The organism is Paenibacillus sp. FSL K6-2859 (assembly GCF_038008265.1).
GTDB lineage: Bacteria > Bacillota > Bacilli > Paenibacillales > Paenibacillaceae > Paenibacillus_AQ > Paenibacillus_AQ nitricinens.
Genome location: NZ_JBBOYU010000001.1, coordinates 3974718 through 4090060, shown reverse-complemented (window position 1 = coordinate 4090060; position 115343 = coordinate 3974718). Strand labels below are relative to the sequence as shown.

At 43.2% G+C, this 115343-nt stretch carries 88 protein-coding genes and 1 other annotated feature (2 of these 89 cut by a window edge); of the genes, 71 read left to right on the top strand and 17 right to left on the bottom strand.

The features are described 5' to 3' along the window. The 9 genes from MHB64_RS18215 to MHB64_RS18175 form a co-directional block, all read left to right on the top strand. A protein-coding gene (locus MHB64_RS18215) for a carbohydrate ABC transporter permease (RefSeq protein ID WP_445671615.1) crosses the window boundary here: on the top strand, positions 1-116 show its 3' portion. The gene continues 793 nt to the left of window position 1, outside the view; only the last 116 of its 909 coding nucleotides appear in the window; its start codon lies beyond the left edge, outside the window; its stop codon occupies positions 114-116. Positions 117-128: 12 nt separating this feature from the next. Further along, positions 129-1037 (top strand): carbohydrate ABC transporter permease, encoded by a 909-nt coding sequence (locus MHB64_RS18210; protein WP_280789031.1) that lies wholly within the window; start codon positions 129-131, stop codon positions 1035-1037. Between the two features lie 12 nt (positions 1038-1049). Beyond that, positions 1050-1910 carry a metallophosphoesterase family protein gene (locus tag MHB64_RS18205; protein ID WP_094874259.1) on the top strand — a complete coding sequence of 287 codons (861 nt, stop codon included), beginning with the start codon at positions 1050-1052 and terminating at the stop codon, positions 1908-1910. Beyond that, a complete protein-coding gene (locus MHB64_RS18200; protein WP_341135081.1) occupies positions 1907-3109 on the top strand; it encodes a Gfo/Idh/MocA family protein in 1203 nt (400 codons plus the stop codon). Before MHB64_RS18205 ends, MHB64_RS18200 begins: the two co-directional genes overlap by 4 nt. A gap of 2 nt (positions 3110-3111) precedes the next feature. Beyond that, positions 3112-3627, top strand: coding sequence for a GNAT family N-acetyltransferase (locus MHB64_RS18195; protein WP_341136095.1), 516 nt, complete (start codon positions 3112-3114; stop codon positions 3625-3627). 161 nt (positions 3628-3788) lie between these two features. After that, on the top strand, positions 3789-4817 hold the full coding sequence (locus MHB64_RS18190) for an ROK family transcriptional regulator (protein WP_341135080.1): 1029 nt from the start codon (positions 3789-3791) through the stop codon (positions 4815-4817). 20 nt (positions 4818-4837) lie between these two features. Further along, entirely contained in the window at positions 4838-6040 is a 1203-nt protein-coding gene (locus tag MHB64_RS18185) for an MFS transporter (protein ID WP_341135079.1), read from the top strand. Between the two features lie 65 nt (positions 6041-6105). Beyond that, complete coding sequence (locus MHB64_RS18180) at positions 6106-7197, top strand: glycosyltransferase family 2 protein (RefSeq protein WP_094868805.1); 1092 nt, start codon at positions 6106-6108, stop codon at positions 7195-7197. Continuing rightward, positions 7197-7817: a glycerol-3-phosphate acyltransferase gene (locus MHB64_RS18175; protein WP_341135078.1), complete on the top strand. Its 621-nt coding sequence runs from the start codon at positions 7197-7199 to the stop codon at positions 7815-7817. The genes MHB64_RS18180 and MHB64_RS18175 overlap by 1 nt, the downstream gene beginning before the upstream one ends. A 95-nt stretch (positions 7818-7912) precedes the next feature. On the opposite strand, the gene MHB64_RS18170 is transcribed toward MHB64_RS18175, so the two are convergent. Beyond that, positions 7913-9421 carry an MFS transporter gene (locus MHB64_RS18170; RefSeq protein ID WP_341135077.1) on the bottom strand — a complete coding sequence of 503 codons (1509 nt, stop codon included), beginning with the start codon at positions 9419-9421 and terminating at the stop codon, positions 7913-7915. 114 nt (positions 9422-9535) lie between these two features. Between MHB64_RS18170 and MHB64_RS18165 the strand changes: the two genes are divergently transcribed. The 20 genes from MHB64_RS18165 to MHB64_RS18070 all read left to right on the top strand — a co-directional run bounded on the left by MHB64_RS18165 (position 9536) and on the right by MHB64_RS18070 (position 29399). Next, entirely contained in the window at positions 9536-10351 is an 816-nt protein-coding gene (locus tag MHB64_RS18165; protein ID WP_341135076.1) for a MerR family transcriptional regulator, read from the top strand. 329 nt (positions 10352-10680) lie between these two features. Beyond that, entirely contained in the window at positions 10681-11508 is an 828-nt protein-coding gene (locus MHB64_RS18160; RefSeq protein ID WP_341135075.1) for a helix-turn-helix transcriptional regulator, read from the top strand. A gap of 86 nt (positions 11509-11594) precedes the next feature. Further along, positions 11595-12578 (top strand): ABC transporter substrate-binding protein, encoded by a 984-nt coding sequence (locus tag MHB64_RS18155; protein ID WP_094868810.1) that lies wholly within the window; start codon positions 11595-11597, stop codon positions 12576-12578. 29 nt (positions 12579-12607) lie between these two features. After that, complete coding sequence (locus tag MHB64_RS18150; protein WP_094868918.1) at positions 12608-12973, top strand: cupin domain-containing protein; 366 nt, start codon at positions 12608-12610, stop codon at positions 12971-12973. A gap of 161 nt (positions 12974-13134) precedes the next feature. Beyond that, on the top strand, positions 13135-13557 hold the full coding sequence (locus MHB64_RS18145) for an SRPBCC family protein (RefSeq protein ID WP_094868811.1): 423 nt from the start codon (positions 13135-13137) through the stop codon (positions 13555-13557). A gap of 1 nt (position 13558) precedes the next feature. Beyond that, a complete protein-coding gene (locus tag MHB64_RS18140) occupies positions 13559-13891 on the top strand; it encodes an ArsR/SmtB family transcription factor (protein WP_042128608.1) in 333 nt (110 codons plus the stop codon). Between the two features lie 172 nt (positions 13892-14063). Beyond that, complete coding sequence (locus tag MHB64_RS18135) at positions 14064-15095, top strand: ATP-binding cassette domain-containing protein (protein WP_094868812.1); 1032 nt, start codon at positions 14064-14066, stop codon at positions 15093-15095. Then, the gene (locus MHB64_RS18130) at positions 15092-15907 is read left to right on the top strand and encodes an ABC transporter permease (protein ID WP_094868813.1); all 816 of its coding nucleotides are present in this window, start codon (positions 15092-15094) and stop codon (positions 15905-15907) included. The genes MHB64_RS18135 and MHB64_RS18130 overlap by 4 nt, the downstream gene beginning before the upstream one ends. A gap of 267 nt (positions 15908-16174) precedes the next feature. Continuing rightward, positions 16175-16894 (top strand): SDR family NAD(P)-dependent oxidoreductase, encoded by a 720-nt coding sequence (locus MHB64_RS18125; RefSeq protein ID WP_094875279.1) that lies wholly within the window; start codon positions 16175-16177, stop codon positions 16892-16894. Positions 16895-17236: 342 nt separating this feature from the next. Continuing rightward, positions 17237-17995, top strand: a complete 759-nt coding sequence (locus MHB64_RS18120) for a YveK family protein (protein WP_341135074.1) — start codon at positions 17237-17239, stop codon at positions 17993-17995. Beyond that, entirely contained in the window at positions 17943-18650 is a 708-nt protein-coding gene (locus MHB64_RS18115) for a CpsD/CapB family tyrosine-protein kinase (RefSeq protein ID WP_094868815.1), read from the top strand. The genes MHB64_RS18120 and MHB64_RS18115 overlap by 53 nt, the downstream gene beginning before the upstream one ends. A 6-nt stretch (positions 18651-18656) precedes the next feature. After that, positions 18657-19892, top strand: a complete 1236-nt coding sequence (locus tag MHB64_RS18110; protein WP_094875260.1) for an oligosaccharide flippase family protein — start codon at positions 18657-18659, stop codon at positions 19890-19892. A 68-nt stretch (positions 19893-19960) separates the two neighbouring features. Further along, positions 19961-21187, top strand: coding sequence for an O-antigen ligase family protein (locus MHB64_RS18105; protein ID WP_341135073.1), 1227 nt, complete (start codon positions 19961-19963; stop codon positions 21185-21187). Further along, complete coding sequence (locus MHB64_RS18100) at positions 21120-22433, top strand: glycosyltransferase family 4 protein (protein WP_341136094.1); 1314 nt, start codon at positions 21120-21122, stop codon at positions 22431-22433. Before MHB64_RS18105 ends, MHB64_RS18100 begins: the two co-directional genes overlap by 68 nt. A gap of 62 nt (positions 22434-22495) precedes the next feature. Then, the gene (locus MHB64_RS18095; RefSeq protein WP_280789041.1) at positions 22496-24406 is read left to right on the top strand and encodes a polysaccharide biosynthesis protein; all 1911 of its coding nucleotides are present in this window, start codon (positions 22496-22498) and stop codon (positions 24404-24406) included. Positions 24407-24421: 15 nt separating this feature from the next. Beyond that, positions 24422-25528, top strand: a complete 1107-nt coding sequence (locus MHB64_RS18090) for an LCP family protein (protein ID WP_341135072.1) — start codon at positions 24422-24424, stop codon at positions 25526-25528. 24 nt (positions 25529-25552) lie between these two features. Next, on the top strand, positions 25553-26179 hold the full coding sequence (locus MHB64_RS18085) for a sugar transferase (RefSeq protein WP_143812086.1): 627 nt from the start codon (positions 25553-25555) through the stop codon (positions 26177-26179). After that, positions 26176-26985 (top strand): GNAT family N-acetyltransferase, encoded by an 810-nt coding sequence (locus MHB64_RS18080; protein WP_280789043.1) that lies wholly within the window; start codon positions 26176-26178, stop codon positions 26983-26985. Before MHB64_RS18085 ends, MHB64_RS18080 begins: the two co-directional genes overlap by 4 nt. A 78-nt stretch (positions 26986-27063) precedes the next feature. Continuing rightward, a complete protein-coding gene (locus tag MHB64_RS18075) occupies positions 27064-28173 on the top strand; it encodes a GNAT family N-acetyltransferase (protein ID WP_280789044.1) in 1110 nt (369 codons plus the stop codon). Between the two features lie 59 nt (positions 28174-28232). Further along, positions 28233-29399 carry an aminotransferase class I/II-fold pyridoxal phosphate-dependent enzyme gene (locus MHB64_RS18070; RefSeq protein WP_280789045.1) on the top strand — a complete coding sequence of 389 codons (1167 nt, stop codon included), beginning with the start codon at positions 28233-28235 and terminating at the stop codon, positions 29397-29399. Between the two features lie 4 nt (positions 29400-29403). Here MHB64_RS18070 and MHB64_RS18065 read toward each other — a convergent pair whose 3' ends face one another. Then, positions 29404-31050, bottom strand: a complete 1647-nt coding sequence (locus tag MHB64_RS18065; protein ID WP_143812375.1) for a glycosyl hydrolase family 28-related protein — start codon at positions 31048-31050, stop codon at positions 29404-29406. Positions 31051-31205: 155 nt separating this feature from the next. On the opposite strand from MHB64_RS18065, the gene MHB64_RS18060 reads away from it, so the two are divergent. From MHB64_RS18060 to MHB64_RS18035, 6 genes are all read left to right on the top strand, one after another. Beyond that, positions 31206-32150, top strand: a complete 945-nt coding sequence (locus tag MHB64_RS18060; protein ID WP_341135071.1) for an NAD-dependent epimerase/dehydratase family protein — start codon at positions 31206-31208, stop codon at positions 32148-32150. A 27-nt stretch (positions 32151-32177) separates the two neighbouring features. Further along, positions 32178-33299, top strand: a complete 1122-nt coding sequence (locus tag MHB64_RS18055) for an acyltransferase family protein (RefSeq protein ID WP_341135070.1) — start codon at positions 32178-32180, stop codon at positions 33297-33299. 696 nt (positions 33300-33995) lie between these two features. Next, entirely contained in the window at positions 33996-35051 is a 1056-nt protein-coding gene (locus MHB64_RS18050; protein WP_341135069.1) for an LLM class flavin-dependent oxidoreductase, read from the top strand. 81 nt (positions 35052-35132) lie between these two features. Next, positions 35133-35813, top strand: a complete 681-nt coding sequence (locus MHB64_RS18045; RefSeq protein ID WP_341135068.1) for a Crp/Fnr family transcriptional regulator — start codon at positions 35133-35135, stop codon at positions 35811-35813. A 112-nt stretch (positions 35814-35925) separates the two neighbouring features. Beyond that, positions 35926-36738 (top strand): DNA alkylation repair protein, encoded by an 813-nt coding sequence (locus MHB64_RS18040; protein ID WP_341135067.1) that lies wholly within the window; start codon positions 35926-35928, stop codon positions 36736-36738. 253 nt (positions 36739-36991) lie between these two features. Then, positions 36992-38542: an acetamidase/formamidase family protein gene (locus MHB64_RS18035; protein WP_094868829.1), complete on the top strand. Its 1551-nt coding sequence runs from the start codon at positions 36992-36994 to the stop codon at positions 38540-38542. 86 nt (positions 38543-38628) lie between these two features. Here the strand turns inward: MHB64_RS18035 and MHB64_RS18030 are convergent, their stop codons facing one another. Beyond that, a complete protein-coding gene (locus MHB64_RS18030) occupies positions 38629-39075 on the bottom strand; it encodes an Lrp/AsnC family transcriptional regulator (protein ID WP_094868830.1) in 447 nt (148 codons plus the stop codon). A 151-nt stretch (positions 39076-39226) separates the two neighbouring features. Next, positions 39227-39457, top strand: a binding site (T-box leader). A gap of 139 nt (positions 39458-39596) precedes the next feature. On the opposite strand from MHB64_RS18030, the gene tyrS reads away from it, so the two are divergent. After that, positions 39597-40856 (top strand): tyrosine--tRNA ligase, encoded by a 1260-nt coding sequence (gene tyrS, locus MHB64_RS18025; RefSeq protein WP_094868831.1) that lies wholly within the window; start codon positions 39597-39599, stop codon positions 40854-40856. 66 nt (positions 40857-40922) lie between these two features. Here the strand turns inward: tyrS and MHB64_RS18020 are convergent, their stop codons facing one another. Genes MHB64_RS18020 through MHB64_RS17995 form a run of 6 tightly spaced genes read right to left on the bottom strand, consistent with a single transcriptional unit; the run spans position 40923 to position 49929 of the window. Further along, a complete protein-coding gene (locus tag MHB64_RS18020) occupies positions 40923-42083 on the bottom strand; it encodes a glycoside hydrolase family 88 protein (protein WP_341135066.1) in 1161 nt (386 codons plus the stop codon). Between the two features lie 29 nt (positions 42084-42112). Further along, positions 42113-43570, bottom strand: coding sequence for a sulfatase-like hydrolase/transferase (locus MHB64_RS18015; RefSeq protein ID WP_341135065.1), 1458 nt, complete (start codon positions 43568-43570; stop codon positions 42113-42115). Between the two features lie 14 nt (positions 43571-43584). Further along, a complete protein-coding gene (locus tag MHB64_RS18010) occupies positions 43585-46383 on the bottom strand; it encodes a heparinase II/III family protein (protein ID WP_341135064.1) in 2799 nt (932 codons plus the stop codon). Positions 46384-46397: 14 nt separating this feature from the next. Next, positions 46398-47282 carry a carbohydrate ABC transporter permease gene (locus MHB64_RS18005; protein WP_445671614.1) on the bottom strand — a complete coding sequence of 295 codons (885 nt, stop codon included), beginning with the start codon at positions 47280-47282 and terminating at the stop codon, positions 46398-46400. 29 nt (positions 47283-47311) lie between these two features. After that, positions 47312-48292 (bottom strand): ABC transporter permease, encoded by a 981-nt coding sequence (locus MHB64_RS18000; RefSeq protein ID WP_445671613.1) that lies wholly within the window; start codon positions 48290-48292, stop codon positions 47312-47314. Between the two features lie 20 nt (positions 48293-48312). Then, positions 48313-49929 carry an extracellular solute-binding protein gene (locus MHB64_RS17995; protein ID WP_341135063.1) on the bottom strand — a complete coding sequence of 539 codons (1617 nt, stop codon included), beginning with the start codon at positions 49927-49929 and terminating at the stop codon, positions 48313-48315. A 332-nt stretch (positions 49930-50261) separates the two neighbouring features. Here MHB64_RS17995 and MHB64_RS17990 point away from each other — a divergent pair, with 332 nt between their 5' ends. The 5 genes from MHB64_RS17990 to MHB64_RS17970 all read left to right on the top strand — a co-directional run bounded on the left by MHB64_RS17990 (position 50262) and on the right by MHB64_RS17970 (position 61316). After that, complete coding sequence (locus MHB64_RS17990; RefSeq protein WP_341135062.1) at positions 50262-51890, top strand: extracellular solute-binding protein; 1629 nt, start codon at positions 50262-50264, stop codon at positions 51888-51890. Between the two features lie 96 nt (positions 51891-51986). Beyond that, positions 51987-54281, top strand: a complete 2295-nt coding sequence (locus MHB64_RS17985; RefSeq protein ID WP_341135061.1) for a helix-turn-helix domain-containing protein — start codon at positions 51987-51989, stop codon at positions 54279-54281. 212 nt (positions 54282-54493) lie between these two features. Then, entirely contained in the window at positions 54494-59173 is a 4680-nt protein-coding gene (locus tag MHB64_RS17980; protein WP_341135060.1) for a CBM96 family carbohydrate-binding protein, read from the top strand. Between the two features lie 288 nt (positions 59174-59461). Next, positions 59462-59752, top strand: coding sequence for a hypothetical protein (locus tag MHB64_RS17975; RefSeq protein WP_094868832.1), 291 nt, complete (start codon positions 59462-59464; stop codon positions 59750-59752). A 319-nt stretch (positions 59753-60071) separates the two neighbouring features. Continuing rightward, positions 60072-61316 (top strand): anaerobic sulfatase maturase, encoded by a 1245-nt coding sequence (locus MHB64_RS17970; RefSeq protein ID WP_341135059.1) that lies wholly within the window; start codon positions 60072-60074, stop codon positions 61314-61316. 67 nt (positions 61317-61383) lie between these two features. Here the strand turns inward: MHB64_RS17970 and MHB64_RS17965 are convergent, their stop codons facing one another. Continuing rightward, on the bottom strand, positions 61384-62583 hold the full coding sequence (locus MHB64_RS17965) for an ROK family protein (protein ID WP_341135058.1): 1200 nt from the start codon (positions 62581-62583) through the stop codon (positions 61384-61386). 186 nt (positions 62584-62769) lie between these two features. Between MHB64_RS17965 and MHB64_RS17960 the strand changes: the two genes are divergently transcribed. The 5 genes from MHB64_RS17960 (at position 62770) to MHB64_RS17940 (ending at position 67370) form a co-directional block, all read left to right on the top strand. Further along, positions 62770-63432, top strand: coding sequence for a chromate transporter (locus MHB64_RS17960; RefSeq protein WP_256989699.1), 663 nt, complete (start codon positions 62770-62772; stop codon positions 63430-63432). Between the two features lie 11 nt (positions 63433-63443). Beyond that, positions 63444-63977, top strand: coding sequence for a chromate transporter (locus MHB64_RS17955; protein WP_094868835.1), 534 nt, complete (start codon positions 63444-63446; stop codon positions 63975-63977). Positions 63978-64012: 35 nt separating this feature from the next. Further along, the gene (locus MHB64_RS17950; protein WP_094875243.1) at positions 64013-64993 is read left to right on the top strand and encodes a formylglycine-generating enzyme family protein; all 981 of its coding nucleotides are present in this window, start codon (positions 64013-64015) and stop codon (positions 64991-64993) included. A gap of 39 nt (positions 64994-65032) precedes the next feature. Then, positions 65033-65866, top strand: coding sequence for a helix-turn-helix domain-containing protein (locus MHB64_RS17945; protein WP_094868837.1), 834 nt, complete (start codon positions 65033-65035; stop codon positions 65864-65866). Positions 65867-65972: 106 nt separating this feature from the next. Further along, positions 65973-67370: a sulfatase gene (locus MHB64_RS17940; RefSeq protein ID WP_341135057.1), complete on the top strand. Its 1398-nt coding sequence runs from the start codon at positions 65973-65975 to the stop codon at positions 67368-67370. Between the two features lie 71 nt (positions 67371-67441). Here the strand turns inward: MHB64_RS17940 and MHB64_RS17935 are convergent, their stop codons facing one another. Further along, positions 67442-69220: a cache domain-containing sensor histidine kinase gene (locus tag MHB64_RS17935; protein WP_341135056.1), complete on the bottom strand. Its 1779-nt coding sequence runs from the start codon at positions 69218-69220 to the stop codon at positions 67442-67444. After that, positions 69207-70646, bottom strand: a complete 1440-nt coding sequence (locus tag MHB64_RS17930; protein WP_341135055.1) for a response regulator — start codon at positions 70644-70646, stop codon at positions 69207-69209. The genes MHB64_RS17935 and MHB64_RS17930 overlap by 14 nt, the downstream gene beginning before the upstream one ends. Positions 70647-70896: 250 nt before the next feature. On the opposite strand from MHB64_RS17930, the gene MHB64_RS17925 reads away from it, so the two are divergent. The 5 genes from MHB64_RS17925 to MHB64_RS17905 all read left to right on the top strand — a co-directional run bounded on the left by MHB64_RS17925 (position 70897) and on the right by MHB64_RS17905 (position 78013). Then, the gene (locus MHB64_RS17925; RefSeq protein WP_256989700.1) at positions 70897-71865 is read left to right on the top strand and encodes an ABC transporter permease; all 969 of its coding nucleotides are present in this window, start codon (positions 70897-70899) and stop codon (positions 71863-71865) included. Positions 71866-71889: 24 nt separating this feature from the next. Further along, positions 71890-72789 (top strand): carbohydrate ABC transporter permease, encoded by a 900-nt coding sequence (locus MHB64_RS17920; protein ID WP_094868840.1) that lies wholly within the window; start codon positions 71890-71892, stop codon positions 72787-72789. Between the two features lie 57 nt (positions 72790-72846). Then, positions 72847-74478, top strand: coding sequence for an extracellular solute-binding protein (locus MHB64_RS17915; RefSeq protein WP_094868841.1), 1632 nt, complete (start codon positions 72847-72849; stop codon positions 74476-74478). A 124-nt stretch (positions 74479-74602) separates the two neighbouring features. Continuing rightward, the gene (locus MHB64_RS17910; RefSeq protein WP_341135054.1) at positions 74603-76498 is read left to right on the top strand and encodes a family 20 glycosylhydrolase; all 1896 of its coding nucleotides are present in this window, start codon (positions 74603-74605) and stop codon (positions 76496-76498) included. Between the two features lie 15 nt (positions 76499-76513). Then, complete coding sequence (locus MHB64_RS17905; protein ID WP_341135053.1) at positions 76514-78013, top strand: arylsulfatase; 1500 nt, start codon at positions 76514-76516, stop codon at positions 78011-78013. Positions 78014-78094: 81 nt separating this feature from the next. Here MHB64_RS17905 and MHB64_RS17900 read toward each other — a convergent pair whose 3' ends face one another. Beyond that, the gene (locus tag MHB64_RS17900; RefSeq protein ID WP_341135052.1) at positions 78095-79549 is read right to left on the bottom strand and encodes a sulfatase-like hydrolase/transferase; all 1455 of its coding nucleotides are present in this window, start codon (positions 79547-79549) and stop codon (positions 78095-78097) included. A 155-nt stretch (positions 79550-79704) separates the two neighbouring features. Here MHB64_RS17900 and MHB64_RS17895 point away from each other — a divergent pair, with 155 nt between their 5' ends. Together MHB64_RS17895 and MHB64_RS17890 are read left to right on the top strand one after the other, a co-directional pair. Continuing rightward, complete coding sequence (locus MHB64_RS17895) at positions 79705-81450, top strand: glycoside hydrolase family 35 protein (protein ID WP_094868845.1); 1746 nt, start codon at positions 79705-79707, stop codon at positions 81448-81450. 183 nt (positions 81451-81633) lie between these two features. Then, on the top strand, positions 81634-82023 hold the full coding sequence (locus MHB64_RS17890; RefSeq protein WP_341135051.1) for a hypothetical protein: 390 nt from the start codon (positions 81634-81636) through the stop codon (positions 82021-82023). Between the two features lie 86 nt (positions 82024-82109). Here MHB64_RS17890 and MHB64_RS17885 read toward each other — a convergent pair whose 3' ends face one another. Together MHB64_RS17885 and MHB64_RS17880 are read right to left on the bottom strand one after the other, a co-directional pair. Beyond that, the gene (locus MHB64_RS17885; RefSeq protein WP_341135050.1) at positions 82110-83138 is read right to left on the bottom strand and encodes a serine hydrolase domain-containing protein; all 1029 of its coding nucleotides are present in this window, start codon (positions 83136-83138) and stop codon (positions 82110-82112) included. A 45-nt stretch (positions 83139-83183) separates the two neighbouring features. Further along, the gene (locus tag MHB64_RS17880; RefSeq protein WP_341136091.1) at positions 83184-84011 is read right to left on the bottom strand and encodes a MerR family transcriptional regulator; all 828 of its coding nucleotides are present in this window, start codon (positions 84009-84011) and stop codon (positions 83184-83186) included. Positions 84012-84565: 554 nt separating this feature from the next. On the opposite strand from MHB64_RS17880, the gene MHB64_RS17875 reads away from it, so the two are divergent. From MHB64_RS17875 to MHB64_RS17840, 8 genes are all read left to right on the top strand, one after another. Then, complete coding sequence (locus MHB64_RS17875; RefSeq protein ID WP_094868849.1) at positions 84566-86176, top strand: helix-turn-helix domain-containing protein; 1611 nt, start codon at positions 84566-84568, stop codon at positions 86174-86176. Positions 86177-86293: 117 nt separating this feature from the next. Then, positions 86294-87292, top strand: a complete 999-nt coding sequence (locus MHB64_RS17870; RefSeq protein ID WP_341135049.1) for an ABC transporter substrate-binding protein — start codon at positions 86294-86296, stop codon at positions 87290-87292. Positions 87293-87877: 585 nt separating this feature from the next. After that, positions 87878-90991, top strand: a complete 3114-nt coding sequence (locus MHB64_RS17865; protein WP_094875222.1) for a hybrid sensor histidine kinase/response regulator — start codon at positions 87878-87880, stop codon at positions 90989-90991. 3 nt (positions 90992-90994) lie between these two features. Further along, positions 90995-92086, top strand: a complete 1092-nt coding sequence (locus MHB64_RS17860) for a response regulator (RefSeq protein ID WP_341135048.1) — start codon at positions 90995-90997, stop codon at positions 92084-92086. A gap of 141 nt (positions 92087-92227) precedes the next feature. Further along, entirely contained in the window at positions 92228-96349 is a 4122-nt protein-coding gene (locus MHB64_RS17855; RefSeq protein ID WP_341135047.1) for an S-layer homology domain-containing protein, read from the top strand. Positions 96350-96503: 154 nt separating this feature from the next. Further along, complete coding sequence (locus MHB64_RS17850; protein ID WP_341135046.1) at positions 96504-97022, top strand: ankyrin repeat domain-containing protein; 519 nt, start codon at positions 96504-96506, stop codon at positions 97020-97022. After that, on the top strand, positions 97023-97385 hold the full coding sequence (locus MHB64_RS17845) for a DUF4180 domain-containing protein (protein ID WP_076283444.1): 363 nt from the start codon (positions 97023-97025) through the stop codon (positions 97383-97385). Positions 97386-97415: 30 nt separating this feature from the next. After that, entirely contained in the window at positions 97416-97793 is a 378-nt protein-coding gene (locus MHB64_RS17840; protein WP_094875218.1) for an iron chaperone, read from the top strand. A gap of 85 nt (positions 97794-97878) precedes the next feature. Here MHB64_RS17840 and MHB64_RS17835 read toward each other — a convergent pair whose 3' ends face one another. Further along, positions 97879-98817, bottom strand: coding sequence for an ArsR/SmtB family transcription factor (locus MHB64_RS17835; protein WP_341135045.1), 939 nt, complete (start codon positions 98815-98817; stop codon positions 97879-97881). A gap of 145 nt (positions 98818-98962) precedes the next feature. On the opposite strand from MHB64_RS17835, the gene MHB64_RS17830 reads away from it, so the two are divergent. Then, positions 98963-101716: a glycoside hydrolase family 2 protein gene (locus tag MHB64_RS17830; protein ID WP_094875215.1), complete on the top strand. Its 2754-nt coding sequence runs from the start codon at positions 98963-98965 to the stop codon at positions 101714-101716. Positions 101717-101812: 96 nt separating this feature from the next. On the opposite strand, the gene MHB64_RS17825 is transcribed toward MHB64_RS17830, so the two are convergent. Continuing rightward, entirely contained in the window at positions 101813-103507 is a 1695-nt protein-coding gene (locus tag MHB64_RS17825; RefSeq protein ID WP_094868858.1) for a M3 family oligoendopeptidase, read from the bottom strand. Positions 103508-104145: 638 nt separating this feature from the next. Between MHB64_RS17825 and MHB64_RS17820 the strand changes: the two genes are divergently transcribed. The 9 genes from MHB64_RS17820 to MHB64_RS17780 form a co-directional block, all read left to right on the top strand. Beyond that, positions 104146-105330: a GntR family transcriptional regulator gene (locus tag MHB64_RS17820; RefSeq protein ID WP_094875214.1), complete on the top strand. Its 1185-nt coding sequence runs from the start codon at positions 104146-104148 to the stop codon at positions 105328-105330. Between the two features lie 234 nt (positions 105331-105564). Continuing rightward, positions 105565-106830 carry a glycoside hydrolase family 125 protein gene (locus MHB64_RS17815; protein ID WP_341135044.1) on the top strand — a complete coding sequence of 422 codons (1266 nt, stop codon included), beginning with the start codon at positions 105565-105567 and terminating at the stop codon, positions 106828-106830. 44 nt (positions 106831-106874) lie between these two features. Next, positions 106875-108179, top strand: coding sequence for an ABC transporter substrate-binding protein (locus tag MHB64_RS17810; protein ID WP_341135043.1), 1305 nt, complete (start codon positions 106875-106877; stop codon positions 108177-108179). Positions 108180-108234: 55 nt separating this feature from the next. Further along, a complete protein-coding gene (locus tag MHB64_RS17805) occupies positions 108235-109122 on the top strand; it encodes a carbohydrate ABC transporter permease (protein WP_341135042.1) in 888 nt (295 codons plus the stop codon). A 33-nt stretch (positions 109123-109155) separates the two neighbouring features. Further along, complete coding sequence (locus MHB64_RS17800; protein ID WP_094868864.1) at positions 109156-110043, top strand: carbohydrate ABC transporter permease; 888 nt, start codon at positions 109156-109158, stop codon at positions 110041-110043. A gap of 32 nt (positions 110044-110075) precedes the next feature. Then, entirely contained in the window at positions 110076-111608 is a 1533-nt protein-coding gene (locus MHB64_RS17795) for a glycoside hydrolase family 76 protein (protein ID WP_341135041.1), read from the top strand. A gap of 24 nt (positions 111609-111632) precedes the next feature. Next, complete coding sequence (locus MHB64_RS17790; protein WP_341135040.1) at positions 111633-112688, top strand: glycoside hydrolase family 76 protein; 1056 nt, start codon at positions 111633-111635, stop codon at positions 112686-112688. Between the two features lie 12 nt (positions 112689-112700). Next, a complete protein-coding gene (locus tag MHB64_RS17785; RefSeq protein WP_341135039.1) occupies positions 112701-113762 on the top strand; it encodes a glycoside hydrolase family 76 protein in 1062 nt (353 codons plus the stop codon). Positions 113763-113942: 180 nt separating this feature from the next. Further along, a protein-coding gene (locus tag MHB64_RS17780; RefSeq protein ID WP_341135038.1) for a cadherin-like beta sandwich domain-containing protein crosses the window boundary here: on the top strand, positions 113943-115343 show its beginning. It continues 3255 nt past the right edge of the window; 1401 of the gene's 4656 nt are visible here — the first part of the coding sequence; it begins with the start codon at positions 113943-113945; its stop codon lies beyond the right edge, outside the window.

Genomic DNA, 115343 nt, shown 5'->3' with positions numbered 1-115343 from the left:
TTAATTTCTATGATCAAGGGATGGCCGCATCGATGACGGTGGTCATGATCGTCCTGCTGCTCCTGATTTCCTCTTTGCAGTTTTTTGGCTGGGATCGGAAAATTCATTATGAATAGGAGGTGGAATCCATGGAGGATAATCCACTGAAGCTGCCATTAGCTTTAAGGCAGAATACACATAAAGCTTTAGAAGAGGAGCGTACGCTGAGCTCCGAAAGGACGAAGCGCCGAATCGTGCAGACACTGTGGCATTTGATTGGATTTGCTTTTTCGGCGATATGGATCATTCCCTTCCTATGGGTGGTAAGAACGGCTTTTTTACCCAAAGATGTTGCTATTGATTCGGGATGGTCTTGGGGCTTCACGTTTGAGAATTTGATTCATGTATGGAATGGGGCGCCTTTTGGACGATTTTTAATGAATACATTGCTTGTGTGCGGTGTTGTGCTTGTGGTTCAGCTGGTTACGATGACAATGGCTGCATATGCGTTCGCACGGGTACGTTTCTTCGGAAAAGATCTGTTATTCATGTTATTTTTGGTGCAAATAATGGTGCCGCCGGATGTGCTTATCTTTTCCAATTATCAGGTATTGAATGAAATGGGCTTGCTGGATACAAAGCTGGGGATTATGCTACCTTACTTTGCCACCTCCTTTGGAGTGTTTCTATTAAGGCAATCCTTCAAGCAATTACCCTATGAGCTGGATGAAGCTGCCCGGGTAGAGGGCGCCTCACGCCTGCATATTCTTTCTAGAATCTATGTCCCACTGTCACGCCCGATTTATGTGTCCTTTGCGATCGTGTCGGTTAGCTTTCATTGGAATGATTTCTTGTGGCCTCTCATTGTAACCAATTCGGAGGAGAATCGCTTATTAACCGTAGGTTTGGCTATGTTCGCAAAAGCCACGGAATCTGGTGCACAGTGGTCCGACGTTTGTGCGGCTACATTGATTGTGTCGGCACCCTTAATGATTGGATTTTTATTGTTCCAGCGGCAGGTGATAGGTAGTTTTATGAGCTCTGGCATTAAAGGTTAGGAGGAGGCATTTATGAGGCTGGCAATTATTGGGGACTTACATTATCCGGACGAATTGTTAAACAACAAGGTTATGATTAAAGAGGCACGAGATGCTTTTTACGAGCAATTTATGAATCTATTCTTGTCCATCCCGGCCGATTATCATATTTCCGTGGGAGATATGGTGCATGCAGGAGAATTTAGCGAATTTAATTATATTATGGGTAAGATTAAGGACAGCAAGCATTCCAGGCGTTTTCTACATGTTCTTGGCAATCATGATACATACACTTATCCTAAGGAAGAAATCCTTTCAGTCACTCGGCAGCAGCGATACAGTGTTATCGAAGAGACGAATGCGATCATTATTTTGCTGGATACCGCACGGGAAAATCGTGACGATTGGAGCGGAACACTTGACGATGAACAGCTAGCATGGCTCGAAGCACAAATGAAGCGTAAATCGGAAAAGCCTTTATTCGTCTTTGGTCATCATCCCCTGTATAATACGACGGCTAGATCCACTGAGCCAATGATGTCACTGGATCCCAGCTTGGACATTTGGCCGATATTGAAGCAATGGCAAGGTGTGGGTTTCTATTTCAACGGCCATAATCATGTTCATTCTATCGTCAGAAAAGAAAACTGGAATTTCATTCAAACGGCCTCTATCCTGGATATCCCTGCTGCTCGAATCCTTACTGTGCTCGAAGATGAAATCAGGTTAGAGATGGTGAATCTGGCAAGCGAGCAATTGAGTAAATGGTCTTCCTTATTTACCTTCAGTATTTTTGATTATGAAAAATATCCCCAGGCTGAAGGGGAGACAAGAGATCAGGAGCTAATCATCAATCGACTTCAAATGGATAGAAAGCAGGTGGACCAGCAATGAATCGTCAGCCAGTAAGATTAGCGATCGTAGGTGGAAATCGCGGAGCCAGTTTTATGAATGCACTGTACTCTCTATCGGATCGGATACATCTAACCGCCACTTGTGACTTGAATGAGTGGGTGCTTAACCAATGGAAAGAGAAGTTCCCAGAAATCCGAACGTATCGGGATTATCATGAAATGTTAAAAGATTCGGCGATAGATGCGGTGTTTATCTTAAGCCCCATGCATCTGCATGCCAGACAATCTATTGATGCATTAAAAGCGGGTAAGCATGTCCTAAGCGAAGTGATTTCGATTCAATCTTTAGAGGAAGCTTGGGAGCTTATCGAAACTGTTGAACAAACTGGACTTAAATATATGATGTCTGAAAATTACTGCTTCTCGCGCTCAAATCTGACGATTAAACATATGGCGGATCAAGGCATGTTCGGTGAAATTACTTATCTTGAAGGCGGCTATATCCATGATTTACGTCATTTGACGCATCATCCGGATGGTTCTCTGACCTGGAGAGGGCAATTACATCAGCAGTATAACGGGATCAATTATCCGACACATTCTATTGGTCCAGTTGCGCAGTGGATTAACCTTAATAAGCCTGAGGGTGATCGATTAAAAAGCGTCTCGTCTTTTGTTTCCAAATCTAGATCCTTACAATATTATTTCGGAGAGCATTATGGAAAAGATCACCCGGCAGCGCGGGAGGGATTCTGGCGGCAAGGGGATAGTGCGGTTGCAGTCATTCAAACGGAAAAGGGTGTACTGATTGAACTGCGTGTAGACTGGTCCTCCGTTAGACCGCATAATAAAACTCATTATTTACTGCAGGGAACTGAGGGAGCGTATATTACGGGCCGCCATCAGTACGAAGAGGATTTGATCTGGTTCAAGAATCTCTCGCCCAAAAATATAGCAGATGGAGAAGAAATGTGGGAGCCTTTAAGCAGTTATCAACCGTTCTATGATCACCCAACATGGATGAAATGGGGCGAATATGCCGCTGGGACGAAACATGGCGGAGGCGATTTTATGGTGCTTGAGGAATTCATTTCAGCGATTCAGGAGGATCGAACCCCATCGGTGGATGTATATGACGCTGTGACTTGGAGCTCTGTGTTTACATTGTCTATGGAATCTGTAGAGACTGGTGGAAAAGCCATAGCCTTTCCTGATTTTAGAGCGAAGGTGAGGAATTGACGGTGGATCAGGCCCTTTCCAAACTTGTAATGAAAAAAGAAAGGCTGACAGACTTACCTGCTTTTCACTGTCCTTCAGGGTATCGAATCCGCCATTTCGAGCCAGATGATGAACGGAACTGGGAGGAGCTGATACGCCATTCTTTTACTAGGGAAGTTAAATTTGCTCATAAAATCAGTGATTATGTACCCTTGTATTCGGATCGCTTGTTGTTCATTTGCCGCGGGGATCAACCTGTAGCTACTGCTACGGCCTGGGAGTCGGGGAATGAGGATAATAAAAACTGGTACTTGCATATGGTTGGAGTGCTTCCAGAATATTCTGGTAAAGGTCTCGGTTATGCTGTGAGTCTAGCTGTCTTGCACAAAATAAGAGATGCAGGGGGAATGGCGGCATGTTTAGAAACCGATGATTTCAGACTTCCCGCCATCCGCATTTATTTGAAATTAGGATTTCAGCCGGTGTACTTGGATGAAAGCCATCCCGGAAGATGGGAACGAATCCTGCAAAGGCTTTGAATTTATTGATGAATAGGGGGGCTTATGCCCCCTTATTCTTGTTGGAGCTTCAGGAGGGAATCATCCGAAAATTATGTTGTCGTTAAGAAGCATTCCTGCTATAGTCATACTGACTTATTAAATGCATTTAATAAGTCAGTATGACTATAGGTGGGAGAGCCATGGCAAGTGATAAAAGACTTCCTTCACAGCAACTCAAATCCGAAATTATTCGAAGTATTCGAACAGCATTATTAGAATTAGGAAGGGCTACGAAGGCGGAGTTAAGTCAAAGATTACAATACAGTTTTCCAACGATCAGTAAATTTCTAATGCAGATGGAAGAGACTGGGGAAGTGACGATCATTGGCCTTGATGAGTCTAGTGGCGGAAGAAGGGCTATAAGATACGCCTATAATCCGAATTATCGATTAGGGATAGCTATTTTTTTGGAGAAAAATGAAACAAACTATACGATCTATAATTGCATTGGCGATGTTGTAAAAGAAGGGAATTTACCTAGTATTCTTGAGGAAGACGTTAGTACACTAGTCTCGCTTATCGAAGGTGAAAAAAAGGCTAATCCTAAGATTCAATCCGTCGCTATTGGTGTTCCAGGTGCGGTGAGTTATGGGAAGATTTTTCTAATTCCAGGCTATCCGAAATATCAAAGTCTAGATTTGAAAACATATATAGAAGACCATCTCGCTATCCCGACTATTGTGGAAAATGATATGAATGCCGCTGTAATCGGTTATATGATGCAGAGAAATTTGAAGGAGAAGATTTCTCTGATGTATCTGTATTTAGGGAAAAATGGACCAGGGGCAGGGATAGCCGTTAATGGTGAAATCGTTCGAGGAAAGACGTTCTTTTCAGGTGAAGTTCAATATTTGCCCCAGTATGATAATAGAAATTTTATAGAGGCATTAACTGGAGAAAAAGGTGGTTTAGCGATGCAGTCAGAGCATAGAGTAGATGCGATTAGTCGGTTAGTGGCTACCAGCACCTCTATTTTGAATCCCCATTATATTATTTTTTGTGAGGATGAAGTAGCTCCAGCTATGCTAAATCAAATCGCTGAGCGAAGTGCTACATACGTTCCCAAAGAACATCTTCCAGAGTTAGCGGTAAGCAACTTAAAACGTGATTATCTGAATGGATTACAAAGTCTTGGATTAGGTTTATTGGTTTCACAACAAATAGATTAGAACCATTAAGGAGATAAACGATGGCAACTTTTTTTCTTATTATTATTTATTTAGCTTTTATTAGTTTAGGCTTGCCGGACTCATTGCTAGGATCTGCATGGCCGGTAATGAGAATAGACCTAAATGCCTCATTAGGTACTGCTGGAATCCTTTCGATGGTTATTGCTGTAGGCACCATTGTCTCCAGTTTGATGAGTGGTACTATCCTTAAACGTTTTGGTACGGGAAAAGTGACCCTTGTAAGCTGTATTATGACGGCTGTAGCTTTATTTGGTTTTGCTTGGTCACCTTCGTTAGTATGGCTAATTGTTGCTGCGATTCCACTCGGTTTAGGTGCGGGATCTGTAGATGCCGGATTAAACAGTTATGTTGCTACACACTATAAAGCCCATCATATGAGTTGGTTACATTGTTTCTGGGGAGTTGGCGCGACGCTGGGTCCGATTATTATGGGTTCTTTTATCTCTGGTAAAGGTCTATGGCGTGAAGGTTATCTTACGGTTGCTTATATTCAATTGAGCTTAGTTGTTATACTATTCGTTACGTTGCCTTTGTGGAAAAGAGTGGCTGGGAACAATAGCAACTCGAATGCGGATAGTGATCACGAGTTCAATGATCCGGAGCTTGAGCATATCGCAGAGAACACAAAACCTTGGAAATTAAGAGGGGTAAAGCTTGCGATGTTAACCTTCTTATTTTATTCTGCCATAGAAACAAGTATGGGGTTATGGGGGAGTAGTTTTCTTGTGAATATCAAAGATATCCCTGCATCGACTGCAGCGACATGGGTATCGTTTTTTTACCTGGGAATTACTTTTGGTAGAATGGTTACGGGTTTCATTACTTTTAGAATGAGTAATAAAAAGTTAATTCGCTATGGTCAGCTTATTGCTTTAATCGGTACAGTACTGCTAGTACTACCGCTTCCAACTATAGTTTCGCTAGTAGGATTTATGATTATAGGTCTGGGATTAGCGCCTATCTTTCCATGTATGCTGCATGAAACTCCTGTACGATTCGGGAAGAAGCATGCCCAGTCGATTATGGGCTTTCAGATGGCAACGGCTTATACCGGTACCACGCTAGTGCCGCCATTTATCGGTTTACTGGCTTCTAATTTTACATTAGGTATCTTCCCTGTGATGATCGTTATTTTCGCTATCGTTATGCTCTTATGTACAGAAATGCTTAATCAATACTCCACTAAAGTTAATGTAGGTTAAATTTGAAATGAATATATTACGGACTAACCCTTCATATATATAGATGTAGAAGGGGGGGAACCGTAATGTGGTTGTTAATGGTTATAGGCATTGGATGTCTCTCCGGTTTTATTTTGTTCAGAAAAAATACCTTGACCACTTATTACGAGCCTATTCAAGGACCGGAGAAATTGTCCATCATCATTCCCGCAAGGAATGAAGAATATAATTTGCGTTATCTGCTCGATTCACTTCAGTCTCAGACCCTTACACCCTATGAAATTATTGTGGTAGATGACTTCTCAGAGGATCGGACGAAAGAAATTGCCGAAAGCTATGGAGTTAAGGTGATTGCGAACAGCAGTCTCCCTGAGGGGTGGACGGGTAAGAGCTGGGCCGTATGGAATGGATATTTACAGGCCTCGGGTGATATTTTTGCTTTTTTGGATGCGGATATCCGATTAAAGCCGAATGCCTTGGCTTCATTATTAAAAGCAAGGGAGCTATCGAAAGGTGTCATTTCGGTAGTTCCTTTTCATCATACAGAAAAGCTGTTTGAGAAGCTCGCCCTAATCATGAATATGCTGGGGATTTTCACGTTCACCTCGGTTTTTGAAAGGAATAACGCCAAAAAAGGGCTGTACGGCTCGTGTATTCTAGCATTAAGGAAGGATTATGAAAAAGTTAATGGTCATCAAAGCATAAGATCTGAAGTGCTGGATGATTTGTCTTTAGGAGAACAATTTATTGCGGCAGGTGTTCCAATCACCAATTATATCGGTTATGGCTTAGTATCGTTTCGCATGTATCCGAAAGGAATCAAAAGTGAAATTGAAGGGTTCAGTAAAGGGGCTGTCTTAAGCACTTCAACGATAAGTCTGCGGACAATTATTCCAATTGCGCTTTGGGTGATCGGACTCGTTATTTCAGAAACCGTGTTTATTTTTGCGAATACTTCATGGTTTATGCCGTTATTGATCGGATATCTCCTTTATATGTTCCAGCTCTTTTATTTTATAAAATATGTAGGGGTATTTGGCATTGTCATACCTGTATTTCACGTGGTGGCAACTGTTTTCTTTATCTTGATCATGCTTTATTCGATATATCAGGTCGTTTTCCTGAAGCATGTAAGCTGGAAAGGAAGGCATATCCAGGTGGGAGGCCGTAAGGACTAATGATCATATTGTGGGTCACGGGTTTATTTTTGGCGGGATCTCTTATGTTTTCCTATTGGCTTGGTCTAGCGCGTAAAAAGAACCTGAAAGACATTGGCGACGGTAATCCGGGGGCTTTGAATCTATGGAAGTCGTCAGGCTATAAATTCGGCATATTGGGGATTATATTGGATTTTTTAAAAGGGTATCTACCACTTCTATGGGTAATGGGAAGTCATTATAGTCAGGGGTATTTCATTATTCCGTTAGCCTTAGCTCCCATTGCGGGTCATGCCTTCTCTCCCTTTCTTAAAGGAAAAGGTGGGAAGGCAATTGCCGTAACCTTTGGGGTATGGAGTGCATTGACAGGATTCAAAGCTTCTTTAGCGCTAGCAGTCATTTTAGCAGTGCTGAAAATGCTCAGCAGTTGGATTAAAAGCAGAGGGAATTCACCTGTCTCGGACGGTGTGCAAGTGGTTAGCGGAATGCTGCTTCTCTCCGTTTTTTTGTACATTAGTAATTGGTCTGCTCCTATCTTATGGGTATGGTTTGGGAGCTTTGTGATCCTTGTGTATACGCACAGGTTAGAATTGGCAGTGTGGGTGAGGAAGTATTCATCAAGGAAACGAAAAGGAACATAATATAGGCTTGGTATAAACGAGGGTGTCCCGGCAGCTAGAGCATAGCTGTTGAGACACCCTTGTTTGGTGAAGCAGTAGCATCCTCTTTTCAAAAATCAGTGTTCTAGGATTGAGGATTTATGTTTTGACACAGCACGGATAATAAACGCAGAAGCTAAAAGAAGGATAGTGGCAGTGGCAAGGACAACAATAAACGACTTATCAAAAGCTGATTGTGCAGCTTCAACGAGCGCGGATCCAGCGGCAGTAGGCATATTTTCTGCGGCTAGAAGAGCTTCGTCAAGGCTGTCGCGAACGATCGGTGGGACTGTTAGTCCATCAGGGAGAACTAATGATGCTGTATAGATGAATGACGAAAGACTGCCCAGAAGTGTAATACTTAGGGCGCTGCCAAGTTCGAACGATACTTCCTCTATAGATGCGGCCATGCCAGCTTTTTCGACGGGGACATTTAGCATGGTTGAATTTGAGGCGGCAGTCATGGCTCCCCCAAGACCTGCACCCAGAATCATTAAGGATGCGAATTGTAACAACATATTCCCGTCATGGAAGAGCAGAAGGGTGCCCATTCCTATACCTGATACTAACAAACAGACCCACTGTACTTTTACTTTGTCCACACGATGTAACACTAATCCGATGAGTATCCCTGAGATGAAGGACGCTATCGAAGTGAATACAACGTACAATCCCGCTTCCAATGGTGTATATTCAAGAACAAGCTGGAGCCGCTGAGTCACGATCAATTCCATTCCAATAAGTGCAAAACAAGACAATAGAGCTGTAGCCACTCCTGTAGAAAAGTGGGAGTCTCTAAACAGTGCAAAATCTATTAATGGATTCTGGCTCTTACGTTGATGGCGCATAAATATGATCATAGCTACGAGACCAATCACGGCAGATAACACAGCGATGGCAATTGAACCTTCACGTCTGCTGATCTCCTTAGCTGCATAAACAAGGGCAACCAGACCAATCATAATTTGAACAGAACCAATGAAATCCCATTTTTTATTCTTATTTCCTTTAAGATTTGGGATTAGTAAGATGGCTAAGATCAGTGCAAGAATAACTATGGGAATATTGATGAGGAACACCGATCCCCACCAGAAATGTTCCAGTAAAAAACCACCAACGAGTGGACCCATTCCTGCTCCTACAGAGGAGACAGATGCCCAAATACCTACGGCTAGTGAACGCTCACGCTCGTCCGAAAAGGTAGTTCGAATAATGGAGAGTGTTGCGGGCATCATCATGGCTGCACCAATAGCAAGTAGGGTACGCGCAGCAATAAGTACGAGTGGTGTCGGCGCGTAGGCAGCGATTAATGAAGCCAACCCAAAGATAGTAAGTCCCATAACGAAGAGTTTTTTATGCCCAAGACGATCGCCTAGTGTGCCTAGACCAAGTAATAATCCTGCCATTACGAGTGGATAAATATTTACGATCCATAGTTTTTCCGATGCAGAAGCAGCAAGATCATGCGTAAGTCGTGGTAGAACCGAATAAAGTACGGTCATGTCGATGACGATCATAAAGAGTGCGCTGGACACAATCGCCAGCACGATCCAGCGTTGGAATTTAGATAGATTTGGTGAAAACATGGGTAATCCTCCTAAGATGATAGTAGCGAATAACGTTGCCTTGACAAGGTAATGGTGTTCCGTTATTGTACTTTGAGGTATAGGGTAACCCGATAGTCAAGAGGGGTGATTTGAATGTCTATTGATTATGATCAATACTTTACGACGAGCGAGTTCGCAAAGGTATGTGGGGTAACGAAGCATACGTTATTCCATTATGATGACATTGGTATATTAAAACCGGAGATCGTGAAGGAAAACGGATATCGTTATTATTCCTATAAGCAGTTTTATACCTTCGATATTATTGCCGTATTAAAAGGGACGGGAACGCCGTTAAATGAGATCAAAGAATATATAAAAGATCAAAACACATTGCATTTTTTATCCATGCTTCAGCAAAAACAGCTGAAGTTGGTTGATGAACAAAGAAAGTTAGAGCGCATGCAGAGGCTTTTGCAAGGAGCTATAGATAATACGAATCGTGCGCTCCATGTTAATTGTGGAGAACCTTGGGTTGAGGCATGTGATGAAGAGTATTTTATTGCGGTTAGACTCTCGAAGGAGAAGGGTGAGAAGGATCATGTTCGAAAAGTATATCGAATCTTCGATTATTGCGATGAAAATCATCTTGAATATGACTTTCCGATAGGTTCGATTATTGGTAAAAGCAGTTTGGAAGAGGGCGACTATGACCCGGATTATTATTGTAATAAAATCAATGATAAACATAACGGCGAGTTACTCTATATCAAGCCAAAGGGTAAATATTTGATCATGAATCACAAGGGATCTTACGAGAGCTTACCTGCCTCCTATGAGAAGCTAAAGTCTTATATTGCAGAAAATAATTTCACTCTAACTGGAGACGCTTATGAATATGAATTACTTAGTTATTTAGCGGTTGGGGATCCAGATAAGTATGTCATTCAAATTGCGGTACAAATATAAGTGAACTCTGCAAGGATCTTAATTTGATCACTCCCAGTTCAGAGCATTGGAGTGACTTTTAAATTGGTATTCAAACTGAAACGCTTGGCTTCCAAGCGTTTTTTTGTTTTTTTTTTGGTGATTAAAGGAAATTCAGAAGGAAGTGGCAGATGCGGCATTGTTATTGTCTATATTGGTTGACAATGATAATCATTATTATTACTGTGTAAACAGGCATGAATCCTTATGCTCACCTTACCGACGCCAATGCCTCTGAGGTGGTGCACTATGATTGAGTTTTGTTAGTGCCTCTACATAGAAGAAACTACTATTGAAATGAGGTATGCATTGTGAAGATAGACGTTAATCAGTTAGCAGAGCATTTTGCACACACTCCTTTCCAAGTAGAAGGAGTATATCGATATGCTGAAAATCCTGGTGTGCCTTACGCTGACTATACAGATTCTTTTCCTGGATTTGTGTTTCCACTTACAGGAAAGATTAAATTTAAATTTAATGGCACGCCATATATCTTTTCGCCAGGAAAAGTTGTGCATGGGGGTGCAAAAATGAAACTTGACCAAAAAATGTATAGCAGAACTAATTGGGAATATATTCTTGTTCAATATCGGATATTTAACTCAGAAGTAAAAGAGTCAAGCTTTTCTCATCAGCATTTTGAATTATTAACAGGTCAATCTCCTCGTCTTGTTGAATTAATTATGCGTCTTTGGCAGGTGTATAATCAGCGTGGAGGCATATCGATGTTTCAGACTGAAATGCTGTTTCGCGAAGTGCTGAATGAGACCTTATTATGTGTTATTAATAGGGAGGATAGCTGTGAATCACATACTTTATTCGAGCGGGTATCTAATTATATTCATGAAAACTATTATCAAAGTCTTACAATTGCCTCGCTTTCAGAACAAAATAACGTTAATCGAAATCGACTATCTTACGTTTTTAGAACGCATGCCGGTATGGGACCCGCAGAATATTTATTAAAATATCGTATAAATATAGCACGAAAAATGCTATTTACTAGTGATGCACCTGTACAACAAATTGCGCAAACGGTTGGAATGGCTGACCCCTTTTATTTTAGTAGAGTGTTCAAAAAACAATGTGGTATTTCTCCTACCGAATATCGAGAGAAGTTCATCAATAATCCATGGTAAATTCAACCTGCATCCATTCTAATCAAAAACCTACTTCACTATAATAATGGTTAAGCAAAGAAACCAATATGTTGGAGGAATTTCGTATGAAAAAGATTAGAGGACTGCTAGTCGCAATACTATTATTAGCAGGTATACTAGCGGGTTGTACTGAAACACCTGCTGAAAATAAAGAATCAACTAAAGAAGGCGTATCTTCAACAGCAGTTAATGTAGATGCAGCTGATTGGCCAAGAACATTTAAGGATGCCTTAGGTAAAGAAATCGTTATCGAGAAAAAACCGGAAAAAATAGCCTCTCTATGGTATTTTTATCCTGAAATTTTAGTTGCATTAGGTGAGCCACCTGCTGCAACTACTGAAAAAGAGTATCTATCTTCTTTATCTTATTTAAAAGGAAAGCTGGATTCAGCTGAAGAATTAGGAGATAAAGTGTCTCCTAGCATTGAGAAAATTCTATCTATTAATCCTGATTATATTTTAGCAACAGAGCATCATGAAGCAGTATATGATTCACTAAATAAAATTGCACCAGTCATTACATTAAAATACAAGGACATCTATGAAGATTGGCAATATGGACTCCGTACAGTAGCCAAGATTATTGGCAAAGAAGACGAAGCGGAAAAAGTAATTGATAACATGATGAAAGATATTACAACTGGGCGTGAAGCATTAAAGTCGATGGAAAGAGAGACGGTAGCGCTTATATTGTCTTGGGATGGAAAAACTTTTAATGTTCTAGGTGAAGGCAATCCGGTCTATAAACTTGCGTTTGATAAAGAAAAGGGACTGGGGCTTACACCGGATAATACATATACAGGTAATAATAATGAATTTACTTCGTTTGAAGGCATATCAACTGTTCAAGCAGACCATATTTTCCTTATAGGTGATATTACAAAAAAGGAGGAATTAATGAATAACTTAAAACAAAGTAATGTGTGGAATGCTATGAATGCCGTAAAGAAAGGCAATGTCTATTTAATGGATAATTCCGCTATTACCGGTGGCCCATTAGCTATTAAATACGCTTTACAAAATATATTATCCGCCTTGCTTAAGCTCTAATAAATTGAGGAAAATAAGGAGTGATTACTATCCACTATCAAGCTATTAATCTAAAAGATAAATTATCTAAATTTAACGACCTTTGGTCTCCGAAAGTCATTGGTGAAATGAATGACTATCAATTCAAACTTATTAAGATCACTGGGGACTTTGAATGGCATAGTCATCCAGATACCGATAAGGTATTTTTCACCCTTGAAGGGGAGATGATCATTGATTTCCGTGATGGTCAGGTTAAAATTTCCGAAGGTGAGATGTTTGTTCTTCCAAAGGGAGTCGAGATGAAGCCTTCCGCCGAAAAGGAATGCCATATCATGTTAGTGGAGCCTAGAAGCTTAGTAAACACTGGCGGTACTGAGTCCGAATTAACAGCAGCCAATGATACTTGGATCTAGTGTTTGTTACTAGTACTCTATTAACTTTAAACGTATTTATAATGAAAGGCTTTCCTCCGCTATTCCCTTAAGGTTTTTGCAAATTGACATAACACCAAATGGTGTTATAATAAAAATGAAACCAGAAGGTGTTACATTAAAATGAATCTTGGAGGAAATTTATGCCGACTCAAGGACCACTACAAGATATTCGTCAAACCATTACACTCAATGCGCCCATTGAAAAAGTATGGAAAGCTGTTTCCACTGCTGAAGGAATAGCTGCCTGGTGGATGCCAAGTACATTTCAACCAGTGGTAGGCCATGAGTTTATTCTACATGCTGGACAATTCGGGGATTCCCCTTGTAAAGTTACAGAGATTGATGAGCCGAACCGTGTCGGTTTTAATTGGGGGAAGGATTGGCATCTTGCTTTTGAATTGAAGGAAATTGATGGGAAGACGGAGTTCACCGTGATTCACTCTGGATGGGACCCAGAAAAGGTAACTGAATTTGGTCAACCGCATCCAATCGTTCGTGGCTTTATGAATGGCGGCTGGGAGAAAATCGTCCAAGAAAAACTTCCTGCTTATATCGAGGCTTAAGATGCCAGTCGCTGAATCTGGACATGATGTATTTCAAGCGATAGCAGATCCTACCCGCCGCAGTCTGCTAAAGCTGCTTGCTAATAAGGAAATGTCCATAGCATCCATCTCGGACTGCTACCCGATCAGCCGAACCGCTGTTAACAAGCATTTACAAGTATTGTCCGATGCACAGCTTGTTAGCAGTCAGAAAGTCGGTCGGGAGACTAGGTACAAGCTTCAGCCAGAGCCTCTACTGGAGCTTCAAGATTGGCTTACCTTTTTTGAACAATACTGGGCTAATAAACTGTTTGCGCTTAAAGAATATGTTGAAGCAGATCATAACAATGAATGATAAACCGAGAGGCGTGAGATCGCGCTTCTCGGTTTTTTTGATGCATAGAAGAATCAGATATAATGAAAATAAATAAAAGGATAAGTTTAACTCAGTTTAAACCTTCGTTTAAATTCAGTTTATAAATGGCGTTTATCATCACAATATAATCTGAAACGTTGGAGGAATTACAATGGTGCATGTACAGAACAAGATCATTTCACCAGACGATCATGAGTGGGCCGTCGAAGCGCGTGGACTGGTCAAAACCTTTGGTGACAATCGCGCGGTGGATGGCGTGAATTTGAACGTGAAAGCAGGTACGATCTATGGCGTACTTGGTCCGAATGGGGCGGGAAAGACTACCGTTATTCGGATGCTGGCAACCTTACTTCGTCCTGATGCAGGCACTGGGCGAATCTTCGGGCATGATGTGGTGAAGGAGTCGCAGATTGTTAGGCAATTAATTGGTGTGACAGGACAATACGCCTCAGTTGATGAGTCATTAAGTGCTACAGAGAATCTTATTATCTTCTCTCGGCTATTAGGGCTTGGACGCGCAGAGTCGCGAAAAAAAGCAACAGAATTACTGGAAGAGTTTGGTCTGACTGAGGCGGCTAAACGGCCTCTTCGAAATTTCTCTGGCGGTATGCGTCGCCGTCTGGATTTGGCAGCTAGCCTGATTGCACAACCACCTTTAATTTTCCTTGATGAACCAACTACAGGGCTTGATCCTCGCACTCGTTCACAGATGTGGGATACCATTCGTCGATTGGTGAATACGGGATCAACGGTTCTTCTGACTACACAGTACCTTGAAGAAGCAGATCAATTGGCTGATCGGATCGCAGTTATCGATCGTGGGCAAGTCGTTGCAGAGGGGACGGCGGATGATTTGAAAGCGTCTGTGGGTACCACATCACTACACCTGAAGGTTCAACATCTAAAAGATATTGAACTAGCTCGCCAGCGTGTGGAACATGTACTCCAAATTCAGTCCGTGGTATCGTACGAAACCGGGAAAATAACGGCACCGATGGCGGACGCTGATTTAGTTACAGACCTACTTATTGCACTTCGTGAGGAAGGTATTCACTTGGCTGAGATGAGTGTGCAGAAACCGACACTTGATGAAGTATTCCTAACAATTACTGGTCATGGTGCTACGGATGAAACGTCAACAGCGTCCCAAGAGTCAAATGTTAAGGAGGCAGCAAGAGTATGAGAACCACTACAATAAATTCGGGTGTTAACCGCCCATTGAAAAACCATACGAGTTTTCGGCAATCTGTACGCAACTCATTAACGATGGCTTATCGTGGGATACTGAAAATTCGACGTACCCCTGAGCAATTGTTCGACGTTACACTTCAGCCAATTATTTTCACGCTGATGTTTACCTATATCTTTGGAGGGGCTATATCTGGTGACGTGGTAAGTTATTTGCCTGTTATTATCCCTGGTATTCTTGTGCAGACCGTAATCACTACCTCCATCGTTACTGGCGTCCAATTACGTGAGGACATGGATAAAGGCGTGTTCGACCGATTCAAGTCACTGCCAATTGCTCGTATAGCTCCGTTAGCAGGAGCTTTGTTGGCGGACACGATTAGATACACGATTGCTACTGTGCTTACATTTACCATGGGCTACATTATGGGTTACCGTCCTGATGGTGGACTGGAACATGTCGCATTCGCTGCGCTTCTTGTTATTGTTTGTGCTTGGTCGATTAGCTGGATTTTCGCTTTCTTCGGTGTGATTGCACGGACTGCTTCTAGTGTGCAGGGGATATCAATGATTGTGTTGTTCCCACTTACGTTTCTATCTAATGCCTTCGTGCCTGTCGATACGCTGCCTAACTGGCTACAATGGTTTGTTAAAGTCAATCCAATCTCACACCTCGTTTCTGCAGTACGACAACTTACTAACTTTGGAACCGTAGGTTGGGATTTCGCGATCTCTTTGATTGGAGCAGCCGTCATCGTCGCAATATTTGCACCTATTACGGTACGTGCTTATATGCGCCGGACATAATATGAAATAAAAAAACGGCAGAAATGCCGTTTTTTTTAATTATGGCTTCTAAAGAACGTATGAATTAAATTGGATACTGATCTATCACAATGTTTTTGCAGTTTCTTCATTTTGAATATGTCCCCCAAAATGCAGATGAATGACGCCATCAATGACGCCCACACCAGGTTCACAACAAGGAGGATGGATTATTCCATGCTACTACTTCTTTATGTCTTTCGATGGTACTATGATATAAAAATAGATGTAAATAGAAAGGGCGACAGTATGAGAAGCTATCTAATTTTGGGGGCAAGTAAAGGTTTGGGAGATGCATTTGTGAAAGGTTTACCTGAGTATGGTGATCGAGTGTGGATCGTCTCCAGAAGCAGACCGGGCAGTCTGGATCTTAATGATGGTATACAGCGGATATGGATTGCAGCAGATCTATCGCAGCCAGATGCCGCACAAGTCTTATCAAAAGGCATCCAAGCGGAGAAGATTGATGTTATAGTTTATAACGTGGGCATTTGGGAGAAGGAAGGTTTTGAGGATCACTATACTTTTGACAAGGATGAAGCAACTGATATTGCTAACATTATTAATGTGAATATAACTTCAACAATTACCTGCATACAGGCTGTAATACCTAATCTTCGCCAATCGGAAGCAGGAAAAATTATTCTGATTGGCTCCACAGCAGGACTGGATCATACCAATAACGCCCAGGTTTCATTTGTTGCTTCGAAGTTCGGTCTGCGTGGCATTACACATGCATTGCGTGAGCATGTTCGTAAGGATGGCATTGCAGTAACTTGTGTGAATCCGGGTGAGCTGGCAGCAGAAATTCCTTATGAGGATGGCGCAGAAAAAGCGATTGCAGAATATAACGGCACAAGAATTCCTGTTCAGGACATAGTCTCCATTGTGAAATGTATCATTAACCTCTCTAGCGCTTCCTGCGTCAAGGAAATTCATATTCCAGCAATGGCGGATTTGAATGCATAATAAATCTCATATATCCGTTAAGATTTCATTAAGATTTAATACGAAGATAAACCATATAATTGGATTATAGAAAAGGTGATCAAAAATTTAACTTGCTAGTTTTTTAAAAGAATTCCAGAGAGCAAAGCAGTAAATAGATAAGGCTGTCTACCAGTAGAATCATACTAGTAAACGGCCTATTTCTGTTGGAATTTAATAGAGAGTCGGGTGGTTTTTTTGAAAAGAAGGCTTATAAATTCCCAACTTTTTTTGGACATATATTGGGCTAACGAGAATATAACTATACAATAAAACACTTGTTGAAAAAGAGGAAAATACATTAACGGTTAGGAGAAATGAACGATGGAATTCGAACTAGGCAGCATTTTGAAACTAGTGAAACGTAGGCTGCTGTTCATCATTGTATTATGTATTGTTGCGGTCGGAATTGCTAGCTTCGTTAGCTATTATGTCTTGAAACCGAAATACGAGGCGACGGCTTCTATTCTTATTCAAGGGGATAGGCAACAGAAAGCAATCAATGACATTATGGCTGGGCAAAAACTAGTAACCACTTACGGAGAAATTATCCGAAGCAGTAGAATCGCTGAAGAGGTCGTTAGAAGACTGCAATTAAACATGACCCCTGAAAAACTATTAGAAAAAGTGAAGACAAGAACAAGCAGCGAGTCACTCGTGACGACGGTAATTGTAGCGGATTCTAATGCTCAGCGGGCAACGAATATCGCGAATGGCTTTGGTGAGGCCTTTAATGAGAACATCCAAGCGATTATGGGGGTAGAGAATGTTGTGCTTCTTGACCGGGCCAAGGTTCCTTTCGAGGCGATCTCCCCCAAGCCAGTATTCAATATGGTCGTTGCTTTCGGACTTGCATTGATTGCTGGGATCGCAATTTCCATTCTACGGGAATTGGCGGAGAAACCTGTGAAAAGCGCTAAGAATATTCAGTTGGATTTGCAGCTTCCTCTTCTGGGAACCGTGGGAAAATTGAAGCCGCGGAAATGGCGGGAGAAGACGAAATCCATTTCAGTAGAAGGAGCCAGCAGACATGAAGAAGAAAACGCCAAGATTGTATTGCCTGGAACAACCGAAATCATCTAATGGTGACCAATTCCGAACGATACGATCTAATATTCGCTATACCCGGGTTGGTGGAGAAATTCGATCTTTATTAGTTACAAGCTCACTCCCGGATGAAGGTAAATCAACAGTGGCGATGAACTTGGCTATAGCGATGGCGGAAACGGGAAGAACTGTGCTGCTGATCGATGGGGATTTGCGCACACCAACGGTGCATAAAGCATTCGATCTACCCAATTGGATCGGATTAAGTAGTATCCTAGTAGATCAAACCCGTGTGGATGATTGTATTTTCCCTATTGAGGGATCAGAAGGACTTTCTGTATTGACATCGGGTCCGATCTCTCCAAATCCAGCTGATTTACTAGGATCAACAGGAATGAAAAGGTTATTCGCAGAGCTTAGTGAGAGATTTGATACGATTGTTATCGATTCTTCTTCGGTATTAATGCCTTTTTCAGATGCGCTTATCTTGGCAAAGATGACCGAGGGGGTACTGCTAGTCGTAAAATCCGGGAAAGTGCTCTTGAAGCATACCAACTCTGCAAAACAGATCCTTGAGCAGCAAGGAGCGCATATTTTGGGAGCGGTTTTGAATTATCGAAAAAGTAGCAAACGTTACAAGATTCGCGGTGAAGATTTTGCCGATTGGGCCTCAACTTCAGGGTTGGTCTAACGCTTTATGACATTTGCATCTCTTCGTTATTTATTTGGAAATATCACATATGCAGGCGCTCAATTCGTGATTGTAATTTTGCTTAATAAATTTGGCTCATCCGAAATCGTTGGGCAATATTCGTTAGGGCTTGCGGTGACTGCTCCCATCTTTATGCTGTCGCATCTGCATCTGCGTTCGGTCTTGATCGTTGATACATCTGGAAAATATCTTTTTGGAGATTTTTTTGGCCTTCGTCTCGTGACAACCGCAGTTGCATTCACGGTTACAGCAGGTTGTTGCATCCTCAGTGGTGCTGATTGGAATACAGCTTTAGTCATATTTTTCATAGGATTGTATAGAATTGTTGAGTCGGTCAGCGATATTTTATTGGGTATTGTTCAGAAGCAGGAAAGGCTAGATCAAATCTCTTTCTCGAGAGCTGCTAAAGGATTGTTCTCCATAGTTGTCTTCGCCCTCGTATTTATCCCTACTCAGAGTCTCATTCTAGCGTTATTAGTCATGATTATCGGATGGTTAGCAATAACCATTGGATATGATGCTCGCAAAGCGAGAGTGCATACGTCGCTCAGGCCACTTTTTAACAAAAGACGATTATGGGGCTTATTGCTCGTAAGCTCACCCCTTGGCGTGGTGCTGGCGTTGATGTCACTAAATACAAATATCCCACTATACGCGATTTCATATTTTAAAGGTGAACATGACTTAGGCATATACGCTACGCTCTCATACATGATCGTTGCCTGCAATGTTGTTGTTACTGCACTCGGTGAAGCGATAACACCACGTCTTGCCCGTTGGCATGCTAGCGGAAGACATAAGGAGTTCGTCTCTTTACTCAGTCGAATGATTGCAATGGGCATAGGAATTAGTGCGATCGCTTGTTTGATCGGGTGGATGTTTGGTCATCAGCTTCTAACTCTTCTATTCAGTCCAGATGTGGCTGCAGAGATAGGTTTATTTCATTGGTTGCTCATTTCTACCCTATTGGTATTTGTAACGTCTTATCTGTGGTATGCCATAACGGCTACCGGGAAGTACAAAGCGCAGATTCCCTTGTTTCTGTGTTCCGTGATCACTAATGGGCTATCTTGTCTAATATTCGTGCCTATTTTTGGGGTGATAGGTGCTGCTGTAGGGGCTAGTATGGCCTTATTCGTTCAGATGATAGGCAGTGTGATCGTACTTTTCTTGGTAATCCGTCAGGCAAGGAAACAGGTACAACGGGAATTGGCCGCATAGAGGTCATTTCCCATAGGAAAGTAGGGGCTTGTATGACATCTGTACTCGTTGTAGGGAAACCCTACACCATGCGTAATTTATTTCTGTTTGCGGTTATGGGTTACATCATCTGCCTTCCGGCTCAAATTGATTTCGGTGGCGCATTTCGAATCGCACCCTCTGACCTTTTCTTAATGCTTGGTTTGTTTGCAGCAGGTTTACACCTCAAATTGGACCGGAGACAGTTCAGTTCATGGCATTGGGGGATGTTGTTTATTTTCGTCCTCGCTTCATTTGTATCCATTTGGCGTAATGGATTCATTACGCAATACGCTCTATTGCAAAAAGATTTTGGGTTTATACTCCTACTGCTGACTTACATCATGTTAGTTCAGGCTGTAGACAGCTGGGATCGGTTATATAAAATGCTACGAGCTTTTTTGATCAGTGTACTGATCTTCAATGGCGTTGCTTTGTTCGATTTTTTTAGTGGAGTCAGGGTTCCGTTTATGGTGCAAGACGGTCGCCTCTCCGGGATGCTAATTGATCCGAATGCATACGGCGGATTACTAGTTACGGCTTTTGCCATTCATATCATGACGAGCGGAGACGGGGTGAAGCTGCTTAGGGGATGGGTGAGTACGCTAGCGACGATCACCTTAGCCGGGGGCATAATAATGACTTTTTCGCGTTCGTCATGGATAGGTCTGTTCCTTGTCTTGCTTACACTCCTGCTGATGAATCCTTCTCGGCTTCTCAAGATCGGCATGGGCTTTAGCGTCGCGTTTGGAGCATTGCTGTTGTATAAAGGTACAGCTTATCTGGATGTGCTTGGGAATATGGCCAGTAGACCCTCGCAGATTCAGTCGCGCCTTGACATCATTGGGAAGGCTGTGGAGTGGATCGCTCAAAGTCCATTATTAGGGATTGGACTCGGTAGCTATAACTATGAACTGCGGATTATTATCCATAATACTCCGATCTGGTTTATGACAGAATTTGGTTTATTGGGCTTGATTGTGTACGGCGGATTCATGATCTGGTTCTTCATCGTCGGGATCCGTTCTTATCGCGCGGCAGATAGGGTGAACAGACCGATCATTATGGCATTACTGCTGTCTCACGCAGCGATGATTGGACTTTCGATGGGTATTGAAGCCTTATTCCAGCGATATTGGTGGTTCATGATGGCTATGAACGCAGCTTGCATCCGATTAACGAATACGGGACGGAAAGGAGTGAAGCGATATCGAACCAAGGGCACTGAAACGTCAACGGGTCGTAACTTACGACAACAAACAGAACAAGCGCAATAACAAGAGGTCCGGGAGCATACCTGCTGAAGACTGTAGACCGGTAAGAGTTGCTTTTGTAGCCTCCATTTTTGGGCATTTTGAGAGTTTCCATCTACCTTACATGGCGTTATTGCAGCAAAAGGGTTGTGAAGTGCATGCTTACGCGCAGCCCGGGGAAGCGAGATTACGGTTAGAAGAGAAGGGGATCGTGTGTCATGATGTACCCATTCAGCGTAGCCCTTTACAGATGCAGAACTGGAAGGCGCTAGGGATATTAACGGAAAGCTTCAAGGAGGAGGGGTTCCAGTTCATCCATGTACATACGCCAGTCGCTTCGATTCTCGGACGGATTGCGGCCCATAAAGCAGGTGTACCTTGCACATTGTATACAGCGCATGGTTTTCATTTTTTCAAGGGAGCTCCTTTTCTGAACTGGATGCTTTATTATCCGCTCGAGAGGTTAATGGCCCGCTGGACAGATGTGTTAATCACCATAAATAGAGAAGATTATGAACGCGCCCAGAAATTTTCTATACGAAAAAAGGTGACTTATGTGAGTGGTGTAGGACTTGATCTCCAGGTTTACGGCAGTGAACAGGGTCATCCTGAAACTGCGACGGAGAAGGCAGATAGGCGACGCCAACTGTTTGATCTGCCGAAGAGTGAGCATGATGAACCTCCCTTCGTCATCCTATGCATTGCTGAATTAAACGCCAACAAGAACCAGAAGCAGTTGATCGAAGCGCTGGGGCAGCTGGGGTCTCAAGCAGGCAACATCCATCTGGCTTTTGCGGGTATAGGACCGTTCGAGCAGACTCTATTAGAACTTGCAAATCGGCTGGATGTCAGCGATCGGGTGCATATGCTTGGGTACCGTAGTGATATTCCGGATCTACTCAGAGCATGTGATGTTGCTGCACTTGTGTCCTATCGCGAGGGGCTACCTCGGGCGATTATGGAGGCGATGGCAGTAGGAAAACCCGTTATAGGTACGCATATTCGGGGGATTCATGATTTGATCGAACATGAGTCAACAGGCATGTTAGTTCCTGTTGGTGATATTACCGCTACCGCTAAGGCTTTTACTCATTTACGTGATGATCCAGCATTAACTACGGCTATGGGAGAAGCAAACAAAGAGAGGATCATTCGTTACGGGTTGCCTGCGGTGCTCCGTGAAATGGACTCGATCTATATAGAAGCGCTAAACAAGGAGGAAAGAAAGCGGGTTCCGTCTGAAATGCATGCGAGCCTATCGGGGGATTGAATATTCACTCTCACTTAAAAGGGGAGTACATGAATTTTTAGTTAATTAGGGAGAAAGAAGTGATGAAAATGCGGATCGTCCGTTTGGTCATGTTGGATGCAGGGATTATTGCGGCTTCAGTGTGGCTTGTGTTTTTACTTCGGTTTGATTTTCAAATCCCTGAGATGTACGTGTGGATGCTTCCGTGGGCAATATTGATTCACATTGCGGTATATGCGGCCTTCTCATTTGGATTCAAAGTGTATAACAATATCTGGCGATACACTGGAATGAGAGAATTACTGCAGCTTCTAAAAGTGAGTGTATTAACCCTCGTTGGAGTGATTGTTGTCAACGTATCCACCCATGCAGTATTTCCTTCCTATCGACTACCAATTTCCATTTATTTTGCAGCCGGTTATGTATTTCTGGGCATTGTTGGGTTACGAATGGTTAAACGTCTTCTAAACGACGGGTTTGAGACAACGGGTGTGAAGGATGTCTTCGAAGGTAATCTTCTAATCGTTGGGGCGGGTAAAGCAGGAATCCTCGTTACGAAAGATATCAAGCATTCAAGGTTCAAATTTATGCATCCGGTCGCCTTCATTGATGATGATGCATCCAAACGAAAGCTGGAAGTAATGGGGCTGCCGATTGTGGGTAACCGGAATTTCATTCCCGAGGCCGTGAAACAGCTGGACATTGCGTTCATTATTATTGCCCTTCCGACAGCGCCACATAATGACTTAATGGAGATTATTGAGATCTGCAAATCAACAAAAGCACAGATTAAGCTAATGCCTAGTATGACAGAAATTTTGGACGGGAAAATGGCAGTCCATCGAATCCGTGAAGTGTCCGTAAACGATTTGCTGGGTAGAACTCCTGTTGAGATTAATACTGAAGAGATTCGTGAGAATTTAGGAAGTGAGTGTATTCTCATCACGGGTGCAGGAGGCTCCATTGGCTCAGAACTGTGCCGTCAGCTAGCTGCGTATCGCCCGAAGGAAATGTTGCTGCTTGGTCATGGTGAGAACAGCATTTACCTGATTGAACAAGAGCTACGCCAGTTATATCCCGATCAGAAGATTCAACCCATCATCGCTGATATTCAGGATGTGTCGCGGATCGATAGTGTTTTTCAGAATTTTCGACCTACGATTGTATATCACGCCGCCGCGCATAAACATGTCCCACTTATGGAGATGAATCCGGTGGAGGCGGTAAAGAACAACGTTATTGGAACAAGGAATGTAGCGGAAGCGAGTGCCAAATATGGTGCTAAGCGGTTCATTCTGATCTCTTCGGACAAAGCGGTTAATCCAACAAGTGTCATGGGAGCTACGAAGCGAGCGGCAGAAATGATTATTAATGATCAGAATTCATCTAGCAAGACGGTTTTTGCTGCTGTCCGTTTCGGTAATGTTCTCGGTAGTCGGGGGAGTGTTATTCCGTTATTCAAAAGACAGATCGAGAGTGGTGGCCCAGTTACGGTTACCCATATGGATATGGTGCGGTATTTCATGACGATCCCTGAAGCAGTGCAATTGGTTATTCAGGCGAGCATACTGGCAAAAGGTGGCGAGGTGTTCGTGCTTGATATGGGTAAGCCAGTTCGGATATACGATCTGGCAAGAGATTTAATACGTCTGTCGGGTTTAGAACCTGATAAAGATATCCCTATCGTGGTCACGGGCATTCGTCCTGGTGAGAAATTATTTGAGGAACTCCTGACAGAAGAGGAAGGATTGATGGTCACCAATAACTATCGCATCATGATCAGTCGTCCTCAAAGTGTTTCCAGATCTGAACTGAATTTGGTCCTTGGTGTTCTGGAGAATTTGTGCAAACGGTACGAATTTGTGCCAAGCAGTTATCAGATTAAGAAATTATTAAAGCAGCTTATTCCAAGCTATTCGGGCTTTCAGGAAGAACCACAGGTGGCTACTCATGAGCTTGAACGGATCAAATCCGAAGTTCATGCGGGGATCTAAGTGATGAAGTCGTTTATGAGTAGATGGAACAAGAAGTTGCGTTTGCGTGGTAAGAGTGACAAGGAATTCACAAGAAAACAAATAGTCATAAGGCGAATTGGAAGATTCGCCCTGATTGTTTGTCTGATTGTGATTGTAGTTGGCGGCATTTGGATTAGAGGGGTGTTAAATGCTGAGCAGCGATTTCAAAAGGCTGTCCTTAATCCATTGACGATGCCTAACTCAAAAATTTCTGCATTGCCTGTGGGGAAGACGCAGTCGGATGGGACTCTTATAAATCGAGTGAATTCGGATGGCGTGGTACTACCATCGACTGAACCAGCAGCATCGTCAGGTGCAACTGATAAAAAAACTTCATCCTTTAATGTTGTATTAATTGGAACAGATACGTGGGGTGGGGAAATCTCCCGTGCAGACACGATCATGGTTGTGCATGTAATGCCGGAACAGCGGAAGGTGAACATCGTCTCTGTACCGCGCGATACAAGGGTTTATGTACAGAATGTTGGATACACCAAAATTAATCATGCTCATATTGTTGGTGAGTCCAAAGGTGGGAATGAGCAAGGAACGCTGACGCTCATTCAAGCGGTAAGCGACTTTATGAATATTCCCATTCATCATTACATCAAGACGAATTTCTCTGGAGTTCGTGATTTCATCGATTCAATCGGAGGGATCGACATGGTAATCGATCAAGACGTAACAATAACCCCGGAGATTACCATCAAAAAAGGCGAACAGCATCTGGATGGTGTGCATGCACTCTACCTTGCTAGGGAGCGATATTCAACTCCGAACGGTGACTTTAGTCGTCAAGAGGAGCAATTCAATATCGTTAGAGCTGTGGCTAATAAGCTGTTGAGCCCTGAGCATCTTCCGGATCTGGCGGGATTATTACTCCATGAAAAGAAAGACATTATCGATACAAGCTTCAGCGACAGCGATTTGCTTAGCTTAGCTTGGTTATTCAAGGGGATTACTTCCGCGGACTTTCAATACGAACAGATTCCAGGTAACAACAGTTTTGCTCCTGATCCGCTAGTCGGAACTAAGGTGTACTACTGGAGTGCCGATTTAAAACAGGTGAACTCACTTAAGGAACGTCTTTTTACGGATTAAGAGAAAGGCGGGAGGAGTACTAACATGTATCGCCATATGAAACGAGGCTTCGATCTTGTGGGAGCGATCGTTATGTTATGTGTATTTAGTCCAGTCATGGCTGTGGTGGCGTTGTTGATTCGAATGAAGCTTGGAAGCCCAATCTTGTTCAAGCAGCAACGACCAGGGCGGGGAGAGAAACCCTTCTTCATCTACAAATTTCGGACCATGGCTGAACTGTATGACTTGCAGGGTCAGCCGTTACCAGATGAGCGAAGATATATCAAATTTGGCGGAATCATCCGGAAGCTAAGTCTGGATGAACTGCCACAGCTGGTGAATGTTGTGAAGGGAGAAATGAGTCTGATTGGCCCAAGACCCTTACTGATGCGGTACAGCCCTTATTATTCCGAACAGGAGAGGCTGCGTTTCTCAGTAAGACCAGGAATTACGGGATTAGCACAGGTGTCAGGACGCAATACTTCGTCGTGGAAAGACCGGCTTTCGTATGATGTCACCTATGTCGAGACTTTAAGTTTCAGACTTGATGCGCTGATATTATGTAAGACCGTCTTGAAGGTGATTCGCCAAGATGATGTTGTAGCCAATCCAGGTCGGCATAGCCTACCTCTGGATGAGTACAGGTTGAATAAAAAGGAGGGCCAGGCATGAGTGTGCAGTTTAGACCGCTGCATGAAGACGATATACATCATGCATGCCGGCTCTTGAAGAGCAATTTACCGGAGCATGTGTACAATCAAACGATATTTGCTTGTACGGGTTATCCAGCATATCTACAAGCGGCTTGTAAATGTGGAGGCCATTCAGCCACGTTGTTGATTGGAGCCTATCTTGGAGAAGTGCTCATTGGATTCGCGGAATGGCGAAGAATGGAACAAATATTGGTTCTGAATAATTTAAACGTGGATGCGGCGTTTCGCAAGGACGGCATAGGCGGAATGCTCATGGCTTATGGCGAGAAATTAGCCAAGAGTGACGATATTAAGAAGTTGGTACTGGATGTGTTCTCATGGAATGAACAGGCTCATGCTTGGTACCTTCGCCTTGGCTTTGTAGAAGAAGGACGTACTTATTGGTATGTGAGGGATCTGGAACGTTCATTAACGGCTAATGCAGATGTTATTGCTGCTGGAGCGGATATAGATGTTGAAGAAGTGACTTACATTATTGATGATTACCCAATGGCAGAGGCACATCATCTAAAATACGGATTTTCTTCATTTAGGATTAGAACGAAGCAGAAGACTTCAGTTGTGGGTCGGCTCGGCGAGCAGTATTTTCGTATCCAACTGCAGAGTGGGGAGTGGGACGGTGGATATCCACTAACCGATGTGTTACTCGACCTTGACCGGGAGAGAAAGCTGTTATTGCTTTCATCCGATGCATTCTTACGTGAGAGAGACCCAGCGTTAAGCTTAAGCACTGAAAGTATACGCATGATCAAGATATTGGATTAGCAGCGAATGCTTCTGGAGTAATTTTTGTCGAAGGACATCAAGGAAGCGTACGCTAACATAACTTTTAGGAGGTGACGTATGAGTGATTTCATTGTGCTTAATAGCTCACATTCTGAAGAGTGGGATGCTTATTTGAATCAGATGAATAGTAAGGATATCTATTTTTCTGCAGATTTTTTTCGGCTGTTTGAGGATGATCATCATCAACAGGCGGAGCTGTTTGTTTTTAAGCAGGGTGAGAAGCTCATCATTTATCCTTACTTACTTCGCTCTATTAGCCATCTTCCCGCAGTCATCCAGCTGGGACTTGAAGGAGAATGGTATGACATCAGCACACCTTATGGATACGGGGGGCCAATATCTAATGTGCCACTAGGTGCGGAACGAACGGAGTTGTACCGACAATTCAGTGAAACGTTCACAGATTACTGCAGAGAGAAAAAGATCATGACCGAGTTTGTAAGATTCCATCCTTTCATAGGCAATGCCACTGAATACCAAAAAGGGCTTACTACAGAGCTCAATCGGAATACAGCTTACATGGATTTGACAGTTGGCTCAGAGTCAGCGCTAATCCAGAACTATGGCAGCAATCATAAAAGAAATATCCGTAAATTAAAGTCTGCTCCATTCACCATTCGAAAGTCGGATCTTAAGGATCGGATCGAGCCTTTCATCGAGTTATATTACGGTACGTTAAATGATTTACAAGCAGATCCCTTTTATTATTTCCCTCAAAAATTTATAGAAGATACAAGCCTTTTACCAGACGGACGGGTAGCACTGTTCGAGGCGATGGATGGGGAGAGGAGTATAGGGGCAAGTATTGTACTCCTTGATCGACCATGGATGCATTATCACTTATGCGGTTGGGATCGAGCTTATCTGCAGTGGTCACCCACCAAATTTCTCATCCACGCAGCAGCTGTGTGGGGGTTGGAGAATGGATACGAAAAATTCCATCTTGGTGGAGGATATAAGGGGAATGACGAACTGTTTCAGTTCAAGCTAAGATTCGCTACGCAACTAGAGCCACTGGACTATTACTTAGGGAAGCGAATTTTTTTTCCCGAGGTGTATGAGCGAATGATAGCACTCTGTGACACTGGAGTTGCAGGGAATTACTTTCCGCTCTACCGGCATCCATCTCTTTTGAATCAAAATATCATGGACCACGCTCTGAAGTAAGTCAATAAGATATGTATTCCATTTGGATTAAAGCATCCAAATGGAGAAAGGAGCAAGGCATGAGTATTCGTCAATCAAGCATTCTACCCCGAATCTTGTTATCCCCACCGCATGTAAGCGGACGTGAACAGGCTTATTTGGAGGATGCAATTCACTCTGGCTGGATCGCTCCCATCGGACCGCAAGTTGATGCATTCGAGCAGGAGATGGCCGACTATACAGGTTCAAAGGGGGCACTTGCGTTAAGCTCTGGAACAGCGGCAATTCATCTGGCACTCCGTCTTGCTGGCGTTTCTCAAGGAGATTACGTGATTTGTTCTACGCTCACGTTCGTAGCTAGTGCCAATCCTATTTTATATTTGGGGGCTACACCTGTATTTGTAGACTCAGAACCAGAGACATGGAATATGTGTCCATTAGCTTTTCAGCGGGCCTGCCAGGATTTGAATGATAAAGGGATACTGCCTAAAGCAGCCGTTGTTGTCAATTTGTACGGACAGAGCGCAGACATGGAGCCCATTGTAGAAATCGCGAATCGTTACGGTATTACTCTAATAGAAGATGCTGCGGAATCCCTAGGTGCCTTTTATCACGGAAAGGCTAGTGGTACATGGGGCCGCTTCGGAATCTATTCTTTCAACGGAAATAAAATTATCACAACCTCAGGTGGAGGTATGCTTGTGTCGGATGATACCGATGCATTAGAGCAAGCCCGTTTCTGGTCTACCCAAGCACGTGACACTGCTCCACACTATCAGCATTCCGAAATGGGTTATAACTACCGGCTAAGTAACCTGTTGGCAGCCATAGGTCGAGGGCAATTGGAGCTACTTGAGGAAAGAGTCGAACGACGTAGATATATTTCTCAAGTGTACTCAGATCGATTGGGATCCATTCCGGGTCTTCATTTCATGCCGGAAGCGCCAAATTGCCGCAGTACACGCTGGTTAAGTGCGCTAACGATTGATGAAGAGATCGCAGGCTTCTCCGCTAATCAACTCTTAAAGTGCCTGGAATTCAACAATATAGAAGCTAGACCTGTTTGGAAACCACTACATCTGCAACCTCTATTCGAGAACGCCTTCTATTATCCATACATGGAGGAACATAGTGTATCTGATCAATTGTTCACAAAAGGTATATGTCTACCTTCCGGTAGCTCTTTATCGGATGATGATCTGGTACGCGTAATGGATGCGATAGAGTCTTGTATTCAGAACCGCTGAAGAATTACTTAGCGATCCATCCGTTAGCACCGGTTCCGCTTTCCTTCACATAAAAAGTGGCTTTCGCTACACCATCTGTTCGCATAGCCAGACTGCCAATCGGAGCGGTAATTGTTCCCTCAGGCGATCCTTCCACGATAAATACTGCAGGAAGTAATGTTCCACCAACGAGTCGGACTGCACGTTTGAAGTTGCCATAGGTAGAGAACCATTCAGTTAAAGCATACGGATTATACAAGGTACCAAGAGAAGTACCCTGCATGGCAACCAATGTTTCGAATTCAAGAATGCGTTTTACCTTTACAGAACGGGTATCAAACACTGCTACATTGTTCAGGTGCAGGAAGGGCTTAGCTGCACCATAAGAAGACGCTAGCACTACTTGATTGGTCCCGCTGTTACGGACAATCATATTGTCGACAGTAACCATCGCGTCAGACTCTGTTGTGAATAATTGCAAGGTACTGCCCGTTAAGTCTTGTGCATCTATCGTCCCCACATAAAGATCTCCTCCGTCGATTCGGACTCCGCTTGCTAAGGTGGAGCCCGAGCCGTACATCCCTAACGAGCCGATATGCAATCTTGGTTTTCCTCCAGCAGCATTAAACGCAGCGTAGATCGCAGGGCCGCCGATTCCATCGAACTTTGCGCTTGCGATATCAATAAATTGTGAATAGATCGTTTGTAAACCGTAATTTGCTTTATGATCCGTCGAGCGAATAGACAAATGGTTGATTTTTAGCGTCAATCCATAGGACAGCAATGCTGGACTTACTGATCCGCTTACACGCATATCTAGTGAACCGATGTCGAGAGTCCAGAGTCTCGTTATCTCATCTGAAAGCCCAGTTGTCATATCATTACCGAAACCAATAGTCGTCAAGGAGTCAAATCGCTGATAAAAGCTACGCGTTCCCTTGAATATATCGGGTTCCACATCAAGTGAATTGGCGCCATTAAACCCAGGTGCACCACCGCGACTGTTATTTAATACCGCTCTGTTGACATGAAGCTGGTCTACAAAATGGACTACAAAGTTCTTTCGACCAGCCGTTTCACAGAAAGCATATCCGATATGCACATTAACGGATGGGATATCTTCAGTCCCTCCAATGAAAATATTATCACCATAGCAATCATGAGAGTACACCGATTCGATCGTTATATTTTGCGAAGAAGAAATGAACAAGCCATGAAGTTGATCGTTGACGGCTGTTTTAACAGTCGAAGCACTTCCGTCTATTTCGAGGCTGCCGGATATCGTGATGTTTGAGGCATTTAACATAACAAGAACACGAGTATCCGAGGGTGGGTTAGGGGCAAGCACTAATTTTGAGCCGGCTTCAAAGCTCAGGTTAGTTCCGGTTGGAATACGAAGACACCACCAGTCGAGGACTGAAGGGTTACGCATGTGGCCGGAAGAGACTTTATATACACCAGGCGGAAAAATAACAACCTTGCGTTTGGCATTTCCAGCATTAATTGCATTTTGAATCGCGACGGTGTCATCTTTGGTACCATTCCCTGTAGCTCCATAGGATCGAACATTCACGTAACCGTTAGTTTCAGGATCTAATTTAATAGAAGTGACCGCGCCGTCCGCAATAACGGGCGTTGTTACAGAATTATCTGGAATAGGTGCAGTTGCCATATACTTCACTCCTTTATTTTTTGATTGGAAATATAAGAGTAATGATTGTCGTCCATAAAGGATGACAACATCGTTTCTTCATAAGTATTTTATGTGAACTTTTCTACAGATGCACGGTACAAAGAGCACTTTACAGGGCGAAAGGAGTTTTTTATTTGAAGGTATTAGTAACTGGGGGGCTTGGTTTTATTGGGTCACATGTTGTTGACCGGCTTATAAGAGAGGGGATCGAAACTGTAATTGTAGATAATTTATCGGGAGCTTCCGGCTCATTCTATAGAAATCCTTCGGCACTTTTATACCCGTACGACATTCGGGACGAGACACTGGGTGAAGTCTTTATCCGTGAGAAGCCGGATGTGGTTATTCATCTGGCGGCACAGATTGACGTAAGAGAATCACAGCGCAATCCATTGTTTGATGCGAATGTGAATATTGTTGGCACACTAAACGTTCTGCGGATGTGTGAGGTGCATCAGGTTGAAAAGATCGTCTACGCCTCGTCGGCCGCAGTATACGGTAATCCTGAATATTTGAGCATTGACGAGAAACATCCCCTAAATCCTGAATCTTGTTATGGGGTATCAAAAAGTGTTCCTGAGTCTTATATTCGGATGTTTGCAAGCATGCATGGGCTGAAGTACACCATTCTTCGTCTTGCGAATGTGTATGGACCTCGACAAAGCTCGCATGGTGAAGCTGGCGTCGTTTCGATTTTTCTGGATCGCTTGAAGCTAGGCAAGGAGCTTGTGATTTATGGGGATGGAGAACAGACCAGGGATTTTGTCTATGTTGAGGATGTTGCACAGGCGTTTGTAAATGCGGCTTGTACAGACGAGAATGCGGATAATCAGATCATAAATATTAGCTGCGGGGTGGCGACTTCCATTAATACGATTGTAGAAATGATAGGCGGTATTACAGGTCGGGAATCCCAGACAACCTATGAGCTTGCTCGACCGGGAGATATTCTTCACAGCTACTTAAACAACAGTAAAGCAATGGAGCTGATGTCCTGGTCTCCTCACCATGACCTTCATCAGGGACTCAAGAAGACGGTTACAGCCCGATTGACTGTAGGCAGTGCTGTGGACCATTAATCGCAAATATCGAAAGGGGTCATCCCCATGGAACGAAAATTAAATTCGGAAATGTTTGTTCTACGTAGTATAGCCTGCTTAAGTATAGCGCTGTTGCATGCTTTATATCGAGTCTATGACGATGGTAACACGTCTTGGGTAGACTCAGTGGGTCTACTGCTTACCTTTGGCACACCAGTATTCGTATTTATCTCGCAATTCGTATTGTCTTTTGCATACCCGGACGGAATTCCCGCGAAATTTTGGGAGAAACGGATCAAGTATATTTTGCTTCCTTACTTTTTTTTCGGAGCTTTGTACGCAGGGTTAAAAGGATTGGATATGGCGAGCAGTGAGGGGATTCCGCTTCTTCAGGCTTTTTGGTACTTCCTGTGGCGTCATTGGTTACTTGGCGATTTTCATGGCTACTTTATCCTAATTATCTTTCAGTTTTATGCTCTATTCCTCTTATTTCAAAGGCATGCCAAAAAATTCACTCCACGCTCTATACTGATTGCGTCATTCGTTATAAATATGGCTTACTTAGGCTTTTTTAATTTCACAAAACCCGTAGATACGGTAGCTGCTCAATATATTTGGGATAAATTGTATTGGGTTTTCTCTCCGGGGTGGATTTTCTACTTTACTGCGGCTTATTACTTGGGGCGAAATGAGACTTGGTTCCGGGAAAAATTAAAACAGTTCCGTTTAGCTGTCTACGTGCTTCCAGTTGTAACAGGTGCGCTTGTGCTATTCGTGAATGGGCAAGGCTGGATTACGGCACATAGTTCTAAAAGAATTGATATGTTACTTTTCGCCATGAGCATGATTCTGCTACTCTTCACAGTGGCTTCTTCATTGAAAAAAGTGCCGCGTATGCTGGAGTGGAGCAGTAGGTACTCCTTCGGCATATATTTGCTTCACCCGTTGCTGTTGGCTTTATTCGTCAAACTTCCTTCTTCGTTCGGGTTGCAAAACCTTGGACTATTCAGTGTGCTGCTCCAATTTGTCGGATGTGTGGTTGGATCGGCGATCATCATGAATATAGCGAATCGTATTCCAGGCGGAGCCTTTGTGTTTGGTCGAGTCGGAATTGGAATCAATCAGAGGAAGAAACCGAAATCGTCGGATACACCGATAACTACGAGTATTGGGAACCCTTCGAATTAGCTGAAAATTTACCACTAACCTTCCGTTTTTTTAGTTGATTAGTGGTCTTTTAACATTCTCTGGGTAAATGGTCATTCCATCGTACTAGTTCCGCCCTTCAAGCCTTATTAAAAAGGTAAATAGTTGTAAAAAGTACAATTGCGCTCAAACATTTGCTGCATAGTTTAGGTTTAATTGCATATTGTACAATTATTTTGCGAGAATTCCACTATATGGAGGTAAATGATCACTTTTAAGTGTATAGAGTGCAACTATATCCCAATAAGCTACCTAAAAAGCGCATATAGTTGCACAAAATACAATTAAACAGCGAAAGTCACGCCCACCGCGGCAAAGTTACAGTTTAATAGTGTGTTGTAGCCCGATAGAGCGTAATCCTGCTGCATCGGACCGTATTGCAGCTATTGCTTCATTTTGCAATCGTTTCAGACTGTATAGCTCTTATTCCCACTAGAATATACATTTTATAGGTGAATTCATTGAATAGTTGCATCTGAGTCCAATAGTTTAGAAAAATGACCAAAGTCATAAAAATAATGGCTCCTCTGTCCGATCTATAATCGAGGGGATCTAAAATAGTTGGAATTATTGGAGAATCCTATTATAATGAGTTTCTTGATTCATAGTAATCATGAATATTTAAATATTTACATCTAGAGAATAATGCAACGTGCAGACATTAGGAGGAAATGAAAAGTGGAACTTGGAATAAGTACCTTTGTCGAGACAACGCCCGATGTCCAAACGGGTGAGACAATAAGTCATGCAGAACGACTACGCGAAGTAGTGGAGGAAATTGTACTTGCTGAAGAGGTGGGACTAGATGTATACGGAGTGGGCGAGCATCATCGTAATGATTATGCGGCTTCATCACCTGCGGTTGTGTTAGCGGCAGCTGCATCGTTGACTTCGAAGATTCGGTTGACCAGTGCCGTGATGATCCTGTCTTCAGCAGATCCCGTACGTGTATTTCAAGATTTTGCAACGCTAGATGGCATTTCAAATGGACGTGCAGAGATTATGATCGGCCGCGGTTCGTTTACAGAGTCTTTTCCTTTATTCGGCTATGATCTGAAAGATTATGAAGAACTCTTTAATGAGAAGCTGGAATTGTTATTAGCTATCCAAAAGTCAGAAAAAGTGACCTGGAGCGGCAAACATAGAGCGGCCATAAACAATCTGGGGATTTATCCGCGTCCGGTTCAAGATCCGTTACCAATTTCGATTGGGAGTGCAGGAAGCCCAGAGTCAGCGATCCGCACAGGGGCGCTTGGTTTGCCTTTTGTTTTAGCAATTATTGGGAATGTTCTTCCGCTTGATTATGCGAAACATGTGCAGCTCTATAAAAATGCAGCGGCTGAAGCCGGATATGATATTTCAAACTTACAGGTTGCCTCGCATTCTCACGGGTTTATTGCTGAGACGAATGAGTTAGCTTTGGAGAAATTTTTCCCTTCAACGCATGCTCGAACCAATGTGCGGGCGATAGAAAAAGGGACGCCACCCTACCATCGTTCCGATTATGATAAAGCGTGCAGCTTTGATGGCGCTCTTTACGTAGGTGATCCAGAAACCGTTGCGAACAAAATCATTCATCTTCGCAAACATGTGGGGATTACGCGATTCTTTTTACATATGCCCCACGGTACAATGCCTCATGAGGATGTTATGCAGGCGATTAGACTGCTGGGAACGGAAGTAGCCCCTCGTGTTCGTGAAGAAGTAGCGCGCTGGGAAGCAAGTAATCGTTAATGAATAAGCTGCGTCCTTAGGACGTGGCTTTTTTTGTGCGGTATACTAAAATAACGAATAACGTTATATAAGGGAGGGGCCATGGAGACTATTCATTATTTATCTCAATTCAATTTGCTTCAATCGTTAGCGCTGGAAGATCTAATGGAAATGGAAGAGTTAACTCGAATAACAGTGGTTCCGAAAAATACATATATCCAAACACCGCCAACCTTCTCTGAAGGATTATTTTTTGTGAAAAAAGGAAAGGTACGTTTATACCGATTGAATGCGGATGGGAAGCAGTTTACTTCGGATATTTTGAGTGAGGGTAATGTTTTTGGTGAAATGAACGTGATTTCGTTTGGAACGAAAGATCATTACATTGAAGCCATGGAAGAGTGTCATATCTGTACAATTGATCCTGTAAGATTTGAAGAATTCGTAGCTACTCGACCTAGATTTTTGATGTCATTAATGCAAGTATTGAGCGATCGTATAAAAAGTATGAGTCAGTTAACTCATAACCTAGCCATCGGAAATCTGCATGATAAAATATTGTGCGTTCTTTTAAAGTTATCGGATCAACTAGGCGTTAAAAGTGAGGATAATTATTATAAAATCAATGTTCCACTGTCACATCAAGAAATCGCCAATTTGATTGGTGCGAGCAGAGAAGCGGTTACTATGGCATTGCAAGAGTTGGTAAAAGCTGAGGTGCTTCAGACTGGGTTCAGAACTATACTTATCCACCATGATAAAGTCTCCGAAAGAAATTTATAAAGATTATGAGTTGTAAATGAGATTACATCTTTATGGTTAGAAATACCCGTATCCTAAATATAAGAAGAAGGTTATTCAAGCCTTTAAAATCATAGGTGAAGGGAAGATTTCTATGGAGCATAGGAAGGGAGCTCGAAAAGTTAGCGATATTCCTGCTGAAGTTGTAGGACTATTGCATAAAGGACAATTACAGACTGTAAATCTAACGGAATGGCTTGCTGTGGACCATATGGTTTTGTTGGGAAATGTGCTGGACGAGCTAGGTTTTGGACAGGAATCCGAACCGATTTTACAAAGGCTTCGCGATTCATCGGAAAAGAAAATCATGAAGCTCATACCGGCTATTGCGCGGGAGTGGCAACAGGTGTTGGAATGCAAATCAGAGGCGGAACAAGTCCGAGTATTCTCAGCTTTAGCGCAACATCATTCCGATAGTGTCCGCTGTTGGGCTGCCTATATGATCGGTCTAAATCAATCTTTAAGTCTGTCGCAAAAGCTAATGGATATCCGTCCCTTTGCAGCGGATGATCATTTTGGGGTACGCGAGATTTCATGGATGGCTTTAAGGGAATCGGTCATTGCAGAATTGGATGAATCCATTAAGTTCTTAGAGAGCTGGGTTTATGATCAAGATACGAACATAAGGAGATATGCGATCGAATTGACGCGGCCACATGGGGTATGGGCGAAGCATATTATTGCGCTCAAAGAAAACCCAGTAATAGCTCTTCCATTATTAGATCCACTTAAATCAGATCCGGCAAAATACGTACAGGATTCTGTAAGTAATTGGCTGAACGATGCGAGTAAAAGCAATCCGGAATGGGTGCTGCAGCTTAGTGAGAAGTGGTTGATTTCTTCGGATTCCAAGGAAACGAAGCGGATTGTAACACGGGCAACAAGGAGTATAACTGCTCTACGTTGAAAATGAAGTATCACTTTAGAATGGATGATAGAACGTCAAACACTTTGGCTAATTACCTAATAAGTGTTGGCGTTTTTTTTATGTAACGAAGAAGCAGGCTTGGATAATTAAAGATATCTAATAGTTATAACTTATTATTTAAGCTTAGAAGTGTATAAATATTTATATTGTTAATCTGGAATCCATCTGTTATACTCAAAAACACGATATGTTATAAAATATAACATTAAATTGAGTTGAGGAGGATCTGACTATGAAAAGACAAATATTCCTGAAGGTTAGTGTCATTTTATCAACGGTTTTGCTAGTTGATTCATCAGTTAGTGTTATGTATGCTAACACTGATATTGGTGCTTATAAACCGAAAACTCATGTTCTAAAGGCAAACTCGGAGACTGTTCGCTGGGGGAATATTGGTAAGGGTAATCCAGCTTTAACGGTACAATCAGGAGATATTGTAACGGTCGAGGCAATTACGCATCATTCCGGTGATGATTACGACCGAATGATTAAAGGGGATGCGGGTGTTGAAGATATTTTTCACTGGATAGAAGGGGAGAAGAACGAAGCGCTTCGTGGACCAGGCGTACATATTATGACGGGACCTATCGCAGTAGAAGGCGCTGAGCCAGGGGATGTTCTGGAAGTGAAGATTTTGGACATGAAGCTGAGACCTAATGGAAATGACAAATACGCAGGTAAAACCTATGGCGTGAATGCCGCGGCGAACTGGGGTTATCTATACGGAGATATGGTTGAGGAGCCGAAAAAACGTGAAGTGGTCACCATCTATGAGATGGATACTGAAGGTGGGACGGATTATGCAACAGCTGTTTATAACTACAGATGGACAGCGCAAACCGATCCGGATGGTCAAGTGCACCCGACAATCGACTACCCAGGTGTAATTGTAGACCATAATACGATTGATAAGAACTTTGATGTATTGAAAGGTATAAAGATTCCAGTACGTCTCCACTTCGGCACGATGGGTGTGGCGCCTAAAGAAGCAGATATCGTTGATTCCGTCCCTCCTTCTTACAATGGTGGCAATGTAGATGATTGGCGGATTACTGAAGGTGCAACGATGTATTACCCTGTATCCGTACCGGGTGCGCTACTGTCGATTGGTGATCCGCATGCCGGTCAAGGGGATTCTGAGATTAACGGAACGGCTATCGAGACATCGGTCACTGGTGATATACAAGTCATTCTTCATAAAAAAGCAACGCTTAACAAAAAATTGAATGGGTTAAGTTTCCCATTACTTGAAAATGAGTACGAATGGGTTGTGCATGGCTTCAGTTATGCGAATTATTTGGAGGCTCTCGGAGCAAGTGCACAAACAGATATCTTCAAAAACTCTTCCATCGACAAAGCGATGAAGGATGCTGCTCATAAAACGAAAGATTTTTTAATGGGTGGAATGGATTTGAGTGAGGATGAAGCGTACTCACTGATGTCTGTGTCCGCGGATTTCGGAATTACACAGGTGGTGGATGGTAATTGGGGCGTGCATGCTTTGATCGATAAAGGCCAATTCGGTGATTCGGAGCGCAAGGCAGTGGGATTACGTAGCAGCTTTGAAAGCTTTGGTGCGAAGGTGAGCTGGAAACCGGCTACTCAGACAGTAACTATAAGCTACAATAATAATGTTCTAGAGATGAAAGTCGGGGCGACGACAGGAATGTATAATGGAGAGGTCGTTAAGCTCGTTGCTCCAATAGAAGTTGTAAAAGAGAAGACTCAGGTCAGTGAATATTTCGCGAAATTTTATAAAGCTAAGTTATCTAAAACAGAGTAGGTGAATTAGTATAATTAGCAATCATTTCTTAATCATTATAAGATCCAAACCAGAGGAGAACCGTCTTTATAAAGTCGGTTCTTTTTTTATATATTTAGACCGTCCTGATTTTTATGGCGCTTTAATAAGATTTGGTTTTCTACACGGACTAGACCGTCCAGACAGTAGATGGATTCATGCATAAACCGTTCCATCTCTTCAAGGTTCTCAACTAGAATGTGAATGTGAAGAATGCAAGGCCCTGTCATTTCATAAAGTACGGCTACGCGTTCATTTTCTTTCAAGATCCCGACTATATGATTTAAATGAGAAGGCTCTACTTCAAGCTCCAAATATGCGGAAATTTTCTTTCCTAGCTTTTCTGCGTTAATGACGATTGAGAATTGCTCAATAATTCCTTGATTGACGAGCCGGTCAATACGATCCTTAACCGCTACACTAGATAAATTAACTTCTTTAGCTAGATCGGTGTAGGAGATTCTGCTGTTTTGAGTTAGGCGTTCTAAAATATGATTATCGATTGGATCAAGCATACGGAGTCGTTCACCTCTTTTTTTGTAATTGTAACAGAAAAAAATAGGCAATGCCTAGTAGTGCATCACAGCAGGAGTGTGACTCAGCATTCTCAGCTTAAGATGTTGACATTGAAGAATTATTTCACTATACTGGCTGTAATCTTATATACGATATACGTTGAAGAAGCCCAGTAGTAGCTTAGTCCCTGTTCCAGAAAGCCGGGGGTTGATGAAACCCGGTACACACTAAGAGTACGAATTACACTTTGGAGTATCTCGGCTAACACCGAGCGGAATGGCGAACGATATCTCGTCACGAGTGGCATCAATGCTGTGTTTTAGCATTAGCGTTTCATTGGTGCAATCTGGGTGGTAACACGGTTATTCAATCGTCCCTATGTCTACAATAGACAAGGGGGCGATTTTTTTGTTTTTAAATATAGGGATTTATAGGTTTCACTTCATCAATTATCCTTATATTTGCTTGGCGGACTGATGATTCGTTATAGGATATCTACTAATTTAAGGGGTGTTAGGCAATGAATATTATCGACGAACTAGAATGGCGCGATGCCATCAATCAACAAACCGATGCCGAAGGGCTTAGAGAATTGACCAACAAGAAATCCGTTTCAGTGTACTGCGGTGTAGACCCGACGGGTGACAGTATGCATATTGGTCACTTGATTCCGTTTATGGTACTCAAAAGATTCCAGCTTGCAGGACATCGTCCGGTTATTCTAATTGGCGGTGCAACAGGTACGATTGGTGATCCAAGTGGACGCCAGTCTGAACGCTCTTTGCAGACACTGGAGCAAGTTCAAGCGAACGTGGATGCACTTACGGCACAAATGAAAAAACTGTTCGTAACCGATGGCGACAATCAAATTCGCATGGTGAACAACTATGATTGGACGCATAAAATCAATGTTATTGAGTTTTTGCGTGACTATGGTAAGAACTTCAGCATCAATTCGATGCTTGCCAAAGATGTTGTAGCGAGCAGATTGGACAGCGGAATTTCCTTTACGGAATTCTCCTACCAAATCCTGCAATCCCTAGATTACCTGCATTTGTACCAGCATGAAGATGTGCAGCTGCAAATTGGTGGCTCTGATCAATGGGGCAACATAACAAGTGGACTGGATTTGATCCGTAGAAAAGAAGGATCTGAAGCTATAGCCTTCGGTCTTACTATCCCGCTTATGCTGAAATCCGATGGCACGAAATTTGGTAAATCAGCTGGTGGAGCAATCTGGCTGGACCCGAACAAAACGACTGCGTTTGAGTTCTACCAGTTCTGGGCGAATACGGATGACCGTGATGTTGTGAAATACTTGAAGTACTTCACATTCCTTTCTAAAGAACAAATTGATGCACTTGCAGAAAAAGTACAGTCTGAACCACATAAACGTGAGGCTCAAAAAACACTAGCTGAAGAAATGACCAGATTCGTGCATGGTGAAGAATTGCTGGAGCAGGCGAAACGTATTACTGCTGCTCTGTTCAGTGGAGATATCAAATCCCTAACAGCTGATGAGATCGAGCAAGGCTTCAAGGAAATGCCGACTTACGAAACTACACTGGAATCCAAAAACATCGTAGAGTGGTTGGTTGATCTCGGGATCGAGCCATCTAAGCGTCAAGCGCGTGAAGATATCACCAAAGGCGCAATTTCCATGAACGGTGAAAAAGTTAGCGATGTAGCATTTGAAGTTACAGCAAATGAAGCGATCGGTGGCCGGTTTATCATTATCCGTAAGGGTAAGAAAAACTACAGCTTGGTGAAATTGTCCTAGCAACAAAAAGCCTTCCTTTTTATAAGGGAGGCTTTTTGTTGCGCTGCGCCGGTGTTTCAACAATTTTTACCAGACGTTTAAGTCGTTACCTTTCAATTTGAAAACAGCTTCCATAAAATAATAGTCACCATAGATGATGGCTGAATGTTTATCGTTATTATGATAAGCGGAAGAGCCATTGATGAGTATGCAATCGGAGTCTTTCGTCCAGTCACAACGGGTTTCGTCCAGTTTTCTTAACAGTTTGAGTGCTGTATTTAAGTAAACTTCCTTTTCATAGGGACCGACGACTTTTGCGATTTCTATAAGTCCACATGCTGCGATCGCTGCTGCCGTGGAATCTTCATAGATCGGTTCCTTCGGTTGCCGGAAATCGATCGGAATGATACCATTGTCTGGAATGTTAGCCATGAAATAATGCGCAACACGCTTAGCTGCGTGTAAATATTCTTTTTTTTCCGTATGCAAATAGCTCATCATAAAGCCATACAACGCCCAAGTCTGTCCACGAGTCCAAGATGAGCCGTTTTCGTAGCCTTGGCCACCGTAAGTTTTAACTACGCCGCCATGAAACGGATCAAATTCAACGATATGATGAACGGAACCATCCGGTCTAATGAAAGCATCAAGAGCGGTGTCCGCATGTTTCATGGCGATTTGCATAAATCTCGGATCGTTGCTTTCTTCAGTCGCCCAGTACAATAACGGGAGATTCATCAAGCAATCTACGATGGCCCATCCTCTAGAATCCGCTCCTTCGTCATCATTCCAGGCCCGTATGAACCCACCGGCCAAATTAAAACGTCCAGCAAGTAGATTGGCCGCATGCATCGCTCTTTTACGGGATTCCGAATTACCAGTTACTTTATAATTCACGACACTGGTCGGAAGCCACATAAAACCCACGTCATGATGTAGACCGTAATATTGCCGGAAACATTCATCTAGCGCATCTTCCGAGAAATTGGCGATTTCCTTATATGATTCAATCCCGGTCTCATGAAACATGAGCCACATCATGCCTCCCCAGAATCCGTTCGTCCACCAGTTGATTCCGTTCGTAACTGTGCCTTTTGGATTGTCGTCTATACGATTGTCATGCGTTCCGTTGATAGTTGTGTAAGGGATTTTATGTTTGGATTTATCACTGACCCAGTTCATCTTATACGCGAGTTTACCGATGACTTCGTTTAACCAAATTTGATCCTGCTCTTGTAAAGTTATCATTGGTTTTCGCTCCTGTCGATATTTTTGGATTATGAATAAGATTGAATAAAAGCGGTATATGGATCGTCAGGGAGTACCAGTAAATCGCCAGTAGCCAACATATGATTCCTTAAATGGTTAAGCATCACGTTGATTCTCTCCCTGTACAACTCTTCAAAGGCTAGATTGATGAGTTCCTGAGGATCAGTTGGCGTTTCGTACAGTTCAAGGAATAACTCATCCTTGAACATGTCCACGATGAGCTTGTAGTTTCCTTCGATAACGCATCGCTGGAAGTTACCTCTACCCCCGTTGCCATCAAATTGAATAAAGAGACGTTCGCGCTCCAAGCATTCGCCTTGAATGAGAGGGATTAATGATAACCCAGCTACGCCTTTAGGAATTGGAATTTCTAAAACATCGCATAAGGTTGGCACGATATCAATTGCGCTGACAAGGGCGTCCGTTTCATTCATTGAGGACTTGAAGCCAATCGGAAATTTGATGGACAAAGATGTTTTCACAGATTCTTCATACATGCACATTTTTTGCCAGAGGCGGTGAGAACCCAGCATTTCACCATGATCGCTCGTGAAGATCAAGACCGTGTCGTCATAGATGCCTTGCGCTTTCAATTCTTTTATGATTTGGCCTACGCTGTCGTCCAGAATCCGGACAAGCCCTGCATATACTGCCCATATCCGGTGCCATTCTTCCCTGGAGTAGCGGGTGCCGACCGTACCCGTCAAATTGTACAGCTGAAGTGGCGATTGATTCGTTGACCATACACCTACGTTTTCGGGAAGTGTTATGTCCGCCTCCGTGTACATGGAATACCACGGTTCAGGAATTTCTAAAGGAGGATGGGGGGCAAGGAACATGGAACTTAAAAACAACGGTTTGTTCCGGTCCCGTTCTCGCAATGCCCGAAGCGCATCGTTCAGAATGAAACCGTCGAAGAAGGCGTCGAAGCCTCCCTCGTAACAACCTGTTGTTGGAATGGAGTATCCTGCTACGCGAGTAGTGGTACCGCCAGTCATTTCCGGAACGAGTCCTTGGAATGGAGTGCCTCCAGGTTTGCGTATTCCTTGTTTCTTGAGATGCTGGTCATATCTTCCTTCAAGCGGCAACCAATGCGTGAGTGAATCTTTGGAAAGATCAAATCGATCTTTGGTCAACAGATGTTGTTTCCCGGTATGCCAACTGTCCCATTCGTTTTCAAGCAGTTGATAGAGATTTGTAGTACCTTCCCTTACGAATCCATGTTCGGCATCCCGCTTCTCCCACGGGTTGATAATACAGCCGGTTTCATTAGGATACAATCCGGTGAAGAAGGACCCGCGTGCGGGAACGCATAAAGGAGAAGTGCAGTAAGCTCGGTTGAACCGGAAGCTTTCCTGCGACAGACTGTATATATTAGGCGAAAATATGGGAGAGATCATGTCGGCGCGTAATTGATCCGCCATAATGATTACGACATGCGGCTTCGTATCATTATTCCTGTGCATAATTCCATCAACTCCTAACTTGTTACATAAATGTAGTTATCGTAAACGGTAAATTCAGTCACACAAGCTCCGTTTAATCGTATTGTCGTTACTTCAGGAGCATAGATCGCAATCGCGGAAGTACCTTTAGCAAGATTGACAATAGCAAGATTGGAACCTGAAATAGTCACATTTGTGCCGTTCCACTCGACGGCGATGTCGTTAATGTTTTGAGCGGAGGAGATTAGTGGGATCGATCTGTGTACGAGCGTTTGCCCTGATTTGACGATGCCTAGTCGCACATCACCATTCCTGTCTGTTTCGATATAAGCCAATTTCCCGTCATAATAAAATGCATCGAATTGACGTAGCTCACGCGGATTTTCCTCATGTGACAAATAATAATATCCTGTACCGCCATTTTCGCAGATATTGGTGATTCGAAGAGAGCTGGCAATCGTGATAGGGACTTCGGGTGTAAGTTCAAGTCGCTGAACTTCGATATCAGATCGTTCCCCGCCAGTGATTGGATAAAGGACGGTATCAAACGTAATATTGCCTTGCGCATTCTCTTTCGTATAAGCCACATATTTGGAGTTGGACACGGTGTAGAAGGCGTTAGAATAATAGCCGTCTTTCATAATCGCATCAGATAATCGTTCCGGGTTGGCAGGGATAACGAGAATATCGCCTAGATGATCATGAAACTTCGTTCGCACTTGTTTTGTGATAGGATCCAGATCGGCATTTGCAGTAGGGAGGAAATGCCAATGTTGGCGATACAGATGCTTGCCTTCCGGTGCACGAATATAATCCGATACGATGGTAAAGGAAGACTTTAAGAAGAGAACATCGCGAGAATAGACAAAACCAGGTACATTATAAATAACGCCTTCCAGAAAATTGAAAATACCATTATCGGTCCAATATCGGAAAGCCCCTTCAGTCAGGTCCTGAGACTGCTGATTGATTTCTATTGTGTTATGCGCTTCCGTAGAAAACCGCAGCCAGTTCGAAATCTGTTCGTCACTATATGAATAGCTGCCCGGATCTACGAGCAACTGCCTCCCATACGCATAATAAATAATGCTATTGTCGTCCGTATGCCTATGAGAGGGCTCTTGCTTCACATTCATAAATAAATATCTAGCATCGGTTCCCCAACCGCTGCGCATTGTAGCTGATTTACTAACCGGATAGATGGAGGAGGTATGTGCAGGCGGAGATCCTAACTCCCCTCCTGAGCCCAAGTACAGTAGTACATCATCTTCGTAGAGCTCACCCAGTCTTTTCACTGTCGTTCTGCTGTTTAGGCTGCTGCCGTCGCCGAAGAGTGGAAGATACCCATTGGGAAAAGCGAGATCGGCGATATAATACCCCATCCTTCGCAGACAGATATCGAAGGTCTCGCTGAAGCTTTTTCCGTTCATCTGGCCTAAAGACTTAATGGCCATACATGCATCCGCTGCGCCGATCGAATAGCTGGAGCTTGATTCGGAATAAGAACCGTCACTGAAATTCAACTTGTTGATCAGTGCATCTATCCGGCTGTTGGCCAAATCAATCCAGTCGTCTGATTCCATAAATTCCGGGAAATAAACGGCAATGCTATACAAACCCTGTGTCTCGTAGATGCCGTGATTGTTGCGGGGGTCATAACCGGCTTCCGTCGATAATGCCATCGCTTTTTTCCACAATACTTTCAATATCATCGTATGATCTTTAGCATTCATGGAGGGGCTATCTTTTAACAAATGGTATGCTTTCACCCAGTTGGCTGCCCGCAGAGATGCATGGAAGCATTTCGGGAAAGTACCGGCTCCCATGCTGATGGCGCCAGGCGTGACGTATTGCTCCGCATCTTGAATAAAATCGATCATATAATCGATGTATTTGGCAGCATAAGCTTCATTACTCGTGGCGGCGTATTCTGCGATAAGAGGATTCAGCCACGTAAAGTTGCCGATTTGCATCGGGTATTGGTTGTCGGAGACCGTGGCGGGAGGTCCGACCCAATCGGTGCCCTCTGACATCCCTTGCCAAGAGAAGGTTTTACCATTATGAGTATCATAAGTAAACGTATGTTCATCCCATGCGTTATCCCCGGTTTGGAATACCATGATGCCAACAGGTTCTTTGGAATCGGTGTATCCCGATAATTGCAGTGTTGCGGACGTCACGTCGCCACCGATGCTGGATAAATCGAATTTTAGATAACCTTTTCTTGAATATTGGTCATAAGGGGAGCCGGACTCTAACACCTCGACCAGCGGTTCCTGGCTATGATCGTCGTTGTCGTATCCCCGAATATATGTATCCATGATAGGAACAAGAGGGGCAGTATGTGCCCCTTGATGACCGATGTATTCTACGATGAGAACGGGGGAGTCCCCGTCATGCTGGCTGCTGTAAATATAAGCAGGTTCCGTGCCCTTATTGCGCCCCATAAGCATGCAGCTGATCACCTTGTCGGCGCCCATCGCTGCCTTAACATGGGTGAGTATATCCAATGAAAAGGTGGAAGGCGTTTGAATGACATGGAACGTATCCAAATACGTTTCTTTCAGTACGGGAATAATTTGATCTTCAAGCAGAGGTGCAAGCTTGGCGTTTGCCGCATTACTTTCATAAGGTTGTGCTGTTCTTGTTTGACGCTTTTGGAAGTATTGAAGCAGCTCGATTTCGGCATTCTCATAATCTCCATGCTTAACATAGGATTCTACGAGATTTAAATCCGGGAAAGCGGCGTACTTCAATTTTCCTGATTCGATCCATTCTTTGTTCTCTTTATTCCAAACGCCGAAGAAATCGGTATGAGGCATAGGCATTCTCATTCATTCCTCTCCGCTTATTCTTTGATGGCACCGACCATTACACCTTTCGCAAAATATTTCTGCAGAAACGGATAGACGAGCAGGATCGGTACGGTAGCAATAACGATGGTTGCATATTTAATACTTTCACCAATGGAATATTTGTCATCAGACCCTCCGGCCGCGCTGGTCATAGAATCTACACTATTTTGAATAAGGATTTCACGCAAAATGAGTTGAAGTGGGTAGAGCTCCCGATCGCGTAAATAAATCATCGCTGAGAACCAAGAGTTCCAATGTGCCACACCGTAATACAAGATCATTACCGCGATGACTGGCATGGATAGGGGGAGAACGATTTTAAGCAATATCGTAAACTCTCCGGCGCCGTCGATTCTGCCTGATTCGATCAGACTATCGGGAACAGCGGCAAATGAAGTACGCATTACGATTAGGTTAAAGGTGGAGATAGCCGTCGGCAGAATGAGCGCCCATAAAGTGTTTCCGAGATTCAGTCCGTTGTACACGAGCAGATAAACAGGGATCAATCCACCTGAGAAAAACATCGTAAATACAATCGCGATCGTCAGCGGGCGGATTAGCATAAGTCCCTTACGTGATAAAGCGTAAGCGCCAAGAGAAGTAAACATCAGGTTAATTGCGGTACCACCAATAACGATTAGCAGTGTGTTGCCGTATCCGGATAAGATATTCGGGTTCGAAAATACCATTTTGTAGGCATCTATCTGTAATCCAAGCGGCTGAAACAATAGTCCTGTGTGGCTAACCAGCATATTGGAATCGCTGAATGAAGCAAAAATAACATAAATGAAGGGATACGCTGTTATGATGATGAGTAAGCACATGAGCATGACGTTAACCATATCGAACAGCAAGGAGCCAAATGACTTTTTATGCACAAAGTTTCCTCCTGCCTTTTTTCTGTTCACTACCATAAACTTGTTTCATTTAATTTGCGGCTGATATAGTTCGCGCTAATAAGTAGGGTAAAGTTGATGATGGATTGGAATAGGCCAACAGCGGTCGTGAAGCTGTATTCAAAGCTGCCTCCCAAACCTTTACGGTAAACAAAAGAATTAATGACATCGGCTGTTTCATAGGTGTTCGGATTGTAAAGCAAGATGATTTTTTCGAAGCCGACATCCATCATATGGCCGACCTGCATAATAAACAGAATGACGATGACCGGCATAAGGCCAGGCAAGGTGATGTTCCATAGCTTTCTTAATCTGCCCGCGCCATCGACGGTGGCCGCTTCGTATTGTTCGGGATTGATTCCAGACAATGCGGCGAGATAGATGATAGAACCCCATCCAATTTGTTGCCATATGCCGGAAGTAATAAAAATGGTACGGAAGTTTTCGGCATGTGCCAGGAGTGCGGTTCTCTCGCCGCCGAACCAAACGATAATATCCGTAATAAAGCCGTCGCGTGCCATAAACTGCGTAATCATACCGCCAACAACGACCAAGGAAATAAAGTGCGGCATATAGGAGATCGTTTGAACGATCTGCTTGAACCATTTTTTTGAGATTTCGTTCAATAGCAGTGCAAGAATGATGGGTGCCGGGAAAGCGAACAGCAATTGATATACACTGATAAGGACCGTATTACGAAGTACCCGCCAGAAGTAAAAGCTTTCAAAAAAATCTTTGAAATGTTGAAATCCAACCCAAGGACTGTCATTAATGCCTAACGCAACATTGAATTGTTTGAAGGCGATAATAGCTCCATACATCGGCCCATAATGAAAAACCGCATAATAGGCAATGACGGGAATTAACATGATATAAATGGCTTTATTGCGGACTAGATCGTTTATCAATCTGCGGCCGAAGTTCAGTTCGGGGGTTCTTCCCGTTAGTTGAACTTCGGCCGCAGCTGTCTGTTTGGACGGTAACTGCGGCATGGAGCTCACCTCTCTCGTTGTTATCTTTTGTTGAAACGTTCCACGGAAGCTTGCTGCAATTGGATCGCTTCTTCAATTTTCATTTTTTTCATTTGCGCTACATATTTGTCGAAGTTGTCGAGTGATTCTTGACCCTGAATGAATCGGATATACATTTCGTCTGCATACGTGTTCACTTCAGCCATAATTTTGGCGAGCCGCTGAGACTCTTCCGGCGTAGCGCTGACTAGCGGCATTTTTACACCTACGGTATTTTTCTCGTATGTGCCCCATACTTTAATGGACTCCTGCTGCTGTGGAAGCTGGTAATATTGTTCCAAATAACGATCATCATTCACGAAACCTGGGGACGGATAATTTGATCTCAAATATTTGCCCATAGCTTGAGCGATTGAAAGTTTATCAGGATTTTTCATAATCAAATCCGTATATTTTGGATAGCCGTTTTCGTTCGTGTAAGTCAAACCTTCGACGCCAAAGTTTTTCAGAATATTACCTTCTTCAGTGAAATAATAGTCGAGCCATTTGATCGAAGATACCGGATCAGGGTTTTTCGTTGTAATGGCAACGCTTCCAGTCATGCGATAACGATCAGCCATATTAACGAATTTAGGCTCGTCGCCTTTTTGGAGGACCGGGTATTGTGCGGCCGTCAGATCGTATTTCGGATCTTTATCTTTATTAGCATTCATATAAACGCCGATGCTGCTTCCAGCAAAACCATAAACGGAACCAGATTTACCCGAGGCCATCTTCGCATCAAGGGTTTTCTTGTCATTGGCTCCAATGTCAGGATCCAGTAATCCTTCCTTATACCAATTGTGCATTAAGCTGAGATAATCTTTAAAGGCAGGCTCCATCGGACCGAACTTTACTTGTCCGTTATCCAAATAGAATTCGCGGTTGACACCGAAAGCTCCGACTATGATGTCATATTCTTTTCGGTTGAGTAGCATCGTAAATGGTGCGGTGGCTCCCTTTTTTTCTTTGAAGCTGCGCAGCATCGTCGTCCATTCATCAATGGTTTCGGGTGTCTGTAGTCCTAGATCATCCAGCCAATCTTTACGGACAAGCGGACCGCTGAATGTGTTTACGGTACCAATTCCGATGGATGGTACGACATACAACACGCCGCTGTCCGTCTTTACTTGTTTGGCGATTTCAGGATTTTCGTCGAGATACTTTTTGATGTTAGGGGCATGTTGGTCGATCAAATCATTGAGTTCGATAATAACGTTGTCTTTGATTGCTTTCTCTGGACCACCAGGATATACCAGCCATCCATATTCCATCATGTCCGGCAAATCCCTGGAAGCGATAAGCAAATTGAATTGCTCGTCCTCGCTGCCGACTGGAGGGTGGGAGAAGTCAATTTTGACTCCGGTTTTTTTTTCTAATTCTTTGTAAAACTCGACTTCTCCAAGCTGAGTGACGGAGGAGGAAGCATTCGCATCCAAGATCGACCAGTAGGAAAAGCTGCTGGCTTGTTGAGTTTCATTTCCGTTGCCATTCGTAGCAGGAGCCGAAGCTTCATTAGAACAGCCGGCAATGAGACTGGCGAACATGGCAAAAGCGAGTAGTGCACGTACAGTTTTTCTTTTTCCGCGAGAAAGATTGTTTTGTTTGCGGGTTAACATACATTTTTTCCTCCCTGAATTTAGGATGACTTTGTTTGTGTTAAATACCAATTAATCATATTTGGCATATTGTTAATGGGAAATCCTCCATATGATTTAGCCATCATCCAAACGAAACATTTGCTATAATCAGAATCCAATCTCGATATTCCATTTACTACTTATCGCAATGATTGATTGACAAGAATGCTTCTTCTCCTCTAAAGTTAAGACATTTCAAATACGGAAAATTCTATATTGAGAATAAAAAAATGTAAGTAAAATGACGATGATGAAATTACGATATAGATATGACGCTGTAAGGTACAGCCGGAGGGTGGGAGATAATTGAAATGGGAGGAACATTCGTAATGAAATCGGTCATCGGAATTCATTGGGCAACTCTGCTTCTTACATGTATGTTGGTTGGAGGTTTGATAACAGGATGTACAGAAAAAGTTTCATTCATAGAAAGCGTAAAGTCTCCAGTCAATAGTTCAGAGAAGATAAGATTTACATACTGGTCACCACTTAATCCGAATGCCGCTTCCGTCGTTCAAAATTTGGGCGAGGTGGAAATGTATAAAGAAATGGAGAAGCAATCGGGTATACATATCGAATTTTCTCACCCGCCACAGGGGAATGAAAAAGAACAGTTCAACCTGTTGATTGCATCAAGAGATTTACCAGACATGATTGAATTTGATTGGTTATCGTACCCGGGTGGGCCAGAGAAGGCCATTAATGACGGGGTAATCATTAAGCTGAATGATCTCATTGACCAGTATGCGCCTAACCTGAAAAAATTTTTGAACGAAAATCCAGATATCGCTAAGGAAGTCAAGACGGATAGCGGAACCATGTATATTATCCCATCTATTGGGATCGGCAAAGTGAATACGTTTAGCGGCCCTATTATTCGTAAAGATTGGCTAGATGATCTGGGGCTCTCGGTTCCGGAAACACTGGAGGAATGGACACATGTTCTTTGGTCATTCAAGGAGAAAAAGGGTGCCATGGCACCATATACGACTTATATTGACAAAACAGATCCCAACAAGCTCAATGACTTCATTGTAGGCGCTTTCGGTGTAGGAAGAGATTTTTACTTGGACAATGGAGAAGTCAAATATGGACCGATGGAACCTAAGTTCAAGGAATATTTGAATTTTTTAAGGGGCTGGTACAAAGAGGGTTTAATTGATCCCGATTTTGGCGCTAACGATATGAAGACGATCGATGCCAAAATGCTTTCGGGTAAATCCGGTGCTGCTTTCGGCTTTGCCGGTAGTGGTATCGGTGTCTATATGAAGAATGGCTCGAAATATAACCCTAAATATAATTTGGGAGCCGCACAATACCCTGTACTCAAGAAAGGAGACGAACCTCAGTTTATCAATAGTGCGAACAAGTATCGGGCTAATGGAAGTACAGCAATTACAGCAACAAACAAGAACCCGGAAGAGGCCGTAAAATGGCTTGATTATTTGTTTAGTGATGAAGGCCATATGTTGAAAAATTTTGGTATAGAAGGAGTTAGCTATAAGCTGGATAAGGGGTATCCCAAATATACGGATCTGATCATGAAAAATCCGTATAAACTGCCTGTCTCCCTCGCCATGACGAAATATACACGCGCCAACTACCCGTCTCCTGGGTTCGTAAATGATGATCGATATCTAGAACAATTTTACGAGCTCGAGCAGCAAAAGGAAGCCATTCAAGTATGGGGGCAATTCGAGGGAAATGTGGAGAATGTTATGCTACCTCTTGTAAGTGCGACCAAAGAAGAATCTGAGCAACTCGCGAAGATAATGGCTGAAGTTAGGACATTCAGTGACGAAATGTACACGAGATTTATTTTGGGTGAAGAGCCGATAGAGAACTTTGATCGATACGTCAGTCAGTTGAAGCTGATGAATATCGAGAAAGCAATCCAGTTGCAGCAGGCCGCGGTGGAGCGCTACAACAAGAGACCATGATTATGGTCATATAGATTCTCGTAATCGCATTTGTGTAAGCCATTTCAATTAGTAGATTATGTCAGAGAAAGATGAGATAAAGCGGCGGTGATCACCTTGAAAAGAAAATTTGAATTAAAGCGGTGGAGCATATTGTGGTCATGGTTTATCTCACATTCCCTTATCCTCCTTATTCCGATCCTGATAGGGCTGTTCGTATACGTGCAAGTTCGTCAATTGGTAGAGACGGAGATTAACCGTGCCAATGCAGCTCTTCTCCAGCAGGTTAAACAGGTATTGGATGGGCAAATCGAAAGCGTCAACCGAATGAGTGTTCAGACGGCCTTTCTACCCCAAGTCCGGGGACTTCTTTACGCAGACCAGCCGTTAACCGAGGAGGACCGGTATTCTATCATCCTTGCGCTCAAGGAATTTAAAGGATTAACGATGGCACACGAAATGGTCACAGACTCCTACGTTTATTACAAGAGAGGAGATTTTCTTTTATCGGAGAGCGCTTTGTATGATCCCGATGATTATTTTCAAATGCACCATAAAACGAATGAAAATACGAAAAAAGATTGGTATGCGTTGCTTGACAAACAATATATGGGGGATTGGATCGTGTACCCATATACGACCGATACGGGTAAAACTAAACAAGCTATTCTTTATATGCGATCCCTTCCGGTTGAAGACCGAGGAGAGTCATTAGCAACAAGTGTAATTGTGCTGGAACTAGAGCGATTTCAAGAACCGATACAGAAAGTGAACTGGATCAATCAAGGGTCCGTCCTTATTTTGAACGAAAACAATGAAGTTCTGGCATCTACCAAAGATATGCGTCTTCCTTCCTCTATTTCTTATGAACGATTATCCGGTGAGGGCGGTATCGTCTATGAAACCTGGGATGGAGAAAAGATGGCAGTATCTTATATTTCTTCAGAAAGTGCGAATTTAAAGTACATATCAGTTTTGCCTGTAAAAGTATTTATGGAAAAATCGTCCTATATCCGCAATTTGATGATCGTTGCGTTGTTAATTTCCTTATTATTAGGTGCTGCTGCTGCTTATTGGCTCGTCAGACGTAATTATCACCCGGTTCATAATCTGGTGCGATCCTTGTCAAGCCAGGCTCAGTTTTCACTAGCTGAAATCAGGAATGAATATTCCCTTATTTTTCATGCGCTGGATCAACAGAATAAAGTGCTGCGCAACTATTTCTTCGAGCGTTTGATGAAGGGGAGGTTGGAGACGAACTTTCCGCTCAGCGAAGCATTGGATACGCATGACATCGCGTTTATCGGTGAACGATACGTTGTGGTTTTATTATACATTGAGGATTATGCAGAATTGTTCAAACATCAGAATGGGGATGTGGAGCGTCAGCGAAAGTTTGTTCAAATGATCGTAGGCAATATTGTAGAGGAGAAGTGCAGGCAGAGCCATCTTGCTTATATTGCGGAGTTGGACGATATGCTGGCATGTCTGGTCAATGTACAGGCCGGCTCAGATGAAGAGGTACAGGGTGAACTTTATCGGTTAATCGGAGAAGCAAGACAATTAATTCACAGTAAATTTAATATTCATTTTACTACTTCGATAAGTCGTGTTCATACGTCAATTGGAAGTATTCCTTCTGCTTATCAAGAAGCTTTGAAGGCAATGGAGTACAAAATGCTGCTGGGTAGTACTGAAATTATTCAGTATGAACAGCTGCAAAGCAATGAACCTGAATATTGGTTTACATGGGAGAAAGAGCAAAGATTAATCACATCGATTAAGGCGGGTGAGACAGATTTGGCTCTCCTTATTCTCGAAGAGGTATTCGAAGAGATGCGATCCCATGGGCTTCTTCCGATCGAGATGGTTCGATGTTTTCTCTTCGACATGGGTGGAACGGTTATGAAAGCACTATATGAGGCAGATTACAGCAGGTCTTCCATGACGGCACATCAGAAGGTTCTGTGGAGGCTGCTTGCATGCGAGAGTGTTACCGAAATTCGGGTTGGACTGATCGATATCATCAAGCAAATCACGAATGAGTTAGGACAGAAGAAGAGTCGGCCTTCCGGATTGGTGGACGAATTGACAGCTTACATCCAAGCCAATTATCAGGATGCTAATTTGGGAGTAGCAACGATCGCCGAGCATTTCGGCATGAATCCAGTCTATTTGACCCGTGTGTATAAAGAACACACGAAAGACACCTTGCTGGACGCAATAAATAAGGAAAGATTACAAGCAGCGAGAACATTACTCTCCCAAAACAAGCTTGCGATCAAAGAAATCGCTGAAGAAGTCGGTTTCTACAGTAGCAACACATTTATTAGAACGTTCAAAAAAATAGAAGGCATAACACCCGGCATGTATCGAGACATGCTAAAAGGAATTGCGAAGACTGAACTTTGATAGTGAAAATCGGACAGAACCGTTAGGGGATTTCCTCAGGGGGTGCTGTCCGTTTATATTTTACATTCATTTTTTGACAGATGTGTTTGGATATGAAGGGAGGTGTGTGATTACAATTTCATGTCGTTATTCGTTACTTATGGAGTTCTAGTAAAAATGAGTTACATGGAATCACAGCATGTACTAACGACTTAGAAGGGGGATTTATGATTATGTTCTTAAAGTATTTGCAGAAAAAAGCAGTTCCTCTATGCATCATGCTGACTTTTGTTTATGTTCAGCTCTTCTCTCCATATTTTCTAAATACATCCTATGCACAGAAAACAAGCAACGCAAGTGATATATCTGACATCGAATTTTTTGGAGCCTGGGATCAGGCGAATAACGTGTGGTTAACCTCTAGTAAGCTTAATTATGAAGATTTTCCGGGATTAGCTGAGGTAGAATCGAATGTAAAGATAGGAAATTATGAAGAAGCTAGAAGTGAACTTCTAAACTATTTTGAAAATCGGACGACACGAGTTGCACCAGCGTATGCTCCCGGCAAGGCTAATCCTGAACTCGTACCGCTTTTGATGGATCAAATCATAACGCCACTGAAAGATAAATATCTAACTACATTTACGGTTACGGATATACCTTCAACATATAACATCGATATCACCGCAGTTTCCGATTCCAAAGTTCTTAGCTTTATTCTAATGGGTCGCTATAAAGGAACGAATGTGACGAATTTCTACAGCCGCGAACATAATTGTTCGTCAACGACGTTAGCGCAGTGCCAACCTACATTGGTAGTTAAATACATGTATGGTGATGTGGAAAAGACAGCAAACCTCACCGCCTCCATGGACACTTATATTCGTGGGAACGATTCGGACAGCCATGGCAGTGAACCTTTGCTTCAAGTGCTCGCATCTGGTTCTCCATACGACTCCAAGACACGTGAAGCATATTTGAAATTTGACTTATCCTCGATCAAGGGGACGATCACGGGAGCAACATTGAAACTGTCTGGCTCTACTGAAATGAGCGGAAACAATGATATTATGCTCTATCAAACGGGAAATAGTGCTTGGGACGAAGCGACGCTCATTTATAACAACCATACGGGGCTAACCTTTTCGTGGCAAGGTATAGCGTCGGGAACGGATTGGAAAGGTCCGCCAACGAATATTTCTGATGATCAATTTGCTATGCAGATTACGAATTTCAACTTTATTCAGCCACTTATAACAGAATACGTCTTAACGGGCACCGAAGACTATGCCAAGAAATATATCGATTATATGATTGATTTCATCGATGATGCCGAAGACTACATTACATCTGATAGTCCCAAAGGTGCCGGCACATTCCCCAAAAGCTTTCAAGCTTCCATCCGGGCGTATAATTGGGTGAAATCTTACAATGTCTTGAAAAACAGCTCTTCTATGAATCCTTCAGCCAATACGGATATTCTAAAAACGTTTTGGAAAAAAGCGGACTATCTGGTGACAGAAGAAGGTTATCATCCTGTTAATAACCACGGTGTGTTCGAAACATTAGGCTTGTATAGTATTGCTGTCTATTTTCCCGAGTTTACTGACTCTAAGGTCTGGCATTCCAAAGCCGATAAACGGATGAGTGAATTGATTGAAACGCTCAATTTTAGTGATGGGTCGTACAATGAATCTAGTAGCAGCTATGCGGTAACCGCAGCCAATCAGTTTTTTGAATTCAAGGAATTCGGTCGTATGAATAGCCAAACTTTTGATCCGGATTTTGATCAGTATTTGCTTAAGATGGGTAAATATTTTGCGGATCTCTCATTCCCCAATGGCTTTTTACCTCTATTCGGAGATAGCAGCCGTATGGATGCGAAAAATGCAATTAAAAGAACTGGAGATTTATTCGACGATGATACGTTACGTTTTGTAGGAACATCGGGAGCAGAAGGAACGCCTCCTGCATATTCTTCAGTGCTCTACCCGCAAAGTAAAACGGCTATCATGCGAAGCGGATGGACAACGGACGACCAATATCTGATGATGAATACCAAGCAGGAAATCTCTCACAGACACCCGGATGACAATGCGATCATTTATTATGCGAATGGCAGACCATTATTGGTTGATCCGGGTACCATGTCCTATAGTGACGAACCGATTTCGAACTGGTTGCGATACTCGACCGAAGCTCATAATACGATTGAAATGAATGATACCGCTCAAAATTGGACAGAGGGCTTTAGTCAAAAATTATCTAGCTATAGCAGAGCTGAGGGATCGCTTGAGCAGTGGGTTGATAATCAAAAATTTAATTTTGTTGAAGGCGATGTACGGAATGTTCCAGGATTCACACATGTACGAGATGTGTTATTCCTTAAATCATCTTTCTCGATTGTTTCCGACTATCTGCACTCTCCTGGAGGAACTAATAAATACCAGCAAACGTGGCACTTTTTACCTACAGCTAATCCAGTAATAAATGAAAACAGTAAGAGAGTTAGCACGGTGTTCAATGACACCTATGGAGATATCCAAGTCATTCCAGCCGATCCTGATCAAATTACAGCCTCACTTGATGATGGGTATTATTCGGAAGCTTTTTATTCAGTGACGAAATCGAAGTATGCCTCTTTTACAAAAAACGTTGAAGGTGATGTAACATTTGACACTGTCTTATATCCGACTAAAGGTGAAGATAACCGTGACATTCAGGTTAATCGCCTTGATATAACGCCATCTGTGTCGACAACCGTGGCTAGTTCCTTAAAAATAAACAATATTGCTGATGCAGGAACTAAGGGTTACTATTACGTGTCACACGAAGAAGTTCCGCGGTTTACACGCTTCTTCGATACCTTTACATTTGATGGTAAAATGACCTATATCGAAAAAACGGATGATGGGATCGTTCAATCTGCTTTGATAAAATCAGGATCAACATTAAAAAACAACGGAATAGATCTCATTGCCTCGAAGATGGAGATAAATGATGTCGCAGTGGATTGGAAGGGGTCATCATTAGATATCAATAGCTCAAATCTAGTCATGAACAACAACCCTAACGATGTATCATCGATTGCAATCTACGCACCAGGTGTTCAAGAAGTTAAACTAAACGGAAACTCATTATCTAATTTCACAGTCTATGGTGATTATATCTACGCAGTAGGCGTACCGACATGGAGTTCTTCCTCTGAGCTTTCAAGCACGGATCTGGGATCTGATCATACGGGAATCCAGACCATAGAATTTGATCTGATACCAACAGTGAATAATAGCGGTAGTATGATCGGTTATACAGCGCAAGCGTCTGCGGTGGCCGACGAAGCAGAACTTCCAATGTTATTATCGCTGAGTGAAGACGGTTTCTTCGAGGTATGGAACGGTACTGCTTTTTCACAATCAACCTCTTTATCCTATAAGGCGGGTGAACGTTATCATGTGACCATTCTTGCAGATCTTTATTCCAAGACCTATAACTTGTATATTGCTCCGAAGGGTAAGCCGGAAGTATTAGTAGCGGATCAGTTTGTTTTTAATAACAATACACCAGCGATATCGGATATTGGTCAAATCGTTATTAAGAGTCCTTCGAGCCACAAGGATTACATCTTTAACCATACCATTCGTGATGCAAGTTACTATACCATTAACATCGCGGCCGACACGTACAAGACGGAAAGCAATCCCACCAAAAATTACGGTATACAGAGAAAGATCGAAATTAGAAATGCAAGCAATCCAAAGTCTAACTACAGTGGCTACCTGCGATTTAATGTGGGTGAACTACCACCTAATGTGACACCGGTATTCTCTAAGCTTAGATTAACCTCTGCTACGACAGGAGAATACACCGATCAGCTTCATCAGGTTACTGATGATGCATGGGATGAATTAACCTTAGTTCATAATAACGCACCTGCCCCAGGGGAGATTATCGCTTCTTGGAATATGCCTCCTGCCGAACAAGAAGTGATGGTGGATGTTCAACAGCAAATTATAAACGAAATCGCAGGAGATAAACAGTTGACTCTCATGATATCCTCACAAACAACAGGCAACAAATCTCACTTTTACTACGCGAAGGAAAATAATAATGGAATGCAGCAGGCTCAAATCCGAATATATACCAAAAATATTTCTACGGAGTACGATAGAGTCATTCCTGAGACCAGAGCCTTGATTACGCCTTTTGAGCCGGATGGTTCGAATGGATGGTATGTAAATCCAGTGAGTGTTTCTTTAAGTGTCTACGGCGATTCATCCGAAGTGCTCAGCACAGAGTACAGCTGGGATGGCGGTCAAACGTGGAATAACTATTTGGCACCGCTTATGGTTGAAAAAGATGGACAGTATAGTCTCATTTACCGTTCAAAGTCGCAGGATGGGATTATGGAAGTAGCGAAGAATATTCGTCTGAAGCTGGACGGAGAGACACCTGGAATCACCGTCACCGGCATCGTTTACGGAAGCTTCAATTCTGCGGACGATATTACACCTGTCGTCACCTTGAGCGATCATTTGTCAGGGGTAGATCATAGCAAGACACAGATTGTATTGGATGGAGTACCGGTTCAGTCTGGTGAGAGTATTGCACTATACACGCTGTCGTTGGGTATGCATCAATTCATTGTGAATGGAAGCGATCTGGCTGGTAACAAATCAAGACATACTGTGACTTTCGAGACGTTAGCAAGTTTAGATGGACTGAAACAACTAGTCACGCGATTTGCTGATGACCATTGGATTGATAACAGTGGGATCACGAACAGCTTAGAACAAAAGCTGGAGCGTGGTGACTTACAATCCTTTATTGATGAGGTACGCATACAACGTGGAAAGCATATTCATTTAGAGGCTGCTAATTATCTGGTGCGCGACGCTGAGGCGTTGCTAACTTAAAACTTCTTAGTTATGGGAAGACCGGATTTACCAGAACTAATATTTCTGATGAGTCCGGTCTCTTTATCATGATATAAACTGACAAAACATCAATTAAGTCTGACTCTTCACGTGCTAATGATATTGAAGATGCTTGTATTGAAAATGATTATATGATATAAAATGAAAATCGAAGGTGAAATCGTTGGAATTATGTTAAGATTAGGATTCGTGTGATTTATAGATTAACATAATCATCAGAAACCATAATAGAAAATTAGGAGTGGTAATTTGAGAAGACAAAAACCAATGACCATGGAAGAATTAATGAATGAACTTCAAGGTCAAAAAATGAATCAAGAAGATCCCAATGAAATATCTTTTGAAAAGCTGTTTAATGAAGAGTTTATGAAAAAATACTCGAACTGGATGAGTTTTGATGAATTTTTAATCAAAGGGAACTTTCAAGTAAAGACAGAAGAAGATGTTGCTGACATACCTGATGAACTTTTTGATCGTCATGTAGCAAGAGAGACGAAGTTTGCAGATTGGAAATCAATGTTGGAAACAGCAAATAAGGAATACGTCCGTACAACATGAAACAACATTAGTATTTAAAGTCCCCGAAACGGAACTGACCCCGTTTGAAATTTGGGATTAAAGTACCTAACAAGTTTAAATAGCCAGTCGCTGGAAATTCAGCGACTGGCTATTTTTTTCGCTAAAATACTGTAATCAAACGAATCCCATTCTCAAATATACTGCACTCTCATTAGTTTATGGGGAGGTGTTTTTTATGTCCAATTATTCGATTAACTGTGATGTTTTACTCATTGATGATTTGCATCCTATGATTTAATTGAAGACATAGGAAATCGCTTTAACAAAGATAGTATATACATAGGAGGGGCAGACTCGTATGGCAACATGCATGCAAACCACAAGGCCACAAACCCTTAATGTCATGTGGAAAACCGTCTCAGAGGATTGTAATCTAGCCTGTGATTATTGCTACTACAGCACAGCAGGGGGGCATCCTCGGCAACCGATCCGGGTGATGGATATGGATCTTCTGGAGCGATTTATCGCTCAGTACATGAAAAGATCATCAGGTATAGCGACTTTTTCTTGGCAGGGAGGGGAGCCGCTATTGGCCGGACTTCCGTATTTTGAACGCGTGATTTCACTCCAAGCTAAGTACGCTCCACCTCAGACAATGATTAGTAATGCGCTGCAGACCAACGGAACGCTTATTAACGAGAAATGGGCGGAATTTTTTAAACGGTATAACTTTTTGGTTGGGATTAGTGTGGACGGTCCTGAGCCCATTCATGATGCGCATCGTATAACGGGCTCGGGGAAAGGTAGTTATGATCTAGTTATGCGTGGGGTTCGCCATTTACAGAATGAGGGTGTGGACTATAGTATTCTGACGGTGATCCATGAAGATAACGTAACGAAACCGGACGATTTGATGGCATTTTACCAAGAACAAAAATTTCCCTATGTTCAGTTTATCCCTTGCATGGATTTTGTTTCACAGAAGAGTGATATGCCTGGCCGCTTTCGAATTACACCTGAACAATACGGAGTCTTTTTATGCCGTACATTTGATCTGTGGTACAACGAGGGGTATCCAGAGCTTCCCATTCGTATTTTTGAGAATATGCTTCTAGTATTCATGCATCGGGAGGCAGAGTTGTGCGTTCACAGCTCATGCTGTCCGAAGATGATGGTGCTTGAAACCAACGGGGATGCTTATCCTTGCGATTTCTTTATTGATGAAGAGCACAGGTTAGGAAATATCGGCTATACCGACCTTGAAGCACTGCTTACCAGCCCTATATATGATGACTTTTTGTTAATGAAACCCAATATGAATGAATCATGCTATAAGTGTGAATATCTTAGCTTTTGCAATGGGGGATGCCCACGCAACCGGAATTGGCTTGATGTTCATGATCGTACTGAGGTTGATTATTTCTGCAGTAGCTATAAAATATTCTACTCATATGCCTATGAACGAATGATACTGCTAGCAAACCGACTTAAATCTGAGCAGATGCTGGCGTTCAGGAAAAGTGCCAAACTACTTCCAGGTAGAAATGATCCATGTCTCTGCGGAAGCGGGAAAAAATTTAAGAGTTGCTGTCAACCACTATAGCTCAAATTTTTAAAAAAGGTTGTTCCAACAATCATGCAAATTGTTGTGAAACAACCTTTTTGATATGTTAAAGAATCATTTGGTTTCTCACCATAATAGCCGCACCAGTCACCACAGCTTCTTCTTTTAATGTACCCAGGGAGAAATGAGGTTGGTATTCAGGATAACGGTAAGTGTTTCGCTGTGCCACTTCAACCGCCGTTTGGAAAAACAATTCGTGAGAGTGGATGAGCGCACCACCTAGAATGATGGTTCCAGGATGAAACAGGTTAATAACGTTGGCGAGGCCAATACCGAAGTGAATGGCGGCTTGGGTAAATAATTCACGGGCGTGTGGATTACCCTCTCTAAAGGCTTGTACCAATACATCATAAGTCAGCTTCTCCGGCGATACTTTGTATCTTTGGAGGATCAGATCTTTGTCCATCTTTGCCTCTGAACGTGCACTTTGTTCGAGCGCCTGCACAGAAACGAATGCTTCTAAAGCTCCGTAATTCCCTTCATTATTTAATCGGGGTCCGTCTGTCTGGATGATCATTTGACCAATGGCATCTTCCATATCCATCGTGCCATGAACAATACTTCCATGCGACATCATCGCATAGCGGAGCCCTGCTCCAGCATGAACATAGAGCATATGTTGAATGTTAGCGTGACGGATGGACCATCGTTCTCCAAGGAGTGCGGAATTGGCACCGTTGTCGAGCAGAGCTTTGAAGCCCGTTCGTTCCTCCACCAATTTGCAAATAGGCAGATTGTTCCAGCCAGAAGAAGGGAAGTGTAGCGGTTTTAAGATAAAACCATTATCCCGGTCAAGCGGTCCCACGGCTCCAATTCCTATGCCAATAATTTGACTGTCCACTAACTGATGATCCCTGAGGAAAGCGCGTATTTGACTACTTACATGATCCATAAATCTTTCAGGTGTGAATGCCTGATCCATTCTCCAGTGAACAATTGATTTTGGATTCATTTGCATATCAAATAAACCAAGGGAAGAATACAGCCTGGAAATCTCTAAACCGATGATGTAACCGTAGGAAGGATTGATCTGGTATAAAATAGGTCTTCTGCCTCCGCTAGATTCCCCGAATCCGCATTCTATCAGCAAGCCTTCTTCCGTCATTTCATCTAATATTCGGGTCATTGTGCTTTTGGTAAGTGAAAATGTTTGTAGAAGATCTAACTTGGAAACTGTGCCTTGTTCGGCGATTCGGTCGTATAGGAGTTTCTTTGGGGATGGAATGTGTGTCGAGCGCTTTTCCACGATATACCTCCAAGCTATATATAGGGTGAACTAGTAAGATCGGTTTTAATAAAGTTTGTATTTATTAACATTAATATAGTATAACGCATAACCCGAAGAATGTATTTTACCGTTCAAAAAACTTAATTCCATTTTGGGAAAAAGTGATATAATGAAATTACGACAGAAAATATAAGGGTGGAGTCCATGAGAACAACTATGAAAACAAATGCGATGACGAATACAGACCTAAGGATAAGTCTATTGCTCCAGTTGTTTTGGGTATTTGTTCGAATCGGTCCTGTTACTTTCGGGGGAGGTTATGCGATGATCCCTATGATCGAACGGGAAATTTCCACTAAACGGAAATGGCTAGCTGAAGAGGAGATGGATGAAATTTTATCTTTAGCTGGCGCAGCACCAGGTGGGGTAGGAGTAAATGCGGCGGCATTCATTGGTTATCGACTTGCTGGTGTGAAGGGTGCGATTGCTGCAATCGCTGGGATTACGATTCCAACCTTTATCATTGTTTGTTTGCTTAGCGCCGTTTACTCACTTCTGGCCGACCAACCAAAAGTTATTGCCGCCATGAAGGGGATTCATGGTGCTGTTATTGCCTTGATCCTAGTAGCAGCATATCGAATGGCCAAGAACGCTATATTTGACAAGACTACGGCTGTTACGGCGCTAATTATACCGATTGTTTTATTAGTTTCCGGAATCAATCCCATTTACGTGATCGCAGCTGGATTGATTATCGGGTTTGTATATATGCCAATCAAACAGCTCTTTGGGCTCCAAGTTCGGACAGAGAAGGATTCCTTGAATGATTCAGATGAAGAGTCGAATTATCCGGAGTATTACATCTAGGGGGAAGCGATGTGATTTGGAATTTATTTTTTATCTTTATAAAAATTGGACTGCTCTCCTTTGGGGGAGGGTACGCCATCATTCCGATGATTCAGCATGAAGCTATGGCTGGTGGTTGGTTATCTGAAAGGGAATTTCAAGAGGTAGTTTCCATCGCAGGGATGTCACCGGGCCCTGTTGCAACTAACAGTGCAACCTTGATTGGATATCGTGTAGCTGGAATTGAAGGAGCGATTGTGTCCACATTAGGCATGGTTCTGCCTTCATTAATCATCATCATTTTTATTTCCATCTTTTTTTATCGGGTGAGGGACAGTCAATGGATTAAAACGTTATTTTATGGGTTGCGACCAGTGATTACGGGTTTGATTGCCTATGCTGCGATTCGGTTTGGTTTAAATAGCGTGGAACACGCCTTCGTTACTTGGCAAACCATTGGCACGTTGATCATTGTATTCGCTGCACTTTATGGTTTAATGAAATATAAGCTGCATCCGCTCACCATTATTGTTGCCTCTGGCATTCTTGGTGTAGCCTTTTTTTAGACAGAGCCGGGACGATCCCGGATTGGAGGTAATACATGTCAGAGAATATACGGGCTTGCTGTTCAGCTAGTCGAAATCAAGTTGAGAAACAAGGTTCCATCGATGATGTTTGTAAGGAGAACACAACTATCCAAAGACCAGAAGGGGATACAGATTTCTCGGACATGATCCTTATTCCTGGAGGTACTTTTCTTATGGGGACGGATGACAAAGAGGGGTTCCCCGAAGACGGAGAAGGGCCCGCTAGGAATGTTACCTTATCTACCTTTTTGATTGATGCAACGGCAGTTACGAATAAGCAGTTTGCTGCTTTTATCAAGGAAACAAACTACGTTACAGATGCGGAGCGTTTCGGCTGGTCTTATGTGTTTCATTCTTTTGTTTCCATGGAGACAGGGAAAAAGGTGACCCAAGTAGCTACTCAAACCCCCTGGTGGTGGGTGGTAGAGGGAGCGAATTGGTGTCATCCGGAAGGTCCGGATTCCCATGTAGATGAACGCCATGATCATCCGGTGATCCACATATCATGGGCTGATGCTGATGCTTATTGTCACTGGGCTGGCAAACGTCTGCCGACGGAAGCGGAGTGGGAGTATGCTGCACGAGGAGGACTAGTTCAGAAACGATATCCTTGGGGGGACGAATTAAAACCGGGCGGAGAACATCGTTGCAATATTTGGCAAGGAAAGTTCCCTGATAAAAATCATGCCAGTGACGGTTATGCAGGTACGGCACCAGTAAAATCCTATCTACCTAACGGATATGGTCTTTATAATATGTCAGGGAACGTGTGGGAATGGTGCGAGGATTGGTTTACTAAGGCCTATCATTTAACTTCCGAATCCGAGAATCCGAGAGGCCCTGTAAGTGGTGTAGCAAGGTCGATGCGCGGAGGATCGTATTTGTGTCATAAATCTTATTGTAACCGTTATCGGGTGGCGGCCAGGAGCAAAAATACACCAGACAGCTCTGCAGGAAATATTGGCTTTCGATGTGCGGCTGATTATACCGGTTGAGAATACATAAAGACTACTACATTAGAAGGAGGAACTTCTTTGTCCTCTATCATTCATAGTCAGTTTGATATCACCGTGCTGGACGTCATAAAAATTCAATATCAGAAGCGGGTTATATTCGATTACGTCCAGTCTTGTTATACCGTCTCCTATATCCAAAAAGGTGAGGTATTGACGACATCCTCCGAGGGAGAATATGTTGCATCTGCCGGAGACGTGATGATCCACCGTCCTAACGAGCCTTTTAATGTGATTTCCAAAACGGATGGTGTACATTATCTGTTTAATATTAACGCTAAAGTTAAAGACGGAAATGATTTTTTTAAGTTATTCCCGCTAGGCAAGGTGATTCGGGTCCGGGATCGAAGCGAATATGAGCGAAGGTTTGACGAGATGCGGAGCCTGTGGTTGCAGGAGGAGGATGATTTCAGAAATGTTCAGGTCGGTTCATTGGCATTTTTTCTCCTTTATGAAATTATGGAGAGCACCAAGCTTGGCGGGCGCCGCTCATCTCGAGACCCCTATGTCACCGACCGTTTTAACGAGGCGTTGCAGTATATGGAGGAGAGACTTGATCAGGAGATTAGTAGAGAGGAGCTTTCCAAGCTCTATCATATGAATCCTGTTTATTTTAGCCGGGCGTTTCAGAAAATATATAAATTGACACCTATGCAAATGCTACGAAAATTGCGGCTGCAGCAAGCTAAACAAATGTTGGAGTATACGGATTATACCATCGAGCATATCTCCCAGAGATGTGGTTATTATGATGCTTCGCATTTCAGTAAGGTATTTCGTGGCGAATACGGCAAGGGTCCGGCAGAGTACCGAAAAAGTATCGAATATACAAAAACAAACATCGTTACTCCATAGCGGAGCTTACCATATTCATATACTCTATAAGCATGAGCAGATCATTCTGAACTGCCCGAATCGATGCGTAACCATTTCGATGAAAAGGAAAGGCAGGGTATAACTCATGAGAATCTTGTATTTGGATTTGGATTCGCTTCGCCCGGACCATCTGGGATGTTATGGCTATCAGCGGAATACCTCCCCGAATATCGATTCAATCGCTAAAGAAGGTGTCACCTTTACCAACTATTATTGTTCAGATGCGCCGTGTCTACCGTCCCGTTCTGCTTTAATGTCGGGACGATTTGGCATTCATAATGGGATTGTAGGACATGGCGGGACCGCTGCTGATATGCGTAGAGAAGGGGCGAAGCGCGAATTTAATGACCGGCTGGGAATGGAAAGTCTTCCAGCTATATTAAGGCAAGCGGCCATGAAAACCGCGTCGATCAGCACCTTCGCCGAACGACATTCAGCCTGGACCTTTAATGCCGGTTTTCAAGAAGTGTTCAATGTTGGCGGAAGGGGACATGAGACGGCAGAACAGGTGCTCCCAGTGGCACTTAAATGGCTTGAGGATAATGGGGAGTCCGAGCATTGGTTTCTGCACCTGAATTTCTGGGATCCCCATACACCTTATCGTACACCCAGGAGCTATGGTAATCCGTTCGAGAAGGACCCTTTACCTGAGTGGATCACTGAAGAGGTGTTTGAGCTTCACCGAAAGAAGAAGGGACAGCACAGTATCGAGGATATGAATGCGCTTGCTAAATCACATTACCAACAGCATTTCAGGCACAATCAGGAGATAAAGAACCATGACGACCTGCGTGTTATCTTTGACAACTATGATGCTGGAGTTAAATATCTGGACGAACATCTCGGGCAAGTCTTTTCCAAGCTGAGAGAACTTGGCGTGATGGAAGATACAGCTATTTTGATCTCAGCGGATCACGGAGAGAGCCTGGGCGAGCTAGGGATTTACTCCGAGCACGGCACAGCAGACGAGGCGACTTGCCGCATTCCGATGATTATCCGCTGGCCAGGGGGCAAGAAGGGAATCGTGGAGGATGGACTACATTATCACCTTGATCTCGGACCGACATTAGCAAGCCTTTTGAATTTGAAAGGGGCACCTTCTTGGGATGGTGAAAGTTATGCTGATACCATTCTGGAGGGACTTTCAGGAGGGCGTGAGTATCTCGTAATCTCACAATGCGCGCATGTGTGTCAACGCAGCATCCGGTTTGAGGATTGGTTATATATACGCACCTATCATGACGGACACCATGGATTTCCGAAAGAAATGTTGTTTGATTTGAAGCATGATCCTTATGAACAACATAATCTCGCCGAAGTGAGTAAAGACATTTGTATGAAGGCTGTCTATCTGTTGAATGAATGGCATGACAACATGATGAGCTCCATGGACTGTGATATCGATCCATTATGGACGGTACTTATGGAAGGTGGACCCTATCATGCGAAAGGATATGTGAGCTCATCCTCACAGGATGCTTAGCGCTGTCCCTTTGAATGAGGAAAGAAAGACAAATGGAAAGGAGGCTGCCCCTGAATGGGCAACCTCCTTTTTTACACTCTGGCTTCTTGCTGATCAATTAAAGCCCCGGGAAGCCTCAAAACGGTCTTCGTCCCGCTACCTTCCTTACTGTACAGCAGAACGCCGCAAGGATCACCGTACTTAAGATTTAGACGGTTGTTGACGTTTAGGAGCCCGATATGATCGCCGGACTCTATGTTCTTACCAGCAAGCAGCTCGGTTAGCTGTTCCAGTCTCGCAGCAACGATGCCAACACCATTATCTTCTACAGCGATTTCAAGCAGTCCCGCTTCGCTTTTCTCTACTGTGATCAGCAAGACTCCCTGACCTTGAGCCTCAAGCCCATGACCAAGTGCATTTTCGACAATAGGTTGAAGGATCATTTTAGGTACGGGAATGTGTAACCATTCAGGTGGACAGAACAGTTTGTAACTGAATTTGTCAGGGAAACGGCCTTGGTAAATCCTCACACAAGATTCTGCGATTTTCAGCTCTTCCCCAAGAGTGACCTCCTCTTTGCCTTTGATGCTATACTTGAGCATTGTGCTTAAGGCGGTAGTCATTTCATAAATATCCCGATTTCCTTTTACGATCGCAACGCCTTTGATTGTATCTAAAGTATTGCTTAAGAAATGGGGATTAATTTGACTTTGCAAATACGAGTATTCGGCACGTTGTTTTTCCAGATCTGTCTGGTAAAGCTGGGTGTTTGCATCGATTAATTGGTCCGTCAAATCGTGAATCCGCGTTGTCATATCGTTGAACTGCCGAGAGATGATTTCAATTTCAGCATAGCCTTTTAAATCGACCTTGTTGTTCAATATTCCTAGACTTCCGCCTTTTAATTGATTCATATAGCGCATAAGCCTAGACAATGGTCTTAAGAGATTCATCATGAGCACAGAGTAGGGAATAGAGACGACCAACAAGATTAATGCTAGAAGAGCATAGCTGACCTTCTTTAATTTCTCCAGTTCTTTCATTAAATTATGGACAGGAACAGCGGTTATGATTTTTCCAGAGATCTCCGGTAAGATAAAGGACTGAATAGCATATTTCTTTCCGTTGACTGTTTCAACGATTGACTCTCCATTCCTTCCAGTTGCCCGAGTTTGAAACTGCTGGAGCATGTCCTCCGGTTCATCACTATTTGAGTAGATCAGCCCTTTATCATCCATCATAAAAAAGCTGGTTCCGACCAATCGAGGGTACTCTGAAATTTCAGTTTGAATAGCCTTCATATCCACAATAACTGCGATGTAGCCGATTTTTTCGCCATATAGGGACGTGTCACCAGAAGCAAAGATGTTCATCCCGAACAGTAATTTTCTCTTGTCGATGACCTTGTCTGGAGGACTGTATCCGCGATAATGAACGATTCCATCATCCCCAGCCGTCTTCATAAGATCAACAGCATATTTTGTTCTTCCCGCTAATGAAATACGTGTGTTAGAGCTACCGATAACAATAATATCTAAGATGTCTGTATTCATATTTCGCGCGATACTCAATAGCCCCTCTACCTTTTGGGATAGGTCGTAGCCTCGAAGCTTATCATTCTCGACTAGGAACTTTTGGACGGTCGAATCGTACCCTACATTCATCATCATGGAAGAAACGTTGGCATAGTTGTTAGAAATCCGTTGCTTGAGAAGGGAGACAAGCTCTGTATTGTATTGCGTATTTTGATTAATGATGGTCTCGCTTGATAGTTGGTATACCCTAGAGACGATGATTGGGATAATAGCAACAATAAACAACCCGAATAGCAAAACCTGAGTACGGATGGATAGTCTCTTAAATGTCTTCATTGTTTTGTTCCCTATATTGCGTTGGTGTCATCTTGAGATGCCGCTTAAAAATTCGCGTGAAATAGAAATAATCCTGAAAACCGCATTTCTCGCCGATTTGGTAAATGGAAAGGTTCGTCTCGACCAGTATTTTACAAGCGTATTCAATCCTTAAACGACTGATATGTTCGATGATGGTCTCGCCGACTTCTTTCTTGAATAATTGGCATAAGTAATTTGGACTTAAGAAAAACTGATTCGCTAAATGTTGAATCGAGATTTCTTGATTAAAATGGTTGTGGATGTACAACATGATCTCTTTGACTTTGTTGTTTGAAATTCGTGAAATATCAGTTTCGTTTCTGTTCATAAAAATATCTAGCGTCATAAGAATCAAATCATCGATCATAGCTTCAGCCGTACCGTATCTATAATAGAGCTGTTCATATCCTTCAAAAAAACGGCCGTTAACCCGAGTCCCTTCCCGAGGAAATAAGTACAGGATCGATGTGTAGAGCAAATAGGCTTCTTTAATGGTAAACGTTCCCTCTTTGAATAATTTCTTTATCGATTCCATGGCTGCTATAAAACCGAGCCGGTCTTTATTATGAAGAATCCGGGAAATCTCTTTGAGCTTCTCATCGATCGGTATTTCCTGTTGCTGAATCAACCGATAACATCCTGGCATTCCCGTTGCGAACATGCTGAATGCAGCATGAGAGGCGGATTCTAAAGCCGCATCCAGTTGGTGTATATCCGAAATAGGAGAACCAATTCCAACCCCGCACTCTTGTAAAACCTCTGTATATTCAAGACCCCGAAGGAAGACTTCGTATTGGCACTCTTCCAATAAGTAGCCAAACCGACGGCGGCTCATCGGGAAGACCAGGGGAGAGAACTGGCCGACATCTACAGGTGAACTTAACCCTTGGATAACAATGGGGATATGTGGCGTATCCTTTGACAAAGGAATTCTCTTCTCATCCAACCATAAGCTAATTCGTTCGAGATCTCCGGAACAAACCGCTTCATATAGTTCGAAGTCGTGGACAGGGCTTTCTTTAACCACCTTCGATTCGTGCTGCTGGGCTATTCGGTTGAGCATTCCTTCAATTTCTTCGATTTCAAAAGGTTTCAGGCAATATCCGAACGTACCATAATTCATCGCTTTTTGTGCATAAGCAAACTCTGCATGTCCACTAAGTACGATAAAGATTGTATCAGGAGCGATAGCTTTGCCACGTTGAATGAGCTCAAGTCCATTCATTACAGGCATTTTAATATCTGTTAGAACAAGGGTGGGGCGAAGCGATTGAATTAATTGCAGGGCTTCTTGCCCGTTTTCGGCATCGTCGATGACTTCAAAGCCGTATTTCTTCCAATTCACTCCTGCTTTAATTCCCTCTACAATCCACTTCTCATCATCTGCAATAATCACTGAACGCATAAGTGAATCCCCCTTTCTATATGGAGCTCTTAGATTAATCCTAGCGATTGTGGATCAAGGGGGGTATGGACTATCTTACGCTCACTATGTCCGATATTACGTGTCACAGGAAGGTCACGCACTAAGGTGTGAAAAATCCACATGACCGGAGGTGTATCCTCTATACAAGATAATTTACACTCCCGATATAATTTACCATATAAACCGCTTACAAGCATAAACAATCTCATACAGAAAGGTGGGGAGAAGATTGGCTGATTCTGTAACCGCTCGTACGCCTAAGCGAAGCTTAAAGACTAATGCTCCTAAGCAAAGCTTAGGAAAAACGATTTTACATTACAAGTATTTTTACCTCATGGTTCTACCGGTGTTAATCTGGTACGCCCTCTTCAGCTATGCTCCCATGTACGGTGTAACGTTAGCATTTAAATCATTTGATTACAGTAAGGGGATCCTGGGAAGTCCCTGGTTAGGCTTAGAAAATTTTCAAACGCTGTTGACCGATCCCGATTTTCGAAGGGCATTTTGGAATACGGTCATTATCAGCTTGATGAAGTTGATCACTCATTTCCCGATGCCCATTATCCTGGCGATTGTTTTATATGAGTTTTCCAGGACAAAAATGAAGCGGTTTTTTCAGACGATCCTGACGTTCCCGCATTTTATATCATGGGTTGTACTGTCGGGGATTATCATCAATATTTTAAGCAAGGACGGGATTTATAACCAGATCATCATGTTGTTTGGCGGGGATCCAAATTCTCCGCTTGTAGATGAAAGTGCATTTAGACCCGTTTTGTATATCACACATGTGTGGCGAGAGATCGGCTGGGATTCAATCATTTACTTAGCGGCGCTTGCAGGAATCAATCCTGAGCTGTTTGAAGCGGCGGAAGTGGACGGAGCGAACCGGTTTCGCCGTTTGCTAAACATCGCATGGCCGGGACTGAAGAGTACAGTCGCAGTCCTGCTAATCCTTCAAGTTGGACAACTACTAACCCAAGGTTCGAGCTTCGAGCAAATATTCAATCTGTATAGTTCACCGGTATATTCGGTTGCCGACACGATCGATACATACATTTATCGGACTTCATTCACGATAGGGGGCGACTTTGGATATATGACTGCCGTGGGTGTCGTCAAGTCCATTATCAGCCTGATTCTTTTATGGGCGGCCAATTCGTTCGCTAAGAAAATGGGTGAGGAAGGACTGTATTAATTTGCAGGAAAAGGGGAGAAGGAAGTGAGCGACACAACGGTTAAAAAGGGGAAAAAATGGAGTGTCTTCGATATCGTCGCATTCGTAGTTCTGGGGCTTCTAGCACTAGTAACATTTTTCCCCTTCTATAATGTTCTTATTATCTCTGTTGCAAAGTTCGAAGCGATTAGTAAAAGTGACTTTTATATTTTTCCGCTTTCGTTTGACCTGTCTGCATACAAGCTGTTGCTTCAGGATATGAAGTTTTGGACTTCAATTTTAAATTCTGTCATTGTAACGGCGCTTGGCGTGTTGTTCAGCATGACGATCTCTGTAGCTGGAGCATACGCATTATCCAAGCGGGGCATGCCGGGAAGAAACATAATGCTTAGTTTGATCTTGTTCACTATGTTTTTTAATGGGGGTTTAATTCCCTTTTATCTAGTCGTTAAAGATCTAGGATTCGTAAACAATATATTCGTCATGATCATACCCGCCGGTCTCAATACGTTTTACCTGATCATTATGAAAAACTATTTCAATACGATTCCAGAAAGTTTGGAAGAGTCAGCTAAGCTGGATGGGGCAAATGATCTGTACATCCTTTACAAAATCATTATTCCAATCTCTGCCCCATTCATGGCAACCTTTGCTTTGTTCTATGCCGTGGAAAGATGGAATGAATGGTGGTACGCGTTGATCTTTATCAGTGATGCTGCAAAAGCACCGCTTCAAATTTATCTACGGGAGACACTCATTACTTCGAATTCCTTGCTAAGTCAAATGGCACAGACGATGGCCGAGCAGGAGCAGACGGGGAAGGTATACACACCTGCACTTCAAATGGCAGCAATTGTAGTTTCGAGTATTCCGATTATTGTTGTTTATCCGTTCCTGCAGAAGCATTTTAATAAAGGGATTATGGTAGGTTCGATAAAAGGATAAGAAAGATTTTAAATAGATTGATTCTATCCTAAAATAGTATAAAGGGAGGTTTCAAGCATGCTTAGAAAGAAAATGATGACACTGGCATTATGCATAACTTTATTGGCTTTGGTGCTCACAGCTTGCGGTGGAGGCAATAACGACAAAGGGCAGGCGGCATCAAATGGTGAAGGATCTCCAGATTCTTCTAATTCCACGGACACCCCTTACAAGGATCCAATGACCATTTCTCTTGGTTTCTGGGACGCGGATGCTGAAATTGCTAACATCGAAAAAGACCCAATCGCCAAACAAGTGTTGGAAAAGTTCAACATTACATTAAAACCTGTCAATATGACCTGGGATGACTATACCCAGAAGATTCAAATGTGGGCTGCTTCCGGTCAATTGCCTGATATTTTCGCGATCGACGCTGTGGGGACGCAATATCAGCGTAAATGGGTTGAACAAGGTGTTGTCAAAGCACTTCCGGAGCTTTCTAAGTACCCTAACCTTGCAAAATACTTCGAATCGCCGGACATTAAAGGTTTAGGTGTAGACGGAAAGTATTATACCGTTCCTCGCCGGATGTTCCCGAGTGTCGATTGGAGCGCACTGGATCGTATGGTGTTCTATCGATGGGATCTTGCTCAAAAAGCTGGTATCACAAAAGAACCTGAGACCTGGGAAGAGTTTGAAGCTATGCTTGATGCAATCGTGAAGTCGGATCCGGAAGGTAAGCATATTACCGGTCTTACGACGACAACTACCAAGATGCTGGGCGGATTCTTCTGGTTGTACGGTAACCCGGTTGCCACGAGTGATGGAAGCGGCAGTGACTTTAAATGGATCAAAGAGGATGGTAAGTTTATACCCGCTGTATTTTCGAAAAATGCGCTTCCAGCGTTGCAGAACATGAAGAATATGTACGAAAAAGGTTTGATCGATCCAGACATTGCGCTTGTTAAGCCGGCAGAGTCTTATGACAATTTCGTAGCAGGCAAAGCAGCTGCTCTTCTAAGCGGTGGCGGTTTTATAAATTTAAATAGCGATATGTATGAAAAACGCTGGAAAACAGCTTATCCGGATAAGGATATCATGGAGAGCATAAAGGCACTCAAGCCACTTATTGGACCTGATGGTGAACGCTCACATGCTATTTTTAAAACGTACTGGTCGGAAAGTTATTTCAGCAATAAAGTTGACGATAAAAAGATGGATCGCATCATGGCACTTTATGATTATGTGTTGTCTCCTGAAGGCAAGGACCTGTTGACTTATGGCATTGAAGGTGTCGATTACAAGATCGAAAATGGGCAGAAGGTTGTCATTGAAAAGGGTTCATTAAATGAGAAGTATCCAGCTAGCAGATTTCTAAAGAATTTGGTGGCTTATGAAACTTCAGATAGCTATAACATGGATAACCCGACGATCGCTAATGAAGGGATCCGCAAAGAAGCTGTCGATTATATCGATTGGATTCAGAATAATACGAAGGTTCCGGAATACGACATCCGGTTAACGTATATGTCCACCCCAACAAAGGATAAATTTACTGTGCTTGACCATGATGATCTGCTGAAGATTATGCTTTCCAAAGAACCCGTTGAAAGTTACTGGAATAACATTTTGAACGATTATAAGGCTAAAGGTCTTGATAAAATGATAGAAGAAGTAAATGCGAAGGCCAAAGAACAAGGTATTGAATAATTGATGGATAGAGAAGATCCGGGCTGAAACAGCCCGGATCTTCCGTTTAATGATTTGAAGAAGAATCAAGAATGTGCGGCGCTACTGATCGCATACTTATTATAAGATTAGGAGGGGAAAGTCTATGATTCATAGCATTCACTTGACAGGGTTAACCGAGAAACAGTTAGCAGCTGTTTCAGAAGTAGCGGGAATATTGAGTATTCGTATAGAACGGTCAGGGATTCCAGTGAATTGTAAGAAACAAGGAAAGGGCATTCGAATATCTTACGATGAGGTTCAGGTCACTATTACGTATGAACAGGAACATCAATTGATCAGGGCGCTCAGCCGATTTCTAGAGAATATACGTCGTGGTGAGAGAGTTGAAATTAATGAAATGCCGGTTTATGAACAGCTAGGATTCATGGTAGACTGCTCGCGAAATGCTGTTCTTAACCATGAAGGATATAAGGAATTGATTCGGCGATTAGCGCTTATGGGATATTCAACGGTTCAACTGTATACGGAAGACACCTACGAACTTGAGGGGTATCCTTATTTCGGTTATTTAAGAGGTCGATATACAGGGGAGCAAATTCGGGAGATGGACCAGTATGCCGCGCTATTTGGTATAGAATTGGTTCCTTGTATCCAGACGCTGGCTCATCTGGGCCAAGCATTGAAATGGCAAGCACATGCACCGCTAGTGGATTTCCAAGACATTCTCCTCATTGATGATCCGAGAACTTACGAGTTAATTGATCGAATGTTCGCTTTCATGGCAACTCATCTAAGTAGTCGCCGCATAAACATTGGGATGGACGAAGCGCATATGATGGGACTTGGTAAATATCTAGACAAGCATGGATACCAAGATCGATCCTCCTTGATGTTAAAACACTTTAGCACTGTTATGGAAATCGCCAGGAAATATGGTTTCCGTACGATGATGTGGAGCGACATGTTTTTCCGTCTGGCCAGTTCTGGAGAATATTACGATGCTGAAAGTCCAATCAGCCCCGATATTGTTAAGCTGATCCCTGAAGAAGTTACTTTGATCTATTGGGATTACTATTCGGAAACGCAGGAGAAATACGACGGAATGTTACGCAAACATAAGCAGCTGAATGATCATATCGGATTTGCAGGTGGGGCTTGGAAATGGATGGGCTTCGCTCCAAACAATGAATTCAGCCGCAAAGTCAGTCTGCTGGCTCATGATAGCTGTGTTAAGCATGGAATTCAAGAAGTGCTGATTACCGCATGGGGAGATAACGGTGCTGAAGCTTCCGTCTTCTCGGTTCTTCCTACCCTTCAACTTTGGGCGGAGCTGTGCTACACGGGATGTTTCGTGGAGAATCATGTCAAAGAAAGATTCAGTAGCTGCGTGCAAGGCAATTATGATGACTTTATGGCACTCGATGCAGCCAACCTGGTTCCAGGAAATTCGGCACCTGGGGGATGTTCTATCAATCCGGCTAAATACTTGCTTTATCAAGATATTTTGTGTGGTTTGTTCGATCGACATGTTATTCCTACCGTGTATTCGAAGCATTATCAGCAAAGTGCGAAAAAGCTCGAACAGGCGATCACTCGCAATTTGCCTTGGCAATCCTTATTCTCTGTACAAGCCAGCTTATGTCGCTTGCTTGAAATAAAGAGCGAAATAGGGATTTCCATACGTGATGCTTATCATCGAGGAAATGTTGAGGGATTGGCTCATTTTTCCAAGGTGACTTTGCCAAAATTATCAGATTTAGCCAGTCGATTTATGGATGATTATCGGGTGCAATGGGAGCTGGAAAATAAGGTGTTTGGTCTTGATGTTTTTGATCTTCGTATGGGAGGAATGCTTCAGAGGATTAGGACGGCTATTCATCGAATCAATAGTTATGCCGAAGGGAAAGTGGAACAGATAGCTGAATTAGAAGAAGAGCTACTGACGTTCGACGGTCTCGTTGACGATGACGGCCCAAGAGCGATAAGTGCGAATTTGTGGCACATGATCGCAACACCGTCCGTCATCGCAGGGGTATAAGAAGGGAGTGAGGTTATGACTGACACTAATCTGGAACATCAAAATGGCTCAAAACGGCCAAACCTTTTGCTTATCACAGTGGATCAGATGCGTTTTGATTGCCTGAGCATCATGGGACATCCCGTTGTTGAGACACCCAACCTGGATTCTCTTGCTTCAAGAGGGATATTATTTGAACACGCTTACTCAGCTACCCCCAGTTGTATTCCCGCCAGGGCTGCCATCATGACAGGAATGGGCCAAAGATCACATGGGCGGGTGGGGTATCAGGATAAGGTTGAATGGAATTACGCCTATACGATTGCCGGAGAGCTTGCACAAGCTGGTTATCATACGCAGTGTGTTGGCAAGATGCATGTGTATCCTGCACGTAATTTATGTGGATTCCATAATGTAGTGCTTCATGATGGATATCTTCATTACAATCGGGACAAGAGCCAAGTTATATATGATGAACACTATGATCAAGTGGATGATTATTTACAATGGCTGCGAAGACAAACCAATGCCAATTCGGATATCACTGACTTAGGCCTTGATTGCAACGCCTCAACGGTTGCCCGCCCCTGGCACTTGCCGGAAGCGATGCATCCCACGAATTGGTGCGTAACCGAGTCGCTAGACTTTTTGCGAAGAAGAGATCCTGGGAAACCATTTTTCCTATGGTCTTCCTTCGTTCGCCCGCATTCCCCATTGGATCCGCCACAATGTTATCTAGATATGTATAAGGACTTGGAATTTCCCGATCCTCCAGTTGGAGACTGGGTGGATGAGAGTGCCGCCTTCAACGGAGCTAAGGATCCAACCTCTTCGTTCACTCATTTGCCAAAGCGCAGATTGGATCGTGCCCGGGCCGCATATTATGCACTTATAACGCATCTTGACGACCAAATTGGGAGGTTAATCAATGGGCTGCAGGAATATGGAGTTTTAAATGAAACTTTGATTCTATTTACTTCTGATCATGGTGAGATGATGGGGGATCACCATTATTTCCGCAAGTCTCTTCCATATGAAGGGAGTGCTAAGATTCCTTTCTTAGTGTATGACCCGGGAGAAACGCTTGGACTTCTTCCAGGTACCCGGCTCGATTCTATTGTAGAACTTCGCGATATTATGCCAACGTTTCTTGAAGCTGCTGGCATCCAAATACCAGTTACAGTAGAAGGGCAAAGTGTGTTGCCACTGTGTAAGGGGGATCAGACAGTGTGGCGGTCTTATATTCATGGGGAGCAGGCCTATGGAGAAAAGTCGCACCACTTTTTAACGGATGGAAGAGAGAAATTCATTTGGTATTCTCAGACAGGCGAAGAGCAATACTTTAACCTAGTGACCGACCCCTTTGAGAAGGTTAATGCGATCGGATGTACCGATAATTTCGAGCGTATACATGAATGGAGAGATCGTCTTATTCACGAGCTGGAGGGACGAGAGGAAGGGTTTGTAAACAACGGAGAATTGATTGCCGGACGTCCAATTTCTCATATTCTAAAGGCATCTGAATTGGGAAAATGATCTAAACGAAGGGCAATCTGAACATTCAGGTTGTCCTTCGTCTGTTATGGAAATATTAAGGGGTTTAATAGGTGTTTTGATTTACCAGCTACTCCGGCGTTCTGGCAAAGGGTCCTGATCTTGAATCATTCGATGGACGAGCATTTCTACCATCGAATGACGAATTTTACTATAATCGGGATCTTCAAAACGATTGTGGTTTTCATGAGGATCCTCTTTTAGATCATATAATTCACCGTAGGTCTCTCCTGCAAAGATAACTAACTTATAACGTGTAGTGCGCAAACACTTAGCGTTTATGCCGCGATCATGAGCAATATAAGCGGTTAGGGCAGAATTACGTACATGGGACTCCCTGCCAGCTAGCACTTCCATCTGTGACACGCCTTGAATTCCGTAGGGGAATTTGAGACCTGCGGCTTCAAGCAGGGTAGGGACAATATCAACATGTTCCATCAAAGCAGACACCCGTTGCCCGGAAGCAATCCCAGGACCGCGTACGATCATCGGGATTCGTGTTAACCCTTCATAAAACCACGGCCCCTTGTAAATTAGTCCATGGTCACCGAGCAGTTCTCCATGATCGCTGGTAAAGAGGAGGACAACATCATCGTACATTTCTTTTTGACGCCAAGCTTTTATAATACGTCCGATCTGCTCATCAATGAAGGTAATCATCGCATAATAATTTCGAGTGAGCCGTTTCATATGCGCTTCATCAAGAGAATGCTCTTCACCGCCACCAGGCCAATATCCTCCCTGATTCTGACGCAGCAAATGTGGAGGACGAAGAAACACGTCGTCAGCTTCTCTGGTTGGAGACGGAATGTCAATGTCCGTGTACATATCCGTATAAACTTTTGGAGGGTCAAAGGGATGATGCGGATCAACGAAACTGGACCATAAGAATAACGGTTGCTCGGTTTTGTGGGCGAGGATAGCATCGATACTCCGTTCAGCAATCCAGTAAGTCTGATGCAGCTCCGGTGGAATTTCGCTCTCCCACACATCGTGTTGAGCATCGGAGGCTCTGAAACGGTCTTTACTGAATCGTTCTGCTACTTCCGGGTTGCGTTCCCTAAGCCACTCCATATATTCCCCGATACAATTGTCTTCAGTAATATGATGCTCATCAAATCCGTAGTACGTTCCATCGGAAGCTCTTCCGCGATCTCGATAAGCAGGATCTTCATATTCTTGTGAAAAGTCCTCCTTCATTTGTGGACGGAAGTGCATCTTTCCTATACCGATGGTTTTATAATCCGCTTTCTTTAAATGATCGCACAAGGTATGTTCGTCTTCTTTTAGTGTGGTACCGATGTTCCAAGCACCATGGACATGAGGGTACCTTCCAGTAAAAATGGAGGAACGTGAGGGCGTACAAACGGGGCTAGCGCAGTAAGCTCCAGTGAAGAGTGTGCCTTCCGAAGTAAGCTTGTCAAGCTCAGGTGTCAGTACGGAAGCATTCTCGATACCTAGTGCGTCCGCACGCATTTGATCTGTGGTAATTAACCAAATATGAGTTCTTTTTGACATCCGTAACCACCCCCCTATGGATATAGTGTATAGCATTACAAAAGCCTCTAGCAACCAATGAATTCTCCATATATTTCATTAGAATCGTCCATATGGGTTGCTATTTTTATTCCTTATAATGAGATAACCTATCTCAACGTTGGAGGAGAAATTTTATGCGGAAATTATCCATATCAGGGGATCATTTTATATTAGACGAACAACCTATCCGGTTGCTTTCTGGTGCGCTTCATTATTTCCGGATCGTTCCGGAATATTGGCAGGATCGTTTGCTGAAGCTGAAGGCTTGCGGATTGAATACTGTTGAAACCTATATTCCTTGGAATTTACACGAACCAGAGGAAGGGGACTTCAATTTCGCAGGCTTTGCTGACATCGAGGCTTTCGTTAAGCTCGCCGGAGAGCTCGGATTGCACGTGATTTTGCGGCCAAGTCCTTATATTTGTGCGGAGTGGGAATTTGGTGGATTGCCAGCTTGGTTACTTGCAGACGATAACATCCAACTGCGTTGTAATGATAAGGTTTATTTATCTAAGGTGGATGCCTACTTCGATGTGTTACTTCCAAGATTGCGACCTTTGTTAAGTACTAAAGGTGGACCTGTGCTCGCCCTTCAGGTAGAGAACGAATATGGAAGCTTTGGAAGTGATAAGACTTACCTGAAGTATCTGAGAGAAGGAATGATCGCCCGCGGCATGGATGTTCTGCTATTCACCTCAGATGGAGCTGAAGATCATATGCTCCAAGGCGGTATGATCGACGGAGTGTTCGCCACAGTAAATTTCGGTTCACGGGCAAAGGAAGCCTTTGCTAAATTACGTGAATATCAGCCTACGGGGCCGTTGATGTGCATGGAATTCTGGAATGGATGGTTTGACCACTGGATGAAACCGCATAATACCCGCCCCGAATCAGAAGTAGCGGAGACTTTGGATGAAATGCTGGCTCTAGGAGCCTCTGTTAACTTCTACATGTTTCATGGGGGGACGAATTTTGGATTTATGAATGGGGCAAATCTTTTTGACAAATATGAGCCCATCGTAACCAGCTACGATTATGATACACTGCTGGACGAATCTGGTAAGCCAACAGCAAAATTCTACGCAGCTCGAAAAATAATTGAGAAATACGTGACGTTGCCGCCACTGGAATTACCGCCGTTAATAAAGTCACAAGCTTATGGTAAAGTGTTGATGACAGAAGCAGCACCACTGTTCACTCAGTTAGACGTTTTGTCTCACCCAGAAAGTAGAGCATGTCCCGAGCCCATGGAGAAACTGGGTCAGGATTATGGATTTATCTTGTATTCAACGAAGATCAGTGGACCGCGTAGTCATGTGGAGCTCGTTCTTCAAGAAGTACGCGATCGTGCGCTTGTATTCGCGAATGGGGGCTTTGTCGGTACAGTTGAACGCTGGGATCCGAGAGGAATTTCACTAGAGATCCCGATTGAGGGACTGCAAATCGACATTCTTGTGGAGAACATGGGGCGTGTAAATTATGGCCCGCTGCTCCGTGATCCGAAAGGCATAACCTGTGGCGTTAGACTCGGCTATCAATTTTTGCATGATTGGACCATTCGTTCCTTGCCATTAACCGATCTTAAAGGATTATCATTCACTTCGATAGATTGCGAAGAACGTCAGCAGCCCACTTTCTATCGGGGGTGTTTTCAAGTTAGTAAGCCTGAGGATACTTTTTTGCGGCTGGACGGATGGAGTAAAGGTCAAGCTTTTATAAACGGCTTTAATTTAGGTCGCTACTGGGAGAAGGGTCCGACAAAAACGCTTTACATACCGGCACCGCTTCTGCGTCAAGGTGGGAACGAACTAATCTTGTTTGAATTGCATGGCGTATTGGAGCCAGTGGTTACTTTTGTAGATATACCAGAGTTCACATGATATTTAATGGGTGAATAAGTATCGTGATTCTATAGTATTGATCTGATGATTTTTAATATATAATCAAGACAATTGTCATTTCATTAAATTACCACTTGAAGTGAATGATTGAAGTTTTTTCAAGTCCGAAACTTTTTAGGAACTGAAAATGCACGATTAGGGTGGGTTAGAGGAGGATTTTAAATGAGCTATGATTTGATGGCGTTCGAGACGTCTAAAGCACCGCAAGAGAGAGCAGCGTTTATGAAGTGGTATGATCAGCAAGTGCAGTGGTCGGAAGACCGTGCCTATAGTGATCCATCAGTTTTATCGGAGGCGCTGCAACGCTTTTATAGTGAGTTGTCCGAGCAATTTCCAAATATGAATGTAGAGGATGAGATTTTTGAGGCGATGGAGGAGGCCGGAACGGATAACCGGTTGACTGACTACTCGCTTGGCACATCCGTCATCTATGCGGCGTTCGCGTATTCCGTAGCTGACGAAGCTTACACGGCGATGCGGGAGTTGGCTATAAAACACAAAGTAGGATTTTTTGATGTAAGCAGCAACGAAGGAGATATTATTTTTCCTTGAAGTAAAAATGATTTAGAGTGTAGACAGCTGGTCGCTCTTCTTGATGTTAATGAAGTGGCAACCAGCATGTTTCTAACATTACTTTTTTACTCTACTACAGACGGAATTATACAATCCTTAATCAGAGGCCACCGGTCACGAGGCTGAAGTGTGAATTCTGAGGCGATAGCTACGACAAGTTTTTTTTCTGGAATGCAGCAAATGACATTACCACCATCCCCTAAAGCTGAGTAAGTGTAAATCCCATCTTCTTCGCGTAGCCACCACAAATAACCATAATGATTAGGGTTCATCGCTGTTGAATCTTCAATCCATGTCTCCGAAATAATCTGATTGTTCTCCCATTTTCCGCGGTTCAAATATAATAAACCAAAGCGCGCCATATCGCGTGGAGACAACGTAAGTCCCCATCCTCCTGTGGTGATACGATTGGAGTCTTCCACCCATCCCTTCACATTTACCCCAAATAAATCATCAAACCCAAATGATTTCATCTCATAATCCGGGATTTCCGTCATACCGATCGGACTGAATAATTGCTCGTTACCAAATTCACGGGCACTTTTTCCTGTGCAACGAGTGATGATCTCCGACAGTAAGTGCGCCCCTGCGGTGGAATATTTAAAATCACCAACATTCCCTCGGTGGCCAAGGATATCAAGTGTGAATTTGACCCAGTCGGACGACCTACAGAGTTGCTCCAGTGGTTCATGCCAGTCTTCAAAAGCATAGGGAGCGGTCATGTTGAGCAAATGGCGTATCGTGATTTCTTGTTTTTGCGGGTGTGAAGCAACATCGTCGGGAACATAGTCAGGGAAAAAATCCAGCACCTTCTGATCAACATGCTTGATATATCCGGCATCAATGGCAATACCAATGAGGGCGGATAAGATGCTTTTCGTTACAGAAGCCACATGATGCAGATCATCCGGGCCATAGCCATTGAAGTATTGTTCATAGGCAATATATCCATTGCTCACCACTACAATTCCGTTTATATTACTATAGTCGGATTTAATCTTAGCTTCTAGTTCTGAAAGTTGTTCAGCATCCATTTTTAAGCTAGCCGGATCTGAAGTTTGCCAGTCTTTTGTAGGCCAGTAGTTTTTGTGCATATCGATAACTCCTTTAATCAAATTTTTATGTGATGATGAGTGCGGCTACGATCTTTTCTTAACTGGAAAATACACCTCAGTAACAAGATCCTCAGGATCAGTAGTTTGCGAGGGGTCTGTTATATATTTTTCATAGGGTGAGTTCACCATTTCATAACCTTCATTTTCTATCCATTCTGTGAGCTTCGCATAGACCGATGTCAATTCTGAATAAGGGCCTTTATAAACCGACCTCGCACATAGCTCCTCAGATAATTCTCTCGTTCCTTTTATATTCTCCTTAATAGGTAGGGCAAACTCTGTATCATTCCCGGCAGGATTATATTCTTGGCTGTGATAAATGGTTATTGGCGTGCCCTGCAAGGTCAGCTTTTCAGTGGCAATGGTTTCATACAGCTTGCTAAAATACTTACCATATCCGAGTGCATAATCATCACTGCTCAACATTTGACGCGTGAAAAGAATATGCATTGGTTTGGTTTCAACAAGCTGCACTTCTATCTTATTTAGGTAGGACATCATAGATATTCCATTCTCTAAATTTAGAACATCACTATTAATTTGCTTTAACGTATATTCGTAAGTTCGTAGTTTCTCTTGTATTTCTCTTTTTTTGAGATGAAGGACTGCACTAAGTTTCTCTTCAAACTGATCCTCCTCCCATCCCAGAATAGCTTTGATTTCTTCCAGAGAGAATTGATAAGATTTCAAACGGTTGATAAAGAGCATTTTTGATAGTTGTTTGATGGAATAATACCTATAACCGTTCTCAGGATTAATCTCATCGGGATGAATTAATCCGATTTCATCATAATACCGCAGCGTTTTGGTTGACACTTCGCATATCTTCGAGAATTCTCCTATAGAAAGCAACAATCTCATCTCCATTTCTTTAATATTTAATGTTCAATTCCACTATGCACCTTCCCCTAAGGGTAAAGTCAATAGCAAACTTTTGTATCCATTCCAAGGTAACGACTTCAAAAAAGCATCCCGAAAACCACATGAATATGATTTTTGAGGTGCTCTATTTTGTATTTGTTTTTGTATAAGAATTCTGTAAATCAGTATGGCTGCTCCGGCACGTGTGGAACAGGGGGACGGCATGAACTGCTGCTGAGCATCTCCTTTACTAAGATCTGCTGCTAATATGATCTCAATCCACGCTCTCGTATGGAGTGCGACGGAGGAGCAGCCAAAAGTATACGGATAAAGACAGCTGTCGGGAGTACGCTAAGGTGTCTTATTATTTTCTGATGGAAGTAACAAGACTTTTTTAAATTATGATTTATTCTAAGTTGAACAAGTGTTAATTAGTCACCTTGCCATCACTCCTCTGTTTATGTCGACGTTCTTCTCACAGATTGATTATTCGAGTCCATACATGATATGTTCAAGATAGAACATACGACTAGGAGGCTGCAGCTATGCTTGTACTGACAAATGCCCGAGTGATTCCTTGGGAAGCAGCACAGCAAACCGGAATTATTCCCATAGAATCGCCTTCGCTGGTGACCTGTACAGCCACGGTGAACTTCCACTATGGGCAGGTACATGGCGTTTTACTTAAAGGCCAGACCCTTTTCCTGTATCCCCCATGCTCCCTGGAGCTTATACATACTCCGGCTTCTGCCTTCACGATATATCATATTGGCTTACTGGAATACGGATTAACGAAAGAGACTCATGAGAAGCGTGTCTATGAACTTACCTCAGAGAACTTGCCTGCACATGGATCAAGGACTGGAACCAGTTCACAAGGGCTACGGATTCTTGCCATTATCCAGGAACTAACCGACAAACGTTCAGGCAGCATTCAGTCCAAAGAAGCCCGCTCCCATTTTCTGCTGAGTGAGTTGCTTGAGTTGTTCAAGCTGGCTGTTAAACCTGCCACAGAAATGGTAGACAGCGTAATTCGGGATGCTATTTACTATATCAATCATCACTATGGAGATCATATCACCCGGGAAGACATTGCCCGCATGACCGGATTTAACGCAAGCTATTTCTCTAGATTTTTTCAAAAACAGGTGGGACGCAGCTTCCAGGCTCATCTGACCCGAGTTCGGATAGATAAGGCAAAGCAATACCTCCTATCCACACAGGCCACATTGAATGATATTGCCTTGTTGGTAGGCTATGCTGACGGTCTATATTTAAGCCGCAAGTTTAAGCAATTCACCGGGATCAGCCCAAGTGAGTATCGATTACAGCCACGTGCGAGACGGATTGCAACCGTTCAGTATACAGGGGATCTGCTTGCCCTCGGCATTAAACCCGTGGCCGCTTCCTTCCTTCCTTGGGCCCTGTCTCCATTAATCCAGGATGAGTTGCATGACGTAATTGATCTGGATGAACATGGCGTGGAAGAAATGCTACGCGCTGAACCGATTGATTTAATCATCGCACCGGATTATCTGTACTACTTGCCGCACAAGCTCGAACAACTTGAACGTATATCCCAGGTCATTGTTCTCCCTTGGAACCAACTGGGTCGACTCGAGACTGTTCGTCTGATTGGCCGAATTGTAGGACGAGAACAGGCAGCCGAGGATTGGATCGAACATTACATAACACGGGCCAGAACCGAATCTGATCGACTAAAAGATTTTATTAAACCTGGTGAAACAGTTGGTCTATATGAGCTGTGGGAAGACGGCACCATTTGTATCTGGAATGCAACCGCTAGAGCAGCCTATAACGTGTATTATGGACTTCATCTTACTCCCCAGCCTAACATCCTCCGGGATGTTCTGGAACCTGACAATCATCAATACATCGAAGAAGATCAATTGGCAGAATATGCAGCAGATCATATGTTTCTTGTTCTTCCGGCACATGAAGGTGGCCTGTATCACGATTCACCAGATACACTTAGCGAGCGCCCGGGCTGGCGCAAGATTATGAATAACGGAAATCGTCGCATATACCCTCTCCAGCTGGAGCAATTCTGGTGTAATGATGCCTTGTCTCTGGAGAAGCAACTTGAACTTATGGTAGATATCCTGATTCGGGAGAATAGTGTTAAGGCTAGGTAACATTTGTCCATATGGAATTGGTCACATTTTGAGATGGACGATAATTGTGTACAAAAGCTAAGATACATAGGAGGTTTAATTGAGAAAGATAATCATTATTGATTGGGGAGAAGCAGAATGACAGGGGTTAAATCAAAATGGTCGGCCGGGCTCATGATCCTTTTACTCGTAATAGGAATTATTGGCTGCTCAGGCCAAGCGGAAGAAACAACAGAAAATAAAACTTCCGCTCCTGCCGTAACAGAAGAACAACCAGAGACCAGCGCACCAGCAACACAGGTCATATCGACAGTTAACGGAGATGTTAAAATTCCCGTAAATCCTCAACGTATCGTTACGCAAGGTTACCTTGCTGATTTTCTGGCACTTGGCGTCAAGCCTGTAGGCGCGCCAGATTATGAGCTGGAAAGCCCATATGTGCTTGATCATATTGAGGGCGTGGCAGACATTGGCCGGATTGACGGGGGATCAGTTGAGAAAATTTTGGCATTACAGCCTGACCTGATCGTTACTGTCGGTGGAGATGAGAAACTGAATGAGCAATATCGTAAAATCGCACCAACACTCATCATCCCTTACGGAACATACGACAATGTCCATGAAGAAATCACGGCTTTTGGTGAAATCTTGAACAAACAGATGGAAGCCAAAGATTGGTTATCCCAATTCGAAGTAAAAGTGCAGGCCGCCAAGGAGTCTATTCAAGGACTAGTCGAGGAAGGTACAACCTTCTCCAACTTCAGTCTGTTCGGCAAAGAATGGTATATCAACGGGGATGGTGTCAATCGCGGTGGACAGGCCATCTATCAACAGCTCGGACTGAAAGCACCAGCCATTGTACAGAAAGAGCTCATTAATCAGGATAAAGATACCGTAGCGATATCCGAGGAAAAGCTTGCAGATTACGCAGGTGACTATATCTTTTTGGATTTGTCTAACGGAGGTTCACTGGATGAAGTTTCAGCAGTTTGGTCATCCCTGGATGCCGTGAAGAACAATCGCGTGTTCAAGCTTGATGGAGAACGCTTCTGGCCCTATGATCCACTTGCCGTGGAAGCACAGGTTCAGGAAATTGCAGATATGATTAAGGAACGTTTCGGTAAAACAGAGAACTAAAGTTTAATTCCTCTTGTCCGATATACAGAGAAAAAGAAAGCCATTCAGAGATTCCTCTGAATGGCTTTCTTTTTTGGTAAGTTAAAGAAAGAACTGATAACCATTTTTCAGATCATATAGCACACTGAAAATGTTTTGTCTCGTCGTATTCTCTATACAGAAGTTAAGTAGACTATTTACGGACAGTACCGCAGCTATTAAGGCTATTTTGATCATTAAATCTTATGAGCATAAATGAGGTGGCTTTGAGCAAATAGCTGCAACTGAGTCCGATAACATGGCGAAATCCAAAGAATTCAGCAAAAAAAGGTCACCTGAGTCCGAACGACTTGCTTGTAACAAGCTATAGAGCATAATATAGCATAGTCCCATAGACCGAGTAATCACTTAATACTAATCGGTAATAGCTAACCAAGATTCCAATGAATTGTCGAAACATGAAGGAAAACAGAAAATTTTATAGAATTATTTTATCGTGATATATCATTTATCTTATATTCTACTGATATTCTATTTATTCCAAGTGTTGCACGATGCCCCAAGCGTTTGCTGCAGCTTTACTTCTCCATAGAAAAGGGGCCTACGATGCTCAAAAGGACGTTACTTATTTATTTAATCGCTTTCATCTCGATAGCAACAATACCGCTATCCGTTTTTATAGACAACGATCGGCATGCGAATCACCTGCAAGTTCAGAAGGGTAGTATGGATCTTTCAACGTGGGATTACCAAGAACAAGAGATTATCAAACTAGATGGTGAGTGGGAATTTTATTGGAACCAGTTGCTAACGCCTGAGCATTTTATAGGAGCAAACACAGAAAAACCAGTTCCTTCAGCATGGATGGAGGTCCCTTCACAGTGGAATGGCAAAGTGATTGATGGGGAACCATTACCTAAATTTGGTTCTGCTACTTATCGGATGGTGCTGAAAAATGTACCTGTAAACGGTGTATTTGCCATAAAAAAAACGAACATCCGCTTTTCAAGTGCGATATATGCGAATGGACATCTACTGATTGAGGATGGAAAGCCAGCTATGAGTACAGCCGATTACAAGTCGGGGAATATTCCGCAGGTTGGGCTGTTTTCATCTGAAAAGGGTGATGTTGAGATCATCATTCAAGTGTCTAATTATGAATATGTAAATGCAGGCATTCCCGTATCTCTGACTTTTGGCGAAGAAGCCGCGATGATGGAGAACCAGCAGAAGAGTATGGCTCGTGAATTTAGCACAGTTGCAATTTTGGGAACGTTATCCCTTATTTTTGTTATCTGCTTTGTAGCGGCTGCGTTATACCGTAAGAAGGACTACTCCTTATTAGTGTTTGCTATTATTTGTTTGGTGCTCGCGATTTATCATGGATTGATTGGAGAACGTTCGCTGTTACTGTTTTTCCCAAACCTTTCGTTTATTGTCTTATACAAAGTGAAAGATATTACCTCCATATCGGGTTTTATTGTTCTGGCTATATTTTTCTACCAAATGCAGAAAAGCATAATCTCTTTAAAACTTGCGCAAGCCGTAACGATTATACTAGGCAGCTTTATAATTCTGGTAGTGATTCTGCCTATTCGTACTTATACGGTCTTCTCTTCGTATGTGATTTTTGTATATGAATTGATGTTAATTTGGATGTTGTTTAGAGTGGCTCTCTTGTATATTAGAAGCGCAGAAGTAAATCGGATCAAATCGTTGCTGCTGTTCTTGGCGATTCTTGCTATTAATCTGTACTCCATAGACATTATTCTGTTTGCGCTTTCGATGAAAGAGAATCTTTGGCTTGGACAGTTCTACATTGTTGCTTTTAATATCATTATGATCGTACTAATTGTTCTCCGTTTTTTCGAGGCTTATCATACGATAGACGAAATGAAAAACCAGCTAATTGGATTGGACAAAATTAAAGATGAGTTTCTCTCCAACACCTCTCATGAGCTGAAAACACCATTGAATGCCATAGTGAATATTACCGCTACACTTCTTAATGGGGTTGAAGGTCCAGTTACCGACAGGCAAGCGCAGAATCTAGCGATCGTTTTGGGAAGTGGCAGAAGATTAACTTATATGGTAAACGAATTGCTCGATTATTCTAAAATGAAGCATGGAGATATCACATTATATAAAAGCACGTTAGATCTGAAAGCTGTAGTTGATTCTGTCATCGGTATTCATTCGTTCCTGCTCGGAGAAAAGTCGATCCTGCTCATAAACAGTGTTGCTCCAGATTTCCCTACGGTGCATGCGGATGGCAATCGGCTGATTCAGATTTTGCACAACTTGGTAGATAATGCGATTAAATTTACGGAGCAAGGTGAAATACATATTAGTGCAAGAGCTATGCATGAATGGGTTGAAGTTCGTGTAGCAGATATGGGAATTGGAATTGCACCGGATATGCAAAAACGTATTTTTATGGCCTATGAGCAGGTGGACGAAGCTGAAATCCATAGTCATGGTGGAACAGGTCTTGGACTCAGCATTACCAAAAAGTTAGTGGAGTTACATGGTGGGAACATTAGAGTGGAATCTAATATAGGTAAAGGTTCGGTTTTTATTTTTACCCTTCCACGCTGGGAGAAGTTATCTAATCAAATCACGGGTCCAATGGTTGAAAAGACACTTCCTTATAGAGAGGTTGTCTTCCCTCGTCAGGAGTACCCCGTATATATTAAAGGTAAAATCAATGAACCGATCTTGGTCGTGGACGATGATTTTGCTAACCTTCAATCGATGATCAACTTGTTCAAGCTAGAGGGATATCCCATTGTTGTCGTGAACCGCGGGCAGCTGGCACTCGATGAGCTATCGAAGAATTCAGACTTTTTCCTGGTTGTTCTGGACATTACAATGCCTGATATTTCTGGCTATGAGGTGCTGCAAAAGATCAGAGAAAGGTTCACTGCCTTTGAGCTCCCTGTATTAATGTTAACGGCGAAAAACAGACTTACCGATATGAAATTGTCCATGGACAAAGGGGCAAATGATTATGTGGGGAAACCGTTTGAAGCGGAGGAGCTAATGGCGCGAGTGAAAAGTCTGACCCGATTGAGAGCTTCCGTGAAAATGGCAAAAGATGCCGAAATCGCCTTTTTACGTTCTCAGATTAAACCTCATTTCTTGTATAATGCCCTGAATTCAATTGCTGCATTATGTGTGGAAGAACCTGAGCAGGCTGAGGAATTAACACTGGAGCTATCACAGTATTTGAGAAGTAGCTTTGATTTCAAACAGTTGGATTCGTTAACGACCCTGGAGAGTGAGCTAGAACTGGTTAAAGCTTACGTTAATATTGAAAAAGTGCGCTTTGGTTCGAGATTACAAGTCCAATATGATATAACCGCAAATTCAGATAGCCGGATTCCTCCACTGATCTTACAACCATTAGTGGAAAATGCTATAAGACATGGACTGATGTCCAATTTACGCGGAGGAAAGGTCACTATAGCTGTGAAAGAGTCGTCGGATCTTGCTGTGGTCAGCTTTGTTGTAGAAGATGATGGATGTGGAATGAGCGAACACAAGCTGAAGGAGATCATGCGATCAGATGTAGATAAAAGAGGCGTAGGGCTGTGGAATATCAGTCAGCGCATCAAACTTCTTTATGGAAAAAGTGTTTGTATTGAAAGTGTTGAAGGAAAAGGTACACGGGTTTCTTTTGACATCCCCAAACAGCATAGCAAGCGGGTAGGAGGTTGACACATGCTTCGAGCTATTATCGTAGATGATGAAGAACTATCAATTAAGCGGTTAAAAAGAATATTGTCTCAGAGTGGTGAGATTGAAGTATACAGTACTTTTCTGGATCCGACAGAAGCCTATGAATTTGTAAAGGGAAATTCGATTGATGTTGCATTTTTGGACATTTCTATGCCTGACACGAATGGAATGAAGCTTTCTGCCTTTTTACATGAACTAGATGAATCGATTGATGTGGTTTTTGTTACAGGGTATGACGAGTACGCACTGCAAGCCTTCGAACTGAGTGCTGTCGATTATCTGTTGAAGCCTGTAACTGCTCAGCGATTAACTAAAACTCTGGATAAGATCAAAAAAATAAATCGAGGAGTGACGGTTCAGCCTGTTATGGAAGTGCTTTTATTTAATGGACTAAAGATATACCGCCGGACGCAAGACAGAGAGCCCATTAAGTTGAGAAGTCCAAAAACCGAAGAGTTGTTTGCTTTTTTGGTTAGTAAAGGAACCGTTAGCCGTGAAGAAATTATCGACACCTTATGGAGCGGGCTGGAACCTGAAAAAGCGCTCAAAAATCTGAACTCTACCTTATATTATATTCGAAAAGCAATCGGTCCTAGTGTAATAAAGGCGAGTAGAAATGAAATTAGTATAGATGAACGCAGTGTTTATTGTGATTTGTATGAATTTGAGCGATTGTTGAAGCAAATTAGACATGTCTTGAAAAGAAATTCAGCGTGGTTCAATCTAGTGGAAACATTGTATACTGGAACCTTTCTCAAAGGAAAATCATACGATTGGGCCAGTGGGAAGACACTCCGTCTTGAACAGGATTTTATTGGACTGCTGGAACTGGCAGGTAGATTTCACATGGAGCAGAACGAACCTCAACAATCACTGCACTACTTTGAGAGAATATTGAAATTGGACCCCTTGAGAGAAGATATCCATCAGGAAATCATCCATTTATATATTGAACTAGGGCGAATGAATGAAGCCTATCGGCGATATGGGCAATTGGAAGAGACCCTTCAACAGGAGCTTGGAACTTCACCTGATCCTGAGCTCAAAGCGTTGATTAAGAAGATGATGAATTAGTATAAGAAAAAGAGAACCGACGAATCGATTAGATTTCGAGGGTTCTTTTTTTGTTTATTTTTCGTTTATCATAATTTTGTATAATACTCTCGATTATTGTCGAAATGATGACATGATTTAAGCTAGAGGGGGAAAAAGAGTTTGAAGCCATCATTTATGAAAATAGGCATTAGTATTTCGTTAGCCACTGGACTTGTGGTGCAAGGTGTGGGGCCGATCCATCCTCAAATCATGAGTGCAAAATCGAGCTTTGGTTGGCTCGAGAATAGCCCAGTAGTGATACCGTCCATTAATGAAGATGATACTTCCAACGCGGGCGTTGTTGTGTCAAGTCTTTTGGCAGCAAAGGTAACCGATCCAGCGACAACAGGGATTGCTGTGGTATCTTTTGATAATACCAATGGGGCCTGGCAATATTACAACACACAAGGAAATATCTGGTATAATATCGAGCCGGTGTCGGACACTAAAGCTTTTCTGCTGCTGAAATCGGAGAAAATACGTTTTGTCCCAGGGAAAGATTGGAACGGACAAGCTTCCATTCGCTTTAAGCTATGGGATACTACAGTAGCCGGTTATCAAAATTATCAAAAAAATGCGAATACCACAGTTTCTGCCGCATTCAATCCAGATTTAGGCACTGCCACAATTACTGTAAACCCAGTAAACGATGCACCTTATCTGACAGAACTGAATGGTGGGGACTATCTTAGTTTTGACGGTAGCGGGGATTATGTGTCGTTCCCGGATCAACGTATTTATGGGAACTCTTTTACAGTTGAAGGATTTTTGAAGGTCAATGGTTTTAATACATGGATGAGATTTTTCGAATCTTCAATCGGTGAGGCAGACCACAATATTTTTGTAGGCTTTAACGGAAAAAAAATGAACTTCACCGCGTACACCAATAAAGGAGACATTAATGTCGCTGAAGATTTTCCGATTTCCAAGTGGGTTCATGTCGCGATTGTTTATGATCACACTCAGAAAAAGGGACGTATTTATTGGGATGGCGTTCTTAAAGCAGAAGGACCTATGGATTTAAGCACGGTTGGTAACGTTGCGCGTCCGAACAATTGGCTTGGTAAAAGCACTTGGAGACAGGACGGAGACTATAACGGTGGAATGAGAGATGTTAGGTTCTGGAGTAAAGCCAAAACTCAGAGTGACATTGTGCGCGAAATGAACGTCGATTTGAAAGGGACGGAGCCTAATCTGGCTTTAAACTATAAATTAGCGAATAGTAATGATGGTAATGTTGCTTATAATACACTGGTCACTGCAGGTAAGAACGGAACAATTACGGGAGCAAGCTGGAAGCAAGACACTGGCTTCATGGGAAATACTACAACGGACAAAAATAAGTCGGTATCACGATCTTTTAAGGTCATTGATGTAGATGGAGATGACCTACAAGTATCCGCTACCTCCTCAAATACTCTTTTAATTCCGAATAGTGGCCTGAAGGTAAGTGGAAGTGGTGAGCAACGAACGTTAGAAATTACACCGGCGGTAAATGCTTTCGGTACCAGTGTGATTTCTGTCAAAGTAGATGATGGGAAATTAAGCAACACTTACACCTTTAACTTGACGGTAAACGATGTGGGGGATGTCATCGTAACCGGATTGACCTTGAATAAGACAACACTCCAGTTAACAGAGGGAGAAGCGGGAGATACATTGAAAGCTGTCATCGCACCTGCTAATGCCACGAACAAAACAGTAATTTGGAGCTCCAGTGATGAAACGGTTGCGACCGTTGTGAACGGTGTGGTGACACCGGTAGGTATTGGAACAGCAACGATCACAGCAACCTCTATGGATGGAAGTTATACGGCTACATCCGTAGTTACTGTGAGTGCTCCAATCCCACCAGTTGTGAACGTAACTGGAGTGAAGCTTGATCAGGAAACGCTAGACTTAACTGCTGGTGAAGCGGATGCCTTACTGAAGGCGACAATAGAACCTGCAAATGCGACGGACACAGATGTGTTCTGGAACTCTAGTGATGAAACTGTCGCAACCGTAGTGAACGGTGTTGTCATTCCGGTGGGTAAAGGAACAGCAACGATCACCGTGACGACTAAAGATGGTAGCTTTACGGCTAAAACGACCGTTAATGTGGCAGCCCCTAAACCGCCTATCGTTATCGTAACGGGAGTAACGTTAGACCAGACCACACTTAATTTAACAGTTGGAGAAGGCAATGAAACGCTACAAGCGACAGTGGCACCTGCCGATGCAACGAATAAGGGTGTCATCTGGAGCTCTAGTGATGAGACAGTAGCCAAGGTTGTTTACGGAGTAGTCACTCCAGTTGGTGTGGGCACAGCAATCATCACAGTAACGACCAAAGATGGAAGTTTTACAGCTTCAACAACAGTACATGTAAGTGAACCCATTCCACCAGTTGTGAATGTGACTGGGGTGAGGTTAGATCAGGAGACGCTCGATTTAACAGCTGGTGAAGCTAGTGGAACACTAAAAGCAACAATTGAGCCTTCAAACGCAACGGATCCAGACGTGATTTGGAGCTCTAGTGATGAAACGATAGCTAAGGTTGTGGATGGAGTAGTAACACCAGTTGGTGAAGGAACAGCCATCATTACAGTTACAACGAAAGATGGCAGTTATAAGGCTTCAACAACCGTTACTGTGAAGGCTCCTGCTAAGCCAATTACAGCACCGAGTGCTCCAACAGCCATCACTGCAAGCGCAGAGAATGGTCAAGCGATCATCACCTTTACGCCACCAGCTAACGATGGCGGGAGTGAGATCACAGGGTATATTGTCACGGCTATTCCAGGAGGATTGACGGTTACGGGAACGGGAAGTCCGCTTACGATCAGTGGTTTGACGAATGGTACAAGCTACACCTTCACGGTACAGGCCATCAATAAGGCTGGATTCAGCGAATTCTCTGTGGCGTCCAATGCGGTCATCCCGAGCGCTCCATCCAGTGTTGATGTTCCTTCACAACCAACCCCATCAGCAACGCCGGCACCTTTGGCAAATGATGCTTCCATTCTAATTAATGGTAAAGCGGAAAGTGTCGGGTCCGCGACCAATGGTAAACGGAAGGATCAAACGCTAACTACCATTGCTTTAGACCAGAAGAAGCTGGAAGACAAGCTCGCCGCTGAAGGTAAAGGTGCTGTGGTTTCTATCACTGCCACTAGTAAATCGGATGTTATTGTTGGCGAACTAAATGGACAAATGGTTAAAAATATGCAGGGAAATCAAGCAGTACTTGAAATCAAAGCCGGAAATGCGACATTTACACTGCCTGCCGGGCAGATTGATATTGATGCCTTATCCGCGCAGATTGGCAAATCTGTAGCTTTACAAGATATTAAAATACAGATTGAAATCAGCGCACCAACTGCTGATCAAGTTAAAGCATTAGGAGCTGCTGCGCAAAACGGATCATTTTCATTAGTCGGGGCACCGGTGAACTTTACGGCTAGAGGTATTTACGGAGATAAGAGTATTGAACTATCTCAATTCAATACGTACGTAAAACGTACCATTGCTATTCCGGAGGGAGTGGACCCGAACAAGATTACAACGGGTGTATATGTTGATGCTGATGGCACAGTGCACCATGTACCTACTAAAGTGGAAGTAATTGATGGTAAATATTTTGCTACAATTAACAGCCTTAGTGCCGGCACTTACTCTGTTATCTGGCATCCACTTGAATTTAACGATGTTGCTAATCATTGGGCAAAAGATGCAGTGAATGATATGGGTTCCAGATTAGTCATCGAGGGATCTGGCAATGGCCAATTTACGCCTGACCAAGCGATTACCCGTGCAGAGTTTGCGGCAATTGTTGTACGAGGCCTCGGACTTGAATTGAATCAAGCGGCAACACCATTTGCAGATGTTAAGACTACGGATTGGTATAATAGTGCGATCAATACTGCATATGCCTATCAATTAATTAATGGTTTTGAAGACGGCATGTTCCGCCCTGATGAACAAATTACCCGTGAACAAGCGATGCTAATTATCGCCAAAGCAATGAAAATCACAGCGTTAAAAGCTAAGCTTCCTAATCAATCCACTGAAGGATTCTTGAACCCATATACCGATGCCAGCAAAGCATCTGACTGGGCGATTAGCGCAATTACTGATTGCTTACAGGCAGGCGTAATCATGGGACGAAGCAGCAATGTGCTTGCTCCTAAAAATGATATGACCAGAGCTGAGGTTGCTGCAATCGTTAAACGTCTTCTTCAAAAGTCTGATTTAATTTAAAAATTGACTTACAATAAACATTGAAAAGAAAGAGTATTCATTTGATAACCTTCGAATGAATACTCTTTTCTTTTTTTAGCAGGAGAATGGTTTAACTATCCAGAAAAAATAAACTAGATCGTTTATCAGATCAATCGAAAAGAGGCGAAATCTAATGGAATTACAGCAAAGCATTAATGAAGTTTTTCAGTCGGCACAACAAGGTGATGCTGTACTGCTAAAACAAATTCTAGAATCCCATCCGGCTCTGGTGAATACGGAAAATAATGAGGGACTTACCCCTTTGGGATATGCAGCACATTTTGGCAAAGAAGCAGCGGTGCAGGTGTTATTAGACTTTGGAGCTAACGTTGATGCTGTGTCTCACTCTAAGCTTAGCTATATTCCTTCCAATACTGCACTTCATGCTGCGATTGCTGGGGAGCGGGATATGGGAGTTATCCAGCTGCTATTGAACAAGGGTGCTCAAACACATATTTTTGATAGCGATGGGCATTCTGCCTTGCATTCTGCAGCTTTTCATTCGGATAATGTGGAGCTGATACGCTTGTTAATCGAACACGGAGCTGACGTCCATGCTAAAATTGAAGGTGGTGAATCCGTATTAGCAATAGCCATCCAACAAGAAAACCACAATGTAAAAGAGATTCTTATCGAAAAAGGAGCAATTTGAATGCAAATCACATTAAACCGTAAAGACAATTCAACAGTAGCCTTGATTTCCAGCGAGGGCATTGTAATTAATAATGTAAATGATGCATTGGATCTAATGGCGAACGTTAGATATCAAGAATGCGATAAAATGATTCTAAGAAAAGAGCAAATCACGGATGATTTTTTTGAGTTAAAGACGGGGCTTGCCGGAGAGATTCTTCAAAAGTATACAAACTACCAGATGCGAGTTGCTATTGTGGGAGAATTTACTGGCTATAATAGTAAAAGTCTGAATGATTTTATTTATGAATGCAATCAGGGGAATAAAATATTGTTCAAGAGTACTGAAGACGAAGCATTGGCAGCACTTCATCAAAGTTAAATGTGACTAGAAACAGTGAGGGGACTTAACATGGAAGGTAAAATCACGTATGAATCGATCGATGACTATATTTCCAAGTTTCCACTGGAGCTTCAAGAAATCCTTAATACAATAAGAAAAGTGATCAAAGAAGCGGCACCTGATGCAAAAGAAAAGATTAGTTATCAGATGCCTACTTTTGCACTGCACGGAAATCTGGTGCATTTTGCAGCTTTCAAAAACCATATTGGATTTTATCCAACACCTAATGGGATTGAGGCTTTTAGGGAAGAACTATCCGTCTATAAAGGTGCAAAAGGATCCATTCAATTTCCACTTAATCAGCCGATGCCCTATGAATTAATTAGTAAGATCGTGAAATTTAGAGTGGCTGAGAATATCAAAAAAGCTGAAGATAAGCGTAAGTAATTGGTGTGTAAAGAAAAAAGCGTCCAATTGCACACCTGAAGCTTTAGATCCTCACTGGTTTCAGGTGTACAATTCTTCCGTGTTATCATGTACCCGATACTGAACGACGCACAAACGACAGGATAATATCCTGTGAGTAGTCTCCGAAACCACTTCCGAATAAATTCAGGCCTCGTCTATTGGGGGCATCCTCGCGAATCTCAAAGCGTACTCGAATGGGCTCATTGAATGCCAGCTTTAGTGAGCTAATTGTAGTAGGGGAAGAAGCAATTCCATTTATTTTGCTACCCTGTTCTGAGGTACTCCACTCTGTCAGCATTCCATATTCTGTACCACTCTTCCAACGTTCGGGTGTTAACTTTCCTTTCCGGTTACCGAAATCTGATGGACAAGTCCAAGTACCGACATGTAAGTCGTTTATAGTTAATGTGATGTCACTTGCCCAATCTTCTCGGAATGCAGGTGCTTCAGAACAAACCTCAGCAGAAATCCGGATCTCATCAAGCTCGACACCTGGGGGTAGTGGATTAGCAAAATAGTATTCGACATAGCCAGAGTCAGCGAACCATAAGAGAGATGCATCAACTCTTTCCGGCATGTAGAATACCCGAGGATCATCCTGAGAACCGATGACTCCGCCGTCTTTTCCTGCCATACCACAAGAGGGTTGAATAGAGCAGTGGGAGAACATCCCGATGGGCATATGTAGTTCTTCCGTTTGATGCAGACCATCACCTAACTTCGAAGGAAGATCGAGATGGATGGATCGGCAGGTGACCGCGCATATTTTCTCACGATTTGCACCTTGTGTAGATGAGATTAAGTTAACTTGCTCAAGGGTCTGTACATTGATTGAAATTGTAGGTTGAGCTACACCAAGTGTCTCGGCCAATTGACTTACACTCATAGGCTTGTCACCAAGGGCTTCAAGAATGCGGACTCTGACATCTCCAGAAAGTGCTTTAGCAACATCTAAGATGCGTGATGCAGGGTAGCGTATCGTTTCTTGCGAAATATCATTCATGGGTTATATTCCTTTTCGTTAGGATAGGTTGAGGATATTGTACACTGAAGTTTATATATTGTAAAATTATAATATACATTGCGAATTTTATATACTGATGCTAAAATGAGCTCAACTTCTTATTTTGAAAGGCTGTGCTCATATCATGACAACTCCCGTACTGAATGTTGAGAGTCTTCCGATTCCTCGTCCCGAACATCCGCATCCACATTGGCAGCGCAACGAATGGATGAATTTGAATGGGGAATGGTCATTTAGCTTTGATCCGAGCAACGAAGGAATTAGCGAACATTGGTATTCCAATTCAGAAATCACTTACAGTTCGAGGATTACTGTTCCTTTTTCATGGGTAAGTTCATTATCAGGTATTGGCAGTGATCATAAAGGGATAGGATGGTATCGGCGGACTTTGAAATGGCAGTCTATCGACTCACAGACACGACTATTTTTGCGATTCGGGGCAGTAGATTATTCATGTGACGTTTGGATAAACGGAGTGCATGTTGGTTCACACCAAGGTGGATATGGTTCATTTGAGTTCGAAGTTACTCAGTACTGGGTTGAAGATTTAGACAATACAATTGTCGTTAGAGTAGAGGACTTCGATCATGATTACCAAGCCCGTGGCAAACAAGGTTATGGAGAAATTCGCGGAATCTGGCAGTCCGTATGGCTAGAATCTCGGCCCCAGACTTATATGAAAGATGCTAAGTTTGTGACCACTATTGATGGGCAAGTGAATGTGACTGCAAGAATCTTTGCACAAGAAAATGGATCGGCAGAGTTCACGCTGAAATTCGCAGAGAATTCTATATTGCATACTGAGAACATTGATCTTACCGCAGGGGAGAATGAATTTAAGCTCTCTATCCATATAACAGATCCAATGTTATGGAGTCCAGATACACCTTATTTGTACGAAGGCGAACTACAGCTTAGCGGATCTTTTGGCACAGACACAGTCAGCACCTATTTCGGAGTTCGAGAAATCCAAACTGTACGCTATGATGAGCGTGGTTATCGCTGGATTACCCTTAATGGCAAGCCGATTTATTTAAACGGTACCCTTGACCAGTCTTATCACAAAACGGGCTATTTCACTTATCCGACTGATGAAGACATGCGGGATGAAATCTATCTAATGAAACGTTTGGGACTGAACTTTGTGCGTATTCATATCAAGCCAGAGGAACCACGCAAACTATATTGGGCGGATAAACTAGGTATTTTGGTGATGGAGGACATGCCTTGCTTTTGGGGGAATCCGGATGAAAAAGCACGTGCTGCGTATGAATGTGAAGCACTTGAGATTATTGAACGAGACTATAATCATCCATCGATTTTTTCTTGGGTAATGTTTAACGAGACATGGGGTTTGAAGACGAACGCTCAGGACACTAGTCTGACGAGTGATGTAGAGCAGCAGAACAGCTATCTTAAAGAAACACAGGAATGGGTTCGGGAAAAATATCATTGGGCAAAACGGCTGGATCCATCTAGAATCGTTGAAGATAACTCACCATGTAACTATGATCATGTGGAATCTGATATCAATACTTGGCATTTCTACATTAATGGTTATGATCAGCTTAGATCTCATTTGAATGAGGTTGTAGACAAAACTTTTCCGGGTTCAGACTTTAACTGTATCGGAGGTAATGTACAATCTGATGCCCCGTTGATGAACAGTGAATGTGGAAACGTATGGGGTATCGAAGGCGGGGCAGGGGACAGTGATTTAGCATGGCATTATCGCTATATGATGAATGAATTCCGGCGGCATGATAAGCTATGTGGTTTCGTATTTACCGAATTTCGTGATGTTACGAACGAGTTCAATGGTTATTATCGGTTAGACGGTAGCGATAAAGATTTTGGTTATGATGCCTTTGTTCCTGGGATGACGATTTCTGATTTGCATTCGCCGGACTTCATTGTGATCGATGCGCCGCCATGCCAGACAGTAAACGCAAAGGCTGAAGTTAAAGTTCCCCTTCTTCGTTCCAGTTTTTCAGATAAATATCATGGACAGCTTTTAAAGATAAAATGGGAACTTTGGTACGACAATTTGGGAACACGAGTTGTTTCACAAAGTGAGCATATGTCAGTGGAGTGGGACGGATATGGAGTAGCAGATTTACCTCCTCTTTATGTCCTTATGCCTGATCAGGACGCAGTTGCAGTGCTGGCAGTTTCATTGATAAATAATAAGGATGAGGTAATTACACGCAACTTCATTACGTTTGATGTTAGAAGCGGTAATCAGAGTGTAAGGTTTGAAGGGGATGGAGATTGTATTAATATCCCTGTGGATGCGTATAAAGAACACAATTTTGGACAACAATGGGAAGCTATTCAGTGCGCAAAAATCAATGGGGCTGGGCAAGGCCATTATGCATATGATATAACTCTTCCAGATGGTGTGGAGAAAAAGATGATTGGCGAGATCGAAATCATGTTCGAAGCCAGCGCAAAGCGAGTATTGGCTCGAAATCTTGAAGGTGCAAAACAAAATGAAATGGGACTTGATCTCATGCACGGTGCTGATGCCAGGGTGGAGTATAATCCGAATACGTATTATATGACCGACGAAGAACGTCATCCTTCATGTGTGAATGTTCTGATAGAAGGTCAACGGATTGGCTCCTTCTATTTGCCGGATGATCCGGCCGACAGCCGAGGTGTATTATCTTGGCATTATCAGCCATTAGCGAATAAGTTGGATGAGGCGGGCTCTTACGGCTATCTGTGTAAAGTAAGTGTACCGGGGCAGTTAGCAGCTAGACTAGACCGCAATCGTACTTTCCGTTTGGAGCTTCAAACAGAGGGGAGAGGCTTAGCCTTATATGGCCGCAATGCGGGTCGTTACCCTATAGATATATTGATTCGTTATCGATAACATAGATGGGTGAAGTTGGATCATTCCATTTTAAAAAGCAATCCAAGCCCTAAGGCAAGGATTGCTTTTTTTGTGATGAGCTTATCAGAGGATGGATTAAAGCTCTTTATCATTAATGCTGTTTAGCCAACCTTCAATATCCCCAATAACGGAGCTAATGCAGCCGTCTTCAAATGGTGAAGTCAGACCCGCTAGTTCAACTAGTTTGATAAAGGACTTGCTTCCACCAGCTTGGCATAGCTCCAAATAATCGCTCCAAGCAGATTTGAAATCTTCGTTCGAACGTTTCCAGAATTGGAAGGCACATAGCTGAGCTAGTGTGTAGTCGATGTAGTAGAATGGCGAGGCAAAGATATGGCCTTGTTTATGCCAGAACCCCCCTTGTTCCAGATAAGTGTTACCTTCATAATTACGATGTGGTAAGTATTTCTTCTCGATGTCTCTCCAAGCTTGCTTGCGTTCAGCAGGAGTTGCGTCAGGGTTGCTATAAACAAAATGTTGGAATTCATCGACAGATACCCCGTAAGGAATAAACTGAAGGCTGTCAGATAAGTGATTAAAGCGGTATTTATCCGCATCTTCCTCAAAGAACAAATTCATCCAAGGCCAAGCGAAAAATTCCATACTCATGGAATGAATCTCACATGCTTCATAGGTTGGAAAAGCATATTCTGGTACATTAATATTGCGGCTTTCATACACCTGGAACGCATGACCCACTTCGTGAGTTAAGACATCAATATCCCCAGAGGTTCCGTTGAAATTCGAGAAAATAAAAGGGGCTTGGTATTGGCTAAAATAGGTACAATATCCGCCGCCTTGTTTTCCTTTTTTGCTTACTAAATCCACCAGATTATTGTCTAGCATGAAGTTGAAAAACTCATCCGTTTCAGGTGAGAGTTCTTTGTACATCTTCTTACCATTAGCTACAATCCAGTCTGGATCCCCTTTAGGTGTAGCGTTCCCAGTCTTAAAGCTAAAGTTCTCGTCGTAATATTTCAATTCATCGAGACCCAGTCGTTCAGTCTGACGTTTCTTTAACTGCTGGGAGACGGGTACGATATATTCAAGTACTTGTTTGCGGAAATTAGCAACCATTTCAGCATTATAGTCGGTACGCATCATACGGTCATAACCAAGCTGAACAAAGTTGCTGTACCCAAGCTTTTTAGCTATGCGGTCACGGACCTTGACAAGCTCGTCATAGATGCGGTCAAATTCAGCCTCGTGTTCGGACATAAAACCAAATCGGGCTTCAGAAGCACTTTTACGCATATCACGGTCTGTAGACAATTCGAATGGTGCGAGTTGAGGCAGTGTACGCTCTTCACCTTCAAAAAGAATCTTGGCAGATGCAATAAGCTGGGAGTATTCTGTTGAAAGTTTATTCTCCAATTGTAAATCTTCAATGATTTCCGGACTAAACGTCCGCAGCGATACTTCAGCAAGCTGGAGTAACTGCGCACCCCATTCCTTTTCAAATTCGGCTCTATATTTGGAATGTACGAGTGCTTTGTAGTAGTCGGTTATGTATTCCTGCACGACAGGCCCGATTTCGTCCATGAATTCTTGTTCGGCTTTGTAAAATTCATCTGTCGTGTTGATAGAATGACGAACGCTAACCAATGTCTGCATCGTGTCAAACTCATTGCGAAGCTTGTTAATGGCAGTGACGGAAGCTTTTTGTACCTCTAGTGGTGATGTGTCGTTGAGATCTTTCAGCAGGGTGTTAAAATCTTGCTTGAATTTCTCTACATCCGGCCGCTCATAGCGGTAATCATCAAATTTCATAAAAAAATCAACTTCCTTTCTATACCAGATAATCTCTATTATATAATCTGAACAGCCATTTACGATAGACCTGTGTAAGCTTTTTATGCTTGAAAAAAGAACAAATCTACAAAAGTGTAAAAACTTGTTAGATGAAGTGTGGTTTGATATTATCTATGAATATACTAGATCTCATCAAGAAAAAAATGGTCCATCCAGATATACGAGAGCAGCGACCGAAGGGATCAATGGCAGGTAAAGATGGTCCATGGTATATTGAATGTACAAAGAAATCGCTCCTTTGGGAAGGGTTGGGTCGTACCTCCATTTTACCAAAACGAGCGATTTCTTTGTTTGTTTTTAAAGGATACAAGAGTCAATTCCCGCTTAAACAACGGTCCGTTCATGCAGCGTCCACTTAAGTGCACACGTTGATCCGACTCAAAAAAAGGAGGCGTCCCCGAAGCCATTACTTGGCTTTTGGGACAGCCCCTTATCTCTGTTTCTATACGAATCTTAGAATTTTTCCACTTTAAGCTATACTTCCTTCCTCCCTCTTTTTTTACCTGCTTCCGTTCAAATGTCGACAAACTTAATATATCATGATATATTATTATGTATAAAGATGAAAAAATTAGAGTCAGGAGATAACGAAAGTTATGAATGAGACAACGTCATCCAAACCGATGTATGAAAAAATATTTGATGAAGTAAAGCAGCTTATTGTTAATAAATCCTATGGACAAGGGGAGCGAGTTCCTTCAGAAAAAGAGCTGGCCGAAACCTATAATGTAAGTCGGATTACGAGTAAAAAAGCTCTGGAAATGTTAGCCGCCGAGCATTTGATTGTGAGAAAACCGGGAAGGGGTTCGTTTGTGGCTGATCCGGCAGTTGACTACTTAGATTCAGCTATGTCTTCTGAGACGATCTCCGACGGGACTGTTTTTAATTCCTTTAATCATGAGGAAAAAACGATTGGTCTGATTATTACCGACTTTGGCAACAGTTATGGAACAGGCTTGATTTATGGGATGGAACAGGCTTCCCGTGATAATGATTGCTTCCTCGTTCTACGAAGAACATTTGGCGTACCAGAGAACGAGGAACAGTCTATTCAGAAGTTGCTTAGCCTAGGTGTAGATGGTCTGATTGTTTTTCCGGCTCAAGGCGAATTTTTTAATGCTGAGATTCTAAAATTGGTGATTGGGCGCTTCCCTTTAGTTTTGGTAGATCGCCATCTGAAAGGAGTAGCTGCTGCTTCGATAGGCACGGATAACATACAGGCTGCACTTAAAGGGACGGAGTATTTATTTGATCTCGGGCATACTCATATCTCTTTCCTCTCTCCGCCTCCAGCGGATACGACAGCTCTTGAGGAGCGGGTGGAGGGATTTATTCAAGCGCATGCGGAGCGGGGGATAGCTGTAGATAAAGGGTTGTGGGTTAGTGATTTAACTTCAACATTACCTAATTCCTTTAATGATGCAAATATTGAACACGATATCTCACGGCTGGTTTCTCATATACAAGAGAATCCAACAATAACGGCGCTTTTTGCTGTGGAATATAATATTGCTCTGCTGGCTAGAACTGCGGTTGAACGGCTTGGGCTGCAGATTCCGGGGGATATTTCGATCATTTGCTTTGATAGTCCGCCAACTCCCCTCGGCTCGGGTTATTCGTTCACTCATTTGCGGCAGAATGAAGAAGAAATGGGGCGACTCGCAGTTGAAAATGTATTGCAAATTATGAACGGCCAGGCTGTATCGAACAAGATAATGCTGGAAGCTAAGTTGATTTCTGGTGAATCCACAGGTCCTGCTAAATCATCCAATTCTAAATAATTTTATACGATTATCCATAAATTAGTTGCTATGAAAACCTATCTTTTGGGATAGGTTTTTTGTTTGTTTTAGATAGATGTTTATCATTACATAACTATTGATATATCATTATTTATAAATAAACATATTGACATACTAACTACATGACAATATACTAATTTGTGAAAGCGCTTCAAAGGAAAAAGAAAAAAGGGGGTATTATAACTGAAAGCAACCAGAGAAATCCCTGAGTCGATGAAGAAACTGGCATCTAATGTAAAGGTCCAGCTGAATGATCGTCCAAAACTAGCAGAGATGTTCGAGAAATGTATGGCTAATACCTGGAATACAACGTTGAAACGAATGGCGAATGGTACCACTTTTGTCATTACCGGAGATATCCCAGCGATGTGGCTGCGGGACTCGGCCGCTCAGGTTAGACCTTTCCTAATCCTTGCTTCCGAGGATGAAGATATTGCCGACATGATTGAGGGACTTGTACAAAGACAATTCGCCTGCATCCAGCTTGACCCTTATGCGAACGCGTTTAATGAAGAGGAAAATGGGAATGGTCATCAGGAGGATCTAACGGAGATGAGCCCAGGAGTATGGGAAAGAAAATATGAGATTGATTCGTTATGCTATCCGATCCAACTGGGTTATCTGCTCTGGAAGAATACGGGCCGAACTAGTCAGTTCAATGATTCATTTGTTAAGGGTGTAGAAAGAATCATTGCATTATGGACTACCGAACAGAAACATGAGAGCGATTCCAACTATCTTTTTCAACGCCTGAACTGTCCATCTACGGATACATTAGTACGTGAAGGAAAGGGGACGTTGACAGCTTATACCGGAATGACTTGGTCTGGATTTCGTCCTAGCGACGATGCCTGTGAATACGGGTATTTGGTTCCTGCCAATATGTTCGCTGTGGTTGTTTTAGAGTATGTGTGTGAAATTGCCAGAGAGATTCTAAAGGATCAAGAACTGGAATTGAAAGCCAGAAGACTTTCTGAACAAATTAATGAAGGAATACGCCAGTATGGAATCGTAGACCACCCAGAGTATGGGTCAGTTTATGCCTATGAAGTAGATGGTTTGGGACAAGTGAATTTTATGGATGATGCCAATGTGCCGAGTCTACTTTCTATCCCCTATTTAGGTTATGTGAGTGCTGATGATCCGATCTACCAGAATACCCGTCGTCTTATTTTAAGTGAAACAAATCCTTATTTCTTTGAAGGCAAGATGGCTTCAGGTATTGGAAGTCCGCATACGCCACCACGTTACATCTGGCCTATAGCTTTAGCGATTCAGGGCATGACATCTACTAGCATAGAAGAACAGGAATATTTGCTCCATCTGCTGGAGAAGACGGATGCCGGAACCGGATTTATGCATGAAGGATTCCATGTGGATCATCCAGACGAATATACTCGTCCATGGTTCTCTTGGGCCAATATGATATTCTGCGAGCTGGTGCTCATGCGTTGCGGTTTGCAGGTTAAGCGAAGCTGATATTTGCAAGGTTGTTATTATCAACGCTAAAGGGGATAGAGAATATGAAAAAATGGCTGGTTACCATGCTTGCACTGGTTATGACTACATCTCTTGTTGCAGGCTGCGGGGGTACAAACGAATCTACTGATAAAGGAACAGGAAATGCAAGTAAACCTGGGAGTAGTGATGGGAAGAAAACGGAGCTTACCTTTTGGGGCGATTGGGGCGGAGAAGGGCAGAAGCAATTCGAGACCATGGTGGATGCTTTTAATAAATCGCAGGATAAGATCCATGTGAAATACGTGTTACAGCAAGATATGATTACGAAATTTCTGACTTCAGCAACGAATGGCGGCACTCCAGATGTACTGTTTTGGGATCGCTGGAGAACTTCGCTGTATGCCCCTAAGAACGTGCTGCATCCAGTGGACGAATACTTAACGCGTGATGGCCTTTCCAAAGATGATTTCTACGCTGAATCGCTTCGTGAACTCTCCTATGATGATAAATTATATGGTTTGCCCCTTACGGTAGATGCACGCGCTCTTTTCTATAATAAGAAACTGCTCGCAGATGCAGGGCTTCAGCCTCCAACCACGTGGGATGAGCTAGAAACAGCAGCCACTAAACTGACCAAATGGAATGGCAGCAAATTGGAGACAGCAGGGTTCTCTATGGGTGATTTAGGACTCTTTAATATGTATCTTCAACAGGCTGGTGGCACCATGCTCACTGAGGATGGGAAGACCAACTTTAATAACGAGCAAGGGAAGCAGGTGCTTGAGTTCTGGGATCGCCTGATGAACAAGGATAAGGTCTATAAAGTAGGTTTTGAACTTGGACTTGGCGAAGGGCAAGATGCTTTTGTTACGGGGAAAGTGGCTATGCTGTATTCGGGTCCGTGGATGCTCAGCACCTATAACAAATATGGTAAAGATCTCGATTATGGTATCGTTCCCCCACCCGCAGGACCGAATGGCGATAAAGGTAGCGTGATGGGCGGATTTGGTCTAGTGATTCCAGAAGGTTCTAAACATAAGGATGAAGCATGGGAATTCATCAAATGGTGGACGGCGAACAAAGATAATGCGCTGCTCTGGGCTAAGACCAGTCTGAATTTGCCGGGCTTTAAGCCGTCCATGGAAGATCCGTTCTTCAAGGATGATCCCAAATGGCAGCCGTTTCTTGAAACATTGGAGTTTGCTAAGGTCCGTCCAAATCACCCAGGTTATTCTGTGATGGAGACCGATGCGTTGGCACCTAATTTGCAGCTCAATCAGCAAAACAAGATGAGCATTGAAGAAACCTTGAAGAAATCTCAAGAAGAGGGCGACAAGATGCTTAAGGATAATGAGGCAGTGAAGTAAGACATTAGAAGCGATGGGGAGGTTCTGCCTCCCTTTTGCTTAGGAGGGGGAGCTAATGGCTTCTATCAGAAGACTTGAAAAACATCAGGCGCGGACGGCTTATTTGTTCATTACACCCACGGTGTTGCTGTTTACAGTATTCACGGTGATCCCCGTGTTCATGGCATTATATCTAAGTTTCACTAACTATGATGTGCTCAGTAGAAACGACTGGATCGGTTTTGATAACTATCGTCGATTATTAGAGGACAGTCTGCTGTGGAAAACATTCCAAAATGTATTTCTGTATTCGATTGTTTTCGTCCCATTAAATATCATTATTTCGTTATTACTTGCGATTCTGCTTAGTCGCACATGGCGCGGGGTGAAATTGTTCCGCACGTTGAATTATCTTCCAACACTTACATCCGCAGTTGCTGCGGCTACCGTTTGGATTTGGCTTTTACATCCTGAATTCGGATTAGTTAATGGGTTGTTGTCTTATGTAGGTTTAACTGGACCCGCTTGGTTATCCGAGACTCGGACGGCGATGCTGTCGATTATCATGCTCACATTATGGCAGTCGGTAGGCTCGAATATGATTATTTATTTAGCAGGTCTGCAAGGCGTGCCTGATTATCTTTATGAATCCGCAAGGTTAGATGGAGCCAATAAGCTCGATTGTTTCCGGTATATTACATGGCCGCAGCTACGACCAACGACCTTTTTAGTCAGTACGATGGCTATTATTGGTGCTCTGCAGTTATTTGATCAGGCTTTTGTGCTAACGCAGGGAGGTCCGGCGAATATGACGAAGACTCCAGTCTATCTGATCTATCAGCAGGGCTTCAATCAGCTGCAAATGGGGTATGCGTCGGCACAGGCATTTGTGCTTGCTGTGGCTATTCTCATTTTCTCATTAATTAACATGCGGATCTCAAAGGCGGAAGAGCCCATTGTATAGGGTGGGCTTGCCGAGGAGAAGGAGGTTTAAGGTATGGATAATAGCGGAGGATCGCTACTAAAAAGAAACATAAGTAAATCAATTTATTATATAGCCTGCATTGTTATTGCAATTGTAATGTTCCTTCCCTTTTATTGGAGCGTACTTACATCCCTGAAGCCGGACGAAGAAATATTCGCCATGCCGATTCGATGGTTTCCATCACATATAACCTTTGAGCATTACCGCAAAGCGTTCACAACGGTTCCGTTTGCCCTATTTTTCTGGAATTCACTTGTGCTTGCTGTGGCTGGTGTGCTGGCGAATTTGTTCTTCGGTTCCCTCAGTGGTTACGCGTTCGCGAAGCTGAAATTTAAGCTCAATAAACCGATATTCCGCGTGTTGCTAGCAGCGATGATGATCCCGGGCATTGTGACGATGATCCCGACTGTTTATGTCATGCGTCATCTTCCGCTCTTCGGAGGCAATGATATTTTTGGAAACGGTGGAAACGGATTGATGAACTCCTTCTGGGGGATTATTCTGCCGGGAGCCTCCGGAACCTTTGCGGTGTTCTTTATGCGGCAATTTTTCCTTACACTGCCTAGCGACATGATGGAAATGGCCCGAATCGAGGGTTGTGGAGAATTTAAAATCTTTTGGCGCATTTACTTGCCGCTGACGAAACCTGCACTTGCTACCCTAAGTATTTTCACTTTTCAAGCGGGATGGAATAGTTTCCTATGGCCAATGATTGTGCTGAATGACCCGGACAAGGCGACGATTCAAATGGGGCTTCAAGCCTTTTCGTATAATTTCCAAACCGATTATGGTCCAATGATGGCTGGAGCGTTGGTAGCGATCATACCGATACTGGTGCTGTTTTTAGCGCTTCAGCGTTATTTTGTACAGGGGATAGCGTTCAGCGGGATTAAGGGTTAAGGGCTTCATAACCTATCGGGGAGATGATGTTTGTGTTGAAGGCCTTGAAGAAAACGTCGTTATTCGCACGTGGCGCGTTGGCGGCGGTTTTGCTTATTGCCCCTTTTAGTGGATATCAGCGAGCGGATGCGTTTACGGCGGCCAATGCCGATACGGCTATGAATAGCTTTGTTAATACTTTCTATGATGCATCTGCAAAATATTTCTACACAAACAGCGACCATCTTATTCATTCCGAACATGCTAGTGGTCCAAACGGTGGGCTGTATACCGATTTTTGGTGGGAGGCCCAGTTATGGGAGACGGTCATGGACGCGTATGAGAGAACGGGCAGTAGCACGTATCGAACGATGATCGATGATATCTATACTGGATTTAATGCGAAGTATCCCGATATGATGCTCAATGATTTCAATGATGACTTAGGTTGGTGGGCCTTGGCTTGTATGCGTGCTTACGAGATTACAGGCACTGCTGAATACCGCAACCGAGCCTCTTTTCTATTTGACCAAATCTGGAGCGATTGGGATTCGACCTATGGTGGCGGGATATGGTGGAAGAGAGATGGGACCTCACCTCAGAAAAATATGGCTACAAACGCTCCGATGATCATGACAGCCATCAAGCTCAAGACTGCGACTGGAAATGCGGATTACTTATCGAAAGCACAAACGATGTACACCTGGATTAAAAGCAGGCTTGTTAACGGAAGTAAAGTGAATGATCATGTGGAAGGCAGTGGTTCGGGAACGGTCGTGGACTGGGATTTTACCTATAACTATGGAACCTTCTTGGGGGCTGCTCTGGCGATGAATCAGGCGACAGGGACTAGTTCTTACTTGACCGATGCACATACCGCCGCAGCTTATGTGATGGATAAGATGACGCTTTCTTATTCCTTGATGTACGAGGGCGAGAACGATTCGCCGGGCTTTAAAATGGTATTCGCCCGCAATTTGAACCAGTTGAGATTAGCCACAGGTAACACATCCTACTTAAACTTTTTGCAGCAAAACGCTACACAGGCTTTTAATCATCGCCGGGCATCGGATGGCATTATTGACAGTGACTGGACTGCACCCGCTCGGAGTGGTTACATCCAGAGTATCGCTGCTGGAGCAGGCGCGTCTATTCTACAGCTTGTCCCTGCGGATAATTACACCGGGCCTATAGCTGGGAATGGCATTTATGATGCTGAGAATGCAAGATTATATGGCATCAATAATGAATCCTCACAGCCGGGATTTACTGGAAGAGGTTATACGGCGGGTTGGAACACCAATAATACGCGGATAGAATTCCATGTGAATCAGAACAGTGCAAGTACGCGGACAATTAGCTTCCGTTATGCAGCAGGAGCTGGGAATGCTGGACGGTATGTCAAAGTGAACGGAACGGTCATAAGTAATAATTTGATTTTTACAAGCACAGGCGGCTGGAGTAATTGGAATACGGTCACGCTGAATGTACCTTTGAACGCTGGCTATAATTCGATTGAGATCGGCTATGATACGGCCAAGGGCAATAATAACTATTTGAATCTCGACAAAATGACAGGTCTATAAGATCGGAATAGGGAGAGCGTCTAAATGAACAAATTGGAGATTGGGGTTTGGGAGGAACGGGCGAATCAAGCGCAGGAAGCGTTGGATACGTTATTCTGGAATGAAGCAATCAAAATGTATAATATCGAAACACCATGTCCAAACGGAGCATGCAATACGATTTTTCATTATTGGTGGATGGCTCATGCCGTGGATGTACTCGTAGATGGATTACTGCGAACTGGAGAGAAACGGTACGCCGAAAGGCTTGCTGCGCTTCACACAGGTCTTCTTAAGCGGAATGGGGGAGTGTGGCCTAATGAGCTGTATGATGATATGGAATGGATGGCTCTTGCATGGCTGCGTGCATATGAGGCAACAGGACTAGAAGTTTATAAAGAAACAACCCTTCTTCTATGGAAAGACATCCAGACCGGCTGGAATGAGCATATGGGTGGTGGGATCGCTTGGCAGAAGACACAGTTAGATTATAAAAATACACCTGCCAACGCACCTGCTGCTATTCTTGCAGCGCGGTTGTATCAAGCTTTTGGAGAAGCTGAGGATCTCGACTGGGCGCTAAAAATATACAACTGGCAAAAAGGGCATCTCGTAGACCCGGAGACGGGATTTGTATGGGATGGCATGAATCGAACAGGCGATGGCTTGATTGATAAGGATTGGAAATACTCCTACAACCAAGGTATCTATATTGGTGCAGCAGTAGAGCTGTATCGTATCACTAAAGGGCAGGGTTATTTGGATGATGCTCGCCAAACCTTTACTTCTGCTGCCCGTGAGCTCGCTGAACCTCAGGGCGGTGTTCTTCCTGACGAAGGGAATGGTGACGCAGGACTGTTTAAAGGGATCTTGATCCGCTATACAGCAGAATGGGTCAAGATGGACTTTACAGCAGTTGAAGCTGTTGATTTCCTGCGTACAAATGCTGAATGTCTCTGGGAACAAGGGAAGTCCGTTGACGCAGTCTTGTTCGGTACAGATTGGACTTCGGCATCCAATGGTGTCATCCAGCTAAGTTCCCAACTCAGTGCGATCAAGTTACTGGAGAAAATGAGCGAATTGACTAAGGAACAGGTCTGAGGTGATCTATTTATGACACAACCGAAGGAAACGCTGGAGATGATCAACTGGAAGGAACGGGCGGAATGGTTCCAACAATGTATAGAGCGCAATTATTATAATGCTGAGACGGGTATCATGAACCAATGGTATCCCAGAGCGTATAACGTTGAGGGCGAGAATTTTTATTATTGGTGGCAGGCGCATGTCATTGATATTCTTGTGGATGGTTATGAGCGCAGCGGAGATCCTGCTTATTCCTTGAGAATTAAAGAGCTCACTCAAAGTCTTCAAGTCTATAACGGTGGGACGTTCTTGCATAATTATTATGATGATATGGAATGGACCGCATTGGCGTTGTTGCGTGCTCATAGAGTCTCGGGTGATGAAGCTTATTTAAGCGCTGTACTTGATCTGTGGGCGGATATAAAAACCGCTTGGAACGATAAGCTCGGTGGGGGAATGGCGTGGAAGAAGGATCAGCTCGACTATAAAAATACGCCTGCCAATGCGCCCGCTGCCATTCTAGCCGCCCGTTTATATGAACTTTGTCATAAACAGGAAGATCTGGAGTGGGCACTCCGCATTTATGAATGGAACCAGATGAATTTGGTTGATCCGGCTACAGGTTTTGTGTGGGATGGCATGAACAGACTTGGGGACGGACAAATCGATTTCGACTGGGAGTTCACGTATTGTCAAGGTGTGTTTCTAGGTGCTGGCCTTGAGCTCTATAAGAATACGGGTGACGCCCGCTACTTGGAAGATGCGAATCGAACCGCTGAGGCTTGTATAGAACGTCTATGCAATAAGGATACACTGATGCTTCCTGATGAAGGGATTGATGATACAGGGTTGTTTAAAGGGATTCTGATCCGCTATTTCGTGCAGATATGTAGAGAATCTCCTGAGGCAGCCCGCATTCATGAGGTAATAATGGCCAATGCTAACCGCTTATGGGAAGTGGGGCTGGATAAACAGTTAGGTCTTTGTAGTCCATCGTGGGAAGTGAAACCAGAGCTACCGGTTCAGCTGAGTGTCCAGCTCAGCGGCTTGATGCTGCTGGAGGGTGCAGCGGCACTGATGGAAGCATAAGATGCAGGTTTTAAGATAAACAAAACGTTAGCGAATTTAGGGATTTACCTTGCCTGTAGGCGTGGTGAAGCCCTTTTTTGCGTGAGATAAAATATCTAATCATGCATTTCGTTTTACGTTCCTATGACATTCAGTTGATATAATGATCTGAATTTTGAAATGGGAGAGGGGTCAATCAATTTGAAAAAAATAGTTCAGCGCTGGATTTCTGTCGCCCTTGTGACAGCATTGGTGGTGCAATCCTTATGGGTTCTGTCGGGGACGGGCTATGCGGCCGCAGAATCGGCGAACACCGATAATCTGGCGGAGAACATAGTAATCAGCCATTTTTATGGAGGGAAAAAAGACGATGTTCTCGATGTGTACTCAAGCGACTTTGTTGAATTATTTAATCCTACGTCGAAGCCTGTTTCATTAAACGGCTGGTCTATACAATTCGCTGATAACCAGAAAAACAACTGGAAGATAGCAAATTTAGGCGCACCGACAGCACAGATTCCTGCATACGGCTATTATTTGGTAGCGCTTGGCAGTAACGGAAGTGTCGGAGCTGAATTGCCACAAGCGGATGCCGTGGAGAGTTCTTTTAAACTAGGGAATAACAGCGGTAAGCTAGCCCTATTAAATACGAACCAAAAACTAACCGACAATGATCCGATGAAAGATTCGCTAAAGGATAATGTCGTGGATTTCGTTGGCTACGATGCGGTAGATGCTTTTTGGGGAAGTCCAGCGCCGCAGGCTGGCAAGCAAAATACGATGCAGCGCTTAGTGTTCGATCCATTGGATCCTGTGACCTACCAGACTTCGGCATCCTTCCCGAATAGCGGTAACAACTGGGATACGAAGAACAACGGAAAGGACTTTGAAAAAGTCAAAGGCGCAAAGGCCCGGAATTCCAGCAGCCCGGCGGCTTATGCTGTTGTGGAGAATAATCAGACTGTACAGATGAAGTCCAGCTCTGCCGTAGATTCAGATCATAATACTATTATTCTGAAAGCCTTCAACGCTGTTCTAAAACAGGGAGTATGGGCTTCGGCTGATTTCAACGTATTCGGTCTTCCGGCAGGTTTATCTGCAACGGCAGCCGCTAGTGGGGATCAAATCACTATTACGATTTCTGGAAATGCTTCTGGAAATTTAGATTCTGATGCCAATCTTACGTTTAATATTCTTCCTGGGGCATGGAATCAGGCCAACAAGCCAACTGAACCAGTGAGTGTTTATCAAAAGACCAATACAGTGACCTTGGCTAAGTTTACGCCTTCCAATAAAATTGTTGCTGTTCCAGATTCCTCTGCGATCCCTATGAGCAGCGCGAAGAATGTAAACGCACTTCTGCGGTTGCAGGTTAATGCAGGTGTTGCTGTTGATGGCTCGCTAAGTGCAAATGCTTACAGCGTGGAGGGGCTTCCTGCAGGAGATTGGAAGCTTACGGCTGAAGGACAAAGCAGCAGTAATACGATCACTATCGCCATCTCTGGTGCAGCAAAATTACCGGTTATGGACACTGTGCCGCTTAATGTGACTTTGAAGCCGCAGGCAGTACAGGATAGTGGTTGGATAGAATCCGATGGGATC

Coding starts and splice junctions, on each gene's coding strand:
- MHB64_RS17850 (WP_341135046.1), top strand. CDS start 96,504: ATGGAATTACAGCAAAGCATTAATGAAGTTTTTCAGTCGGCACAACAA.
- MHB64_RS17910 (WP_341135054.1), top strand. CDS start 74,603: ATGATTCATAGCATTCACTTGACAGGGTTAACCGAGAAACAGTTAGCA.
- MHB64_RS18180 (WP_094868805.1), top strand. CDS start 6,106: ATGTGGTTGTTAATGGTTATAGGCATTGGATGTCTCTCCGGTTTTATT.
- MHB64_RS18140 (WP_042128608.1), top strand. CDS start 13,559: ATGCCAGTCGCTGAATCTGGACATGATGTATTTCAAGCGATAGCAGAT.
- MHB64_RS18030 (WP_094868830.1), bottom strand. CDS start 39,075: ATGCTTGATCCAATCGATAATCATATTTTAGAACGCCTAACTCAAAAC.
- MHB64_RS18035 (WP_094868829.1), top strand. CDS start 36,992: ATGAAAAGACAAATATTCCTGAAGGTTAGTGTCATTTTATCAACGGTT.
- MHB64_RS18135 (WP_094868812.1), top strand. CDS start 14,064: ATGGTGCATGTACAGAACAAGATCATTTCACCAGACGATCATGAGTGG.
- MHB64_RS18040 (WP_341135067.1), top strand. CDS start 35,926: ATGGAGCATAGGAAGGGAGCTCGAAAAGTTAGCGATATTCCTGCTGAA.
- MHB64_RS18010 (WP_341135064.1), bottom strand. CDS start 46,383: ATGAGAATGCCTATGCCTCATACCGATTTCTTCGGCGTTTGGAATAAA.
- MHB64_RS18145 (WP_094868811.1), top strand. CDS start 13,135: ATGCCGACTCAAGGACCACTACAAGATATTCGTCAAACCATTACACTC.
- MHB64_RS17990 (WP_341135062.1), top strand. CDS start 50,262: ATGGGAGGAACATTCGTAATGAAATCGGTCATCGGAATTCATTGGGCA.
- MHB64_RS18015 (WP_341135065.1), bottom strand. CDS start 43,570: ATGCACAGGAATAATGATACGAAGCCGCATGTCGTAATCATTATGGCG.
- MHB64_RS17905 (WP_341135053.1), top strand. CDS start 76,514: ATGACTGACACTAATCTGGAACATCAAAATGGCTCAAAACGGCCAAAC.
- MHB64_RS17930 (WP_341135055.1), bottom strand. CDS start 70,646: ATGCGTTCAGTGATTATTGCAGATGATGAGAAGTGGATTGTAGAGGGA.
- MHB64_RS18205 (WP_094874259.1), top strand. CDS start 1,050: ATGAGGCTGGCAATTATTGGGGACTTACATTATCCGGACGAATTGTTA.
- MHB64_RS17870 (WP_341135049.1), top strand. CDS start 86,294: ATGACAGGGGTTAAATCAAAATGGTCGGCCGGGCTCATGATCCTTTTA.
- MHB64_RS17810 (WP_341135043.1), top strand. CDS start 106,875: ATGAAAAAATGGCTGGTTACCATGCTTGCACTGGTTATGACTACATCT.
- MHB64_RS18185 (WP_341135079.1), top strand. CDS start 4,838: ATGGCAACTTTTTTTCTTATTATTATTTATTTAGCTTTTATTAGTTTA.
- MHB64_RS18120 (WP_341135074.1), top strand. CDS start 17,237: ATGGAATTCGAACTAGGCAGCATTTTGAAACTAGTGAAACGTAGGCTG.
- MHB64_RS18065 (WP_143812375.1), bottom strand. CDS start 31,050: ATGGCAACTGCACCTATTCCAGATAATTCTGTAACAACGCCCGTTATT.
- MHB64_RS17790 (WP_341135040.1), top strand. CDS start 111,633: ATGAACAAATTGGAGATTGGGGTTTGGGAGGAACGGGCGAATCAAGCG.
- MHB64_RS18000 (WP_445671613.1), bottom strand. CDS start 48,292: ATGCCGCAGTTACCGTCCAAACAGACAGCTGCGGCCGAAGTTCAACTA.
- MHB64_RS17865 (WP_094875222.1), top strand. CDS start 87,878: ATGCTCAAAAGGACGTTACTTATTTATTTAATCGCTTTCATCTCGATA.
- tyrS (WP_094868831.1), top strand. CDS start 39,597: ATGAATATTATCGACGAACTAGAATGGCGCGATGCCATCAATCAACAA.
- MHB64_RS17875 (WP_094868849.1), top strand. CDS start 84,566: ATGCTTGTACTGACAAATGCCCGAGTGATTCCTTGGGAAGCAGCACAG.
- MHB64_RS17970 (WP_341135059.1), top strand. CDS start 60,072: ATGGCAACATGCATGCAAACCACAAGGCCACAAACCCTTAATGTCATG.
- MHB64_RS17860 (WP_341135048.1), top strand. CDS start 90,995: ATGCTTCGAGCTATTATCGTAGATGATGAAGAACTATCAATTAAGCGG.
- MHB64_RS18175 (WP_341135078.1), top strand. CDS start 7,197: ATGATCATATTGTGGGTCACGGGTTTATTTTTGGCGGGATCTCTTATG.
- MHB64_RS17890 (WP_341135051.1), top strand. CDS start 81,634: ATGAGCTATGATTTGATGGCGTTCGAGACGTCTAAAGCACCGCAAGAG.
- MHB64_RS17830 (WP_094875215.1), top strand. CDS start 98,963: ATGACAACTCCCGTACTGAATGTTGAGAGTCTTCCGATTCCTCGTCCC.
- MHB64_RS18190 (WP_341135080.1), top strand. CDS start 3,789: ATGGCAAGTGATAAAAGACTTCCTTCACAGCAACTCAAATCCGAAATT.
- MHB64_RS18070 (WP_280789045.1), top strand. CDS start 28,233: ATGAGTATTCGTCAATCAAGCATTCTACCCCGAATCTTGTTATCCCCA.
- MHB64_RS17960 (WP_256989699.1), top strand. CDS start 62,770: ATGAGAACAACTATGAAAACAAATGCGATGACGAATACAGACCTAAGG.
- MHB64_RS18210 (WP_280789031.1), top strand. CDS start 129: ATGGAGGATAATCCACTGAAGCTGCCATTAGCTTTAAGGCAGAATACA.
- MHB64_RS18020 (WP_341135066.1), bottom strand. CDS start 42,083: ATGATAACTTTACAAGAGCAGGATCAAATTTGGTTAAACGAAGTCATC.
- MHB64_RS17995 (WP_341135063.1), bottom strand. CDS start 49,929: ATGTTAACCCGCAAACAAAACAATCTTTCTCGCGGAAAAAGAAAAACT.
- MHB64_RS18105 (WP_341135073.1), top strand. CDS start 19,961: ATGCGTAATTTATTTCTGTTTGCGGTTATGGGTTACATCATCTGCCTT.
- MHB64_RS17950 (WP_094875243.1), top strand. CDS start 64,013: ATGTCAGAGAATATACGGGCTTGCTGTTCAGCTAGTCGAAATCAAGTT.
- MHB64_RS18170 (WP_341135077.1), bottom strand. CDS start 9,421: ATGTTTTCACCAAATCTATCTAAATTCCAACGCTGGATCGTGCTGGCG.
- MHB64_RS17940 (WP_341135057.1), top strand. CDS start 65,973: ATGAGAATCTTGTATTTGGATTTGGATTCGCTTCGCCCGGACCATCTG.
- MHB64_RS17800 (WP_094868864.1), top strand. CDS start 109,156: ATGGATAATAGCGGAGGATCGCTACTAAAAAGAAACATAAGTAAATCA.
- MHB64_RS17820 (WP_094875214.1), top strand. CDS start 104,146: ATGAATGAGACAACGTCATCCAAACCGATGTATGAAAAAATATTTGAT.
- MHB64_RS18085 (WP_143812086.1), top strand. CDS start 25,553: ATGTATCGCCATATGAAACGAGGCTTCGATCTTGTGGGAGCGATCGTT.
- MHB64_RS17935 (WP_341135056.1), bottom strand. CDS start 69,220: ATGAAGACATTTAAGAGACTATCCATCCGTACTCAGGTTTTGCTATTC.
- MHB64_RS18155 (WP_094868810.1), top strand. CDS start 11,595: ATGAAAAAGATTAGAGGACTGCTAGTCGCAATACTATTATTAGCAGGT.
- MHB64_RS18090 (WP_341135072.1), top strand. CDS start 24,422: ATGAGTAGATGGAACAAGAAGTTGCGTTTGCGTGGTAAGAGTGACAAG.
- MHB64_RS18075 (WP_280789044.1), top strand. CDS start 27,064: ATGAGTGATTTCATTGTGCTTAATAGCTCACATTCTGAAGAGTGGGAT.
- MHB64_RS17815 (WP_341135044.1), top strand. CDS start 105,565: ATGAAGAAACTGGCATCTAATGTAAAGGTCCAGCTGAATGATCGTCCA.
- MHB64_RS17885 (WP_341135050.1), bottom strand. CDS start 83,138: ATGCACAAAAACTACTGGCCTACAAAAGACTGGCAAACTTCAGATCCG.
- MHB64_RS17825 (WP_094868858.1), bottom strand. CDS start 103,507: ATGAAATTTGATGATTACCGCTATGAGCGGCCGGATGTAGAGAAATTC.
- MHB64_RS17975 (WP_094868832.1), top strand. CDS start 59,462: ATGACCATGGAAGAATTAATGAATGAACTTCAAGGTCAAAAAATGAAT.
- MHB64_RS17785 (WP_341135039.1), top strand. CDS start 112,701: ATGACACAACCGAAGGAAACGCTGGAGATGATCAACTGGAAGGAACGG.
- MHB64_RS18055 (WP_341135070.1), top strand. CDS start 32,178: ATGGAACGAAAATTAAATTCGGAAATGTTTGTTCTACGTAGTATAGCC.
- MHB64_RS18080 (WP_280789043.1), top strand. CDS start 26,176: ATGAGTGTGCAGTTTAGACCGCTGCATGAAGACGATATACATCATGCA.
- MHB64_RS17915 (WP_094868841.1), top strand. CDS start 72,847: ATGCTTAGAAAGAAAATGATGACACTGGCATTATGCATAACTTTATTG.
- MHB64_RS18200 (WP_341135081.1), top strand. CDS start 1,907: ATGAATCGTCAGCCAGTAAGATTAGCGATCGTAGGTGGAAATCGCGGA.
- MHB64_RS18110 (WP_094875260.1), top strand. CDS start 18,657: ATGACATTTGCATCTCTTCGTTATTTATTTGGAAATATCACATATGCA.
- MHB64_RS18125 (WP_094875279.1), top strand. CDS start 16,175: ATGAGAAGCTATCTAATTTTGGGGGCAAGTAAAGGTTTGGGAGATGCA.
- MHB64_RS17805 (WP_341135042.1), top strand. CDS start 108,235: ATGGCTTCTATCAGAAGACTTGAAAAACATCAGGCGCGGACGGCTTAT.
- MHB64_RS17845 (WP_076283444.1), top strand. CDS start 97,023: ATGCAAATCACATTAAACCGTAAAGACAATTCAACAGTAGCCTTGATT.
- MHB64_RS18115 (WP_094868815.1), top strand. CDS start 17,943: ATGAAGAAGAAAACGCCAAGATTGTATTGCCTGGAACAACCGAAATCA.
- MHB64_RS17835 (WP_341135045.1), bottom strand. CDS start 98,817: ATGAATGATATTTCGCAAGAAACGATACGCTACCCTGCATCACGCATC.
- MHB64_RS17840 (WP_094875218.1), top strand. CDS start 97,416: ATGGAAGGTAAAATCACGTATGAATCGATCGATGACTATATTTCCAAG.
- MHB64_RS17895 (WP_094868845.1), top strand. CDS start 79,705: ATGCGGAAATTATCCATATCAGGGGATCATTTTATATTAGACGAACAA.
- MHB64_RS18045 (WP_341135068.1), top strand. CDS start 35,133: ATGGAGACTATTCATTATTTATCTCAATTCAATTTGCTTCAATCGTTA.
- MHB64_RS18130 (WP_094868813.1), top strand. CDS start 15,092: ATGAGAACCACTACAATAAATTCGGGTGTTAACCGCCCATTGAAAAAC.
- MHB64_RS18095 (WP_280789041.1), top strand. CDS start 22,496: ATGAAAATGCGGATCGTCCGTTTGGTCATGTTGGATGCAGGGATTATT.
- MHB64_RS17980 (WP_341135060.1), top strand. CDS start 54,494: ATGTTCTTAAAGTATTTGCAGAAAAAAGCAGTTCCTCTATGCATCATG.
- MHB64_RS17900 (WP_341135052.1), bottom strand. CDS start 79,549: ATGTCAAAAAGAACTCATATTTGGTTAATTACCACAGATCAAATGCGT.
- MHB64_RS18165 (WP_341135076.1), top strand. CDS start 9,536: ATGTCTATTGATTATGATCAATACTTTACGACGAGCGAGTTCGCAAAG.